Raw genomic sequence first — 115343 nt, 5'->3', positions numbered from 1 at the left:
ATGAAACGTTAGCATTTCACCTGACGGTTGATTCATTATTGCAGCGCTCATTTGTTCGCTGGCTGCGCGATACCTTGCTGCAGTGCGAAAGAACACAACGAAATCGAATTTTGATTGAACTTGCTGAGGCGGATCTCTGTCAACATACCGACCGTCTGCGTCCTGCGATCAGATTGTTACAGGGTTTGGGCTGTCGTCTGGCCGTTTCGCAAGCCGGACTGACGGTGGTCAGCACCTCCTATCTGAAAACTTTCCCGGTGGAGAGAGTTAAGCTTCACCCGGGGTTAGTGCGTGATATTGATAAAAGGGTTGAAAATCAGCTCTTTGTACAAAGCTTACTCAGTGCGTGCGAAGGGACTCAGGCGCTGGTATTTGCCTCTGGCGTGCGCACAAAAGAGGAGTGGGCTGTCCTGCTGAAAAGCGGGATCCACGGCGGGCAGGGCGATTTTTTTGCCGGTCCGGAGCCTGTTGAACCGGCCGGTAAAAAATATTCACACAACCGCGATGTTTAAGTGACCGTTAACGCATTATTTAACGTAGAATGAGCCAGCTTTTGACCTACGCCCTTGTCTGGTATCCGGTGTTTGTGCTCAGACCGCAGATGGATGGAAGATGTTGGTAAAAGTGTAAGAATTTATGTGTGGTGTTGCTACTTCGCCTGGGTGCCTGCCCGAGGTAAACCGAGCCTGCGAGACAGAATTATTTCGCAGTGCCATCAGCCTCAAAAAGTCACCGCAAGTGAATGGCGACATCGCGGACAATTTTCACGGAAGCAGGACGTTTTTGCGCCTTGTCGCTGCTTCGCGTGGTTGGTAAAGTAGGCGGATTTTATTTTCCGCCCCCAGCTAGCAGGATTATCCCTTCGTTATGTTTAAGAAATTTCGTGGCATGTTTTCCAACGACTTGTCCATCGACCTGGGTACCGCCAATACCCTCATTTATGTAAAAGGACAAGGCATCGTGCTGAATGAGCCATCAGTTGTGGCTATTCGTCAGGATCGTGCTGGTTCACCTAAAAGCGTTGCTGCTGTTGGTCACGACGCGAAACAGATGCTGGGTCGTACTCCTGGCAATATTGCCGCTATTCGTCCAATGAAAGACGGCGTTATCGCTGACTTTTTCGTGACTGAGAAAATGCTGCAACACTTCATCAAGCAAGTTCACAGCAACAGCTTCATGCGCCCAAGCCCGCGTGTACTGGTGTGTGTGCCAGTCGGCGCAACTCAGGTTGAACGCCGTGCTATCCGTGAATCTGCACAAGGTGCAGGCGCGCGTGAAGTGTTCCTGATTGAAGAACCGATGGCTGCGGCAATCGGTGCAGGCCTGCCGGTATCCGAAGCGACCGGTTCAATGGTGGTGGATATCGGTGGTGGTACCACAGAAGTTGCCGTGATCTCCCTGAACGGCGTGGTGTATTCCTCTTCTGTACGTATCGGTGGCGATCGTTTCGACGAAGCTATCATTAATTATGTACGCCGTAATTATGGTTCACTGATCGGTGAAGCAACGGCTGAGCGTATCAAGCACAGCATCGGTTCTGCCTATCCGGGTGATGAAGTGCACGAAATCGAAGTGCGCGGTCGTAACCTGGCTGAAGGTGTTCCACGTGGTTTCACGCTGAACTCCAACGAAATTCTCGAAGCATTGCAAGAGCCGCTAACCGGTATCGTCAGCGCGGTGATGGTTGCACTGGAACAGTGTCCGCCAGAACTGGCTTCCGACATCTCCGAGCGCGGCATGGTGCTGACCGGCGGTGGCGCATTACTGCGTAACCTTGATCGCCTGCTGATGGAAGAAACGGGTATTCCTGTTGTTGTCGCAGAAGATCCACTGACCTGCGTCGCCCGTGGCGGTGGTAAAGCATTAGAAATGATCGACATGCACGGCGGCGACTTATTCAGCGAAGAGTAATCTCAGCGAAGACTTGCTGATTCAAACAAGTCTTGTTGCAAGCAAGAATAGTCTGCCCGGGAAGGTGGTTGTCCGTCAGGTAAAACCTGCAACGTGAAGTGTGCAGTGTTCAATGTGGATCCGTGCAAACACTGGCTGAGCGATAAAGCTCTGCCAGTGTTTTGGCTATCCCATGAGATTGCCGCCGTTTCTGTCAGGTGAGGTCTTTACTTCGACTGGCTGAAACCTTCTGTTGCCGAGGAACTCGCATATTTTATGAAGCCAATTTTTAGCAGGGGACCTTCCCTGCAACTGCGACTTTTTTTGGCTATTCTCACGGCCATTGTCCTGATTGTTGCCGACAGTAAAATAGGTACGTTTGTTAAAATCCGCACCTATATGGATACTGCCGTCAGTCCCTTCTATTTTTTGTCCAATGCCCCGCGTGAATTCTTAGATCAGGTCTCTTCTACGTTTGCCACCCGTGGCCAGCTGGAACTTGAAAACCGCGCTTTGCGTCAGGAATTGTTGCTGAAAAACAGCGACCTGATGCTGCTTGGCCAATACAAACAAGAAAATGCTCGCTTGCGCGAGCTGCTGGGATCACCGTTGCGTCAGGACGAGCACAAAATGGTGACGCAGGTTCTCTCCACCAGCAATGATCCTTACAGCGATCAGATCGTCATCGACAAAGGCAGCAACAACGGTGTGTATATCGGGCAACCCGTCATCAGCGATAAAGGCGTTGTTGGCCAGGTCATCGCTGTTGCCGCGCTGACCAGCCGTGTGCTGCTGATTTGTGATGCTTCACATGCGTTGCCGATTCAGGTGCTGCGTAACGACATCCGCGTTATCGCTGCCGGTAGCGGCTGTGCTGATGACTTACAACTTGAACACTTGCCAAGCAACACCGATATTCGTGTCGGTGATGTGCTGGTCACCTCAGGTCTGGGTGGACGTTTCCCTGAAGGGTATCCGGTCGGCGTTGTATCTTCGGTTAAAGTTGATAATCAGCGTGCGTATACCGTCATTCAGGCGCGTCCGACCGCCGGTCTGCAACGTCTGCGTTACCTGCTGTTACTATGGGGCTCTGACCGTAATGGCGAGCATCCTTTACCGCCGGATGAAGTTCATCGCGTGGCCAATGAACGCCTGATGCAAATGATGCCGCAAGTGTTGCCACCTCCGGGAGATATGGGGCCGCCAGCTCCTGTTCCTCCACCGGCAACGGGTACGGTAACGACACCGGTTAGCACGCCTGCTGTGCAGGGAGCGACGCAATGAACAGCTACCGGAGCCACGGACGCTGGATTATTTGGCTATCCTTCTTAATAGCCATGTTATTGCAGGTGATGCCGTGGCCTGAACAGATTTATATGTTCAGGCCGTCATGGCTGATGCTGATCCTGATTTACTGGGTGATGGCATTACCGCATCGCGTCAACGTGGGTACCGGTTTTGTTGTCGGGTTTATTATGGATCTGATCCTGGGATCGACCCTGGGTATCCGCGCGCTGGCTTTTGCCATTACCGCCTACCTGGTCGCGTTCAAATTCCAGTTATTCCGTAACCTGGCTCTGTGGCAACAAGCGCTGATTGTTATGGTGCTTTCGCTGGCTGTGGACGTCATGGTGTTCTGGGGAGAATTCCTGGTAGTCAATGTGTCGTTCCGGCCTGAAGTTTTCTGGAGCAGTGTGGTCGACGGTGTGCTGTGGCCATGGCTGTTCCTGCTGATGCGTAAAATTCGTCGTCAGTTTGCTGTGCAATGAGGATATTATGACCGCACTTTATCTGGCTTCCGGGTCACCACGTCGCCGTGAATTACTGGCCTTGCTGGAACTGCCTTTTGAGCGTCTGGTGACTGAAGTTGCAGAAGAGCGTCAGCCTGACGAAGCCCCGCAAGATTATGTTTTACGGCTGGCGAAAGATAAAGCGCAGGCCGGTGTGGCGGTCGCGGCAGAGGATTTGCCGGTGCTTGGCGCAGATACGATTGTGGTCCTCGACGGTAAAGTGTTGGAAAAGCCACGTGACGAAGCGCAAGCCGCTGTTATGCTTAAGGCATTGTCTGGCAGACAGCATCAGGTGATGACCGCCATTGCGTTTGCCGACAGGCAGGAATGCCTCAATACGTTGGTTGTGACCGATGTCACTTTCCGTTCACTATCCTCCGACGATATTGCACATTATATTCTGAGCGGTGAGCCCATGGATAAAGCGGGCGCTTATGGTATTCAGGGAAAGGGCGGTTGTTTCGTCCGTGAAATTCGCGGCAGTTACTATGCAGTTGTGGGCCTTCCTCTGGTGGAAACTCAGGAACTGCTCAATGAATTTTCTGCCTTACGCGAGCTTAGGAGAAAACATGACAGCTGAATTACTGGTCAATGTCACCCCGTCTGAAACCCGCGTGGCTTACATTGACGGTGGCATTCTGCAGGAGATCCATATTGAGCGCGAGACCAAGCGCGGGATTGCCGGCAATATTTATAAAGGGCGTATCAGCCGTGTTCTGCCGGGTATGCAGGCAGCATTTGTCGATATCGGCCTTGAAAAAGCCGCATTTTTACATGCTTCAGACATCATGCCGCACACCGAATGTGTGGCGCGTGACGAGCAGAAAAATTTCCACGTGCGTGACATCGCAGAACTGGTGCATCAGGGCCAGGATCTGATGGTGCAGGTGGTGAAAGATCCGCTGGGCACCAAAGGTGCGCGTCTGACGACCGACATTACCTTGCCTTCCCGCTATCTGGTGTTCATGCCTGGTGCGTCACACGTTGGCGTGTCGCAGCGTATTGAAAGCGAAGCCGAGCGTGATCGCCTCAAACGTATCGTCTCAGAATATTGTGATGAGCACGGCGGCTATATTATTCGTACCGCAGCCGAAGGCGTGGGTGAAGAAGAACTTAAACAAGATGCGGCCTACCTGAAACGCTTGTGGACCAAGGTGATGGAGCGCAAGCGTCGCAACAAAACCAAGTGCAAGCTGTATGGTGAGCTGGCACTGGCGCACCGTGTGCTGCGTGATTTTGCCGGTGAAGCACTGGACCGCATCCGCGTTGACTCCCGTCTGACGTATGAATTGCTGGTCGAATTCACCAGCGAATACATGCCTGAAATGACCAGCAAGCTGGAGCATTACAGTGGCAAGCAGCCTATTTTCGATCTATTCGATGTGGAGAACGAAATCCAGCGTGCGCTCGAGCGCAAGGTGGAACTCAAGTCCGGCGGCTATCTGATTATCGATCAGACCGAAGCCATGACCACCGTGGATATTAATACCGGTGCGTTTGTCGGCCATCGTAATCTGGAAGACACGATATTTAACACTAACACCGAAGCGACGCAGGCCATTGCCCGTCAGCTACGGCTGCGCAATCTCGGCGGCATTATCATTATCGACTTCATTGATATGTCGAATGAAGATCATCGCCGTCGCGTGCTGCACAGCCTCGAGCAGGCGCTGTCGAAAGACCGCGTGAAAACCGGTATTCACGGTTTCTCCGCCCTTGGTTTGGTGGAGATGACCCGCAAACGTACCCGCGAAAGCGTCGAACATGTGCTGTGCAGCGATTGTCCGACCTGTCATGCACGCGGCACGGTGAAAACCGTTGAAACCGTCTGCTATGAAATTCTGCGTGAAATTGTGCGTGTGCATCATGCCTACGATTCTGACCGTTTCCTGGTTTACGCGTCTGCCGCAGTAGGGGAAGCGCTCAAGGGAGAAGAATCCCATGCACTGGCCGAAGTAGAAATCTTCGTCGGCAAGCAGGTGAAAGTGCAGATCGAGCCGCTCTACAGTCAGGAACAGTTTGACGTCGTCATGATGTGATCCGATGGCTAATCGTCTGAAGCATCAAGAAGTTAAAGGTTTCCATTGCCGTCTGTGCGGGTGAAAACCAGCATGGAATGGAAAACAAGGAGAGAAGTTTGAGGCGACTGCCCGGTATTTTATTAACCACCAGCGCAACCCTTGTCGTGATAGTGGCTTTGGTGATCAGTGGCTTGCGTCTGGCATTGCCTCAGTTGACCCGCTTCCAGGATCAACTGGTCGGGAAAGTCGAGGCGGTCACGGGCGTACCGATCGAGTTATCGCAAGTCAGCGCCAGCTGGAAAACCTTTGGCCCGATCATGGAGATCCGAGGCCTTCAGGTGACATTACCGGACTCAAAGTGGCAGGTTCAGCGCATTACCCTGGCGCTGGACGTCTGGCAATCCTTGCTGCATTTCCGCTGGCAGTTCCGCGACCTTACTTTTTACAATTTGCAGCTGGATTTAAACAGCACGCTGGGTGGCGAAAGCAATAAAGGCAACGGCATCCAGCCAAACCGCGTCAGTGATATTTTCCTCAGACAGGTCGACCATTTCGATCTGCGCAACAGCCGTATTTCCTTCCTGACGCCTTCCGGTCCACGGGCGGAATTCGACATTCCTCAGATGACCTGGCTGAACAGCCACAACCGCCATCGCGCCGAAGGGCAGCTTAGCCTGTCGAGTTTTAACGGGCAGCACGGCATTGTGCAGTTGCGTATGGATCTGAACGACACCAATGGTTTGCTCAATAACGGGAAAATTTATCTTCAGGCCGATGATATCGACATGAAACCGTGGTTCAGCCGGTGGTTGCGCAATAATACCGGTCTGGAAAGTGCTAACTTCAGCCTCGCGGCGTGGCTGACGGTGCGTAGTGGCGATATTTATGCCGCTGACGCATTGCTGAAAAATGGCTCTGCCACCTGGAAAAATGGCACTGAGGAACACCAGCTCGATGTCGATAATCTGACATTACACGGTAACCGTCAGGGTAATGGCTGGCAGGTTGGCACGAAGCAGTTGAATCTGAAAACCGATGGTGTGGCGTGGCCGAAAGGCCGCCTTGAAGTACTTTATCTGCCTGAAAATAACCAGTTCCTCGGGCCTTCGCAGGGTGAAGAGCTGCGCATCCGTGGCACCAATCTGCAACTGGAACGTTTAGGCCCGGTGATCCCGACTTTCTCATTCCTGACTCCGGCTTTACTGGAGCGCTGGCAGGATTTAAAACCCGCCGGTAACGTTGATCGGCTCGCGCTGGATATCCCGCTAAAGCAGCCTGATCAGACCCGTTTTGATGTGAACTGGCGCGATGTCAGCTGGCAGCGCTGGAAACTGCTGCCGGGTGTCAATCATTTCAGTGGTGGCCTGAAAGGTAGCGTGGCGGGCGGGCAGATGACGGTGAAATTACAAGACAGCCTGCTGCCGTACGGCGAAATGTTCCGCGCACCGCTGGATATCAGTGCGGCGACCGGTACCTTTAACTGGAAGAACGGCAAAGATGGCTGGTCATTGTCGGGTAAAGACGTAGATGTCAAAGCCAACGCGCTGTGGGCGAAAGGCGATTTCCGCTACAACCAGCCTGTCAAAGGTGAGCCGTGGCTGAATATTCTGGCCGGTATTCGCCTGTATGACGCCGGTCAGGCCTGGCGCTATTTCCCTGAACCGCTGATGGGCAAACATCTGGTAAATTATCTCAGTGGTGCCATAAAGGCCGGTCAGGTGGATAACGCCACCCTGACCTTCAACGGCAATCCACATCATTTCCCGTTCAAAAAGAACGAAGGGCAGTTTGAAGTGTGGGTTCCGCTACGTCACTCGACCTTTGAGTTCCAGCCAGGTTGGCCAGCGCTGACTGATCTGGATATCGATCTCGATTTCCTTAATGACGGCCTGTTTATGAAAGCCGCGCACACCAAACTGGGCAATGTGGACGGCAACAACGTCGTTGCCAATATTCCTGACTACCTGAAAGAAAAACTGTTTATTGATGCGGACCTGCGCGGGCAGGGGAAAGATATCGGCGATTATTTCATGGATACGCCGTTGCATGACTCGCTGGGCTCGGCGCTACAGGAATTGCAGATTGGCGGTGAAGTGAATGGTCGCTTACATCTGGATATTCCGCTTGATGGCGAACTTGTGCGTGCATCCGGTGGCGTCACGCTCAATAACAACAGTCTGTTTATTAAACCGCTGAACAGCAAAATCAGTCAGCTCAGTGGCCAGTTCAGTTATGACAATGGCAACCTGCAAAGTAACCGGCTTACCGGTAACTGGTTCGGGCAACCGGTCAACGTGATGTTCAGCACGCAGGAACTGCCGGATGATTTCAAGGTTCAGGTCGGGCTGGATGCCAACTGGCAACTGTCTAAAATCCCCGGTTTGCCAGCGGCAGCAGCCAGTAAAATTTCGGGTGGTACACCGTGGAAAGGCGACGTCAATATTACGCTGCCGCACAAAGGCACCCCGACCTATACCGTCGATGTAAACGCCGATCTGAAAGATGTGAGCAGTCACTTACCCGATCCGTTGAGCAAGAAAGCCGGTCATCCGCTGCCGCTGGTGGTGAATGTCAAAGGCGACCTGCACAGTTTTAATCTGCAAGGTGTGCTGGCGGGCAAAGATCATTTCAACAGCCGCTGGCTGCTGGGTAAACAACTGAAACTCGATCGCGCATCGTGGCAGGCAAACAGCAAAAAAACGCCTCCATTGCCGGATGACAGCAGTCTGACGCTCCATCTGCCCGCACTTGATGGTGAAAGCTGGCTGGGTTTGCTGTCACCGGATAAAGCGACGCAGGACACTACTACTAAACTGGCCGGTTTCAGCTTCCCGCACCAGATTATCCTGACAACGCCTGCGCTGACACTGGGCGGACAGGTCTGGAATGACCTGACCCTCACCTCGGTACAAGGGCATCAGGGCATGGAGGTCACTGCCAAAGGTAAGGAAATCGATGGCAGGCTGAATATGAATGACAACGGTCCGTGGCTGGCTAATCTGAAATACGTCTATTTCAATCCGCAATGGACGGTCGCGGATGTGGCCAGCAGCGGTCAGCCGGGCGGTAATCCGTTTGCTACTGAAAAAATTTCGTTTGCCAGCTGGCCGGCATTGCAACTGCGTTGTGAAGCCTGCTGGTTCCTCGGTCAGAACTTCCGCAAAGTGAATGCTGACCTGACACCGCAAGGCGATCAACTGATGCTGCGTAATGGTCTGATTGATACCGGCGTGGCACGTCTCGACGTGCAGGGCGACTGGAGGCAGAACGGGCAGGGCGAAAACACCGGCCTGAAAGGCAAGCTGACCGGTAAAAATATTGAGCAGGCCATGTCATTCTTTGGTGTGACTACACCACTGAAAGGCGCGCCGTTTGACGTTAACTTTGATTTGCACTGGAAATCCGTGCCGTGGAAGCCGGATATCAGCACACTGAACGGCACCCTGAAAAACACGCTGGGCAAAGGCGAAATTGCGGATGTCGGCACGGGCCGCGCCGGACAATTGCTGCGACTGGTCAGCTTCGATGCGCTGCTGCGCAAACTGCGTCTTGATTTCAGCGATACCTTTGGCCAGGGCTTCTATTTTGACTCGATCAAATCCACGGCCTGGATTAAAGACGGCGTACTTCATACCGACGATCTGCTGGTTGACGGACTGGAAGCAGATATCGCCATCACCGGGAAGGTCAATTTCGTGAATCAGCAATTGGATCTCGAAGCGGTCATTGCGCCGGAAATTTCCGCCACAGTAGGTGTGGCGACGGCGTTCGTCATCAACCCGGTAGTCGGCGTTGCAGTCTTCGCTGCCAGTAAAGTGCTGGCACCGCTGTGGAATAAAATCTCGCTTATCCGCTATCAGATTGACGGCACTATCGCAGAACCCCGTATCAACGAAATTCTGCGTAAACCGGTTGAACATCCAAAAGCCGCCGCCGCACAGTAACGCCACCGTGAAGGTGGCAGGAAACCTCGTTCATGCTGTGTTAGGCTGTTAATAACCTTGTAACAATGGATTGTCTGGCGTGCAGACTGTGTAGACCACAGTCTGCACGCCGGATTGTCGTCTAAAAGAGAGTGAACATCTATGAGTCTGGCCTTAGTCAGTGAGCAGTTACTAACTGCTAATAATCTGAGTCATCAGGATCTGTTTTCCATTTTGGGCCAGTTGTCTGAACGTCGTCTTGATTATGCCGATCTCTTTTTCCAGTCCAGTTTCCATGAAAGCTGGGTGATCGAAGACAGCATCATCAAAGACGGTTCTTACAATATCGATCAGGGCGTTGGTGTTCGTGCGGTAAGCGGTGAAAAAACCGGTTTTGCTTATGCTGACCAAATCACGCTGAATGCCCTGAACCTGAGTGCAACAGCTGCCCGCAGCATTGTCCGCGACCAGGGCAATGGCAAAGCGCATACGCTGGGCGAAATTGCCTATAAATCTCTTTATTCTCCGCTGGATCCGCTGCAAAGCCTGTCACGCGAAGCAAAAATCGAACTGCTGCACCGCGTCGACAAAATTGCCCGTGCGGCCGATAAGCGCGTGCAGGAAGTCAGTGCCAGCATCACCGGCGTGTATGAAAACATCCTGGTGGCAGCCACCGACGGCACGCTGGCGGCAGACATTCGCCCGCTGGTGCGTCTGTCCGTGAGCGTTCTGGTTGAACAGGACGGACGTCGTGAGCGTGGCTCAAGCGGCGGCGGCGGTCGTGTTGGTTATGACTACTTCCTCGAAACCGTTAACGGTGAAGTGCGTGCGGAAGCTTTTGCCCGTGATGCCGTGCGTATGGCGTTGCTGAATCTGACGGCAGTCGCCGCCCCGGCAGGTGGCATGCCGGTGGTGCTGGGCGCAGGCTGGCCAGGTGTGCTGTTACATGAGGCGGTAGGCCACGGTCTGGAAGGTGACTTCAACCGTCGCGGAACCTCTGTATTTAGCGGTCAGATGGGCAAACGGGTGGCTTCTGAACTGTGTACCGTAGTGGACGACGGTACCCTGCCGGGTCTGCGCGGTTCACTGGCGATTGACGACGAAGGTGTGCCGGGGCAGTACAACGTGCTGATCGAAAACGGTGTGCTGAAAGGCTACATGCAAGACAAACTGAATGCGCGCCTGATGGGCGTTGCGCCGACCGGTAACGGCCGCCGCGAATCTTACGCACATCTGCCGATGCCGCGTATGACCAACACCTATATGCTGGCCGGGAAATCAACGCCGGAAGACATTATCAGTAGCGTAGAATTTGGCCTGTATGCGCCAAACTTCGGCGGCGGTCAGGTGGATATCACCTCGGGTAAATTCGTGTTCTCTACCTCCGAAGCTTATCTGATCGAAAAAGGCCGCATCACCAAACCGGTGAAAGGCGCGACGCTGATCGGCTCGGGCATTGAAGCGATGCAACAGATTTCCATGGTCGGCAACGATCTGGCGCTCGATAAAGGCGTCGGCGTGTGTGGTAAAGAAGGCCAGAGCCTGCCGGTCGGGGTCGGTCAGCCTACCCTGAAACTGGATAATCTCACCGTCGGCGGCACTGCGTAGCAGAAGATTATTTCGGTGTTATCCCTCCCCTTTCACAAGGGGAGGTCAGGTGGGTTTTGGGTTTGATACGAACTCAATTCCACTGAGTCACTTTCTTGCCCTGCCGGTATCCCTGATACACCTTGCTTACCCGTTTGAAATAATCCGTCAGATAATCAATACAGACCTGCACTTTCAGCGGCAGTTTGTCCTTTTCAGTATACAGCGCGTAAACCGGGCGCGGATCGGACTGATAGCGCCTGAACAGAATCTCCACCTCACCGGCATTAATCTCCTCAATCACCCACATCAGCGGAACATACGCGATACCGACACCGGCTTTCAGCCAGCGGATCATGGTCTGTGAATCGTTAGTCACGAAGCGGCCTTGCGGTGTAATACGGGTTGAAACACCTTCGGGGGCGATCAGTTCAAATTCACTGTCCGGGCGGACGCTGTATTCCAGCCAGGAGAAATTCACCATATCGGCGGGTTTCTCCGGCGTGCCGTGTTGTGCCAGATAACTGCGCGCCGCACACACCACCATCGGCATTGAGCCTAAGCGGGTGCAGAACAGGCTGGAATCCTGCAACGCGCCGACGCGGATCACCACGTCCAGTCCGTCAGCGATCAGGTCCGGTGCCGGAATGCCAGTCACCAGATTCACCGTCAGACCGGGGTATTCGGTGAGCATTTCCGCAGTCATCGCGGCAAGAACATTTTGTGCCATCGTCGATGAACTGCCGATGCGTAATGTTCCGGTCGGGGTGTTGTTGAAGGCATACAATTGTTCATGTACTTCACGCACGTCGTGCAACATTTTCCGGCAACCCTGATAATAAAGTTTACCGGCTTCTGTCAGACCGATGCTGCGGGTGCTACGGTTTAGTAATTTGATTTGTAAGTCATTTTCCAGCTTTGAAATCGTCTGGCTGATGGCAGAAACGCTCATGTCGAGGCGTCGTGCGGCCGCCGTGAAGGAGCCGCTTTCCACGACCTGAGCAAAGATCGACATGCGTTTTAATCGGTCCATTGTTAACTCTGGCTTAAAAGTGATTTAGATCACAGAACGTTGATCTGTTGATAATAAGCACGCTAATATACCCTTCCGGGCGATAAAGCTCAGGTTTCAGTTTTCCTGACATCATGCTTACCTTCGCACACTTCCCTGGCAACTCTGCAGCTTCATTGCTCAGCTCCCGTTGAATTATTTTCTCCGGGGTCGCGTGCCGTTGCCTAAAATAACGAATAATGCGTGCGCGGGACGATATGTGTTTGTCCGTCGTAATAATGTAAGGAATTTTTGATGAGTTTGCTTCCGGTAATGGTGATTTTCGGATTGTCGTTTCCTCCGGTGTTTTTTGAAATATTGTTGGCGCTGGTGGTGTTTTTCCTGCTGCGGCGCATATTGCAACCCACCGGAATTTATGATTTTGTCTGGCACCCGGCATTGTTCAACACAGCGTTGTACTGCTGTCTTTTCTACCTGATCTCCTGCATGTTCGTCTGAGGGCGTTGTGAAAAATTTCTCCATAAAAATAATACGTTACACAATAACGTTGATTCTTGTCGTGCTGGCTGTCATCGCAATCTTCAAAGCCTGGGCGTTCTATACAGAATCTCCATGGACCCGTGATGCCAAGTTTACCGCTGACGTTGTGTCCATCGCGCCCGATGTCACCGGTCTGATTACCGATGTGCCGGTGACGGATAACCAACTGGTGAAAAAAGGCCAGGTACTGTTCAAAATTGACCAGCCGCGTTACCAGCAGGCGCTGGACGAAGCGAGTGCTGACGTCGCGTATTACCAGGCGCTGGCTTCTGAGAAAAAGCGCGAGGCCGGACGTCGTGTGAAACTGGGCGTACAGGCCATGTCGCAGGAAGAAATCGATCAGGCCAATAACGTGCTGCAAACCGCTGAACATCAGCTGGCGAAAGCGCAGGCTGCACGGGATCTGGCGGTGCTGGATCTGGAACGTACCGTAGTTGTCGCACCTGCTGATGGCTGGGTGACTAACCTGACCGTTCATCCGGGCAACTACATTAACCGGGGTTCGACCGCCGTGGCGCTGGTGAAGAAAAATTCCTTCTACATTCTGGCGTATCTGGAAGAAACCAAACTGCCGGGGCTGAAAAAAGGGGATCGTGCGGAAATCACGCCGCTCGGCAGCAACCGCATTATGCACGGTACGGTCGACAGCGTAGCGGCGGCGGTGACGAACAGTTCCTCTTCTGCGGCGACCAACGGTCTGGCGACCATCGACAGCAACCTTGAATGGGTGCGTCTGGCGCAGCGTGTGCCAGTGAAAATTCTGCTTGATGACAAAGACCAGCAACATCCTTATCCGGCAGGTACCACGGCGACGGTCGTGATTACCGGCAGCCATGACCGTAAACAAGATGAAGGATCCCCGTTCCTTCGCCTCCTGCACCGTCTGAGAGAGTTTGGTTAAGGCCGGAAAGATGAATAGCGTACTTATCCCGCGCGTGCGTTTTGCCTGTAAGCTGACGTTCGCGATCCTCGGCGCACTGGTTCTCGGGTTCTATCTGCAACTCGAAACCCCGCGCTGGTCGGCCATGACTGCCGCGATCGTAACGTCGGGACCTGCGCTGGCGGCGGGTGGCGAACCCTTTGCCGGTGCTATTCGTCATCGTGGTTTTCTGCGGGTTATCGGCACCTTTATCGGCTGTATCGCGGCGCTGGTGATCGTGATTGCTACCGCCCGCGCACCGGTCGTTATGCTGCTGTTATGCTGCATCTGGGCGGGCGTGTGCACCTGGTGGTCATCGCTGGTTCGTATCGAGAACTCGTATGCGCTGGGTCTGGCTGGTTATACCGCGCTGATTATCGTGGTGACTTCCGCCAGCTCGCCTTTGCAAACTCCGCAGTTTGCGGTTGAGCGTTGCAGTGAAATCGTTATCGGGATTTGCTGCGCTATCGTCGCTGACCTGTTGTTCTCTCCCCGTTCCATCAAAAAAGATATTGACCGTGCCGTCAGTCAGCTGATGTTGGATCAGTTTGCGCTGATGCGGATTTGCGTGAATAGCGGGACGAAGGAAGAAATCGATAAGTCCTGGAATAACCTGGTGAAAAGCACTACCGCGCTGAACGGGATGCGCGGCAGTCTGATGATGGAGTCGTCGCGCTGGCAGCGGTGTAATCGTCGCCTGAAAGCGCTGCACAGCACCTCGCTGAGCATGATCACCCAGGCGTGTGAAACCTATCTGATTATGCAAAGCTCTCCGGAACGGGTCTCGCCTGAACTGAAAGCATTGTTTGCTGAACCCGCTGAAAACGTGGCGGATGTGCATCGCAGACTGAAACAATTACGCCAGATGATTACCGGCATGCACAGCGACAACGTGCTGATGACGGTCAGCGCCTGGACCGGTGCCGGAACCCGTGCGCTGTTGCTGATGAAAGGCATCCAGACCAACAGCAGTATCAGCGCCATTGAAAGCGGGGTGCTCGATGGCGAAGTGGTGGTGCGGCCTGTTTCAGCAGAACGTCACCATGCGCTGGTCAACGGCCTGAGAACCTTCACGGCGACAACCATCGGCTGCCTGATGTGGCTGTGGACCGGCTGGACGTCGGCCAGCGGCTGCGTGATTATCATCGCAGTAGTGACTTCGCTGGCGATGCGTACGCCGAACCCGAAAGGCATGGCGATGGATTTCATTATCGGCATGTTGCTGGCGATTCCGGTCGGCTCGATGATGTTTATGCTGATCATGCCCGCAACGCAGCAGAGTCTGTTCCTGCTGTGTCTGATGCTGGGGATCTTCACCTTCTTTATCGGTATCGAAGTGACCAAGCGCCGTCTCGGTATGCTCGGATTGCTGGCAGGCACCATTAATATTCTGGTGCTCAGCAATCCGATGGTTTTTAACGTCACGTCGTTTCTGGATAACGCGATGGGGCAGGCGATCGGTACGGTGATCGCGATGGCGGTGTTGCTGATTGTGCGCGACAAGTCTCGCGAGAAAACCGGGCGTACGCTGCTTAACCGCTTTATGAGCAGCGCGGTATCGGCGCTGACCACCAAAGCGTACCGGCGTCGTGAAAACCATCTTCCGGCGCTTTATCATCAGCTGAACCAGTTGCTGGTGATGTTCCCGAACGATATTGGTAAATACCGTCTGGCGCTGATGCTGATTATCGCGCACCAGCGCATGAAACTGGCAGAAGTGCCGGTGAATGATGAGCTGTCGGCATTCCACAAGAAAATCCGTAATACGGCCGATCACGTGGTCTCTGCTTCAGGTGAAGGCAAGCGCACCTATTATTATCAGCGGTTACTGAAAGAGCTGGGTGAGTATCAGGAGAAACTGGTCGAGTACGACGCACCACTGAAAGTGACCGAGCCGGTAAGGCGCCTCACTGACATGCTGCAACGTTATCAGCACGCTTTCCTGGCCTGACCGGCGGCTATTTCAGGAAAGCCTCACGGTCGCTGGCGGTGATCGGACGTAATACGCGGCAGGGTACACCTGCCGCGACCACATCCGGGGGAATGGATTTGGTCACCACACTGCCAGCCCCAATCACGCTGTTACGTCCAATCGTCACACCCGGATTGACTATCACGCCGGTGCCCAGCCAGACATTATCTTCAATGACAATCGGCAGCGAGAATTGCTGTCCGGTGATGCGGATGTCAGGATCGATGGGATGTCCGGCTGTCGCCAGGGTGACGTTCGGCGCAATCATCACGTTATTGCCGATTGTGACGGTAGCGTCATCCACTACCGTGAGATTGAAGTTAGCGTAAAAGTTGTTGCCGATATGAATATGGGTGCCATACGCGACGCGTAGCGGCGGCTCAATCCAGCCGTTCTCGCCCAGGCTACCCATCATGTCTTTCAGCATCCGCTGGCGTTTTTCTTCTTCTGACGGACGGGTCAGGTTGTAATCGTACACCCGCTCTTTTCCGGCGCGGCGTTCCTCCGGCAATCCTTCGCCCATGTCCGTATACAGCTCACCCTTATTCATCTTTTCGCGCGTCGACATATCGTGTTCCTTTGTCAGAGAATGACGGAGTAAAACCCGCAGTCTACTGACAAAGAAATATGATGTGAACGTACGACAATTTTATTGCATCAACTATGCGACACGGGTCTCGCTGCGCGGGCTGACCGGCGTGTCGTCTTCCTCGTCATCCTGCGGGATCTCCAGTTTTTCATGCCCTGACGCCACGCCCCAGTAATAGCAAACCAGCGTCACCACCACGACCAGCACCATGTCCAGCGGGCTGGATATCACCCCGGTACCGCCGTATGTGCCGAAGTAAGAGAGAATGAAAAGGGCGATGTAATAAGCCAACAACCACCACGCGCTCTGCACATCACGTTTGAAATGCTGATCTTTCTTGCCGAACAAAACGTACGCCACCCATGCGATCACCAGTATCGGGATCAGCAATTCGTTCACTGACCAGCCGCTCCAGTAAATCAGCAGGGTACTGGCGACAAACGCCAGCGGGCTAAGCAGGCCAAACACCGGCAACCGGAACGGACGTGGTAGATTTGGCAACCGTGAGCGCATAACACCAGCGTTGACCGGTCCGGGCATATAGGTGAACACGGTGGCTGACGTTACGGCACCGATCAGCCCGCCCCAGACCTGAAATTCAGACGGCAGCGTCCAGGCAATGGCCAGAATCAGCGACAGCCAGAGTGCGCCGCGCGGTACGCCCGATTTCGGATCGACTTTGGCGAAAATCGAGAACAGATGGCCGTTCTTTGCCCAGGCAAACAGCACGCGGGAAGCTCCGGCGAGATAGATATTCCCGGTCCCTGCCGGAGAAATGACGGCGTCGATCAGGATCAGGTTAATCAGCCAGGTAATGCCCAGACTTCGCGCCAGATCGGCATACGGCGACTGGAAAATAGTTTTCAGCCCGACCCAGCCATGTGCGCTGAGGATGTCGGTGGGCACCGCGCCCATAAAGGCGAACTGCAACAGAATGTAGATCACGAAGCTGATGCCAATGGCCAGCATGATGGCGATCGGGATATTGCGCTGCGGGTTTTTCGCCTCGCTGGCGAAATCCACCGCCTGACGGAATCCGAGGTACGCAAACACAATGCCAGCGCCGGTCAGCGACGAGAAGATGCCGTGCACGCCGCCCGGTGCGGTGCCCGGTACGCTCAGGTTACCGCCGTGGAAATAGCCGAACAGCGTCACAATCACCATCAGGGGGACGATGAATTTGAAGGTCGTAATAATGGTGTTGATGCGACCGAAGAAACTGACGCTCCAGTAGTTAAGCAGGAAGAAACCCACCAGCAGAACGATTTGCATCACAAAGCCGAGACCGGTCGGGCTGCCGTCGGTCTGGCCAAGCGCGGGCCACCAGTACATCGCATACTGACGCACGGCTTCCACTTCCACGCCAGCAGTACTGGTATACGCCAGCAGCGAACTTACGCCGATGACAAAACCCACCACATTACCGTGCGTGTAATTCGGATAACGGACAAAACCCCCGGCACGCGGAATGGCGGCGGCAAGCTCGGCGAACACCAGCCCGATCAGCAGCACCATCACGGCGCCCAGCAGCCACGCCCAGCCGGTTAATCCACCCGCATAGCCGGAACTGGTCAGCGCCGCATAGAGCCATCCTGAACCGATCATGGAACCGACACCAAGTAAGGTCAGATCCACCAGTCCTAATTTCTTTTTCAAAGTCCCCTGAGTCATAGGATCCTCTTTAGGGTTGAAGAGTTGGGAAGACGGCAGAAGCCTTCACTGCCAAAAAGGGAATTTGCACCAGCGCCCGGATTGCGCGGTCGGAAGGTATTGAGCATGAACCATGCCAGTAATCTGATTTGCATCACATTGCGCCGCTGCGGGCGAAAATCACACCGTGCTTATGGTTTGCATGCTATCTGATGGCGCAAAAAGATCGCGCAGTGGTCACGCGATGCACCTGCGTGGGGCAGGAAAAGCATCAGTGTTGTGCGGGTATTTTCCGTAATATCAGCAGAAATGTCCTGTGTAACTGAATGTTACAAGCACAGAACGCTGAAGGCTCGGTGCCGTCGTTCGGATTTTTAGCGTCTATACTTACTGCAATATCCCGTTTTGAACGGCATAAATCAGGAGGATCCTCATGTCAGCCCAACCTCATAAACTCTCCACGCATCCATTATTTAAGACCGGCTATTTTGCCGGTGGTAAATGGCTTAAAGCCAAAGAAACCTTTGATGTGCTGGATCCGGCAACCGGCGATGTGGTCGCCAAAGTCGCCAAAGCCGGAAAGGCGGAAACGCAAGCTGCAGTAAAGGCGGCCAGTGACGCATTCCCCGAATGGCGCAAAACCACTGCGAAAGCGCGTTCTGAAATCTTGCATCGCTGGTATGAACTGATGCTGGAAAATAAGCAGTTTCTGGGCGAGCTGATGGTTGCCGAGCAGGGCAAACCGCTGAAAGAGGCACTGGGCGAAGTCGATTACGCCGCCAGCTACCTGCAATGGTTCAGCGAAGAGGCCAAACGCGCTAACGGAGAAATCATTCCTCCGGCCAAATCCGGCTCACGCATTCTGGCGACCCGCGAACCGGTCGGCGTGGTGGCGGCCATCACGCCGTGGAATTTCCCGCTGGCGATGCTCACCCGTAAACTGGGTCCGGCGCTGGCGGCAGGCTGTACCGGTCTCATCAAACCGGCCAGTAACACGCCGCTGTCGGCGTTCGCCTTGTTGCAACTGGCGCAGGATGCCGGGGTTCCGGACGGTGTGATCAATGGCGTGGCCGGTGACACCGGTGCCATCAGCGACGTGATTATGACCAGCAATGCGGTACGTAAAGTCTCCTTTACCGGCTCGACGGAAATCGGCAAAACGCTGGTGCGTAACAGCGCCGACACCATGAAAAAGGTGTCGATGGAACTGGGTGGCAATGCGCCGTATATCGTGTTTGACGATGCCGACATTGAGGCGGCGGTGAAGGGCGCGATCACTTGTAAATTCCGCAATACCGGCCAGGTCTGCGTGTGCATCAATCGTATTTATGTGCAGGAGGGCGTGTACGAGGCGTTTACCTCGCGGCTGGTGGAAGAAGTACGCAAGCTGAAAGTCGGCAACGGCATGGACGAAGGCGTCATTGTCGGGCCGCTGATTGATATCAAAGGACTGGAGAAAGTTGAAGAGCACGTCAAGGACGCGCTGGAGAAAGGTGGACGCCTGATGGAGGGCGGACAGCGCCACAAACTCGGTGGCAACTTCTTCCAGCCGACGGTCATTATTGATGCCACTGATGACATGAAAGTGGCGCATGAAGAAACCTTCGGTCCGCTGGCGGCCTGTTTCCGTTTCAAAACGGAAGAGGAAGTGATTAAACGCGCCAACGACACGCCTTTCGGGCTGGCAGCGTATTTCTATAGCCAGAATCTTCAACGTATTTTCCGGGTCGCGGATGCTATTGAGAGCGGGATGATTGGCATTAATGAATGTGCGATTTCCAACGAAGCCGCGCCATTTGGCGGCGTAAAAGAATCTGGCCTGGGACGTGAAGGTTCGGTGCTGGGGCTGGAAGAATATTTGCAGGTGAAAACGCTGCATTTAGGGAATCTTTAAGTCAGCTTTCCAGAAGTTACTTTTTAAGAAACAATAAACAGAAACAGACTCATTCCGGCTAAACACAAAGGACGTCAATGAAGGCATTTAACGGGCGGTGTGTGCGCAATCTGATGATGGCCGCCGTGTTTTTCGGGCTGTGCGGTGTCGCGGGGCAGGTTGTCGCGAAAACGACATATAATCAGGGCACAATAGTTCCGGGCACCGATGAACAAACGGTGATCGGCTATTTACGCCAGAACCATAAATTGCCTGAAAATTACATCACCAAGAAAAAGGCGCGGGAAGCCGGCTGGGATGCCCGTTCCGGGAATTTATGTGATGTCTTGCCGGGCAAAGCCATCGGTGGTGACCGCTTCTCAAACCGGGAAGGACGTTTGCCTTCGGCATACAAAAGGGTGTGGCGCGAAGCGGATATTAACTATCGCTGCGGGCGTCGCGGTGCTGACCGCGTGTTGTTTGCCAGCGACGGGCTGATTTATGTCAGTAAAGACCATTATCAGAACTTCGTTCGGGTGGAGTGATGTCGATGAATAAAGTGAGCTTCGATTTTAATCACATCCCGGATTTACCCGCATTCTACCGCGAGTTTGTCCGTCAGTTTGCACTGACTGACAGCTTCGGCGCGAATCTGGACGCACTCTGGGATGAGGTAACGGGCGGGATTACACTGCCGGTTGAGATAGATTTCATTAATCTGAATGCCAGCCGTAAACGCCGTTTCGGCGCGCTGATTCTGTTGTTTGAAGAAGCGGAGGAAGAACTGGAAGGCGAGTTGCGGCTTAATCTGCTGGAGAAACCCGCAGTAAAGGCTAAAGGCTGAAAAGAAAAAACCCGCCATTTTCTGTTAAGTAAAAAGGCGGGTTTTTGTTTTTTTATTCCTGACCTTCAGCCAGTTCGCGCAGATACTGAAAAATCTGGCGGTAAGATTTCGGCGGCTTGTTAGTGGCTTTCTCTTTCTGTGCGTTACGGATCAGTGCGCGCAGTTGCTGGCGATCGGCTTCAGGATACAATTCCAGTACCGGCGGGATCGCATCATCACCTTCTTCAACCAGACGGTCACGCAGCATTTCCAGTTTATGGAACAGCGAAATCTGCTGGTTATGGCGGTTTTTCAGCTTATCCAGCGCGGTCTGGATCGGTTCAACATCGCGGGAACGCAGCATTTTACCGATCAGCTGTAACTGGCGGCGGCGGCCTTCTTTCTTGATCTTCTGCGCTAAGTCGATCGCTGCGCGCAGATCGTCGTCCAGCGGCAGTTTGTCCAGCGAGTTTTTACCCAGTTCAACCATTTCTGCACCGAGATCTTTCAGCGCCTCGGCGTCACGTTTAATTTCACTTTTACTGACCCAGATGATTTCTTCATCATCTTCGTTCTCGTTGGTTTCGGGAACGTCGTCGTGCCAGTCGTCAATTTTCTTTGTCATGGGCGCTTCCTCTTAACGAGGTAATCCTGTCAGTTTGATTGTGCTTTATTGCTTTGGCGGCATTATGCAGGGTTATGCCGCATACATCCATGTTCTGTTGCAACTTTGGGCATAACAACGCCGGAGTGAATGCGAAATTGTGGCGAGTCTCTGTTAGACTCAAAGATAAGACTTTCTGTATATCAGTGTAGAACAATCCCTTTTATCTCATAAGCGATGGCATGCCGATGAACGTAGTGAATCAAGTAGCGCAGCAGCGTAAGACTCTGGAACAGGCCGTATCTCAGGCACTGGAACTGGCGAAAGCCGGTTCAGATGCTGCAGAAGTGGCGGTCAGCAAAACCACCGGTATCGGCGTCAGCACCCGTTTTGGCGAAGTCGAGAATGTGGAATTCAACAGCGACGGCGCACTGGGCATCACCGTTTATTATCAGAACCGTAAAGGCAGTGCGTCTTCCACCGATTTAAGCCCGGACGCTATTTCCCGCACCGTGCAGGCGGCGCTGGATATTGCCCGTTACACGTCGCCGGATCCGTTCGCGGGCGTGGCCGATAAAGAGATGCTGGCGTTCGATGCGCCGGACCTGGATTTATTCCACCCGGAAGAGCTGGATCCGGATCGCAGCATCGAACTGGCCGCACGTGCTGAACAGGCGGCGTTGCAGGCTGACAAGCGTATCACCAATACCGAAGGTGGCAGTTTCAACAGCCATTACGGTATCCGCGTTTTCGGTAACAGCCATGGCATGTTGCAAAGCTATTGCTCGACGCGTCATTCGATTTCCGCCTCAGTGATTGCCGAACACGAAGGCGACATGGAGCGCGATTACGCCTACTCCATCGCCCGTAAAATGAGCGATCTGAAAGACCCTGAATGGGTCGGCGCAGAGTGCGCCCGCCGCACCTTGTCACGTCTGGCGCCGCGCAAATTACCGACCATGCAGGCCCCGGTATTGTTCGCTTCTGAAGTGGCGACCGGCCTGTTCGGGCATCTGGTGGGGGCGATCAGCGGTGGCAGCATTTACCGTAAATCGTCTTTCCTGCTCGACAGCCTCGGCAAGCAAATTTTGCCGGAGTGGCTGACCATTGAAGAACATCCGCACCTGTTGCAGGGGCTGGCTTCCACGCCATTCGACAGCGAAGGTGTGCGCACCGAGCGTCGTGATATCGTCAAAGACGGGGTGCTGCAAAACTGGCTGATGACCTGCTATTCCGCGCGTAAGCTCGGTCTGCAAACCACTGGTCACGCGGGCGGCATTCACAACTGGCGCATCGCCGGTCAGGGCGATGATTTCGCCGGAATGCTGCGTAAGCTCGATAAAGGCCTGGTCGTCACCGAACTGATGGGGCAGGGCGTCAGTGGTGTTACCGGCGATTACTCCCGTGGCGCGGCAGGTTTCTGGGTCGAGAATGGCGAGATCCAGTATCCGGTAAGCGAAATCACCATTGCCGGTAATCTGAAAGACATGTGGCGCAATATGGTCGCCATTGGCAGCGACATCGAAACCCGCAGCAATATCCAGTGCGGTTCCGTGCTGTTACCGGCAATGAAAATCGCTGGCGAATAACCCTCCTTAAAGCAGCGGTCGCCCGATCGCTGCTTTAATTCTTTACAAAAAATTCATCCCGTTTTTCTCTCTCTCAGCCTATTTTTATAAAGCCTTACAAGCAATGTCGTTTTATCTAATAAACAAATAACAATAGAGAGATAGTTCATGCGTAAACAACTGATGGCGTTAGCGGTGATAGCCATGCTCGGCAGCAGCACGGCAGCACTGGCAGCAGATTTAGAAACGGACATGGATAAAATTGCTGATAACTACGGCAAGGTGTTGAAAACCAGCGATCAGGCCGAACTGACCACCGGTCTGGCAAACATGAAAGCGGCTGCCGAGGACGCGAAAAAAGCCACACCACCGAAACTGAAAGGCAAAGCGCCGGACAGCCCTGAAATGCAGGATTACCACAAAGGGCTGGATACACTGATCGGCCAGATTGATAAAGCTTCCGCTTTAGCCAAAGCAGGCAAAGTGGATGAAGCGAAGAAAGAAGCTGAAGGGTTTAAGGCTACGCGTAACGAGAATCATAAGAAGTTTAAGTAGGCAGATGACCGGTGTCTGAGCGGCATTCTCAATGCTGAGGGCGCTGAGGGCGCTGAGAGCGGTGAAAATTTCGGTTTCTCAAACGCGGTGATCACTCGGTCTTTCGCGCCGAAACCGACCAAAGAGGGCTAAGACGAGCCCTCTTTGGAATCTCCACGTCTTAAACTGCGCGCTTCGCTCGCTGGCTCTGTTTCAGGTACCACCGCGACAGGCTGGAAATCTTGCCGCTGCGCGGTGCCTTCCTTTCGGGATTGCAGCCTAAGGTCTGCAACCTCTCACTCAGCAAGATTTCTGAATCGCCCGCAGGATCTTAAATTCAACGGCAGATTATTTGTATCTTCTAGATAGGTTTATTGGCGTGCTCAAAAATGGCACCGAATGAACGGCTCGAGACCTATGGCTCGAAGCCTGAAATGAGGGAATCGCGCAGCGATGACATTTTGCGCCACTCACCGATGCAGCAGAACATGTCCGTTGTGCCAGCGACAGCGCGCAGTAAAAAGCGGAGGGAGATCCAAGAGGGAGAAAGCACTTCTCCCTCTTGGGCGGTTTCGGCGCTGCGAGTCAAGCGATCACCGCACGTGAGAAACCGAAACTTTCTCAGTATTTAGTAAAGCAGTGCAGCGGTTTCTGCATATGAGAAACCGAAACTTTCGCAGTATTCAATGAGGCCGCCATTGCAGCGGCTTCTGCAAAAGAAAACCCTTAACGACGCAATTCCCCCGCCGCCTCCGGCTGATACAACAGTTCCAGCACTTCAATCCGGCTGTTCTCGCCATTCGGCATTTCCCACGTGATACTTCCGCCTGTGCGCAGCCCCAGCAGGGCAGCCCCCAGTGGGGCCATCACGGACAGCTGTTCTTTACTGTCTTTTAGCGCTGCGGGATACACCAGCGTTCGGATATGTTCTTCGCCGTCTTTACCTTCTGTAAAGCGCACCTTGCTGTTCATCGTGACCACGTCGGCGGGGATTTGCTCGGGCGGCAAAATCTCTGCGCGATCTAACTCTTCGTTCAGTGCATCGGCGACCGGGGTGTTGGCAAAGGCCGGTTGTGCCAGCAGTGTATCCAGGCGTTCTGCGTCAAGTTCGTTGATGATCAGTATCGGTTTACTCATAACATTCTCCGTGGTTCCTTTTGCATCACCCGCTTCATGCGGGTGGGGTGCCGGTCGGCAAAAAATAACACCCCCGCGGGTAAGCGCGGGGGTGTCGGGAATTTGCGTGTGTTCTTTGATACTAGGCATTCTTAAGCAGAAATGAAAGCATTGCGAGGTAATTAATCCGCATTGCGAAAATTCCGATTACCAGTGAAATACGCTGCTACAAACCGAAATATTCAGTGATATAACGACTTAACTTTTCGTTTTGCGAATTGGATCTGCTCAGCGCACCGTATTTCCACTTCGAACTGGAAAAAGATCCTCTACACAGGAAATCTGCGCGGGGTTAGGGTAAAGACAGACGAAATAAATGGCTGAAAATAGTGAGTCAGGCAAGGAGAGAGGTAATCGCGAGTGAATAACGCAAGCGCATCTGTGAATGGGACCGGGCGGATTGAATTGAAAGATGCTGCGGCGATAACAGAGCAAGTATTAAAGGATATTCAGGCGATGCAAAGTGCGAAGAATATCTATACCACCGATGTTCAGTTGCAGATGTTAACGTCACACGTTAAAGCCATGGTATTACGCTCAATTACCGGCGAGCCGTTGCCTGAAGTCGAAAAAGATTTATTTGATGAAATCTCTGCTGAGTCCATGCAAATGGCAGAGGACGTGGTCAGCTGGTTTGGAAACTTACCGATTGAGGAAGCGTATTTACTCTCGGTACATTTCGAAGTCGCAAGAGATAACGAACCTAAATAACCTTTTACTGAAAATTTAACGAATTAATTATCCGGAGATGTGAATGATGGGACAAGTATTAGTGGTGATCGGTGACCGTTTAGGAAAAGGCCAGAAAGTGGCAGCCGGCGTGGAAGCGGCTGGCGGGAAAGCCGTCGTTGTCCCGGGTATGGCAGCAGATATGAAACTCGGTGACGTGATGAAAGCAGAAGGTGCGACCTTTGGTATTTCTTTCTGCGGCAGTGGAGGTGCCGGTGCGATTACCGCACAAAACAAATACGGATATAAAGCTAAGTACGGGATGCGTTCAGTGGATGAAGGTGTCACGGCAATTAACGAAGGCTGTTTAGTATTAGGGTTCGGATTTATGGATAAAGAAGAACTGGGTCAGCGTCTGGTTGAAGCTTATAACAAGAAGTATGGTCAGGCGTAATGAAGCAACAATTAACCACGACAGTTCGGGTTGAAGGAAAGGGCGAAAATAAGGCTGCCGCCTTTTCTTCCGCACTGAGTCAGGTTCAGAGAACGGTTCTCAAATCGTCTGCCAATAATGTCTTACTGCGTATAGAACCGCAGGACGTCAGGATAATAAAGGCAGAAGAGTCAGTCAAAAGAGAAAAGTTTCTGTTCTTTTTTCTGGCCAGGGAAAGAAAGAGTTATTACGTGGCGTTAGACATTACCGTCAACCTGACTGTTATTAATACGGAACAGGTAGTTTTTGTCACGAAATAAAAACGTTAGCTATAAATGACAAGGATATACTGATGTTTTTAATTATTTTATTTAAGTCGCTTATTATCGGCGGACTGGTTGGCGTGGGCGTAGGTGCGGGGGCCGCACGTATGTTCCATGCCCCCACCGTGCAAGGAATGGGGGCTTTTCGTACGCTTGGGGAATTAAACTCCTGTGAAGGCGATCCGGCTTCGCATTTCTCATTTGGTCTGGGCTTCTTCTTTAACGCCTGGGCTTCTTCCGTGGCGGCAGGTTCTTTCACCCAGGACGTTGACCACCGCATCATTCCCCACTGGGCAACCGCTGCCCTGATGTTTAAAAACCGCAATGTGGCTGAAACCATGCATGACCCGCGCAAGATGGCGATTGCAGGCGGCATCATCGGCATGATTGTGGTCGCCTTCCTCAACACTACCGCGTCTGCGGTGCCTGCGGCGTTGCAGGTCACGGCAATCAAAGTGCTGGTGCCTGCGGCCAACCTGTTGGTGAACACCGTGATGCCGGTGATTTTCTGGCTGGCGGCGATCGATGCAGGACGTCGTTCCGGTTTCTGGGCCACTATTTTTGGTGGTCTGGCGCAGATGATCATGGGTAACGCCGTACCGGGTCTGGTGCTGGGTATCCTGATCGGTAAAGGCGTCGAAGAAAGCGGCTGGAACCACGTCACCAAAGTGATGATGGCGGCGATTATCGCGCTGTTCGTCCTCAGCGGTTTCTTCCGTGGCTTCGACGTCAAACTGTTGCAGTCATTCATGCTGGACGTCCCGACATGGCTGAACGGCATTCACAATTCACTCAGCGGCAAGTAAGAGGAACATGACAATGGAAGAACAAGCCAAACGTGGTTTCTGGTACGCCGAGTGGTCGTTCCCGATTTTTGTCGGACTGCTGTCTTCCGGTGTTTTCGCCGGGACACACATGTATTACCTGTACGGCATCGGTGCGTTTAACGAAGTGGCGTTTGTATCAATGCTGCGTTCCGGCATGGATACCGGCGTGTACGGCGCCGTGGCGGCCTTCGGTGCCAGCTTTCTGTTTGCCCGCATCATCGAAGGTTCGCTGGTCGGTATTCTCGATATCGGCGGTGCGATCCAGACCGGTATCGGCCTGGGCGTCCCGGCAATGTTGCTCGGCGCGGGGATTATCTTCCCGGTGGCGAACTTCGCGGCCTCGCTGGTAACCGGCCTGATCCTCGGGTTAGCCGTCGGTTACATCATCATTCTGGCACGTAAATTCACCATCAATCAGAGCAATTCTACCTACGGCGCTGACGTGATGATGGGCGCGGGTAATGCCTCCGGCCGCTTCCTCGGGCCGTTGATTATCCTGTCGGCAATGGCGGCATCGATTCCTATCGGTCTGGGCTCGCTGATTGGCGCACTGGGTTTCTATCTGTGGCAAAAACCGATTACCGGTGGTGCCATTCTCGGCGCAATGGTGCTGGGCGCTGTCTTCCCGGTTTCACTGTAAGAACGCAGTAGTACAGAAGAAAAGCTGCAGTAAACGGGCGTCAGGAACACTCCTGACGCCCGAGATTATGGAGAACGTCGTATGTATGACTTAATCATCCGGCAGGCATTACGCGCAGACGGCAGCCTGACTGATATTGCAATCCGCGACGGCAAATTCGCCGCCATTGGCACGTTGCCCTGCGGTGCCACCGCCCGCCAGACTCTCGATCTTCAGGGCAAGGTTTACGCCAGCGCGGGATGGATCGACTCCCATGTTCACTGTTATCCCAAATCGCCGATTTATCATGACGACGCCGATCTGATTGGTGTGGCCTGCGGTGTCACCACCGTGGCCGATGCGGGCAGTACCGGCGCGAATGATGTCGACGATTTCTATCAGATTACCCGCGAGGCGAAAACCAACGTCTACGCGTTTCTCAATATCGCCCGCACCGGCATTGTCACGCAGAACGAACTGGCGGATATGGCCCAGATCGACAAGGTCGGCGTGCGTGACGCCATCGCGCGAAATCCCGGTTTTATCATTGGCATCAAAGCGCGCATGAGCAGCAGTGTGGTCGGCCAGAACGGCATTAAACCACTGGTGCGCGCCAAAGAAATTCAGCAGGAAAACGATGACCTGCCCCTGATGGTGCATATCGGTAATAATCCGCCGAACCTCGACGAAATCGCAGATTTACTGACCTCAGGCGACATCATTACCCACTGCTATAACGGCAAGCCGAACCGTATTCTCTCGCCGGAAGGCGTGCTGCGTGATTCCGTTAAGCGGGCGCTCAGCCGTGGCGTGCTGCTGGATGTCGGTCACGGCACCGCGAGTTTCAGCTTTGAAGTGGCAGAGCTGGCCATTAAGCAGGGCATTTTGCCGCACACCATCAGCTCCGATATTTATTGCCGCAACCGCATGAACGGGCCGGTGCACAGCCTGGCGACGGTGATGTCGAAATTCTTCAGCGTCGGCATGACATTGCCGCAGGTGATTGATTGCGTCACCTCGCACGCCGCTGATGCGCTGCGTCTTCCTGCCAAAGGCCGTCTGGAAGTCGGTGCTGACGCCGATCTGACCCTGTTTGAACGCCGTCAGGCGCCGCAGGTGTTTATCGATTCCGAAGGACAGTCCGTGAAGGGCGAAAGTTTGCTGGTGCCTCTGGCCGCTGTGGTCGCGGGCGTCACTCTGTTAACCGAAGAAGGGAAATCTGCTCATGTCTTCTGAACAATCGCTGTATGAAAAGTACCAGTTAAAACAAGTCATTAATGCTTCCGGTCGTATGACAGCGCTGGGCGTTTCCACGCCGCGTGAAGAAGTCGCAGCAGTGGTGAATACCGGTCTGAATCATTACTTTGAGATGAAAGATCTGGTGAACAAAACCGGCGCTTACATCGCGAAACTGCTAAACGTCGAAAACGCGGTGGTGGTTTCCTGCGCTTCTGCCGGGATCGCGCAATCTGTGGCGGCGGTGATCGTCAAAGATGACGCCTGGCTGCTGGAAAACCTGCACGCCGCGCCACTGGAAATCCCGCACGATATCGTTCTGCCAAAAGGCCATAACGTGAATTTCGGTGCACCGGTCGCGACCATGGTGACGATGGGCGGCGGCAAGGTGGTAGAAGCCGGTTATGCCAACGAATGTTCTGCCGCACAACTCGCGGCCTGCATCACCCCGCGTACCGCTGCAATCATGTACATAAAATCGCACCACTCAGTGCAGAAAAGCATTTTGTCGGTTGCGGAAGCCGCTGAAGTGGCGCGTGCGCATAATCTGCCGCTGATCGTCGATGCCGCCGCAGAAGAAGACCTGACCTGTTATTACGAGATGGGTGCGGATCTGGTGATTTACAGTGGCGCGAAGGCCATCGAAGGGCCGACCAGCGGGCTGGTGCTCGGCAAAAAACAGTATGTCGAATGGGTAAAACTGCAATCGGGCGGGATTGGTCGTGCGATGAAGGTCGGCAAAGAAGGCATTCTTGGCCTGACGCAGGCCATCGAAAGCTACATCACCTTGCCGAAAACCACCGGGCAGGAAATGGTCGACAAGATGACGCCATTTATCGCCAGCCTGAATGAAATCAGCGGTGTCACCGGACGCGTGGTCTGGGACAGCGCCGGACGTGATATTGCCCGTACGGAAATCACTTTCGATGAAGCGGTACTGGGCTGGAAAACCAAAGCCATTGTGGACGCCATGAAAAACGGCGATATCGCGATTTATTTCCGTGGCTACCGCGCCAACGAAGGCAAGATCGAAGTCGATGTGCGCAGCGTGACGCCGCCGCAGCTCGCCATCGTCGCACAACGTTTTAAACAACTTTTCAGCGGAGACAAAGCATGAAGCTGACCCCAAATTTCTACCGTGACCGCGTGTGTCTGAATGTTCTTGCCGGTTCTAAAGACAATGCCCGTGATATCTATGAAGCGGCAGAAGGTCATGTACTGGTCGGTGTGCTTTCCAAAAATTATCCAGACGTTGCGAGTGCGGTGGCGGACATGAAAGAGTATGCCGCATTGATTGAAAACGCGTTGTCTGTCGGTTTAGGCGCGGGCGATCCGCGTCAGTCTTTGATGGTCAGCCAGATTTCAGCGCAGGTTCAGCCGCAGCACGTCAATCAGGTCTTTACCGGCGTCGGTACCAGCCGTGGAATGCTTGGACAAAACGACAGTGTGGTCAACGGTCTGATTTCACCCACCGGAAAAGTCGGTTTCGTGAAAATCAATACCGGACCACTGAGTTCTGCTTCTGCGGACGCCATCGTGCCGGTGGAAACCGCCATTGCGCTGCTGAAAGATATGGGCGGCAGCTCGGTTAAATATTTCCCGATGGGTGGCCTGAAAACCCGTGATGAATTCGCTGTCGTGGCCCGTGCCTGTGCGGAACAGGATTTCTGGCTGGAACCGACCGGTGGTATCGATTTAGAAAACTTTGAGCCGATTATGGAAATCGCGCTGGCGGCGGGCGTCACTAAAATCATCCCGCATATCTACAGCTCGATTATCGACAGCGCCACCGGTAACACCCGTCCTGACGATGTGAAAACCCTGCTGGCCAGCGTCAAAAAGCTGGTGGGCTGAAGGTTCTGACCTTTCCTGCGCGGTAAGCCGTCCGGGCACACTGATGTTGTTACCGGATGGCAAATATATTTACGCAATCAATCAACGAAGCGATAACATCACCTGATTCAAGGTATTTGCCGAAAACGGCAAACTGCGTTTATCGATGACTCTGTGGCGGTCGGCAGTTCGTCGTAAAGGGTGATCGCGCCGTAGCCGGAATAATATGGAAGAACAATGGTGAGATTTCCCAATCAACGTCTGGCGCAACTGTTTGATGCGCTGCAAACCGAAACGCTGCCTCAGGATGAACTGGCAAAACGCCTGTCGGTGTCGACGCGGACGGTCCGTGCGGATATCACTGCGCTTAATGAAATCATCGCGGACTATGGCGCGACCTTCGTACACAACCGTGGCAGCGGGTATCAGCTGCGCGTTGATGATCAGAGCCTGTTCTCGTCGTTACAGCAGTCGACACAACGTAAACCGAATCCGACGCCGCGTACGGCCGCAGAGCGGGTGAAGACGCTGCTGATCCGCTTTTTGACCTCAGCTTTTTCATTAAAGCTGGAAGATCTGGCTGATGAATGGTTTGTCAGCCGGGGAACCCTGCAAAATGATATGGCTGAGGTAAGGGAGCATCTGGCCCGCTATCATCTGAATATTGAAACCAAGCCGCGCTACGGCATGAAGCTGTTTGGTGCGGAGCTGGCAATCCGCGCCTGCCTGACCGACTTGTTGTTCCAGCTCGATGCCGAAGAACAGGCCAATCCGCTGCTGAAGGCGGAAAGCCTGGAGTCGGAAGCGCTGGTGCCGCTGACGCGCTTTATGCATCAGCTTCTGACGCAGTCTTCTATTCAACTGACCGACGAAGGTGAACAATATCTGATTCTCTATTGCGCGGTGGCCATTAAACGCATTGCCGGCGGTTATCCGCTGACTGATTTTGATGCTGAAGACGGTGACCCGGCGGTCAAAAACGTTTCTGTGCGGCTGGCTGCGGAGCTGAAAAGTCTGGTGGGCAAGGAAATTCCGGCCTCTGAAGAAGCTTATCTGCGGGTGAATATCGCCGCGCGTCGCGTGCAGCAAATCCTGCCAACGGACATTAATGCTGACGATGACGAATCGCTGGTCGATTACATCCTGTCGTATATCAATTCGCACTATAGCTATGATTTACAAGGTGATAAACAGCTGCGCGCTGATCTGCTGACGCATATCAAAACCATGATTACGCGGGTGAAATACCAGATTAATATCCCCAACCCGCTGCTGAAAAACATCAAACAGCATTATCCGATGGCCTATGACGTTACGCTGGCGGCGGTCTCAAGTTGGGGGAAATACACGCCGTATACGTTGAGTGAAAACGAGATTGGGTTTCTTGTGCTGCATATCGGCGTCGGGCTGGAGCGGCATTACAACATCGGTTATCAGCGACATCCGCAGGTGATGCTGGTATGCGACACCGGCAATTCGACCATCCGTATGATTCAGGCACAGATTAGCCGCAAATATCCGCAGCTGGTGATGAAACAGGTTGTGACGTTGCGTGATTACGAACAACTGGAACACATCGACGAAGATTTCATCATCTCCAACGCCCGCATCAGCGAGAAGAATAAACCGGTGGTGGTGCTGTCGCCATTCCCAACCGAATACCAGATGGAGCAGCTTGGCAAGCTGGTACTGGTGGATCGCACCCGGCCTTATATGCTGGAAAAATTCTTCGACGAAAAACACTTCATGATCATCGATGAACCGATGACGCAGGCGGAGTTATTCCGCCATGTGTGCTCTCAGCTGGAAGCCGAAGGCTATGTCGATCAGGCGTTTTATCCGTCGGTGGTTGAGCGCGAGGAAATTGTCTCGACCATGCTGGGCGAAGGGATTGCGCTGCCGCACTCGCTGGGGCTCCTGGCGAAGAAAACCGTGGTGATAACGTTGCTCTCTCCGCAGGGCATTGCGTGGGGAGAAGGGGAGACCGCACACGTGATTTTCCTGCTGGCAATCAGCAAGGCAGATTATGAAGAGGCGATGGCGATTTACGATTTGTTCGTGACGTTTGTGCGGGAACGCTCAATGAGCCGTTTGCTGAGCAGCGAAAACTTTGAGAGTTTCAAGGCCATTGCAATCGACTGTTTAAGCCGCATTTAATACGGCTCAAAGAGTGCGTTAATTATCAGTCTTCATCAAAACCTGAATTAATCAGATTTACCACTGCCGTCAATGCCTGTTCTTCATCGGGGCCGGTGGCTTCGATTTCGATTTTCTGACCTTTCGGGGAATCGAGCATCAGCAGCGCGATGACACTGCTGGCTTCTGCTTCAATGCCCGTGTCGTTGCGCAGCATCACTTCTGATTCAAAGCTCTGCACCAGTTCAAACAACTTCATTGCCGGGCGGGCATGCATACCCAACCGGTTTTTGATTTCTACCGTTTGTTTCACCGTCATGATTTGCGTTTTTCCAGCGTGCGATGGCGGGATTGCACATTTTTCCCGCGGGAACGGAAATAGTCGGCCAGTTGCTCTGCGATATAGACCGAACGGTGTTTACCGCCGGTACAGCCAATGGCGACGGTCAGATAGCTGCGGTTGTTCGTTTCCAGCATCGGCAGCCATTGTTCGAGGTAGCTGCGGGTCTGGTAAATAAAGTTGTGCACTTCAGTATGACGGTCAAGGAACGCCGCGACCGGCTTATCAAGGCCTGTCATCGGACGCAGTTTCGGATCCCAGTGCGGGTTTGGCAGAAAACGCACATCGAAAACGTAATCCGCATCAATCGGAATGCCGTGTTTGAAACCGAAGGATTCGAACACCATCGTCAGTTCGCGCTCGCGTTTACCCAGCAGACGGGTACGCAGCATTTCTGCCAGTTCATGCACGGACATTTCGGAGGTGTCGATGATCAAATCCGCAGACGAACGCAGTGGTTCGAGCAGATCGGCTTCTTCATCAATGGCACTTTCGAGGGACAGATTTTTGCTGGAAAGCGGGTGCAGACGACGGGTGTCGCTGTAGCGGCGGATCAGAGTATTGCGGTCGGCATCAAGGAATAACAGCTGCGGTGAGAAGCTCTCCGGCAGTTGTGACATCGCATACTCATAAACTTCCGGTGTTTCCGGCATGTTACGGACGTCAATGCTGACGGCCGCTGATGTATTACGTTCAACAAGGGTCTGGGCAAGCTGCGGCAATAACACCACCGGCAGGTTATCCACGCAGTAAAAACCCATGTCTTCTAGTGCCCGTAGGGCAACCGACTTCCCGGAACCGGAACGGCCGCTGACAATCATCAGCACCATGGTGTCACTCCCCTGGCATTCAGTGTGCAGAATTCATTTTCCCGGCACTGTACCGGGAATCAGCAATTTATTCGTTTTCAGTCATTATCTGGAACAGTTCTTCGTCACTTTGCGCGCCACGCAGACGGCGACACACTGTTTTATCAGCTAATTTCTTAGCGACTAAAGATAATGTATGTAAATGGGTTTTACATTGATCTGCCGGTACCAGCAAGGCAAAAAGCAAATCTACCGGCTGATTATCGATGGCGTCAAAAGCAATCGGTTGTTCAAGCTGAATGAATACGCCGACGGCACGTAAAGTGTCTTCTTCCAGCTTACCGTGCGGGATGGCGATCCCGGCACCGATCCCGGTGCTCCCCATACGTTCACGGGTCAAAATGGCGTCAAAAATCACCTGCGGCGACAAATTTAATTGTTTGGCGGCCAACTCACTGATGATTTCCAGTGCGCGTTTTTTGCTGGCGCAATGAACGCCGCTTTTGGTGCATTCGGCATTAAGCACCGACGTTAATTGCATTGCAGTATCGTTAATCATGTCATCTTTCACTTTTGCGCTGTTTCACCCTTAAAGCTATATCGGCTCGTTTCCCGAAGGTCACAAGCCGATGCCCGAAGGTTTGTAGCACAGGGTTGGCTACATGAATGTCAGTGCTGTTTCAGTTTGTCTTTATGTTTATTCAACTGTCGGGCCAGTTTATCAACCAGTCCGTCAATCGCTGCGTACATATCCTGATGTTCCGAGGTGGCATGTAATTCGCCTCCGTTCACATGCAAAGTGGCTTCCGCTACTTTCTGCACCTTTTCCACGCTCAACACCACATACACCTGATTAATCCTGTCGAAATACTGCTCAAGCTTAGCCAGCTTCGACGTGATGAACTCTCTCAGGGGATCCGTGATCTCAATGTGATGTCCGGTAATGTTGAGCTGCATAATGTCTTCCTTCTCTGTTGAGGTCAAACTAACTGTTTACGTTGGTTTGAGGGCGGGATGGACAAAGACTCTCGGTATTTGGCGACAGTCCGACGCGCAACCATAATTCCCTGATCGGAAAGCAGGGTCGCTAACTTACTGTCACTGAGCGGTTTTACAGGATTCTCCGCTGCGATTAATTTCTTCACCAGCGCCCGGATCGCGGTTGACGATGCCTCGCCACCGCTGTCTGTACTGACATGGCTGGAGAAGAAATACTTCAGTTCGAAAATGCCACGCGGGCTGTGCAGGAACTTTTGCGTCGTCACACGTGAAATCGTCGATTCGTGCATTTCCACGGCACTGGCAATATCTGCCAGCACCATAGGTTTCATAAATTCTTCACCCAGTTCAAAGAACGCCTGCTGCTGCTCAACGATGCAGCGCGTCACTTTCAACAGCGTGTCGTTACGGCTTTCCAGGCTTTTGATTAACCACTTGGCTTCCTGCAGATTGCTGCGGATAAATTGCCCGTCGCTGTCGCTGCGTGCGGAATTCCCCATCGCGGCGTACTGCTGGTTAATCTTCAGACGCGGAATGCTGTCGGAATTGAGTTCTACCGCCCAGACACCTGACACTTTACGCACCAGCACATCCGGGATCACGTATTCGGATTCGCCGGTGTTGATAGACTGGCCCGGACGCGGATCAAGAGACTGGATCAGGAGCATCGCTCCTTTTAGTGTATCTTCTTTTAACCGGGTTGATCGCATAAGTGCGCGGAAATCATGGTTCGCCAGCAAATCGAGATGTTCGCTGATGATAAGACGGGCTTCAGTGATGAAAGGCGTGTCAGTCGCATATTGAGAAAGCTGGATCAGCAGGCAGTCGCGCAGGTCCCGGGCGGCGACACCCACCGGATCAAAACGCTGAACGCGCTTAAGTACGGCTTCGACTTCGTCCATGGTGACATTTTCATCACCGACGCTTTCGAGAATGTCGTCAAGGGAGACGGTCAGGTAACCGGTGTCATCCACTGCATCGACGATTGACGTGGCAATCGCGGCATCGGTATCAGAGAACGGTGTCAGCTCGACCTGCCACATCAGGTAATCCTGAAGTGTCTGCGTGGTTTCGCCCTGGTAAATCGGTAGCTCATCGTCGCTGTAATCATTGCCGGTGCCTGATGGCGTGCCTGCGGTGTAAATCTCATCCCAGGTGGCGTCCAGCGGCAACTCTTCCGGCATGTCTTTCTGCTCGAGTGCCTCGCGGGTGTCTAACCCTTCGCTGTCGGTGGTTTCTACCGAGTCGATTTCTTCATGAAGGTCGGTTTGTTCCAACAGAGGGTTGCTCTCCAGCGCGAGTTGGATCTCCTGCTGGAGCTCAAGCGTGGATAGTTGCAACAAGCGGATGGCCTGTTGTAACTGAGGAGTCATTGCCAGTTGTTGGCTGAGTCTGAGTTGCAAACCTTGCTTCATATCTTGGCTTAATTCCGTTGATGAGTGAAAACGGCAACACTTCTGTCAGAGACGGCCCGTTTCAGTGTAGGTTGAAACAGGCACGGTTCCGGCGGCACAGATCACAGACGGAATTCTTCACCAAGATAAACACGTTTAACTTGTTCATCAGCAAGAATGTCGGCTGGCGTGCCGTGGGCGATCAATTTCCCCTGACTGACGATATACGCGCGTTCACAAACGTCGAGTGTTTCGCGAACGTTATGGTCAGTGATCAGTACGCCGAGGCCGCTGTCACGTAAATGCTCAATGATTTTTTTGATGTCGATAACGGAAATCGGGTCAACCCCGGCGAACGGTTCATCCAGCAGGATGAATTTAGGGTTCGCTGCCAGTGCACGGGCAATTTCAACACGACGACGTTCACCACCAGACAGTGACTGACCGAGGTTATCGCGCAAATGAGAAATATGGAACTCTTCCATTAATTCATTAGCGCGGTCATTACGCTGTTCTTTGGTCAGATCGTCACGGATCTGCAGCACCGCCATCAGGTTATCAAATACGCTCAGACGACGGAAAATGGAGGCTTCCTGCGGAAGATAGCCAATACCGCGACGGGCGCGGGTATGCAGCGGCAGCAGGCTGATGTCTTCATCATCAACGATAATGCGGCCCGCATCGCGCTGGACGATGCCCACGACCATGTAAAAGGTGGTGGTTTTACCCGCACCGTTTGGCCCTAATAACCCGACGATTTCACCCGAGTTGACCATCAGACTGACATCTTCAACGACCTTACGGCCTTTGTATGCCTTTGCCAGATTCTCTGCGATTAATTTAGCCATAAAATATCAGTTACTCTTTTTGGTCGGCTGGCCGCCCGCTGCAGGCGTTTTTTGTTGCAGCTGCGAAGGTACCAGAACGGTCGTCACACGGTTACCTTTATCACTAAAGGCTTCCATTTGCTGTTTCTGTACCAGATAGGTAATACGGTCGCCTTTCACATTGCTGTCCAGTTGCTCAAGGTAAGCGTTGCCGGTCAGCGTGACGAGGTCATTTTCCACTTCATAGCGGACTTTCTGGGCATGGCCTTTAATCGGCTTACCGTTATCCTGCATCTGGTAGAACGTCACCGGGTTGCCGTAACCTTCTACCACTTCTTTACCGGAAACCCCCTGCGGGCGGATGACGACCACTTTGTCGGCTTTAACCTGGATCGTACCCTGATTGACGACCACATTGCCGGTAAAGGTCGCGGTATTGGTATTGACGTCGAGCGCCTGGTTTGCTGAATCAATGGTGATCGGTTTCGTTGTATCGTCTTTTAAGGCAAATGCCGGAACGCTGACGGCTAACAATGAGCTGACGATCAGGAGATCACGGATTTTATTTTTTGCTTTGAATTTCATAAGAGGTCGTTACCTTTTCGATCAGCTCTGCTGTTTTGTCACGCAGATTACCACGCATTTTCATGCCGTTAGATGTAAAACCTGTACCATACAACGTCACTTCATCGTCTGAGGCAACGTCCTGTGTCGTCAGGTTAACCCGTGCATTGTCCGTTTTGATTCTTTGCAGCTGTGATGTCTCAGGTGTCAGGCTGTCTGCCTGCACATGCCCATAAAGATAGAGCATTTTATCCTGAGTCAGTTTCGCTTTATCAGAACGCAATACCCAGGTGGCTACTTTGTTCTTGTCATACATGGTCGCGACCGGATTGGTAAACCATGACACCTGATCAGCGGTGTAATATTTTACCTGGTCTGAAACCAGTTTATACGTCAGGCTGCCCATCGGGTCATACACCATCGTAACGGTGTGGGACGTCTGGTATGTCGGATCCTGATCATTGACCGCTTGCGGAACATCATCGCTGTTGTCAGATAATGACCAGCCAATCAGCACCAGAACGATGGCAGTCAGCGCCAGAATAATCCAAAGTTTTGCTTTACTCATATCGACAGCCCTTTGGCGTCCTCCAGCTTACCCTGCGCCAGCAGAATCAAATCACACAGTTCGCGTACTGCACCACGTCCACCCGCGATACGGGTAACATAATGCGCTTTCGGTAACAGAACAGGATGTGCATCCTGAACCGCGACAGAGAGACCCACTTCGGCCATCACCGGCCAGTCAATCAGGTCATCACCAATGTACGCCACTTCTTCGGCCCGCAGAGACAGTGTATCTAACAGTTCGCGGAAGGCCAAAAGCTTATCAGATTGCCCCTGATACAAGTGGCGTATGCCCAGAGTTTTAGCGCGATCTTCCAGTAATTTCGCATTGCGGCCTGTAATAATCGCGACTTCGATATCGGATGTCAGCAGGCAGCGGATACCGTAACCGTCGCGAACGTTGAAACTTTTCAGCTCTTCTCCCTGATTTCCCATATAGATCAGGCCATCAGACATAACGCCATCGACATCGCAAATCAGCAGGCGGATTGCTTTTGCCCGTTCAAGCACTTGCGCACTGACCGGACCGTAGCAGGTTTCCACCAGGGCTGTGCTATTACTCATTCAGGGAATTCCTCAATTAAACTACGCCAGCGCGCAGCATATCGTGCATATGTAACACACCCAGCAACTGGTCACCATCAGCAACCATCACGCAAGTGATGTGTTTGTCCTGCATTAAATTCAGCGCATCAACCGCCAGCAGTGAAGGACGCACGCGGATACCGCCTGTCGTCATCACATCCGCAATCGATGCCGTATTGATGTTGACGCCCATATCAAAGATGCGTCGTAAATCCCCATCGGTAAAGATCCCTTCGATTTTCATCAAATCGTTGCAGATAACCGTCATGCCCAGATTTTTTCGGGTGATTTCCAGCAACGCATCCCGCAACGAAGCTTCACGGCTGACGTGCGGAATTTCATCCCCGGTGTGCATGATATCGCTGACGCGCAGTAACAGCTTGCGACCCAGTGCTCCGCCAGGATGTGACAGGGCGAAATCTTCCGGTGTGAAGCCGCGTGCTTCAAGCAGTGCGACGGCCAGTGCATCGCCCATCACCAGCACTGCCGTGGTGCTGCTGGTCGGTGCCAGACCCAGCGGGCAGGCTTCTTTGGGCACTTTTACACAAAGGTGAACATCTGCCGCTTTCCCCATCGTGCTTTCGGGGTTAGACGTCATGCAGATAAGCGTAATGCTCAGGCGTTTGAGTACCGGTATCAGCCCCAGAATTTCATGGGCTTCGCCGGAGTTGGAAATCAGAATGACGACATCCTGCTTCGATACCATGCCCAGATCACCGTGGCTGGCTTCGCCGGGATGCACAAAGAATGCCGGTGTGCCCGTACTGGCAAAGGTGGCGGCCATCTTACGGCCGATATGACCAGATTTGCCCATGCCCATGACGACGACTTTGCCATTGCAGGCGAAGATTTTTTCGCAGGCTCGGGTAAAATCACCGTTAATGTATTGATCTAACTGCTCAAGTCCTTCACGTTCTGTTTTCAGCACATCATGTCCGACGGCCTGAAAATCAAAACCGGGGGCGAAGGTATCGTTAGCCATAGTGGGTTCCTGACAGAGTTCAGAAGGCAATGCTGTCCGGTAATAGAAACAGCACGGCCATATAAGCGATAAATCCACACAGCAGTAATGCACCGGCTAAATGTCCGATACGGTGTTTACGCATCAGGCATAGTCCGGAAAGCACCACGCTGACCGCCAGCATGACCCAATAATCGCGATGAAACGCGTCTGGGTTGAACGAACCTGGTGCTACCAGCGCGGGTAATCCCAGCACCAGGCAGGTATTAAAAATGTTTGCGCCGATAATATTACCCAGCGCGATGTCATCTTCGCCTTTGATAGCACCGGCGATAAAGGTCGCCAGTTCTGGCAGACTGGTACCGATAGCAATCACCGTCAGGCCAATCACCAGTTCGCTGACACCCAGATAACGCGCGATGACAGTGCTGTTATCAACGATCATGCCCGACGCCAGCGGCATGATGATAAAGCCCAGTGCCAGCCACAAAAATGCGACCGTATTGCTACTGTCTTGCGGAAGTTCGGACATTTGCTCGTAGGTCAGCGTATCCAGCCCCTCTTTTTCGGCGGCGCGGGCGATTTTTATCATCAGCATCATGAACACGCCTGCGCTGGCCAGTAGCAAAACACCATCAAACCGGCTGAGTTCGCCGTCGCTTAACAGAAAACCACACAGCGCGGTGACCAGTAACAATAATGGGAGCTCGCGGCGTAATATATCAGAACGAACGGAAAGTGGATGAATCAGGGCGGCACCGCCCAAAATCAGAAGAATATTAATGATATTCGAACCAATTGCGTTTCCGACGGCCAAATCCATCTGATCGTTGATGGCGGCGGTGGTGGAAACCACCAGTTCAGGAAGGGATATTCCGACGCCGACGACAGTCATACCAATCACCAGCGGGGAGATGCCCATCGAGCGTGCCAGCACTGCGGCTCCGTACACCAGACGATCAGCGGCGTAAACTAACAGTAACAAGCCGACAATCATCAGTACGATAGCGAGAAGCATGAAACATCCTTTATTGGGTATAATGCGAGGTTCGTTGCCCTGGCGGGCAGGCGATTCCTTCGTCAACATGAGCTAAGGCGACACTTTGTCTGAAAATGATGCCTGCGGGTTCCTGTATGTTAGACGATGAAGGCTTTTATTTTAAAATGGTAATTCGTTGATTTTGACCGTCTGAGGCAGAAAAGTAAATCGATGGCAACTTTGGTAACGAAACCGGGGTAAGTTTTTGTAAAAATACCAAAGTTATACGATACCTTGTGCGTGTCAGACGTATTCTTAGCGAAAGCATTCCGAAGGGAAAAACTGAATGAGTCAAAGCGAATCGAATCTGGTTGAGATCAAAGGCATGAGTTTTGTGCGCGGCGATCGTCCCATTTTCGAAGAGATAAATATGACCGTGCCGCGTGGCAAAGTCACTGCAATCATGGGGCCTTCGGGGATCGGTAAAACCACCTTGCTGCGTCTGATTGGCGGACAACTTGCGCCCGACAGCGGCGAAATCTGGTTCGACGGCGATAACATTCCGACGTTGTCCCGTCGCAAATTGTACGAATCGCGCAAGAAAATGAGTATGTTGTTTCAGTCCGGTGCATTGTTTACTGACCTGACTGTGTTCGAAAATGTGGCGTTCCCGCTGCGTGAACACAGCAAATTACCGGAAGAATTACTGCGCAGTACGGTGACCATGAAACTGGAAGCAGTCGGGTTACGCGGTGCCGGTGACCTGATGCCTGCTGAATTGTCTGGCGGTATGGCAAGACGTGTCGCACTGGCTCGTGCGATTGCCCTCGACCCTGAACTGATCATGTTCGATGAGCCTTTTGTGGGACAGGATCCGATCACCATGGGCGTCCTGGTTAAACTCATTGATGAACTGAACCATGCGCTGGGTGTGACGTGCATCGTGGTTTCTCATGACGTTCCTGAAGTGCTAAGTATTGCTGATTACGCTTATATTGTGGCCGCGCAGCATGTGATTGCCGAAGGCACACCTGAGGAGCTGCAAAATAATCCTGATCCGCGTGTTCGTCAGTTCCTTGACGGTATTGCCGATGGACCGGTGCCTTTCCGTTTCCCTGCCGGTGATTACAAAACCGAGCTGCTCGGATGATGGAGTTCCCTATTCATGTTAATTAAGGCGTTAGCCTCAGTCGGGCGCCGCGGGATAAACACCTGTGCGTCTTTTGGCCGCGCCGGTCTGATGCTCTTTCGGGCATTGGTCGGTAAGCCGCAATTTGCCAAGCAATGGCCGCTGTTGATCAAGCAGCTTTACAGCGTTGGTGTACTTTCCCTGCTGATTATCCTCGTTTCCGGCTTGTTTATCGGCATGGTGCTTGGTTTGCAGGGATATCTGATTTTAACCACCTACAGCGCTGAGGCCAGCCTCGGTATGATGGTGGCGCTCTCTTTACTGCGCGAACTTGGACCGGTGGTGACTGCTCTGCTGTTCGCCGGCCGAGCGGGTTCCGCGCTGACCGCCGAACTGGGGTTGATGAAAGCCACCGAGCAAATTTCCAGCCTGGAGATGATGGCTATCGATCCGCTGCGCCGCGTTGTTGCACCGCGTTTCTGGGCCGGTCTGATTTCCATGCCTTTGTTGACGGCGATTTTCGTTGCCGTGGGGGTTTGGGGAGGTTCGCTGGTGGGTGTGGACTGGAAAGGCATCGACAGCGGTTTCTTCTGGTCAGCGATGCAAACCGCGGTAGACTGGCGGACTGATTTACTTAACTGCCTGATTAAAAGCCTTGTTTTCGCTATCACTGTGACCTGGATTGCGTTGTTCAATGGCTATGATGCGATACCGACGTCCGAAGGGATTAGCCGGGCAACGACACGTACTGTGGTGCATTCGTCACTGGCGGTGCTGGGATTGGATTTTGTGCTGACAGCACTGATGTTTGGAAATTAAACCATGCAAACGAAAAAGAGTGAAATCTGGGTAGGCGCGTTTTTAATCATCGCATTGATTGCGGTGATCTTCCTGTGTCTTAAAGTGGCCGACATCCGTTCCATCGGCTCCGACCCGACTTACCGTATTTCTGCGGACTTCGACAATATAGGCGGCCTGAAAAGCGGTTCGCCGGTCAAAGTCGGTGGCGTGGTTATCGGCCGCGTCAGCAGCATAACGCTTGATAAAAACTATTCCCCACGTGTCGAAATGGATATCGACCAGAAATACAACCAGATCCCGAGCACCAGTACGCTGGCGATCCGCACGTCTGGTTTGCTGGGCGAACAATTCCTAGCGTTGAATATTGGTTTTGAAGACCCTGAAATGGGAACGACTATCCTTAAAAACGGCGGCGTTATTCAGGACACTAAATCAGCGATGGTTCTCGAAGACCTGATTGGCCAGTTCCTTTATAAGAGTGGCGACGGCAAGGCTGACCCTGACGCAACGGCGGCTCCTGCTGCGCCTGAAGGGAATGCTGCACCTGCACCTGACGCTAATACGGCGCCACAGCCGGCTGCCCATTAAGAATTTGCCATTACGGATTCTCCATAAAAGAGGAAATAAGTATGTTTAAACGTTTAGTGATCGCTGCACTGTTGGTGGTTATGGCTCCGCTGGCGAATGCTGCTGTGGACAAGACCAATCCTTACAGCGTGATGAATGAAGCAGCGAACAAAACCTTCACCCGCCTCAAAACCGAACAGCCGAAAATCAAGCAGGATCCTAACTATCTGCGCCAGATCGTTCGTGAAGAATTGCTGCCGTATGTGCAAGTCAAATACGCCGGCGCGCTGGTATTAGGCCGCTATTATCAACAGGCGACACCTGCACAGCGCGAGGCTTATTTCGCGGCGTTCTCTGAATACCTGCAACAGGCTTACGGTCAGGCGCTGGCGATGTACAACGGCCAGAGCTACACGGTGCAACCAGAGCAGTCCTACGCGGATAAAGATATCATTGCTATCCGTGTCACCATTACCGATCCGAATGGTCGTCCTCCGGTTCGTCTGGATTTCCAGTGGCGTAAAAACAGCCGCACAGGCGAATGGCAGGCATATGACATGATCGCCGAAGGCGTCAGCATGATTTCGACCAAACAGAACGAGTGGGCAGATATCTTGCGCCAGAAAGGTATCGAGGGTCTGACAGCGCGTCTGAAACAAGCCGCTGCTCAGCCGATCACGCTGGATAAACAACAATGAGTGAAGCCCTGCGCTGGGAATCGCAGCCGCCGCGACTGATGTTGCACGGTGAGTTAGATCGCGAAACGCTGGTGGCATTCTGGGATATGCGCAGAAAGCTGATGTCCGGCGTGACCTGTCTGGATGTTTCCGGGCTGGAGCGTGTGGATTCTTCCGGTTTGGCTTTCCTGGTGCATTTACGCGAGGAAGCCCGTCAGCAGGGGATTACGCTGACGATTGCGGGTATCACTGACAGGCTGAGAACACTGATTACCTTGTATAACCTTCAGGATATTATTCCGTCGGACACTACGGGCTGCTCTGTTGAATAAATATATGAGCAGTTCCCGTGAGTTAGGCTGCGGGATGTGAATAGTTGACTGAATGTCCGTAAAGCCCCTGTGCGAAACTCTTCGTCAGGGGCTTTTTCGTGGTTTAAGAATTGCGCCGATCCCTATAAGATATCGGGCTGTTATGATTCTTCAGAAGAATAGATCCCTATGGAAACGAGTGAAATTAAAGACGTGTTGATGAACGCATTGGCACTGGACGAAGCCCACATTACTGGCGATGGCAGTCATTTTCAGGCCATTGTCGTTGGTGCGATGTTTGATGGCATGAGCCGCGTGAAAAAACAGCAGACCGTTTACGCACCGCTGATGGAATACATCGCCGACAATCGAATTCACGCACTGTCTATTAAGGCTTATACCCCTGAAGAATGGGCGCGTGACCGTAAACTGAGCGGTTTATAAGACTGCCGGAGTTCCGGCAGCTTCCTCGTATTTGACCTGTCGTTTTAATGAATAGAGAGCAGTCATAATGGATAAATTTCGTGTACAGGGTGGGACTCGCCTGAGCGGTGAAGTCACTATCTCTGGTGCAAAAAATGCAGCACTTCCTATTTTGTTTGCCGCACTGCTTGCTGAAGAACCTGTTGAACTCCAGAACGTTCCTCATCTGAAAGATATCGATACCACCATCAAACTGCTGAGCCAGCTGGGCACCAAAATAGAACGCAACGGTTCTGTTTTCGTTGACGCCAGTGAGGTGAATGAGTTTTGTGCGCCGTATGACCTGGTGAAAACCATGCGCGCTTCTATCTGGGCTCTTGGCCCGCTGGTGGCGCGTTTTGGTCGCGGTGAAGTCTCCCTGCCGGGCGGCTGTGCTATCGGCGCACGTCCTGTTGACCTGCATATTACCGGTCTGGAACAGCTGGGCGCGACCATTGTGCTGGAAGAAGGTTATGTGAAAGCCTCTGTCGATGGCCGCCTGAAAGGTGCGCACATCGTGATGGATAAAGTCAGCGTGGGAGCGACCGTTACCATCATGAGCGCAGCGACATTGGCTGAAGGCACCACCATTATTGAAAACGCCGCGCGTGAGCCGGAAATCGTCGATACCGCGAATTTCCTGAATACGCTGGGTGCGAAAATTACCGGTGCGGGTACTGATAAAATCACCATCGAAGGCGTTGCACGTCTGGGTGGCGGTGTTTACCGTGTGGTCCCCGATCGTATCGAAACCGGCACCTTCCTGGTGGCGGCCGCGATTTCCGGTGGCAAGATTACCTGTCGCGAAGCCCGTCCTGATACGCTGGATGCTGTACTGGCAAAACTGCGTGAAGCCGGTGCCGATATCGAAGTGGGCGAAGACTGGATCAGTCTCGACATGCATGGCAAACGGGCTAAAGCCGTCACCTTCCGCACCGCACCGCATCCGGGCTTCCCGACTGACATGCAGGCGCAGTTCAGCTTGCTGAATCTGGTGGCAGAGGGTACCGGTGTGATCACCGAAACCATCTTCGAAAACCGTTTCATGCACATTCCTGAACTGATCCGTATGGGCGCACATGCTGAAATCGAAGGCAGCACCCTGATTTGTCATGGCGTTGAAAAACTGTCTGGCGCTCAGGTGATGGCGACCGATTTACGTGCTTCTGCAAGTCTGGTTCTGGCGGGTTGTATTGCCGAGGGGGTGACCGTGGTTGACCGTATTTATCACATCGATCGTGGCTATGAGCGTATCGAAGATAAATTGCGTCAGCTGGGTGCGAAAATTGAGCGCTTCAACGGCGAATGATTCGTAGCTCTTGATGCAATAAAAAAGCCGGAAGGGGAAACCTTTCCGGCTTTTTCGTTGCTGTCTTCAGCGATCGTCAGTGATCAGGATATTCCTGCACGGTCACGTGCAAGGTCAGCTTCTGACCGTCACGCATAATCTCCACCGGTATGACCGTACCCGGACGAACCTCTGCGACCTGATCCATTGTCTCGATAGCGGAAACAGCCGGTTTGTTGTTGACGTTAACGATCACGTCTCTGACCTGCATGCCTGCATTAGCCGCCGGGCCATTGGGTGTGACTTCGTTCACCACAATCCCCTGAATATGATCCAGTCCGCTATTCGGCCCGTGCAGAGGGGAAACCTCGCGCCCGCTGATTCCGATATACCCGCGAATAACCCGGCCATCGCGAATCAGCTTGCCCATGACTTTTGTCGCCAGTGCGGTCGGGATGGCAAAGCCGATACCTTCCGGTGTGGCGCCGTCATTACTTTGGTCAAAGGACAGTGTATTAATCCCCATCAGCTCACCCAGCGAATTCACCAGTGCACCGCCGGAGTTACCCTGGTTAATCGATGCATCGGTTTGCAGAAAGTTCTGGCGGCCTGACGGGCTGAGGCCAATACGACCAGTGGCGCTGATAATACCCTGCGTGACTGTCTGACCGAGGTTATACGGGTTACCAATTGCCATCACGACATCACCGACATGCGGGGCGCGATGTGGATTAATCGGGATCACCGGCAGATTTCCGGCGTTGATTTTCAGCACGGCCAGGTCAGTCAGGCTGTCAGAGCCGACCAGCAAGGCTTCAAATACGCGGCCATCCTGCAATGCGACGATGATCTGATCGGCATTATTGATCACGTGCTTGTTGGTGAGGATATAACCATTGTCGTTCATGATCACACCGGAACCCAGTGTGCGGATGGCCAGTTCGTTCTGTGAACTGTTACCCATGTTGCGGTTATAAACGTTCACCACTGCCGGAGCAGCGTGGCGGACGCCTGAGTTATAGCTGACCGGTTCTTCGCTGTTTTGGGTGAAGTTTCGGTCAAACAGCGGTTCTGTGATGTTTTTACGCAACATAGGTACCGCCGCCAGCAAAATGCCAGCAACAATCAGGCCGATAACAGCGGATCTCAATAGCTTAACAAACATGGGTATATGGGATGCGAGATAAAAAGTGAGGGAAGAATAGCATGAGTTAATCGGACGCAGCAGCACCTGCGTCCGATTTTCAACGCTTTACGGCATGAATAAGTAGATATTTTGCCCTTTACGCAAGATGCTCAACGCGATCAGGTCAGGTTTGCTTTCCAGTATTTTGCGGAAAGCGGCCAGATTTTCGAGCGGTTCGCGGTTTACACCGATAATCACATCGTCTTTTTCCAGACCGATTTGGTCAGCGGGCGTCCCTTTTTTCACGTCATCGACATGCACGCCTTTGGCGTTTTTATCTGCCGGATCGCTGAGCGTCACACCCTGCAAGGCAGGATTGAGTTTCTCAATGCTGACTTCCACGGCCGGGCTTTTATCCAGCGTGACATTCACAGTCATCGGTTTACCATCGCGCAGCAAACCAATCTGCATGGTGACGCCCGGACCTGCGGTACCGACTTTTGCACGTAATTCTGCAAAGCTGCTGAGCTTTTTGCCCTGAAGTGTGACCAGCACGTCACCGGATTTGATACCTGCTTTGGCGGCGGCGGAATCCGGTAACACTTCATTGACGAACGCACCACGCTGGCTGTCGAGCTTAAATGCCTGCGCCAGTTCCGGCGTCATTTCACTGCCGCGGATCCCCAGCAGGCCGCGTTTCACTTCACCGAACTCAATCAACTGATGGCTGAGATTCTTCGCCATGTTCGCCGGGATAGCAAAACCGATACCGACACTGCCACCCTGAGAGGAAATGATGGCGGTGTTAATACCAATCAGTTCACCTTTCAGATCGAGCAATGCGCCCCCGGAGTTACCGCGGTTAATCGACGCATCGGTCTGAATAAAGTTTTCCAGCCCCTCGAGATTCAGGCCGCTGCGACCAAGCGCAGAAACAATGCCGGATGTCACCGTCTGGCCAAGTCCAAACGGATTGCCAACGGCGACGGCAAAATCACCGACACGCAGGTTGTCGGAATCCGCCATCGTAATTTGTGTCAGATTTTTAGCATCAATCAGCTGGATCACCGCAATATCGGACTGATCGTCTTTGCCGATGAGCCTGGCTTTATATTCACGGCCATCGTTGAGCTGAACGTTGATTTTATCCGCATTATTCACCACGTGGTTGTTGGTGAGCACATAGCCTTTGGCGGCATCAATAATAACGCCTGAACCCAACCCTTCAAAAGGCTGTGGCCCCTGATTGGGTTCCGGGTCCTGCTGACCGAAGAAGAATTTGTATTCCGGTGGGACATCCGCACTGGGTGGCTGGGTACCTGAAACCTGAACGCCCACGACTGCGGGCAATACTTTTTCCAGCATAGGTGCCAGACTTGGCAAAGGTTGTCCCTGAACTTCCGTAGGTAAAGCGGCATTCGCCATAGGCGCAGAAGCGAAAGTTAATCCAAGGCTAACAGCTAACACACTGAGCAAAAATGACTTTTTCTTCATCACGATAACTCTCTCGCTTTCTGTAATGGACGTCAGTTATGGACAATAGAACAGTGATTCACAGCACGGGAAGGGTCTGGAGAACGGCACATGCACGGGACATATGCCGTAAATACGCCTGAATAACGATTGTTATGCAGGTCAGGAGCGTCTGTTATTTACGAACCGGACGCTCACCACGCAGCAGACCGGATGCGCCATCAGAATAATCGCGTGGCATTTGCACCGGTACCTGATCGTTATCGGCCTCGGAGCCGGTCAGGCGGTAGTTGAACGGATTATCTTGCTCGGGCATATCGGGCAGCAAATTGTTGGAGCTTTTAGCCATGTGCTGATACAGCTGACGGTAATCAGTCGCCATGTTATCCAGCAACTCTGCGCTGCGGGCAAAATGGCCCACCAGTTCCTGACGGTATTCGTCGAGTTCGGCTTTGCTTTTCTCCAGTTCGTTTTTCATGACTTGTTGATCACGTAATTTACGATTACCAAAGCGCATCGCTACCGCACCAATCGCGATACCGACCACTAATCCAATGAGTGCATACTCCCAGGTCATAATGACTCCTATTTTGACTTCGTTGTCCCGCAGGGCTTTTTCACGTAACTTTTATGGCTTAACTTTTTTACACAATGGTTTTAACGTAATTGTTACACGCATTTGTCATGCAATAGCTCCACTATAACCGTTAACCTTGCCAGAGTGGAATCCTGCGGGGAAAATCACTGCTATCTGTTGGTTTTTTCATACACAGACAGCCGGGAAAAGCGGCGAACCCACGGCAAAAAAGCGGCTAAACGACGTGAAAAACATAAAAATTTTTTCTCAGGGACGTTAACAAAGATGCAATCTCAATCACCCCTTTTCCTTTATCAGAACGCTGTGGATGCCGGTGAATTCCAGGCGGATGCTGTTCAGAAACAGGCTGTCGCACAGCTTGATGTGATTTATCAGGCACTTTCCGCGCAGCCCGCAACAATGCCTCAGACCACCGGTCGTGGAGGGTTGCTGGGCCGTTTGTTTGCAAAATCTCCGCCGAAAACCCCTTCGCGACCAGTGCAGGGACTGTATATGTGGGGCGGCGTGGGGCGCGGTAAAACCTGGCTGATGGACTTGTTTTTCCACAGCCTGCCCGGTGAACGTAAGCTTCGCCTGCATTTTCACCGCTTTATGTTGCGTGTCCATGAAGAACTGACGGAGCTTCAGGGGCAGGAAGATCCGCTGGAAGTGATTGCTGACCGCTTCAAAGCGGAAACGGACGTACTCTGTTTCGACGAGTTTTTTGTTTCGGATATTACCGATGCGATGTTGCTGGCGACGTTGCTGCAGGCGCTGTTTGCCCGCGGTATCACACTGATTGCGACGTCGAACATTCCGCCTGATTTGCTGTACCGCAACGGTCTGCAACGCGCGCGGTTCCTGCCAGCCATTGATCTGATTAAAGAATATTGCGATGTGCTGAATGTGGATGCCGGCATTGATTACCGCCTGCGTACGCTGACACAAGCCAATTTGTGGTTATCGCCTGTTGGCCCTGATACGACTGACGCGATGCATTCCATGCTGGGCAAACTGACCGGCAATCACAGTGGCGCGGAGGCAGGCGAAAGACCCGTACTTGAAGTGAATCATCGTCCGCTGCAGGCCATTGCTGCCGTTGACGGCGTGCTGGCGGTGGAATTTCATACCTTATGTGAAGAGGCGCGCAGCCAGCTCGATTATATTGCGCTGTCGAAAATCTATCACAGTGTACTGCTGCATAATGTGCCGGTGATGGGCGCAGACAGTGAGAACGCTGCGCGGCGTTTTCTGGCGCTGGTCGATGAATTCTATGAGCGCCATGTAAAACTGGTGATTTCCGCAGTGGTGCCGATGTTTGAAATTTATCAGGGGGAACGGCTGAAATTCGAATATCAGCGTTGCCTCTCGCGTCTGCAGGAGATGCAGAGTGAGGAATACCTCAGGCGGCCGCATCTGCCGTGATTTTAATTGATTATTATTTGCTCAGTCTGTGGTATAAAAAGGCGCAGTAAAGCCTGCATGGCGAACCCTCAGAAGACGTTGAGGGAAATCTTCCTTTTTGTCGAAAAAGGGTTCGATCTTTGCAGGAGACTTCTCTATAATCTTGCGACCCCACGTTACTACAAAGTTTTTTTCCCGAAACTTTATAAGTGCCAGCATTGGCTATTCGAAGGGGTAGGTTTGCTGGACGATGGTCGTGTGAACCTCAAATACTTATTTTATAAACAAGTAAGCGTTCGGGTGTTCGCCAACGTGTAACTTTAATTGGGTAAGCTTTTAATGAAAACTTTTACAGCTAAACCGGAAACCGTACAACGTGACTGGTTCGTAGTTGACGCTACCGGCAAGACCTTAGGTCGCCTGGCCACTGAACTGGCTCGCCGTCTGCGTGGCAAACATAAAGCGGAATACACTCCGCACGTTGATACTGGTGATTACATCATCGTTCTGAACGCAGAAAAAGTTGCTGTTACTGGCAACAAGCGTAACGACAAGATTTATTACCATCACACCGGCCACATCGGTGGTATCAAGCAAGCGACCTTTGAAGAGATGATCGCTCGCCGTCCTGAACGCGTGATCGAGCTCGCGGTTAAAGGCATGTTGCCAAAGGGCCCGTTGGGTCGTGCAATGTACCGTAAAATGAAAGTTTACGCGGGTAACGAGCACACTCATGCGGCGCAACAACCGCAAGTTCTTGACATTTAATTCGGGATTATAGGCAATGGCTGAAAATCAATACTACGGCACTGGTCGCCGCAAAAGCTCCGCCGCTCGTGTTTTCATCAAACCGGGTAGTGGTAACATCGTAATTAACCAGCGTAGCCTGGAACAGTACTTTGGTCGTGAAACTGCCCGCATGGTAGTTCGTCAACCACTGGAACTGGTCGACATGGTTGAGAAATTCGACCTGTACATCACCGTTAAAGGTGGTGGTATCTCCGGTCAAGCTGGTGCTATCCGTCACGGTATTACCCGTGCACTGATGGAATATGACGAAAATCTTCGTGGCGAACTGCGTAAAGCTGGCTTCGTTACTCGTGATGCTCGTCAGGTTGAACGTAAGAAAGTCGGTCTGCGTAAAGCACGTCGTCGTCCTCAGTTCTCCAAGCGTTAATTTTCTGCTGCTATTGCAGCACAGTGCTTCGGCACGAAAATCAGCGTCAAAAACCCGGTGTTTCACCGGGTTTTTTTATGCCTTTTGTTCCGTAATTGCAGGGGAAATGATCTCCTGACACACAATTCCCCATGAAATCGTCTCACCGTCCCCCACAGCCTGCGTAAAATCTGGTAAACTATCACACACTTTTGTGCCTGTTCGCCGAGCAGTTGACGTTGCCGCGCTTCCTGGCTGGGTTCGCCTTGCCGATGGTTGTCTATGAAACTACGGGACAAAAACTGCAGGCTGGCGATAACTCGCTGTAATATTCTAGATAAACTTGGAGGTTTTCATGGCTGTCGCTGCCAACAAACGTTCGGTAATGACGCTGTTTTCCGGCCCGACCGACATTTTTAGCCATCAGGTACGTATCGTACTGGCGGAGAAAGGTGTCAGTGTCGAGATCGAGCAGGTTGAGATGGATCACCTGCCGCAGGATCTTATTGACCTCAACCCTTACCGCACTGTACCGACACTGGTTGATCGTGAGCTGACCCTGTTTGAATCCCGCATCATCATGGAATATCTTGATGAGCGCTTCCCGCATCCGCCGCTGATGCCGGTTTATCCGGTTGCCCGTGGTGAGAGCCGTCTGATGATGCACCGCATCGAAAATGACTGGTATTCGCTGATGCGTCAAATCGAGCAAGGTTCTGCGACTGAAGCGGACGCTGCACGTAAGCAACTGCGTGAAGAGCTGCTGGCGATTGCGCCAATCTTCTCGTACATGCCTTATTTCAAAAGCGAAGAGTTCAGTCTGGTCGATTGCTACCTGGCTCCGCTGTTGTGGCGTTTGCCAGAGCTGGGCATTGAATTGTCAGGTACCGGTTCGAAAGAGCTGAAAGGCTACATGACCCGCGTCTTCGAACGTGATGCTTTCCTGGCTTCCCTGACCGAAGCAGAGCGCGAAATGCGTTTGCATACCCGAGGTTAAGGTATGGAGATGACCGACATGTCTCCGCGTCGCCCCTATCTGCTGCGGGCTTTTTATGACTGGTTGCTGGACAACCAGTTAACCCCGCATCTGGTGGTTGACGTGACGATGCCTGGCGTGATGGTGCCGATGGAGTTTGCGCGTGACGGACAAATTGTTCTGAACGTTGCGCCGCGTGCTGTCGGCAATCTCGAACTGGGTAATGATGACGTACGCTTTAACGCCCGTTTTGGTGGCGTACCGCGTAACGTGTTTGTACCGATTGCTGCTGTTCTGGCAATTTATGCCCGTGAAAACGGTGCCGGTACCATGTTCGAACCTGAACCTGCTTATGAAGCCGAAGGTGCCTTTGACGGTGACCTGAGCGCTGATGAGCCGACAGAACCGACCATGTCAGTCATTGATGGTGATTTGCCGGATGTGGCTGAAGAAGATCCGGATGATGAGCCGCCGACGCCGCCTCGCGGTGGTCGCCCGGCATTGCGTGTTGTGAAATAACAACCCGCTCAATCCGGCTTCATGCTTAAACCCTGCGTTGTTACGTGGGGTTTTTTATTGCCTTAAATACGCCGCCGCCACTTTTTGCCAGTGCAGATTGCGTACGATTAAAAAACAACGGGGCTGCCATCGCTGGCAGCCCCGTTTTGATGCCCCGTCGGATCAGACTTCGAGGAAGTTCATGATGCCTTCTGCGGCCTTGCGGCCTTCAGCAATCGCTGTCACCACCAGATCAGAACCGCGAACTGCATCGCCACCCGCGAAGATTTTCGGATTGCTGGTCTGGAAGGCGTTGTCGCTGCCTTCAGGGGCAACGATGCGTCCCTGAGAGTCCAGCTCAACGTCATGGGCTGCCAGCCATTCCATTTTGTGAGGGCGGAAACCAAATGCCATCACCACGGCATCAGCTTCCATCACATGTTCGGAACCAGCCACGATTTCTGCACGACGGCGGCCATGGGCATCTGGAGCGCCCAGTTCGGTACGCGCCATACGCACGCCGCATACGCGGCCTGAATCATTCAGCTCGATGCTCAGCGGTTGCAGGTTGAATTTGAAATCCACACCTTCTTCACGCGCATTCTTCACTTCACGACGCGAGCCCGGCATGTTCTCTTCATCACGACGGTACGCACAGGTTACATGCGTTGCGCCCTGACGAATCGAGGTACGCACGCAGTCCATTGCGGTATCACCACCGCCCAGCACCACGACGCGTTTCTTATCCATCGTCACGTAAGGTTCTTCCTGGCTGTCATCGTAGCCCATCAGCTGCTTGGTGTTAGCGATGAGGAACGGCAGGGCATCGTACACGCCCGGCGCATCTTCGTTCGCCAGACCACCGCGCATGGACTGATAGGTGCCAACGCCGAGGAATACAGAATCGTATTCCGCCAGCAGCGCATCAATAGTGATGTCTTTGCCGACTTCGGTATTGAGCTGGAATTCGATACCCATCTCAGTGAAGATTTCGCGACGCTTGGTCATCACTGATTTTTCCAGCTTGAAGGCCGGAATACCGAAAGTCAGCAGGCCGCCGATTTCCGGATGGCGATCGTAAACCACCGCTTTCACACCGTTACGGGTCAGGACGTCTGCACAAGCCAGACCTGCCGGGCCTGCGCCGATGATCGCCACACGTTTGCCGGTTGGCTGCACGTGAGACATATCCGGACGCCATCCCATCTCGATCGCTTTATCGTTGATGTAGCGTTCGATGTTACCGATGGTCACTGCACCGAACTCATCGTTCAGGGTACAGGAGCCTTCGCACAGTCTGTCCTGCGGACAAACGCGCCCGCAGACTTCCGGCAGGCTGTTAGTCTGATGCGCGAGGTCGGCTGCTTCCATGATGCGACCTTCGTTCGCCAGCTTCAGCCAGTTCGGAATGTAGTTGTGAACCGGGCATTTCCATTCGCAATAAGGGTTACCGCAGGACAGGCAGCGGTCTGCCTGTGATGCGGCCTGCGTTGCTGAGAACGGCTCGTAAATTTCCACAAACTCAATTTTGCGGATCTTCAGCGCTTTCTTAGGCGGATCAACACGCTGCAGGTCGACAAATTGATAAACGTTTTGACTCATCTTAACCTCTTACTGCGCTTGTACCCGCAGCTCAGCTGCGGAACGACTACGGTGACCCAACAATGCTTTGACATCACTGGACTTCGGTTTTACCAGGGCAAATTTAGGCGCCCATTCCGGCCAGTTCGCCAAAATCTCTTCACCACGGGTCGATGCGGTCAGCTGTACGTGTTCGATGATCAAACCGCGCAGATGCTCTTCATGGATAGCCAGATCGGCTACTTCCAGGACTTCAACCAGTTCCGGGTTAACACGCTTGCGGAATTCGCCATCTTCATCAAGAACATAAGCGAAACCACCGGTCATGCCTGCGCCGAAGTTGACGCCGGTACGGCCCAGCACACAAACAATGCCGCCGGTCATATATTCACAACCGTTGTCGCCGATGCCTTCCACCACGGTGATGGCACCGGAGTTACGTACCGCGAAACGCTCACCCGCGCGGCCTGCAGCAAACATTTTGCCGCCGGTTGCGCCATATAAACAGGTGTTACCGATGATGCTAGCTTCGTGACTGCGGAACGCTGAACCAATTGGCGGACGAATGGCAATGCGGCCACCCGCCATACCTTTGCCCACATAGTCGTTCGCGTCGCCAGTCAGCATTAAATCTACGCCGCCTGCGTTCCAGACGCCGAAGCTCTGGCCTGCGGTGCCGTTGAAGTTAATACGCACCGGATCAGCCGCCATGCCCTGATCGCCATGTTTCTCTGCAATCGCACCGGACAACATAGCGCCAACGGAACGGTCAGTGTTGCGGATATCAAAGTAGAACGCTTTGCTCTGTTTTGAATCGATATGCGGCGCGGCCTGTTCCAGGATGTCTTTATTCAGCTGACCCTTGTCGAACGCCGGGTTGCTTTCGGTGCAGTACACCGCTTTGCCTTCATGCGGCGTGGCCGTTGCCAGTATCGCAGAAAGGTCGAGATTGTTTTGCTTGGCGGTGAAACCGTCCAGCTCAGTCAGCAGATCGGTACGACCAATCAGATCCACCAGTTGGCTGATGCCCAGTTCGGCCATGATTTCACGGGTTTCCTGCGTGATGAACTTGAAGTAGTTCACTACGCGTTCCGGCAGTCCGTGATAATGGTTGCGACGCAGTTTTTCATCCTGAGTTGCTACGCCCGTTGCACAGTTGTTCAGGTGGCAAATACGCAGGTATTTACAACCCAGCGCCACCATCGGGCCGGTACCAAAACCGAAGCTTTCTGCACCAAGAATCGCTGCCTTGATGATGTCGAGGCCGGTTTTCAGGCCGCCATCAACCTGCAGACGGATCTTATGACGCAGGCCGTTGGCCACCAGTGCCTGTTGTGTTTCTACCAGGCCCAGTTCCCACGGACAACCAGCATACTTCACCGAAGACAGCGGGCTTGCGCCGGTGCCGCCATCGTAGCCAGCGATAGTGATGAGATCCGCGTAAGCTTTTGCCACGCCAACGGCGATAGTGCCGACGCCGGGTTCAGACACCAGTTTCACCGAAATCATCGCTTTCGGGTTGACCTGTTTCAGGTCGAAAATCAGCTGCGCCAGATCTTCAATGGAATAAATATCGTGGTGCGGCGGTGGAGAAATCAGGGTCACGCCCGGTACGGAATAGCGCAGTTTCGCGATGTACGGCGTCACTTTGTCACCCGGTAACTGGCCGCCTTCGCCTGGTTTTGCACCCTGCGCCACTTTGATCTGGATAACGTCAGCATTGACCAGATACGCCGGTGTTACACCGAAACGACCTGAAGCCACCTGTTTGATACGGGACACTTTATTGGTGCCGTAACGCGCCGGGTCTTCGCCACCTTCGCCGGAGTTAGAACGTCCGCCGATGCTGTTCATCGCTTCGGCCAGAGATTCATGCGCTTCCGGGCTCAGTGCGCCGATAGACATCGCTGCGGTATCGAAACGGGTAAATAAACCTTCCGCCGGTTCAACCTGATCAACAGGGATCGGCTGGCCTTTTGGCGTGACTTTCAGCAAGTCACGCAGTGTGGCCACCGGACGCTCGTTTACCAGTTTGGCGTATTTCTTATAATCGTCGTAATCACCGCTGTTGACAGCGGCTTGCAGGGTAGTGACCACGTCCGGGTTATAGGAATGGTATTCGCCACCGTGGACAAATTTCAGCAGGCCGCCCTGATCCAGCGTTTTGCGTTTCAGCCACGCGCGCTTGGACAGGTTCAGTAAGTCCTGTTCGAAGTCGCTGTAACCGGCACCGCCGATACGGCTGACGACGCCGTTAAAGCAGGTGTTGCACAGATCCTTCGCCAGACCGACTGCTTCAAACAGTTTCGAGCAACGGTAAGAGGCGACGGTTGATATGCCCATTTTGGACATGATCTTGTACAGGCCTTTGTTGATGCCGTTACGGTAGTTCAGCATCACTTCACGGTATTTCTTCTCGATGATCTGGGAGTCGACCAGTTTTGCCAGGGTTTCGTAGGCCAGATACGGGTAAACCGCAGTGGCACCGAAGCCAATCAGCACGGCGAAATGGTGCGGGTCACGGGCGCTGGCGGTTTCAACAATGATGTTGGCATCGCATCGCAGGCTTTTCTCAACCAGACGCAACTGCAGCGCACCGACGGCCATAGGTGCAGGCAGCGGCAGGCGGTTCGGGGCGATATTGCGGTCAGACAGCACCAGCAGAACCGCGCCGTTACGCACTTTCTGTTCGCCTTCGTCACAGAGTTTCTGGACGAACTGCTCCATATTTTGTTCGGTCGGATCGTACGTAATATCCAGCGTTTCCGCGCGATAGTGTTTGCTGTCGAGTGTGGTCAGCTGTTTAAAGTCAGACCACAGCAAGATTGGCGATTTGAAGCTCAGACGGTGAGCCTGACCTTCGGCTTCGCAGAACACGTTCATCTCGCGGCCGATGCTGGTCGCCAGAGACATCACGTGGGCTTCGCGCAGCGGATCGATTGGCGGGTTAGTGACCTGCGCAAATTGCTGGCGGAAGTAGTCATACACGATACGCGGACGGCTGGAGAGCACGGCAAATGGCGTGTCGTCACCCATGGAGCCGACGGCTTCCTGACCGTTTTCACCCAGTACGCGGATGATCTGATCGAGTTCTTCGCTGCTGTAGCCGAATTGCTTCTGGAAAGTTTCCAGTAAGGTGTCTTCCAGCTCACGGCTACCCACCTGATCTTCCGGCAAGTCTTCGAACGGCACCAGACGCTGAACGTTTTTCTCCATCCATTGCTTATAAGGATGGCGACCCTTCAGATCGTTGTCAGTTTCAGCAGAATGGTGGATTTTGCCGCTGCGGGTGTCGATCACCATCAGCTCGCCCGGTCCGACGCGGCCTTTTTCGACCACTTCGTCCGGCTGATAATCCCAGATGCCAACTTCGGACGCACAGGTGATCAGCTTATCTTTGGTGATGACATAGCGCGCAGGACGCAGACCGTTACGGTCGAGGTTACAGGCAGCATAACGGCCATCTGACATCACGATACCGGCCGGGCCATCCCATGGCTCCATGTGCATGGAGTTAAAGTCGAAGAACGCACGCAGATCGTCGTCCATGTCCGGGTTTTGCTGCCAGGCTGGCGGCACCAGCAAACGCATGGCGCGCAGCAAATCCATCCCGCCTGCCAGGAACAGTTCCAGCATGTTGTCCAGCGAGCTGGAGTCCGAACCGGTTTCATTCACGAACGGTGAGGCGTCTTGCAGATCGGGGATCAGCGGCGTTTTGAATTTATACGCACGGGCGCGCGCCCACTGGCGGTTACCGGTGATGGTGTTGATTTCGCCGTTGTGCGCCAGATAGCGGAAAGGCTGAGCCAGTTGCCAGCGCGGGACGGTGTTGGTCGAGAAACGCTGGTGGAACAGGCAGATGGCCGATTCCAGACGCAGGTCGGCCAGGTCTAAATAGAAGCGTGGCAGATCCGCAGGCATACACAGGCCTTTATAGATCGTGACCACGTTGGAGAAACTGCACACATAGAAGTCTTTATCCTGAATGCGTTTCTCAATACGGCGGCGCGCCATATAAAGGCGGCGTTCCATGTCACGCGGACGCCAGCCGGCAGGCGCGTTGACAAAAATTTGTTCGATGCGGGGCAGGGAGGAAAGCGCGATTTCACCGAGTACGTCCGGATTGGTCGGAACGTCACGCCAGCCCACCACGGACAGCGTCTCGTTTTGCAACTCTTCTTCAACAATGCGGCGGCTTGCCTCAGCTTCTTTTTCATCTTTGCTGAGGAACAGCATGCCAACGGCATAGTTTTTCGCCAGACGCCAGCCACGTTCTTCAGCAATCATGCGGAAGAAGCGGTCAGGTTTCTGTAAATGAAGGCCACAGCCGTCGCCGGTCTTGCCGTCAGCAAGGATCGCGCCACGGTGTTGCATACGGGCCAGCGCGTGGATCGCAGTACGCACGACCTTATGGCTAGGTTCGCCTTCTATATGGGCGATCAGGCCGAAACCACAGTTGTCCCTCTCTTGGGATTTATCGTACAACATTACGTGAACCTCCCCAGGCTCTGCGAGACTCTCACACCAATCGCGAGCGGGCTTATACACAGAGGTTTGTCCGCAATTTCGCGCACTCTTGCGGTGCGTTGATTGCCCGGACATCTCCGTCAAAGGCCTCTCGTGATGGTTCTCACAAGTGGTGGTTGACTTGTTTTAATGAGGGAGTCTTCAATTACTGCATAAATATGACGAGTTGCTCACCCGTCGAGATTGCTTCCAGCGGACTCCCAACTTAGCGAGAAAGCACAGACAGGTCAAATGGCGATTTAAGTTATATTAAAAGTGATATAAAGAGATTTAATTATTTGAAATGTATATGTTTTATGGGGTTTTTGCTGGCATATTTCCGATGGGGGCATGCACGTAAAGTGTGAGCTGACTCACTATGGGGAAAGCGTAAGATCTCCGCACCGTGCTGGCAGGGGCGTAATTACCAGTATTTTATACTGGAAAATACTGTACCCATGCGGTTTGTCACTGTTTTTAACCTGACAGTAATAATGTGTTAGTCCGGTGTTTGTAATAAGAATTATTCATACTGCCACGAATGACTTTATTTGCAGTAATAATGAATAGTTATGCCTGTGCGAAACGCACCGGGAGAGAAAATATTCGGAGGATAAAAGGAAAAAATGTTAGCTGGACGGCAGTTGGCAACGCGTGCAGCCTGATAAAGCCGGCCGATATTAATAATATCACCGCAGATAATAGTCAATAACTCTGCCCTTATTTCCTGCATTGCACCATGACAAGCCCCTGCAAGGTGCATCTCACAAACTTCACGCTCAATTTATCCCCTGCCATCACGCCGGTGAGGTTTTGCGGTATGATTCAGACGACTTCGTTTTAAGGGAAACGTTATGAAGCAAATCCGGGTTTTAGCGCAGTATTATGTCGATCTGATGGTCAAGCTGGGGCTGGTGAGATTCTCACTGTTGCTGGCGTCTGCGCTGGTGGTACTGGCAATGATTGTCCAGATGGCGGTCACGATGCTCCTGCGCGGGCAGGTTGAGAGTATCGACGTCGTTCGTTCCATCTTCTTTGGTTTGTTGATTACGCCCTGGGCGGTTTACTTCCTGTCGGTGGTGGTTGAACAACTTGAAGAGTCGCGTCAGCGTTTAGCGCGTCTGGTCGATAAACTGGAAGAAATGCGCCACCGCGACCTCGAACTGAATCAGCAACTCAAAGACAACATTACCCAACTGAATCAGGAAATCGCCGACCGTGTGAAAGCGGAAGAAGCGCGTCTGGCAGTGGTCGATAAGCTGAAACTCGAAATGCAGCACCGCGAACAGGCGCAGATCGAACTGAGCCAGCAATCTGCATTATTACGCTCTTTCCTCGATGCCTCGCCGGACCTGGTGTATTACCGCAACGAAGACAAAGAATTCTCCGGCTGTAACCGGGCGATGGAACTGCTGACCGGCAAAAGTGAAAAGCAACTGATCGGCCTGACTCCCAACGATGTTTATACTCCGGATATCGCCGAGAAAGTGGTCGAAACCGACGAGAAGGTTTTCCGTCACAACGTTTCCCTGACCTACGAACAATGGCTTGTCTATCCGGACGGGCGCAAAGCCTGCTTCGAATTGCGTAAAGTGCCGTTTTATGACCGTATCGGTAAGCGACACGGGCTGATGGGCTTCGGACGCGATATTACCGAGCGTAAGCGCTATCAGGACGCGTTAGAGAACGCCAGCCGTGAGAAGACCACTTTTATCTCAACGATCAGCCACGAGCTGCGTACGCCGCTTAACGGCATCGTCGGGCTGAGCCGCATTTTGCTCGACACCGAGCTGGACAAAGAACAGCACAGCTACCTGAAAACCATTCATGTCAGCGCGATCACCCTCGGCAATATCTTCAACGATATTATTGAAATGGACAAAATTGAGCGCCGCAAAGTGCAGCTTGATAACCAGCCGGTTGATTTCACCGAATTCCTCTCCGATCTGGAAAATCTCTCCGGACTGCTGGCCCAGCCGAAAGGGCTGAAATTTATCATGGAGCCTGACCTGCCGTTGCCGCGCAGTATTACGACGGACGGCACGCGTCTGCGCCAGATTCTGTGGAATCTGATCGGCAACGCCGTCAAATTCACCCGCGAAGGTGAGATTGTGCTGAGCGTGCATTATGAACCGAACGATATGCTGCGATTTGTCGTGCGCGATTCCGGTCTGGGGATCCCGCAGGATGAGCAGGACAAAATCTTCGCCATGTATTATCAGGTGAAAGATCAGAACGGCGGTAAACCGGCGACCGGCACAGGGATTGGGCTGGCGGTGTCAAAACGTCTGGCGCAGGCAATGGGCGGCGATATCACCGTCAGCAGCGTGCCGGGGCAGGGTTCCTGCTTTACGCTCGTCGTACGTGCACCAACGCTGGATTCACCGGCTGACCTGGCCAGTGACGAAGAAGACATGCCCTTACCGGCGCTGCACGTGCTGTTGGTCGAAGACATCGAGCTGAACGTTATTGTGGCGCGTTCAGTGCTGGAGAAGTTAGGTAACAGCGTGGAAGTGGCGATGAATGGCCATGATGCGCTGGAGATGTTCGATCCTGACGAATTCGATCTGGTACTGCTGGATATCCAGTTGCCTGACATGACAGGGCTGGATATTGCCCGCAAGCTGCGCACCGATTACGCCGGACAACATCTGCCACCACTGATTGCCCTGACAGCAAACGTGCTGAAAGACAAAAAAGAGTATCTCGATGCGGGAATGGATGACGTGCTGAGCAAGCCGCTGTCTGTTTCCGCGCTGACCGCGATGATTCAGCAGTTCTGGGATCATCAGCCTGACGTTTCCGTAGTGGAAAAGGAGCCCGTAGTGATGAAAGACAGCGAATCGTTGCTTGATACCGCCATGCTTGAGCAGTACATCGACCTGGTTGGGGCGAAACTGATTTATCAGAGTGCGGATATGTTTGAAAAAATGATGCCGGGCTATCTGGCTGTGCTTGATTCCAACATGACGGCACGCGATCAAAAAGGGATTGCCGAGGAAGGCCACAAAATCAAAGGCGCGGCGGGTTCTGTTGGCCTGAAACATTTACAGCAACTGGCACAACAAATTCAGACGCCGACATTGCCAGCCTGGTGGGATAACGTTCAGGAATGGATTGATGAGCTGAAGGCCGAATGGCGCAATGACATCAAAGTATTACGTGACTGGACGGCAAACGCTGAAAAAAAATAACCCCGGCCGAGGCCGGGGTGCGCGAATACTGCGCCAACACCAGGGAAAGAGGTAACCCACGATAGTTTTTAGGGTTCGGTTTTCGCAGGTCTTGGAATTCAGGTTTAAAGTCTAATACATCCTGTAGCAATCAACATAACAAATATAAGCAGAACTGTTACAACATTCATTAAAAACTGTGATGTAGATTAGTCTTTGTCTATACAAAACATCAAGTCTTTATCGCAGGATTTTTGACAGAATACAAATGAAGCATGTTGATGTTGTATTGGCGACATGCAATTTTGCTTATGGAAGTGAACAATAGCAGGCGGTTTTACAGGTGAATTTGCGACATGCTCGTCTATGAAACCGGTTCTATAAATTGAAAAATTTATGCCAACTTGTTGTAATGCATGACTTAAATGTGAATTTCAGCGAAATGATCTCTCCGGAGCTAAAAGAGATCTGAAATTTATTTTAAATGAAAAAATTTCACTTAGGTTTATGCGTTTTTTATCTGATAAAAAGGTGCACGCCCTGCTGATTTTTTAGGTATCACAGGTGTTGTATTTGACTTAGTGCGTTAACGCATTACGGAATAATTGATGAGAATTTATTCACTTTCACTGATCAGAATCATAAATTAATCTTACGTATCTTTTGTTGATTAGTTTACAAAAATTTTACTTTTTTGCTTAAAAATTAGTCGCAGTGAAAAAAGCAAGAGTTCCTGACTGTTTGACGGAACTCCTTGATGGTAGTGGTTTAATCGGAATTTTTCGTTCTGAATGTAAGCAAAAGTTTCATTGTTATTGCTCAATTGTTAGCAATGTTGTGCAGCATTTCGCTAGCCTGATCTTGCAGGTTATTATTGAGATTGATTAGATGGTCGGATGTGTTGTGGAAAGCGCCAAATGAATAAAATTACTCGAAAAGGCCTGTTGCGTACGCCGCTGTTATGGCTAAAACGCGCAGTGATACTGTTACTCTGCTTATGGGTAGCGGGCATTCTTCTTTTTTCTTTTTTACCCGTGCCTTTTTCTGCCGTGATGGTGGAGCGCCAGATTTCCGCGTGGCTGACCGGTGATTTTGGTTATGTTGCACATTCGGACTGGGTGCCAATGAGTGAGATTTCCTCACCAATGGCGCTCGCGGTGATGGCGGCGGAAGATCAGAAATTCCCGACTCATTGGGGATTTGATGTCGATGCTATTCAGTCGGTGCTGGATAAAGACGGCGGAAAAATGCGTGGTGCTTCGACATTATCCCAGCAAACCGCTAAAAACCTGTTTCTGTGGGATGGGCGCAGTTGGGTGCGTAAAGGGCTTGAGGCCGGGCTGACCGTGGGTATTGAAACCGTATGGACAAAACGTCGCATTCTGACGGTGTACCTGAATATCGCGGAGTTTGGTGATGGCGTCTTTGGCGTCGAGCAGGCTGCGCAGCATTTCTTCCATAAACCGGCCAGCCGCCTGACTGCGTCTCAGGCCGCGTTACTGGCCGCAGTGTTGCCGAATCCGCATCTGTTTAAGGTGAATGCGCCTTCTGCGTATGTCATACGCCGTCAGCAATGGATCCTGCGTCAGATGAGCCAGCTCGGTGGTGAGTCTTTCCTGCAAGAGCATAAACTGCATTAAATCAGCCAGGGTTTGAACAAAAAAAGGACAGCCTGAGCTGTCCTTTTTGGTTATAACGTACTGAATTATTTCACGTAGCTATTTCACGTAAGTAAAGGCCGTGGTGACGTGTTTAACGCCGCTCACGCCCGCCGCTATCCCAGCCGCTGACTTACCTTCTTCCGGCGTCACCAGACCCAGCAGGAACACTTCGCCGTTTTCGGTGGTGACTTTGACGTTAGATGATTTAACCGAATCACTGGTCAACAACTGAGAACGGACTTTGGTGGTGATCCACGTATCCATTGACGCTGTGCCCATGCTGACCGGCTTACCGGTACGGATTTCGTTGTACACTTCCGTTGCGCCTTCAACACCCATCGCAATTTGTTTTGCGCGAGAAGCCATATCCGCCGTCGGCGCCTGACCGGTTAACAGGACTTTACCCTGATACGCAGTCGCCACGATGCGGGCTTCGTCTTTCAGTTGTTTATCTTTACTCACCGCATTAGAGACACGGGCTTCCAGCGTGCTGTCATCAACCTGAGTGCCGACCGTACGTGGGTCAGTCGTTGTTTTTGTTGCGACGCCAGCCGCACCAACTACCGCAGCGGCGACACAGCCTTGTAGCAGAAGGGCGCTTAACAATACAGCAAAGAGAGGACTCGCCTTCATGGGATCTCCTTAATCGTCCTGGTGTGGGAACAGCGTGTTATCTATCAGGTCACAGAGACAGTTAACTGTGAGCATATGCATTTCCTGAATGCGGGCGCTACGATGAGAGGGAATACGGATCTCAACATCATGAGGCCCCAGTAAACCCGCCAGCTCGCCGCCGTCATAACCTGTTAATGCGACAATGGTCATATCACGGGTTACCGCTGCTTCAACGGCTTTGACAATATCACGGCTGTTGCCGCGGGTAGAAATGGCCAGCAGAACATCACCCGCCTGACCTAAGGCGCGCACCTGTTTAGCATAAATTTCTTCATGCAGTCGATCGTTGGCAATCGCAGTGAGCACAATGTTATCTGCACATAATGAGATTGCAGGAAGGCTAGGACGTTCAGTTTCAAAACGATTAATCAGACTGGCGGAAAAATGCTGCGCATTTGCCGCAGAGGTGCCATTGCCGCAGCACAGAATTTTATTGCCGTTAAGCAGCGATTGCACCAGCGTCATCGCGGCGCGGGAAATCGCGTCAGGCAAGGCTTCTGCCGCCGCAATCTGAGTTTGGATACTTTCTGTAAAGCAGACTTTGATTCTATCCAGCACGGGTTTTCGTCCAGTCAGTCGTCGTAATATTTATTCCGCATTGAAGGCATCACGCAGCCATTCTATCTGGCTGCCGGTGATGGCAAAAACATCAAAACGGCAAGATGATGTGTCAAAGCTTGCGTTCTTTCCTGCAAGCCAGAAAGAGGCAGCGCGTAACAGGCGCTGCTGTTTTTGAATCGTCACGCTGGCCGCCGCACCACCAAAACTGGCGTTGCGCCGGTAACGGACTTCAACAAACACCCAGGTTTGCTGGTCACGCATGATCATGTCAATTTCACCGGCACGGCAGGCCACATTGGCCGCCACGAAGGTTAACCCGGCTTTTTCGAGATAGCGTCGTGCAAATGCTTCGTATTTATCGCCGCACGCCCGCGTTTTTGACAAAAAAGACTTCATCAGTACGTCCTTGTACCTGTAATGGCTGAGAATTCCGATCTCTGTTGAGCTGTTTCAGTTTTCTCTTAAGAAGAAACTGGCACCAGCGAACCCTGACGGTATTGCAGCCATGGCAATTTACGGTGGATCACGCAGTTGCTATTGGCGCTCAATTCTCCCGTGCTGCCGGAAACCTGGAAGCCAGGCAATGTGCGCATCTGGGAGAAATGATTTGCCAGATTCCAGGCATCGATCCCCATCGCATAGAGACGAACCAGCGAATAGTCGTTACCAAACTTCGCGGCTGCCTGCTGCATCAGCGCAGGGTTACCGCCTGCCAGTAAAGGAATATCGCTAAACTGCACGCCTTCCATTTCGAGACGGTAATCCGGACCGGCACCTGCCTGATAGCTGCGCGAACTGGCGTACACTGAAGGATGAACGCGGCCATTCACCGCCAGATCCAGCATCGGTTTAATCAGCGTCAGTTCACTTTGTGTCGCAACAACGTAGACGGAATCCACTGTGCCACCGGTACTGCCTTGCGTAATCTGTGCATCTGTCGGCGGCGCCGGGATGGTAATGCCACCAATTGTGACACCCTGCGCTTGTGCTGGCGCGGCTGCATCACTGGTTGTGACTGGCGTGCCGGTCAGGCGGATACCGCTGCCAATAGAAGAACGCAATTCACCGGCGGAACCGAGACCTTGTTTCAGTACGGTTTGCCCGCCCAGTTTCTGCCATTCGTTAGCAAAAGCCTGCGCGATACGGTCGCCGAAGCTGCCACGCGGCACCAGTAACAGCGGCATACGTTTCTGCTCAGACCACATGTGGCGCGCAGCATCCTGTGCCTCGTCTTCCGGCGAGAGCGCAAAGTAACAGATATTCGGGCTGTTTTTCTCAGTTTCTGGCTGATTGAGCGCTAAAACATTCAGAGGCGTCTGGTCAGAAGCGAGTGCGTTCACCTGATCTTTCAGCAGCGGGCCGACAACCAGCGTTGCGCCATCCTGCTGAGCCTGCGTCAGAAGCGCGGCAAGAGGCTGACCATTGGTATCATACACTTTCACCTGCCCGTTGCTGCTGGCCACGGGCGCAGCGGCTGGGGTTGCGGCAGGCTGGGCCTGGGAAGGATCGGTTTGAGACGCGGTATTTTGCGCGCTGGCGTCCGGTGCAGATGTACTGACGGCTGCGTTCGGGTCTGCCGGCGCCTGAGATTGTGCGTTTGGATCTGTCGGTGCCGTTTGTGCCGCTGGCTGGCTGACCTGACCGCTCATTGCCGCATTAAAACCCTGCTGAATGGCATTCCCGTAAACCTGTGCCGGGCCGCTCATTGGCAGAAACAGCGCAATTTTGCCGGTTGAAGCAGGCTGGAAAGTCAGCACATTATTGAGCTGAGTCGGCAGGCTTTTCGCTGCCGGATTCACCGGATAACGGCGCTGCCAGTCTTTAATCCCGGCTTTCAGTAAATCAGGATCCTGCTTGTTGCTTTGCCAGACGCTGAGTAAATCCAGCCATCCCTGCAGCGTATTTTCATCCGCATTGATCACGATGCTGTTGACGTCCTGTGCGGACATCTGCGTCAGCGCCATCCAGGTGCGGTCAATGTTGTCCTGATGCGGCTGACCTTGTACCAGCGGCTCCTGCGCGATATAGGCGCGGATCACGCCAAGGCTGGTGCGCCCCTGACTGGCATCGATTTGCGCCTGATAATAACGGGCTTTCTGATCGTTGGTCAGATCGTGGGGATCCAACTGGCTCAGACTGGTGGCTGCTGCCGGATAATTTTTCAGCGCAACCTGCACTTCTGCACTGGTCAGTTGCTGTTCGACGGTTTGGGCAGCCGTCAGATTTTGCGGCACTTTAGCCAGCTGTTCCGCCGCCTGAGGCGCTTTGCCTTCGCGTATCAGGGCACGCACTGCAAGCAATTGCCAGTCAGCCTTGTTATCATCACCGCTTTGCTGCGCCTGCTGCAAATAATAGTCAGAGCTGCCGGACGCTGCACCCTGGACACTTTCTGTCGGTGCCTGCGGCGCCTGACCTGAACAGCTGGCAAGAAGCATGGCCACGATGATGGCAGGGAGTAAACGTCCCGAACGGGTACGAAAGGTCATTGAGGAAGGCATTCAGTTTCCAGTGATGTTTTTTTAAGATGCTCAATATTAAATCGGCAATCCGGATGAAACAATGAATCAAGACGATCAAGCAGATATTTCTGCCTCAACGCTGTATATCGTACCGACGCCAATTGGCAATTTAGGAGATATAACCCAACGCGCGCTGGCCGTACTGAACAGTGTAGATTTGATTGCTGCAGAAGATACCCGCCATACCGGATTGCTGCTGCAACATTTCGCGATCACGGCAAAAATGTACCCGCTGCACGATCATAATGAACAGCAAAAAGCTGAGCATTTACTGGCGAAATTGCAGGCAGGCCAGACGATAGCGCTGGTCTCGGATGCCGGTACGCCGCTGATCAATGATCCTGGCTATCACCTTGTGCGTCGCTGCCGTGAAGCGGGTATCCGCGTGGTGCCGTTACCCGGTGCCTGTGCGGCGATCACCGCGCTTTGTGCCGCCGGTTTGCCCTCTGATCGTTTCTGTTACGAAGGGTTTCTGCCCGCCAAAACCAAATCCCGTAAAGATACGTTGCAGGCATTGATTGAAGAACCCCGCACGCTGATTTTCTATGAATCCACGCACCGCCTGTTGGACAGTTTGCAGGATATGGTCGAAGTCTGGGGGCCAGATCGTTATGTCGTACTGGCGCGTGAACTGACCAAAACCTGGGAAAATATTCACGGTGCGCCGGTGGGTGAACTGCTGGCATGGGTGCAGGAAGTCGAAACGCGCCGGCGCGGTGAAATGGTGCTGATCGTTGAAGGCCATAAGGTCGATACCGAAGCCTTACCGGCGGAAGCCCTGCGCACACTGGCATTGCTGCAAAAAGAACTGCCGCTCAAAAAAGCTGCCGCGCTGGCCGCCGAAATCCACGGTGTGAAGAAGAATGCGTTGTATAAATACGCGCTTGATGAGCAAGAGGGTGACAAATAGGGCGTAATACCCTATTATCCGCCGCGGAGTTGACCAGACAGTCGCCGCTTCTTTGCCGTCCCTTTCGGGGGAGACAGAAGGAGGGGAGGAAAGTCCGGGCTCCATAGGGCAGGGTGCCAGGTAACGCCTGGGAAGCGCGAGCTTACGACAAGTGCAACAGAGAGCAAACCGCCGATGGCCCGCGCAAGCGGGATCAGGTAAGGGTGAAAGGGTGCGGTAAGAGCGCACCGCGCGGCTGGCAACAGTTCGTGGCAAGGTAAACTCCACCCGGAGCAAGGCCAAATAGGGGTTCACATGGTACGGCCCGTACTGAACCCGGGTAGGCTGCTTGAGCCAGTGAGCGATTGCTGGCCTAGACGAATGACTGTCCACGACAGAACCCGGCTTAACGGTCAACTCCACTCTATATAAAACAATGAGTTGGTGTATTCCTGAGGAATGCACCAACTTTTGTTCCCTTCAGGACACTTTCTGTAAACGATATCTTCCGCTCTTCAGCACCACTTTATAATCCCCAAACACTTCCTGATCCGCACTGGCATAAATTATTTTCTCGCGATACTTCACCATGACTTTTTCCTGCCCCGCGATTTCAGTCACCAGCATGATTTTCGGTACTGAAATTTTCGAAGTCATCTTGGCTGTCATCTGGCCGTATGAGGCATTGGATGCTGACAGGAATTTCACGGCGTCAACCGGCTGCCCCTGATGCATCAACTCAAAATGCAAATGGGGGCCGGTGCTGCGTCCGGTATTGCCGGAGTAAGCCACGATGCTGCCCTGTTTGATCTCCTGGCCGGGGACGACATTCAGTCTGTTCAGATGCAGGTAGCGGCTTTTCCATCCTTGCGGGTGGCGTACCACCACGTAATTGCCAGCGACGGGATGGTACTTCGCTTCAACGACGATCCCTTTTTCTGTGGCAAACACCGGTGTAAACGGTGGGGCGGCAAAATCGGTTCCCTCATGCTGGGAAAAGCGTCGCAAAAGAGGATGCCAGCGCATGCTGAATGCAGAAGTGATCCGTAAAGGAATGTTCAGTGGTGAGCTAAAATGGGGATAACCTGCGGAGACTTCATTAACCGCTTGCGGATGACTGAGCGATGTTTTTTCTCCGGCGACGATAAATAACATCGCCTGAGAAAAAGTGGCAGGAGGATTTTCACTGTCGGCACCTGCTGCACGCAGCAAAACCATTGTGACGGGGGCATCACTTCCTGCTTTTGCCATAAACGGCAGGAGCAGGATGAAAGGAAATATCCGGCGCATGGTTTACAGCTGCTCAATAAAAAAAATCACCAAACCGGCCATCGAAATTGAAGGACCGAAGGGAATGTAATGTTTTTCAGCAGCTGGATGATTTTCATCCAGAGTCCGGCGCTGGTTCAGCACAGTACAGAGCACATACACCATAATGCCTGAGGCTGCCGACCACATGATCAGTTCCGGAATTTTCTCCATTCCCACCCAGACGGTGATCGCAGCCATCAGTTTGACATCGCCATAGCCCAGCCCCTCATGGCCACGCCATTTTTCATACGCTGCCATCACGGCATAAAGCACAAGCCAGATAATGACGGCACCACAAATTGCCGATCGCGGCCCGATATCCGTAATCCCCAATACTGAGCAGAGTAAGCCACTCCATAACAGCAATGACACCAAACTGTCGGGCAAAATCAGATGCTTAAAATCAATTACCGTCAGACTGTAAAGCAGACAGAAATAGAGGAAAAAGCAGCAGATCTGAATTTCTGTAAAATGCGGCAGCCCTGCAATCGCCAGTGCGGCAAAAATGCCCCCGCACAGTATTTCGGAAATCAGATACTGTGCGGAGATTGGACTTTCACAATGACGACACTTTCCCTTAAGCCATAACCAACTCAGAACAGGGATATTGTCTCGCTTCATTACGGAAGCACCACATGCCGGGCAATGAGAAGGTGGCCACCAGAGATTCACTTTAACAGCGTCCGGTTCCGTACCGTATTCTGCGAAAATCATTAACGGCAATCGATAAATCAGCACATTAATAAAGCTGCCAATAAACAATCCGAATATCAGTGCCATAACAGGATAAAACCAAAAATAGAAAAGAGTCATTAAAACGATTCCCTGCGAGAATGAACGGAAAAACACGGTATTTTCAATGAGAGCGTTATTTCTCTGTGATACCTTTTTTTACTTCCATAAAATCAATGAATATATTTGGTTCTTCTTCCGTTGCAATTTCTAATCGCTGCGAAAATAACTGAGTGCCTTTGGTGTCGCAAATATAAGCATTGTCTGATGTCGGTTGCTTTCCCATCATTTGTGCAAAGGTAAATCCTTTCTGCCCTTCCGGAACATGGATAATATTGAAACCGGGCACTTCCCTAAACGAATCGACAGCCGGATCCTGGAAATGGGTTAAGTCGGTATAATCATCCACCGATCCTTTAGCACCATTCAGGCATGTAAATATATCACTACCCCGTATACCTTGCTCGTTAATAGCCCCCTGTCCGTTCCAGATACCCGACCAATGCACACCTCCGGCAAGACGAGTATGAATTGCAGCAACATCTGTTATGGCCATCCTCTCGTTATCCAGGTAGTAGGGAATAAGGTACTTACTCTCTGTTTTATTATGATTGAGCGTATCTTTCCCGTTTGAAACGAAAGCATAATCTGCAGGATAATCATTGTTGATCCAGAACCTCTTATAGCGTACGAAATATTCTCCGTCATCACTTTGGAGTGTCCAGGCTGCAAGCCGTTGCTCACTGCCATCAGCATCGCCGAGCAACAAGGCTTCTAAGTGTATGACTTCCATATGACGATGAGGAAGATAAATAACTAATTCATGCCCTTCCCCCCCTGTGCTGTTGTTGCTGGTATTACCTTCAGGTCCGTCTGAAGCGCGGGGGAAAATAATCGTGCCAACCCATAACTTTTGATTTTTGCTGGCGGCCAGTTCAATCAGTTCATCATATAAAGAGAGATTTCGCGTCGAGCTCGTCATTGCTGGCTTACATTTATAACGCTGCTCTTTCAGGGAGACAGGCGTACCTGAACATGCCGTAATTGCCGGGAAAGGGTCGCCTTTCTGATAGGGTTTCGCATTAATGATGGGCAGGCCCCAGTCTCCTTCTTTACCGCCACTCACCCAGCTGTAATTGGCTTGTGTATCATAGTGAAGGTAGTGTTCTGAGAAATCAAAATTGTCATCTGTTATCTCCGGTAAACGCTGGGCAGGAACCTGTCCGGAAGAGGATTCTATATACATAATATTTATTGCAATTGGCAGGGAGTTTTTCTCCTCATAGGAATATTTGTCACCACTTCGGGTATATCCAAAAAAATTAGCAATAGGCAACGCAAGGGGCATATCCAGCGGTTGTGCTGTACTGCCACCGCTATCAGATTCAGCAAATTTGAACACGCCTCCTTTAGGTATCGTGGCCGAAAAGCTATTAACCGATACTATATTCAAGAAAATGAAAAGCAGAATTATCTTTTTCATCATACACTCCTTTAAAAAGAACCACTTGCGCCCATTTTCCCTAATGTATCCGAAAGGGCGAACAGTGCTGCGAAAACCCAAATCACACAGCCACCCAGTACAAGTGTCGAAAGTGATTTCAATAGCCCGGCTAGTTTTTTAATATATTCCTGAACATGTTCTCTGGACTTCGCTGAAACAGAACTAAGCACCTCATTAAATGAAGGTAATTCTGCATACAAGCTAATGTTAAGCAGCGTTTCAGGACCGAATAATCCTGTATTCAATGCATCCCCGTAACCCAGCCCAATAGCCATTTTCTCGCGCATGCCATTGATATGATGCTTCAGCCATCTGTTAGAGTTTAAGAGGATAATGGCGAGTCCGTCATTTAAAGGAATGCCATTTTTTAACATCAACGCAAGGTTGTTTATAAATATCGAGGCGACAATTTGTTTATAGGTCGAAAAGGGAAGGATCCGATCCAGAAATTTATTTCTGAACTGACCACTAAAGTTGGAAATAATCGTCTTAATGAAAAAGACTGTCACCGTAATAACAATCAATATATAAATCCACAGACCGGCCACCAATGCTTTCCCGAAGGTATATAATGATTGTGTCACGCTAGGCCATTTGTTGACGGGAACGACACTTTCGAAAGCCGGGAAAACTTTCATCGAATATCCCGCGATGACAATAAGAGAAAGAATCATCATAATCACCGGGAAAAGCACGGCGGAAATAAGTTTGCTTTTCAACTCACTGTTATAGTTTATGACGTTGACGAGCGTCATAAAGCCATCAGCCAGACTGCCGCTCTGCTCGGCCGCGTGAATAACGCTAAGTTCACTTTGGGGAACCAGACCATCAAACATAACGGCAATGGAGGCACCTTTAAGACCTGCCTTCATATTATTGGTTAACACGGAAATATTCTTCGCAAAACCCGGGCCTAACAGGCTTTTACCCTCGAGCTGAAGTTTGAGCAGGGAATCGTAAAGGGGCAGGTCTGTTCTGATCATGTCAGCACAGAACTTATAAAGAAAAAGCCGCTGTTTCTTACCGAACTTTGCCATGGATAATCTCCGAGTTGTCTTTATCTACATCGCCAAATTCCATACTGAACCAGGTAGCACAAACCCGACCACGAAGTACTTCCGCAAATACCTTTTCTTTTATTTCAAATCCCTCACTCAGACCCGGTGACGAGATGCGTTTTTTTCGCCATAAGGTGTAAACCTGTAACCACTCTTGTTTAGATATTGCGGCGAGTTCATCATATGTGGGTCGCATATATTCCATGACAAGTTGCCTGCCGCTTATACCGGTATGCTTACATTTTTCACACCCCCTTTCGTTTTGCTCGTAGAGGGTCATCAATTTCTCACCAAATGTGATTTCGACAGAATGATGGCAATGAGGACAAATAACAGGGACAAGTTTTTGACACTGCAATCCGGCAATAAAGCCCGGTGTGGAGAGTTTATCGCTGGTGATGCCCATGGCGGATAAGCGCTGTAGCAGGGAGACAATATTCCCTGCATGAACAGTCGTAAAACAGTAGTGACCGCTTTCAACTGCGCCGGCGAGGGCATTCGCGGAGATAGAGTCGCGGATTTCGCCCACCATCAGAACATCAGGATCGCGGCGTAATGCGGATTTGATAGCAGAATGGAAACCGCCACCTTCAACACTGACCACTGAGCTTTGTTTTGCTCCAAATATCTGATATTCGACAGGATCTTCTACAGTAAGAAAACAGCCTTTATTGCCATAACGGTTGACCTGCAGCCACTCCATCAGGTTCTTCAGAGTGGTGGATTTTCCTGAACCAGTGGTGCCCGCAATAAAATATGCCCCATAGGGATTACTGAGGATCTTTTTCAGATCTTCTAATTCTTCTTCCGATATACCGAGTTTATTGAGATTAGCGACGGCTCCTTTAGAGAGTCCTGATGGGATAATACGTAATACAGCATGAAAACAATCGTTCGTTTCACCAAAAATGGGAAAGTGGGCGTAGCGGAAACGAAAACTTAATCCGTTAAGCGTATAGAGAATATTGGCACTTTGCGGAATAGTACGGTTCCAGGTGGTATCACGGGTGCTGGCTTGTACGTTGTACAGGACGAATACCAGCTCATCGCATTTGCTGGCAGGCATCTGCATCATTGGTAGCAGCATGCCATTTACCCTGACCTCAAGCTGCGCAAGAATATCATTGCGGGTGATATGAAGGTCACTGGCCCCCATATCAACGGCTTCAATCAATATGGCTTCAAGTTCCTTCTGCGTTTCACTAATATCCAGTGCAACACGGCTCTGTTTCTGCAAAGAAACAAGTTCATAAATTTTGAAATAAACGGCTTCTGTGACGCCCCCGATTCCGACAATCTTGTGACGATGGATGTCGTTCATTTTGCGAACTTCATATTGAAGAATATGCAGCTCTTCAATTAAAGAACGTTGAGAAACGAGATACTCCTGCGTGCCCAAACGGGCGAGCAACATGCGATCCTCAATTTCAGCAAAAGTCCATTCGCCGCTGTGTATGGAATCGTCCGTAAGTCGTATGAAATCCAGGATCACCGGGAGACTTCCTGAACAAATGACTGACGTCCGTTATTGCCCTGATGGACGGCATAACGTTTACCGTTGGCTAAGAAAATCTCTCCGATACGGACAAATACGATTTTTGTGCCCACGGAGACGGCTGCCTGTGTGATGCCAGCAATCTGCGACAGCATCATTATTTTCGGTTCGACAAGAGGGGCTTGTGAAGCCGGTTTAGCTTCTTTATCGTCAGATTCGCCACCCATGTTGCTCATCATTGGCACCTGAGTCAGTTCCGAGGCTTCACTTTTTATCTTTGCCATTTCCAGCCGCAACTTAGCGAGCGTCAGCTGTTGTGAAAGCTCACGCTGGGCCTGATTAAAAGCCACGTCATCTTCCATCAATCTGGAGATATGCTGCTGAATTGGAGCCGGGACTTCCCCGACAGGATCGCTGGTGGTTTTAACGTCATCAGCGAAACTGCCAGAAGAAAAAAAAACAATCAGAGCTGTTAACATTAATTTCCGATTTTGCATACCATGACTCCTGAAATTTTATTATCTTTAACGCTATCGATTTTTTGAATAATAAACGCGTCCCTGAATGCTTGTCTTTCTAAAATACTGGCGATGTACAATACATCTATGCCATTTTTAGACGTTTTGGGTATTTCCATTTCCCAGTTCATCGTGTTAAGTCCGTAGTATTTACCTCTCCCTTTTTTGGCTATTTTATTTTCGTTCGTCTGCACAGGCGAACCAGGAAGGGAGACTATTTTTAATGTTTGCTGGATGCCCGATATCGAGTTATAAGAATAAAGATAGTTTAATAAATCCCCGCAGAATGGCGCAGTAATATCTGCTTTGTTTTTATAGGCACTCAGTAACGGGTTATCACTCAGGCCTGATTGAATCCCCGAGAAATTAACCGAGTCATCTGAGAAAATCGCTGTGTAATTTTCACCCCAAAAGTTTTTCTGCGCTATATTAAATACATTGCCTTTATTCAGCTGATAACTAAATGAGCAGTTCTGTGGATCACAAACAAATGTTTCATTTGTATAATTGAATTCAGCCAGGATGTTTTGACTTTTTGAAATCTCAGACGCTAGTTTGGTGAATTGCATGATGCTCCCACCCGTTAACGATTTCAAATAGTACTTTTCGACAGTTTTTATATCATTCGCTAATTGCTGTTCCTCACGACGTCTGACGTCCTCCTTCACCTGTTCTGGTTTATAGGCATAGAAATACCAGACGGTCACTCCGCCAGCAACAAGCAACAAGAGAACGACAACCGCAATCGAAACTTTAATGTTTCTGGAAAGCGGCTGAGAGTTTTTCTGTAATTTAAGTCCTTTTATCATATTGTTACCCGGAAATTATGCTATACAGAAATATTGAAGAACAAATAACAAGAAGGGCTACACCACCGGCCACACCTGTCCAGAATATTCGCTGCTTTTTTTTATAAATGAGTTGATTTTCTTTGCATGACTCAGCGATACAGTCTAACTGTGCAGGCGTTATTTCCGAGACGCGCAAACGTGAATATTTTGATTCAGGTAAAGACGACAATATTTCTCCAAAAAATGTCTCAGTGATAACGCAGTCACTTCCACTAATGATGATGCCGTCCATAATGATCAACAAATAAACTTGTTCGTCGCCCGCCATAAAGTGATAAAGGCCATCTCCGTAAAGTTTTCGGAGATGAACAGCAAAAGATTCACAACCCGGCGCTGTCTTTATGGAATAGCCAACGAGCTCGTTTGTCGTCATGTCATCCTGAACACGGTAAACATACATACGATGACTCCGACGTATATTTACCATCCATCGCATATATCCGGCGTCCATATTTTCATGGTTTGAGGAGTCCCAAATTAACCCCGTCAATATATTGTTACGCGACAACGTATTTAACATGATGTCCGTCTCCAATCGTTAACGGTTCAAAGGTGCCCGGTAATAGTCAATACCCACCACCATGACGACAGTATTTTCATTGTCAGCAGTACTTTGACCATAACCTAACATCTGGTATTCCTTGTCTTTGCTTAATTCATTTAGTTCATATTTTGCAACCATCAGTAAACTACCAGGGTTCACTGCTGTTGAATTAAACATTTCAGTTGTCGTGACATTGGGTAACTGAACCGTATCAAACACATCTATAGAGTTTAACTGGCTCTTGGTAAATCCACTGGTGACTTCGACACGACCATCGGTCATGACACGCGGAGTAATAATAAAGCTGGTGCCGGTAATGATTTCAGCGGTTTCGATCTCGACATCCTCGTCTCCGCTGTCTTTATTCACCGTGCGGGTACGGCCTGAGACGTAGTGCTGAGAATTGGTCATGTTGAGAGGAATGGGGGTGTTATTGCGTGTCACAAACGAACCACTTTGCAGCACCTTACTCCCGGTAAGTGAATACAGGGCATTTAGCTTCGCATCGATACTCAGTGCACGATCAGCGCCGCCAGCGACAGTCATACCGCCCCCTAACATATCCATCATTGACGTATCAATGACGACGCTGCTGCCCCCATCTATGTAAGACATATTCAGGCCAGCACCGTACTCTTCCAATTTTTCTTTATTAAGAGTGAAAATTTTATATGTGACGACAAATTGCCGGTTATTATCGTCCTGATATTTTTTTAAGACGTCGCTCAGGACTTTATATTCTGACGGACGCCCGGTAAGCGTAACAATGGAGGCATCTTTAAAAATACTGTACATGCCGCTTGAAACATACTTCTCTGCCATGTCTTCGACATCATCCCAGAATGATGATTCGAATTTGGTTTCAGACTTTCCTTCCAGTCCGCCGTTACTGACTGCATCATTAGATAAGTCCAGACTGGCCTCGAACTTATTGTTCTCACCATAAAAATCAAGCTTAATAGCATAGACACTATAAGCATCGATTTTAAGAATATTATTCTCATCCAGATTGGCTTTTACATCGTACAGCGCGGAAATGTAACGCATGAACTCTTCAAAGGTTCCGGTGAAATTGATGCTGTGCGGCTCGATGCTGACTTTGCCGGCATCAGTTCCTTTCTGGCCAGGAATAGCCAAATTCATTCTGTGGCTAACCCCGGTTTGCGCCAGCAATACATCCAGAACGGTATTCAGGTCTGTAGGTTCATAAGAATTTATGGTGACTTTTTTAGCCAGTAAAATCTGACGAGTAGAACTGTAGTCTACTTTCGTGCCTAAATAAGCCGTGTCATATTTCACATAGGGCTTAACCTTCATTTCATCCGCAGACGTCGCGCCAGGTATAGCGTCTTTCACATTGCTACGTGAAAATTGTTTGTTGAAACTTTCTGCGCAACCTTGCAAGAGAAGAAACGCTATCATTAATCCAATTTTGGTTTTCATATCCCTATCCCGAAATAATTCCGTTACATATCATCAATAAGTAATACGTGATTCTTCTGATAATTTTTAATAATCAACCCGTAGTTTTCAGAAGAAAATAGCTTTCCTAACTCTGCCAGAACTTCATCGTCATTTTTTCCCACGAGGGCAATATGACTATAAATTAAGTAATCATTTTTGCTTTGCCAGAGCAGTTTATAACCCGCCTGTTCTGCCCATGTTTTAATTCCCTGACTTAATAGTTCACCACTGTTCAGTGTCAGCGTGACACTCACCGTTGCCGGAGTCAGAACAGAGATACTATCCCCACCAGAGAAAGGATTTCGCGGTGCGTCAGCCGGTTTACTTACAGGGGGAACCGAAGATGAATGTGATAAACTGCCATCTGCATTCACTGTCGCGTACGCACATTGTCCAAGGGCTATGAATAAAATCGTTATGCATCCCGCTATTTTAAATTTCATTTTCCTTCATCCTGAAAATTGTTAAAAACCTATTTTTAAATCATATATCAATGTTGAATTAATCCGGTGGCATGGGTACATGAGCATCCAGTTCAGGTTGCTTTATTGAACTACACCATGAGGTCAGTACAACGGAAAGTGAACTCGGATTAATAACGCTAACACCTTGCCCCGTCACATTGTCAAAAACACCGCTGGTTGCACTGATCACCCAGTAATCGCCGTTGGCATCATCTTTAATAAGATTCACTTGCACGGCGACGCCACTTAAATGATCTAATACACCTGTAGTGGTTCTCCGGTTATTTTCACTATTGGAAAAGTCGGTGAAGTCTCCACCGTCTTCATCTTCGCCTTCTGATGTTTCCAGCTTACCCACATCAGCCGCTATAGAAGAAATGGCGGCAGCCATTCTTGGGTAAAGCTGTCGCGGCACTTTCTGCGGGTCAGCGGGATCGGGCGGAGCCAGAGGGCAAGTTTGTACGGGAAGCTTGATGTGGCCTGGTTCATCAGTGACTTTTTTATTGTAATTCTCCGGGTCATTAACAATGACATCATTGGTACCGGTGTCCTTTTTATTGCCAAAGGATTGGTAGGAAACCACTGGACTGGTCATTAATGCGACGACATTCCCTTTTTCCGGGTCAAATGCCTCACCTTCGAAAATGACATTGGCCATCAATGTACCTGTGACAATCTGATTATTCGCATTTTTAGCCGTCAGATGCATCACACCCTCATCCTGATTGCGTCCTGAGCCGTTTTCAACTTCAAGACAGTGAGTCATCATATTTTCTTTATAATTCCAGCACAGTTTATTTACACCGACTGAGCCGTCCGGCTTGACGTTTTTCCCCACGCCCGCCTTGAAACTGAAACGGACACCCAACTGCGCGATATTTTGATTCATATCGTCCAGATACGAAGCCATGCTTCCAAATGGAATAGCACTATCCGTGGCCTTGGCATTATTTGTTTTTAACAACTTCCAGCCGGTACCAAAGTTTGTGGCTTGTGTATTTTTTTCATCGTTACGATAGAGATAGTCGGCCTGAATGAACGTCAGATCGTAATGGGAAAATGCCTTGCTAAAGGCGGTGGCATAATTTTCGATGGAAAATTTATCAACATCACTTTTTCCATTACGTCCTGGATGAAAACTGATGAAAAAATCGACCTGATCAATCGCCCGCGAGTTATCCGGGCCGATCAGATCGACACGTTCGAGCACCAGATATTTATCCTGACTGTCCGGAGGTTGCTTACAGGGTAAGTCCTCCGTATTGAATTCGTCATCTGCAACTTTCTGATTAGTTGAGCTGTAGCAGCGGTGACTGGTGAAATAACCTCGTGCCTGAGTATTGTCCCATTTAATGTAATCATTCTTATCACCCGGTTCTTCATTTGGCTTATTATTAAAACGCGTGGCGTAAGCTTTTCCTTTTTCATCGGAAGTTAAAATGTCAGGGTTATAGAGAGGGTTAACGATAAAATCTAATTCACCATCCGCATCGACATCGGTGGTTATTTGAATGTTATCTTTATTTACAAACTGTAAAAAGCCATGAATTTCACCTGCAAGTATATTGGTCAGATTTTCCCTTGCAACTGATTCGATTTGTTTTTTCTTATACAGGGAGAATGAGGTGAATACGACACCCATAATGCCCATGACGATAATCATTTCCAATAAGGTAAACCCTTTACTGTTTCTTACCCCTGGCATACACATTCTCATCATTTCAACGTCATCGAAAATGAGCCTGCAACAATAATCGCGGCAGGCTCCTGTTTTAATAAAGGATAGTTTTAACGCTTTACTTATTTACTGCCTAACACCAGCGCGTTGTCTGAACCGACGGAGCTATCACAAAAACCAGTGCCAACAATGGTTTCTGGTGTTAATTTGTCTTCAGTCAGTGTCTTAAGAATCGGCGCTGTAGCTGTGCCTGATAATGACGTTGGCGCCGATGCTAAATCTCCACCTGCAGCAACTTGCGCGGAAGCAACATAATCCCATTGTCCGCCAATCTGAGAGGCAATATTACGGCAATCTTCTGTATCAAGGCCATTAATGACAAGGTAGAAACCTTTCATCTTCGTATCAGCAGTCGCGTACTTAACGCCACCCAATTCGAACGGGTCGTTTGATATACCATTGAAAGCTTCTCCAACGGAAATTTTACCCATTTTAACCAGAGTCGAAATGATTGAGCCTGTTGTATCGGTTGCACTACCGATATCCGATTTAGTCAGTGACGCTGCAGACGCAGTAGCCGGATATTCAGCGCTGTCTTTATAAGCTTCTGTTGTCCCCACGCGGACTGAGTTAGTATTATCGGCTAATTCACTGATGTCCTGTGCTGTGAAGGCACGGTTTGCCAACACAACTACACCGGCGGCAATAATACCGATAATGCCCAGAACGATGATGATTTCCAGTAAGGTAACACCACGCTGTTTTTTAAGTTCCTGATACTGATTTGCTTTACGCTTTAATGCAGTAATTGCATTTTTCATACCTTAATCCTTAGGCTTGAAATAAATTTTATAAATCACGTAGTAATACGATCCCGCTGGAATAGAGCAAGATTCTTATAAATAAGAAATATATAGACTAACGTCTTAATGTTATTACTAACGTTTTAAAGGCAGTAGTTCATGGCCATTCCCTTTATAAAAAATCAATCCCATTAACCAGCACTGGAAATCATAGAGCAAAAAAAAGAATGCGTATAGATAATAAATCGGATCAAACGAATTAAATGTTATTCATATGAACTATTAGGAGGTATTAATAATAAGATCATTTTGATGAATATTATATATATAGTCATTGCCTGACTTCTAAATATAAATTTTAGTGATCATTCCGGGTTGGCTTTCACATGAGGAAAAGGTGTTTTTTGTACAGTTTTATCAATTGGATAGAAGGTTTTTTATTCCTTTTCTCTATCCATTTTTTCGAGTGAGTCTGTCGGGTAATGGCTGCTGTCAGATGGCTCATTTATTACGTATTCCCGTAACTCTTTTTATGGAATAATGTCATTTGAGCATTTAAAAAATGCCGTACAGGTTGCCCTGCGCGGCGTTTTATTTTCTTCGTATTCCTCAAAATTCATACCGGCATATCAATTAATAGTGCGCGTAACGGTGTAATGGCAGAAACGGTCAGGCTGTTTTCCTGATGGATAAATGCACCGTCACCGCAGGCCAGTTTTTGTGATTCGTGGGTGACCGCGCCCTGTGCATTAATCTGCCCGTGGATGGACTGCAAATAGGCGCGTGGTCCGCGAACCGGCAATGTTATTGCTTCACCCGCCGCCAGTGTCAGTTGATGGATCCACACATTTTGCCGCAGTTGCAGGCTGCCCTTTTCCCCGTCTGGTGAGGCCAGCAGGAAATGCGTCGCCTCCGGCAGTACCATTTTCTGCGTTAACGGATTCTCGTGTTCAGGACAGGCATCCAGCCACAGTTGCATTCGCGTCAGGGGCTGAGTGGTGCTGGTGTTCAGTTCGCTGTAACTGACATTCGCCTGCGTCGACAGCAACGCTGCTTCACCGGCGCTGACCTGCATGCTGTTGCCTTCGCTGTCGCGGTATTCCGCCGAACCCTGCAACACCAGATTCAGCACATCCACGCGCGGATACGTGCGCGGCTGGAAACTGGCGCCGGGTGACAGCACTTCCTGATTCAGGACGCGCAGGGAAGCGTAGCCCATCAGCTTGGGATCAAAGTAATGACCGAAGGAAAATGTATACCGTGCCTGGAGCCAGCCAAAGTCAGCGGTACCGCACTCTTTTGCCGTTCTGCTGGTAATCATGGCGGTCGCCTCTCTTAAAAATTTCGATGTATAAATGGTAAGCGTCTGGACGTGTGATTGTTAGCCAGTTAATCTGGTCGCTATATTCAAATTTCCTGAAAGAGAAGAGAATGGCTAAGGATCGCGCACTCACACTGGAAGCATTACGGGTCATGGATGCGATTGACCGCAGGGGGAGTTTCGCCGCTGCCGCCGATGAGCTGGGCCGCGTCCCGTCGGCATTGAGCTACACCATGCAGAAACTGGAAGAAGAGCTGGATGTGGTGTTATTTGACCGTTCAGGTCATCGGACAAAATTCACCAATGTTGGCCGGATGTTGCTCGAACGTGGACGAGTATTGCTGGAAGCCGCAGATAAACTGACAGTGGATGCCGAAGCACTGGCCCGCGGTTGGGAAACGCACATCACCATCGTTTGTGAAGCCTTATCGCCCGCTGCGCAGTTGTTCCCGCTGATTGAAAAGCTGGCGCTGAAAGCCAATACGCAGGTGTCTCTGTTAACCGAAGTGCTGGCCGGTGCGTGGGAACGTCTCGAGCAAGGCCGGGCGGATATTGTGATCGCGCCGGATATGCATTTCCGCTCTTCCACCGAAATTAACAGCCGCAAGCTGTATAAGCTGGCCAGCATATACGTGGCCGCGCCGGATCACCCGATCCATCTTGAAGCGGAGCCGCTGTCTGACGTTAGCCGGGTTAAATACCGCGGGATTGCCGTGGCGGATACCGCCCGTGAGCGTCCGGTATTAACCGTTCAGTTGCTGGATAAACAGCAGCGTCTGACGGTCAGTACCATCGAAGAGAAGCGTAAAGCCTTGCTGGCGGGATTGGGCGTGGCGACGATGCCTTATCCGATGGTCGAGAAAGATATCGAGGAAGGGCGATTGCGGGTGGTGAGCGCAGAATATAACCGTGAAATCGACATCATTATGGCGTGGCGCCGCGACAGCATGGGCGAGGCAAAAGCCTGGTTCCTGCGTGAAATCCCTAAGCTGCTGGCTACGCGGGACGTGAAGTAATGTGTCCTTCCCCTTGTGAAAGGGGAAGGAGCCGAACGAAATCAAAAACGGGTGTCGCGGCCGTGCTCAGAGTCTAAATCCTGCGCCGGTCCGGTGGAAATAATCCCGTAAGGATTGATGGTCGCGTGGCTGCGGAAATAGTGATTACGGATGTGCGCGAAATTCACCGTGTTGCGGATCCCCGGCATCTGGTAGATATCGCGCAGGAAACCGTACAGATTCGGGTAGTCGCTGATGCGGTAGCGATCGCATTTAAAGTGTGTGACGTAGACGGGATCAAAACGCACCAGCGTGGTCCACAAACGCAGATCCGCCTCGGTCAGCTGATTGCCGGTCAGATAGCGATGTTTGCCCAGTAATTCCTCGGCACGTTCCAGTGCCGCAAAAACACCGTCAACCGCTTCATCGTAGGCTTCCTGAGATGTCGCAAAACCCGCCTTATACACCCCATTATTGATTTGCGGATACACCCACTCATTAATCTCATCAATCTCTGAGCGCAACGCCTCGGGATAATAATCCCCGGCTTTGGCACCCACGGCATCAAACGCGCTGTTGAACATGCGGATGATATCGGCGGATTCATTGCTGACGATGGTCTGCTGCTTTTTATCCCACAGGATTGGCACGGTGACGCGGCCGGTGTAATCGTTCTGCGCCCGCAGATAGATTTCATAGGCGTAATTCAGATGATACAAATCGTCGCCCGTCGCAGCCGGGAAATCGGTGCCGAACGTCCAGCCGTGTTCCAGCATCAGCGGGTGCACGACAGACACCGGGATAATGTCTTCCAGCCCTTTCAGCGTACGCATCAGTAAGGTGCGGTGCGCCCACGGGCAGGCCAGCGAAACATACAGATGATAACGGTCGCGTTCTGCGGTAAAGCCGCCAACGCCGTGTTCGCCCGGCGTCCCATCCGGCGTTATCCAGTTACGAAACTGCGCTGCTGAACGTTTGAAATGACCGCCGGTCGACTTGGTGTCGTACCAGGTGTCCTGCCAAACGCCATTCACTAGTTGTCCCATTTTTCCTCCTTCCCCCTCATCCTCCGAGCCGCCTTGATGCAACCCGAATGATTTAGGGGAGATTTACAGATAAGTAATAAAAAAGGGCGAGGTGATAAATCACATCGCCCTGCAGGTCTGACTTATTGTCTTATTTAATTATAGCGTGGTTGCTGCTCCCTGGTGCCGGGGCAATTACCAGTTTTTCTTGATCAGGCGGTCGATGCTGAATGCGCCAGGGCCGGAAGCAAACAGGACGAAGAACCCACCCGCGATAGACAGGTTTTTCATGAACATCATCTGGTTCACGCCCTGTGCAAAATCAGTGTGGAAGATCAGCGCCGTCAGGATAGTGAAGATGGCTGTGATCAGCGCGGTGGTACGGGTAAAGAAGCCGAACAAGATTGCCAGACCGCCGCCAAACTCTAACAAGATAGTCAGTGGCAGGAAGAAGCTTGGCACGCCCATGGAAGCCATGTAACCCGCAGTCGCGGTGTAACCGTTAATTTTGCCCCAACCTGCAACAATAAACAGAATAGGCATCAGAATACGTGCAACCAGTAAAGCTGTGTCTTGTAACTTGTTCATCTTCGACTCCGAAAGTGGTGCGCCCAAATTGAGCTAAAAGTGTTACCGGTCCGGTCGGAAAATATTTCCTGCCGTTACCGCATCAGTTGATGACGAGATAATAAGTCGGATGAATAAGTTATGTTAGCAAGTAAATCTGTCTGAATGGTTCAAATAAATTGAACAGCCACCGTATTGTTATTCAAAAAGAAAAGGGCTGATTGTTTTTCAATCAGCCCTTTTTGCAGGATGGGTATCACGCTATTTGTTGCCGATGGTCTTGCGAAACAGACGTACCGTTCCCCAGATACCGAAAGCGCGCCGGGACCAGCGAACCACTGCACTGGGATGACGGATACCGTAAACAGCCAGCAGGCTTGAGCCTACGACCAGATATTTACGCATATCCACCAGTTTTACCCAGTAATGATCCACTTTCGCGGTGGCATCCAGCCAGTCAGAACCGGCCTGAGAAAGCTCGCCGCGCTGACGCTCAATTTTGCGCAGCAACCTGACTTTTTCGATAGCACGGTTCGGAATGCTCATAGCTCGTCATCCTTTTCCAGCAGAGCGCGATCGACGTCCAGTTGCTTACGGGTGAGGCTAAGCAGTGTTGATCGTTTGGCTTTCGCCAGTGTCATCGCGCCAAGGATCACTGCCAGAAGCAGCAACACGCCGGTCGTCGTTGCTATCGCCGTAAGACGATAGGCCGGGTCAATGGCCCAGAATAAAACAACCAGCAAACTCATAAGACCAAAGGCAGTAAAGATCAGGGTAATACCGGCCATAAGCAGTAATTGGAAAATATTGGCCTTTTCCTCTTCCAGCTCAACCACAGCCAGCCGGACACGCGTTTCCACAATGCTCACCACCACGGTGGCAATGCGGGAAACGATGTCAAACAGGCCCTTACCCGGCCCTTGTGGCGAAGGTTTGATCGATTCAGCCATAATCAGCGGCGGGCTAACAGAACGCCAATCACAACACCGACCGCGGCACCAATACCGACGCCCGTCCAGGGTTTTTCATGCACGTAATCGTCAGCTTTACCGGCGATTTCTTTGGTCTGATAGGCAATCTTGTCACCTGTATCACTCAGACGCTCGCGGGTATCTTTGAGCAGGGATTCTGCTTTACCACGCAGTTTATCGAGTTCAGCTTTCGGCTTATCGGTAGAGGTCTGGAGAACTTCTTCCAGTGTATCTGCCAATGACTTGAGTTCAGCGCGCAGTTGTTCTGATGTATTACTAGCCATGTGTAAGTCACTCCATACGTTAACTGATTCGAACTTTTAACATAGCGGATATTCGGGTTATCGCAAATGCGAATTGTCTGTTTCAAAAGGCAAGATCGTTGTAAACCCGCTATGGCGTGAGGCAAAATCTGTCAGTCTGAAAAGCCATTAATGGCCTTCAGCCTCTTTCAGTTCAGACTTCGCTTCTTCCAGTTTTTGCTGTTTCTTGATGATTTTTTCGTGGTCGCCTTTAGCCTGAACCTCTTTCAACTCTTGCTCACGTTCGGCAACTTTTTCACGTTTCTCTTCAACACGTTTCTGATTTTCTGCTTTCAGACCTGCATCGGTACAGTGCGCTTTATTTTCACGTAACGCTTTCTCCAGACCGTCAACGCGGTTCTGGTTTTTATGCGCCCGCGCTTCGTCGATTTGTTTCTGGATTTCCTGTTGCTTAGTCACGCAACTTTCCGGCTGAGGTGCGGCAAAAGCGGCAGTGGTAAACAGCAATGCAGGAACAAGAGTGAGGGCAGATAAAGTGATTTTCATCATCGGTTTTCCTTTTGACGTTTAAGCGAATGTGCACTTAATTCCATTTGTTGATGAGTTTTATGAATGCTAGCGTCTAAATTATATTACCGCTGAATATGTGGTGATATGAGACAAATCCTGCGCATGGTCTTATCCGAACTTAAGACGCTCACGATCCAGTTTCGACCCCCAGGTCGTGGCATGTTGAGGTTCGTAGTACTGGATAACGAATCCGGCAGGCAAAATGTCCTGCAATACGGTCTCCGCCAGTTTGCGTTGTGAGGCGGTGTCGAGTTGTACCACCAAAGCATCATTGAGCGGCGTAATGCTTTTGATGTGAATACCGCGCTGGCTCAGCCCCTGATAGACATAAAAACCATCGGGTAACGCGACGCCCGCTCTGGCAGGACGGATTTGCAGCGCACTGGTCGGTGCCGGAAGACGGGATACCGCCAGCCCGATCATAGTCGCCGCCGCCAGCAGCATGAGCAGCAGAGGCCAGATAAATGAACGTTTGAGTAATCTTCGGTTCATTATGCATTCTTGCCTTTATTTTGACGGTCAGCGTGTTTTTTGCGCCACAGCACGACAATCGAACCGATCAGGCCGCCGACCAGCAGCAAAACAGGGAGCAGCATCAGGCAGTTCATCACCTGATCTTCATATTTCAGGAACAGCGGGGTTTTACCGAGAAAATACCCCAGCGAGGTCAGGATCAGGATCCACAACAATCCGCTCACCCAGTTGAAAAACTGGAAACGGCTATTGTTCAGGCCCGAAAGTCCGGCAATTGTTGGCAGCAGGGTGCGGACAAAGGCCAGAAAACGACCGACTAACAAGGCGGAAAGACCGTGCTTATGGAAAAGCGCGTGTGCACGTTCATGATAATGCACGGGTAAATGCGCCAGCCAGCTTTGTACTATCCGGGTGTTGCCCAGCCATTTTCCCTGGGCATAACTCAGCCAGCAACCGAGGCTGGCTGCGGTGGTCAGCAGGAAAATGGTTAAAGGGAAATTCATGGCATCTTTGGCGATCAAAACGCCAACAAGGATCAGCAGGCTGTCGCCCGGCAAAAAAGCCGCAGGCAACAAACCGTTTTCCAGAAAAATAATCATGAATAAAATCAGATACAACGCCCAGACTAATTGGGGATTAGCCAGGGTTTTATAATCTTGTTGCCAGAGGGCATCGATAAGCGAACTGATAATTTCCATCGGTGTTGTAAAACTCCATCATTTTCAGTGGGTCAGCGAAAGACATCAGCGGAGAATTTGTCTCGACGCTGCCTGTTTTGCTGATAAGGTCGCCTCTTCCCTGGCGGGCTTTCTGGTCATGAGTTTTTCGGGGATTTACGCGTCTCCGGGCCTGTTTCACTCGGCATGGACGGGTAAAAAAAGTGGTCTAACTGTAACAAAATAACAATAACTCAGACAGGTAAATATAGCGCGTTGAGACTGATCATTTAAGTCTGAAGCACGTTATGGAAAAGGGTTTTACATTGGCTGACACTACTCGACAGTGCCTGACAGGATTGGCGGGGGCAAAGCAGAGGCAGGAAAAAGGCAGGTTGGGGGAATAAACCTGCCTTAAGGGGAATTTATTTAGAATTGAGTACCGGCGGGTCGAGATGAACTACCGGGTTTTCTGAATAAAGATAACGGTCTACGTTAAACTCGAAATCATCGCTGGTCGCGCGGAAAAGCATTTGTTTGGTGTTTTCCAGATGCTGCCACATTGCCAGTTTGGCGGCGTGGGGATCACGGCGGATCAGCGCTTTTAAAATCAGATCGTGTTCTTCGCACCAGCTCTCAATGGACTTCTCATCAATGTGCTCATGCAGTTTGCGCCAGTAAGGGTTATGCAAACGCTGGCTCCACATCTTCTCAACGATGGTCGCCAGCGCACTGTTTTGCGTGGCCTGTGCGACCTGCACATGGAATTTTAAATCCCATTCTGAATCGCGGAAGCGGTCTTCCTGGCGGGCATGCTCCTGAATTTCCATCAGACGCATGATGTCCTGCTTGGTGACCTGTGTGGCGGCGAATTCAGCGATGTTACTTTCAATCAGCTGACGTGCCTGTAACAGCTCAAACGGACCGGCAGTGCCAAACTCGCTGCCACAATCGGGCACAACAAGGTGGCGCTGCTGATTTGACATCACATGAATTCCCGACCCTTTACGGACTTCCACATAGCCTTCAACTTCCAGCATGATAATCGCTTCACGCACGACCGTGCGACTGACATCCATTTCATCTGAAATCAGACGTTCAGCGGGCAGCTTTTCGCCAACCGGATACAAGCCTGTTTCGATGCGTTCCTTGAGCGTGGCAGCCAGTTGTTGATATAGGCGTCTGGTGTCTGTGGATTCCATATGAGTGCTCTTTAAAGTAGTGAAACCTGTAAGAAGTGAGTGTCGGACAGACCTGTGAACTTATTATACAAGTGCCAGTATACGTTTTACGAAAGTTTGATGCACCGTGCATCGGACAGAAAGGCATGGGAGAAATGTCAGAAAAATGCAAAGCCCGGTAAAGAGAGTTACCGGGCTGACGAACAGACGTTTAGGCTTTCGCGGTTTTTAGCGGAGCCGGGACAGGTTCTACTGCAGAACGGTTCTGCAGGACTGTCCAGATAATGATGGCGCCGAGCAGATCGAACACGGCAAGGGCGGCGAACAGCGGGCTGAAACCGATGGTATCGGCCAGCGCCCCGACCACCAGTGCAAACATGGTACTTGCCATCCAGGCCGCCATACCGGTCAGACCGTTGGCGGTAGCCACTTCGTTACGACCGAACACATCAGATGACAGAGTGATCAGCGCTCCGGACAGTGACTGGTGAGCAAAACCACCGACACATAACAACGCAATAGCGGCGTAAGGGCTGGTGAACAAACCGATCATGCCAGGGCCAATCATCAGAACCGCCCCCATGGTGACAACCATTTTACGGGAAACGATCAGATTAACTTTGAAGTACTTCTGGAATAACGGTGGCAGATAGCCGCCCAGGATACAGCCGAGGTCGGCAAACAGCATCGGCATCCAGGCAAACATGGCGATTTCTTTCAGATTGAAACCATACACTTTGAACATGAACAGCGGGATCCAGGCATTGAATGTTCCCCAGGCGGGTTCAGCCAGGAAACGTGGCAGCGCGATGCCCCAGAACTGACGGTTACGCAGGATCTGCCAGGCAGACATTTTCTTGCCGTTGTTGGTCTGATGCTGTGCTTCCTGACCTTCCAGAATGTAGGTGCGTTCTTCAGCGCTGAGTTTCTTCTGATCTTTAGGGTGCTTATAGAACACCAGCCAGCTCAGTGCCCAGATCAGGCTCAGTACGCCGGTAATGATGAAGGCCAGTTGCCAGCTATGCATCACGATGCACCAGACGACCAGCGGAGGCGCAATCATGCCGCCAATAGATGAACCCACGTTGAAGTAACCGACGGCAATAGAACGTTCTTTTGCCGGGAACCATTCGCTGCTGGCTTTGAGGCCGGCAGGGATCATGGCCGCTTCTGCCATACCGACTGCACCGCGGGCGATGGCCAGGCCACCCCAGCTACTTGCCAGCGCCGTCGCCATACAGAAGATGGCCCACATAATAGCGAACATCGCGTAACCGACTTTGGTGCCCATGACGTCGAGAACGTAACCGGCGACCGGCTGCATCAGGGTGTAGCAGGCGGAATAGGCGGCGATAATATAGGAATATTGCTGTGTGGTGATGTTTAACTGGCTCATCAGCGTTGGCGCTGCAGCCGCAATGGCGTTACGTGTCAAATAACCTAATACAGTGCCGCAGGTGACCAGGGCGATCATGTACCAGCGTAACCCTTTAATCTTACCCATTTAACTCTCTCCCAGTAAATAATCCGGCGATGACAACATCAGGCTGTCAGGGCGTATTTCGCACCACCTGAACAAGCGTGGGGGTTCTGGCTTTCCTTAAAGTGTTTTCGGGAACGTTGCCGCCAGATGATTTCACTGGGAGCTGCCCGTGTTATTACGCACTGCGTTATTGTTATCTGTGCGTAAGGGTCCGATGAACGTCCTGAACACCAGAATTACTGCTTCGCCATGGGGCTGACTGCACCCGGGAAGTGTTTTGCCCGGACAACAGCGAAAGGACGTGGCAGGTAATCTCTGACGCTCTTGTCCGGGCGATGCAAAGATAACTTGTCATACAGATTTAAAATTTGAATGACATCACAAAACCACATTTATATTGTGTGGTTACTTAACTTTTTTAACTTCACGGTTATTTACTTGATTTTACAATGAAAACTGTATTTTGATTGATCCGGTTCACACTTTTCTGTCAATGCTTAACAATGACAGCCTGAAAAATGAAACGTAATTGGTGTGACAACTTCACGAAATGATCACATTTATCGTGAACAGTTAATGAACACTGTTATCTGGTAAAAATTGACCGGGTACAGGCCGCCTGAAGGGCAAATGGATTACATAAGCCCTGCTGGCGTGGGAAGAGAGATAATGAGGCCGAAGCCCGGTTGAATGTCCGCAAGCCGGCGCGCACTTTTTAGGTTTTGTCACATTTGGTACGAAATAACTTGTCATACAGATTTAAAGTTTGAGTGACATCACAAAATGACACTCTAATTGTGAGGATAATAAGCACCAGCAGCTGATGACGCTAAAGTCATTATTTTACAGAGAATTAGTTTGTTTTTTTGGAATGAAATCAGTCATTTTAATGGCTTTGGTGCATTAAAAAGTACTGGACGATAGCTTAAATTGGTGTGATAACTTCGCACCATTGAGTGACAACTCTACAGAATTCATGATGAGGAACCTAAGATGGCGCAGTTTTTAACGGAAGACTTCCTTCTCGACACAGAATTCGCACGTCGCCTGTATCACGACTACGCGAAAGATGAGCCAATTTTTGACTACCACTGCCATTTGCCACCTGAGCTGATTGCGCGGGATTATAAATTCAAAAACCTGTATGACATTTGGCTGAAAGGCGATCACTACAAATGGCGCGCAATGCGTACCAACGGTGTGCCTGAGCGGATGTGTACCGGCGATGCCAGCGACCGCGAGAAATTTGACGCCTGGGCTGCAACGGTTCCCCACACGATCGGTAACCCGCTGTACCACTGGACGCACCTTGAGCTGCGCCGTCCGTTTGGCATCACCGGTAAACTGCTTTCCCCGTCTACCGCGGGCGAAATCTGGGAACGCGGTAATGAATTGCTGGCGCAGGATGCATTCTCTGCCCGCGGCATCATGAAACAGATGAACGTGAAAATGGTCGGCACTACCGATGACCCGATCGATTCTCTGGAACATCATAAAGCGGTGGCACAAGATTCCAGCTTTGATGTCAAAGTGCTGCCAAGCTGGCGCCCGGATAAAGCCTTCAACATCGAAGCGGCAACCTTCGTGGATTACATGAAGAAACTCGAAGCCGCGGCGGATGTCTCCATTACCCGTTTCAGCGATCTGCGTGATGCCCTGAAAAAACGTATGGATCACTTTGCGGCGCACGGTTGCAAAGTGTCAGACCACGCGCTGGATGTAGTGGTTTACGGCGAAGCGGATGACGCGACGCTGGACGGCATTTTGTCCCGTCGTCTGAGCGGTGAAACGCCAACTGCGCAAGAAATTGCTCAGTTCAAAACCGGCGTTCTGCTGTATCTGGCTTCTGAATATCAACGTCGTGAATGGGTACAGCAGTATCACATTGGCGCGCTGCGTAATAACAACACCCGTATGTTCCAGCTGATTGGCGCAGACGTTGGTTTCGACTCCATTAACGACCAGCCACTGGCCGAGCCGCTGTCCAAACTGCTGGGCGCGCAAGGTCTGGCCGGTGGCCTGCCAAAAACCATTCTGTACTGCCTGAACCCGCGTGATAACGAAGTGATCGGCACCATGGTCGGTAACTTCCAGGGTGAAGGGATGCCGGGCAAAATGCAGTTCGGTTCCGGCTGGTGGTTTAACGACCAGAAAGACGGCATGCAACGTCAGATGACACAGCTCGCCAACCTCGGCTTACTCAGCCGTTTCGTCGGCATGCTGACTGACAGCCGCAGTTTCCTGTCCTATACGCGTCATGAATATTTCCGTCGCATTCTGTGCCAGATGATTGGTCGCTGGGTGGAAGAGGGCGAAGCACCGGCAGACATCGAACTGCTGGGCAGCATGGTGAAAAACATCTGCTTCGATAACGCGAAACAGTATTTCCAGATTGAACTGAACTGATCGGCTTGAACTGAGTAGCACAACGGAGCGCAGGTTCCTGCGCTCCTGAAATAAACATTGAAATAACAAACAACTATCCCAACAGATAACGACGGCCATAGGGCAATTTTCCCGCCCTCAAAGACCGGAGTCTGAGCAAATTAAGGTGAATGTGAGATGCAAAGGTTAAATCGCCGTGACTTCCCTGGCCGTCAACATCCGGACAAAATTATTCAATTCGGTGAAGGTAATTTCCTGCGGGCGTTTGTCGACTGGCAAATCGACCTGCTGAATGAACATACCGATCTGGATGCCGGGATCGTGGTTGTTCGTCCGATTGACACTGACTTTCCGCCTTCACTCAGCACGCAGGATGGTCTGTACACCACCATCATCAGCGGTCTGAACGAGCAGGGGGAAACGGTGCGTGATACCCGGATCATCCGCTCCGTTAACCGCGAAATTAATATCTATCATCAGTTTGATGAATACCTGGCGCTGGCCCGTGACCCGAATATCCGCTTCGTGTTTTCTAACACGACCGAAGCCGGTATCAGCTATGTTGAAAGCGACCGTCCGGACGATACGCCTCCGGCCAGCTTCCCGGCTAAACTGACCCGGTTGCTGTTCGAGCGTTTCAACCATTTCTCCGGCGCGGCTGATAAAGGCTGGGTTCTGCTGCCATGCGAACTGATCGACTACAACGGTGAAGCGTTGCAGGAACTGGTGCTGCGTTACGCACAACTTTGGGCATTGCCAGCGGCATTCACCCAGTGGCTGAAAAACAGCAACACCTTCTGCTCAACGCTGGTTGACCGCATCGTTACCGGTTATCCGCGCAGTGAAGTCGACAGCCTGCAGGAAGAACTGGGTTATCAGGACAGCTTCTTCGACAGTGCCGAACACTTCTATTTATTCGTCATTCAGGGGCCAAAAAGTCTCGCGCAGGAACTGCGTCTGGACAAGCTGCCGCTGAATATCCGTCTGGTTGACGACATCAAACCGTATAAAGAACGCAAAGTGGCGATCCTTAACGGCGCACACACCGCGCTGGTGCCGGTGGCCTTCCTGTCAGGGCTGAACACCGTTGGCGAATCCATGAATGATGCGCAAATCAGCCGCTTTGTCGAACTGGCGATCGCCGAGGAAATCTCGCCGGTGCTGGATTTGCCACAGGATGAACTGACGTCCTTTGCCCAGGCGGTACTCAGCCGTTTCCGCAACCCGTTCATTCAGCATCAGCTGCTGTCGATTGCCCTGAACGGTATGACCAAATACCGCACCCGCATTCTGCCGCAACTGCTGGCGAGCCAGGAAAAGAATCAGCTTCTGCCTCCGCGCCTGACCTTTGCACTGGCAGCCTTGCTGGCGTTTTACCGTGGTGAACGTAACGGTGAAATTTATCCGCTGCAGGACGATGCACACTGGTTGAGCCGTTTCTCCGAATTGTGGGGTAACGTGCGTAATGGCAGCCTGCCGTTGGCCGGGCTGGTCGAAACTGTGCTGGCGGATGAAGAACACTGGGGACGTGACCTGAATACCGTGCCGGGTCTGACTGCAAAAGTGACCGAGCAATTGCAGTCGATTGAAGACCTTGGCATGCGTGACGCGTTGGCGGCTTACAGCTAAGAGAGCAACTATGCAAAGTATCATTCAAATTCATACCGCTGATAACGTCGCCGTCGCGTTGCGCGATATCGACGCGGGCGAGCAGGTCGAAGCAGGCGGTCACACCGTCGTGTTGGCTCAGCCGGTTGCCCGTGGCCACAAGTTTGCCCTTCGCCAGATTGCGGCGGGGGAGAACATTGTTAAATACGGCCTGCCGATCGGGCATGCGCTGACGGCGATTGAGCCGGGTGTGCATATTCATTCGCAAAACGGCAAAACTAACCTGAGTGATCTGGACGAATACCAGTATCAGCCGGATTTCGCCAGCCTGCCGGAACAGATGGCGGATCGCGATGTGCAGATCTTCCGTCGTAAAAATGGTCAGGTGGGGATCCGTAACGAGCTGTGGTTGATCCCGACCGTTGGTTGCGTCAACGGGATAGCCCGCCAGATCCAGACACGTTTCCTGAAAGAAACCAATGACGCGGAAGGGACCGACGGCGTTTACCTGTTCACGCATCCGTTCGGTTGTTCGCAACTGGGTGACGATCATGTGAACACCCGTACTATGCTGCAAAATATGGTACGCCATCCGAATGCGGGTGCGGTGCTGGTGATCGGCCTTGGTTGTGAAAACAATCAGGTGGACGTGTTCCGTGAAACGCTGGGCGAAGTGGACGAAGAGCGCGTGCGTTTCATGACGCTGCAAAAGTTCGACGACGAAGTGGAAGCCGGTCTGGAACGCCTGCGCGAACTGTATGCTGTAATGCGTGACGATAAACGCGTTGCCGGTAAACTCAGCGAACTGAAATTCGGTCTGGAATGTGGTGGCTCTGATGGTTTATCGGGCATCACCGCTAACCCGTTGCTGGGGCGTTTCTCCGACTACGTGATCGCCAACGGCGGCACTTCCGTGCTGACCGAAGTGCCTGAAATGTTTGGCGCAGAACGTATTCTGATGAGCCGTTGTCGTGATGAAAGTACGTTTGAGAAAACCGTTCACATGGTGAATGATTTCAAACAGTACTTCATCGAACATAATCAGCCGATTTACGAGAACCCGTCTCCGGGTAACAAAGCCGGTGGTATCACTACGCTGGAAGAAAAATCGCTGGGCTGTACACAAAAAGCTGGCCAAAGCCCGGTAATGGATGTGCTGAAATACGGCGAACGTCTGACTACGCCGGGGCTGAACCTGCTGAGTGCGCCGGGTAACGACGCCGTCGCCACCAGTGCGCTGGCAGGTGCGGGCTGTCATATGGTGCTGTTCAGTACCGGACGCGGCACGCCTTACGGCGGTTTTGTGCCGACGGTGAAACTGGCAACCAACAGTGAACTGGCCACGAAAAAACCGCACTGGATCGATTTCGATGCCGGACGCCTGATCCACGATGTCAGTATGGATCAGTTGCTGGGTGAATTTGTGGATCTGATCGTGGCGATCGCCGATGGCCGCAAAGCCAAAAACGAACTCAATGATTTCCGCGAATTAGCCATTTTTAAAAGCGGTGTCACATTGTAACCGGTCAGGTTTATCGTTAGGATGAAACGGCGTTTCAGTTATGGAACGCCGTTTGCTTTTGCAGCGCAAGACCCCCACGTATGAGACTCCTGACAAATGACGTATTACTGGTTTGCCCAGTCAGTTGGTGTTGTGGCCTTCATGGTCGGCATCACGATGTTTTTCAACCGCAGCGACCGCCGTTTCAAACAACAGCTTTCTGCCTACAGCGCCATTATCGGCGTGCATTTTCTGATGATGGGTGCCGCGCCCGCTGGCATGAGCGCCTTACTGAATTCTCTGCGCACACTGATTTCCCTGCGTACCCGTAACCAGTTGATTATGGTAATTTTCATCGTCCTGACCCTGGTACTGGGGCTAAGCCGCGCCCATCACTGGATGGAACTCTTACCGGTCGGCGCGACAGTTGTCAGTACCTGGGCGCTGTTCCGCACCAGCGGGCTGACAACCCGCTGCATTATGTGGTGCTCAACCTGCTGCTGGGTGGCACACAACATCTGGCTTGGCTCGATTGGCGGTTCACTTATCGAAGGCAGTTTTCTGGTCATGAACGGTTTTAATATCATTCGCTTCCGCCGCCTGCAATTGCGTGGTATCGATCCATTTGAGGTCGAGAAGAAGCTAGTGCAGAAGATGGATGAGCAGGGATAGTCCCTGCTTTTTTGTCCTTCATTCGCGTACCCCGCTTATTTTGAATCTGCTCACAGATTGCAATAATAATTCCCCGTTTCTCCCTCTATTGATTCTTTCCGCCTGTTTGCCTCGTTGACAACCTCCGGACGCAGGAGTAATTTCCGATTCCGTGGGAGCGGTCCCACAAAAAGGGAAAGGGAAAAAGGAAAATCATGGACGCTATTCAGGGATTACTGAAACAGATATATGCAGGGAAATTGTCAGCGGTATTCTTAGATGATCTGATTACACGCATTGAGGTTGCCAGAAATCAGATTACCTATACGGCCAAACAGGGATGGGATGAAAAAGATGTGGTATTGATCACCTATGCAGATCAGTTCACGAACAAAGCAGAAAAAACACTTTCAGTATTCGATAGTTTTTATCAGCAGCATCTGGCGGATGTTTTTAATATTGTTCACCTTCTGCCGTTTTATCCTTATTCGTCGGATGATGGTTTCTCGGTGATTGATTATCAGCAGGTCAATCCACTGGCGGGGAACTGGAAAGATATCCGTAAGCTTGGCCAGTCTTCACGGCTGATGTTTGATTATGTCTGTAATCATATTTCCGCGAGCAGTGAATGGTTTAAACAATATCTGGCGGGCAATCCGAAATATGAAAACTATTTTATTAGCCTGAACGAAAATAGTGATTTATCTGCCGTGACCCGTCCCCGCAGATCGCCGCTGTTAACACCTTTCCGCTGTGAAAATGGCGAAACCCGTCATGTCTGGACCACCTTCAGCGCGGATCAGATCGACCTGAATTTTGCGCACCCTGACGTACTGCGCGACATGCTGGACGTGTTACTGAAATACCTGTCGGAAGGCGCTGAATATGTGCGTCTTGATGCTGTGGGTTACATGTGGAAGGAACCCGGCACCTCCTGTATTCATCTGCCCAAAACACATTTACTGGTGAAGCTATTCCGCGCCGTGGTGGAGTATGTTTCACCCGGTACTGTGATTATTACCGAAACCAATGTGCCGCATCAGGACAACATCAGTTACTTTGGTAACGGGTTTGATGAGGCGCAGATGGTCTATCAGTTCCCGCTGCCACCGCTGGTTCTGCATGCCATTCACAGTGAAAACGGTGAAACGCTGAAACGTTGGGCCGCCGGTCTGGATGCCTGCACATCCGCCACCACCTTCTTTAATTTTCTTGCTTCGCATGATGGCATTGGCCTGAACCCGCTGCGCGGATTACTGCCGGAATCAGAGATCCTCAGGCTGGTGGATGCGCTGCAACAGGAAGGCGCGAGGGTGTCGTATAAAAATAATCCGGATGGCAGCACCAGCCCGTATGAAGTCAACGTCACCTATATGGATGCGCTGAACCGGCAGTCGGACGACGACGATATCCGTCTGCAACGCTTCATGCTGGCGCACGCTATTTTGCTGGCATTCCCCGGTGTTCCTGCGGTGTATATCCAAAGTATCCTGGGTTCGCGTAACGATATTCAGGGGGTTGAGAACGCCGGATATAACCGGGCAATTAACCGGCAGAAATATGATGTCACGGAAATTGGACAGATATTATCTGAACCTGATTCATTACGTGCGCGGGTATTTGGTGAGCTGAAAAAATTAATTATCTGCCGAACTGAACAGACGGCATTTCATCCTTCCGCGCCGATGCGGGTCATAGAATGTCATGAAAGTGTGTTTGCCTTTATCCGGGGGCAGGGAAACCAGGAAATAGTGTGTCTGTTTAACCTTTCCGCTAACAATATTCAGGTAACGCTCCCTTCGGGGAATTATCAGGTCTTACCTTCTAATTATTCACTGAAATGTGACGGGGAAATAACATTAAAGCCTTATCAGTATATCTGGTTACGCCATTAATTAAGATGTTCCGTTATTTTTTTTGTATTTAAAGGGTGTGATATTTCACAGGCCAGTGATTTCGGCTGGCTATAAATTAGCAAAGGAGATGTTCATGAATATAAAAATGAAAAGAAAATATATCCTTATAACTCCGTTATTATTATCCGCATTATGTTTATCGGCCTGTGAGGACGCCAAAGAGAGACAGGTCACCATTGAGTTTATGCATTCTTCGGTCGAGCAGGAACGTCAGGTGGTCATTAATCAGCTGATCGCGAAATTTGAACAGGAAAATCCGCAGATCACCATTAAACCGGTGCCGGTGGAAGAAGATGCCTACAACACCAAAGTGATTACGCTGGCCCGTACCGGTGCACTGCCAGCCGTGATTGAAGTCAGTCACGATTACGCCAAAGTGATGGATCAGGAACAGCTGATCGACCGCGATGCCATCAGGCAGGTGATCGACGCCATAGGTGCTGATCAGTTTTATCCCGGCGTATTGCGCATCGTGCGCACGGAAGAAGGCGAGAATTACACCGGCGTACCGATCCACGGCTGGATACAGGGGATCTGGTACAACAAATCACAACTGGCTGACGCCGGATTCTCTGCGCCGCAAAACTGGCAGGATGTCACCCGCATTGCCACGGCATTTAATCAGCCCGCGCGGAAAAAATACGGCATTGCGTTACCGACCGCCGAAAGTGTTCTGACCGAACAGGCTTTCTCGCAGTTTGCGCTTTCCAACGATGCCAACGTATTGAATGCTCAGGGGCAAATCACGGTTAACACGCCGGAAATGCAGCAGGCGCTGGATTATTACCGTCAGCTCGCCACCTTCTCGATGCCCGGTTCCAATGACGTCATGGAAATCAAAGACGCCTTTATGAACGGCACGGTGCCGATGGCGATTTACTCCACTTATATTCTTCCTGCGGTGTACAGCGAAGGCAAAGCCGGTGACCTTGGTTTTGCCGTGCCGACTGAAAAATCCAAAGCCGTTTACGGCACCATCACCTCACTGACCATCTCCAACGGCCTGGATACGCCTGAACGTGAGGCCGCCGAACGGTGGGTGAGCTTCCTCGAAAAACCGGATAACGCGACAGCCTGGGTGCTGATGTCGCCGGGTGCCGCATTGCCGGTGACCCAAGGCGTGACCGGTAATGCCACCTGGCAAAACAATCCGGTGATCAAGGCATTTGGCACGCTGCCGCAAATGCTGGTGAACGAGTTTGCCAACGTGCAGGTGTTCGGTTCCGTCGGGGAGAAAAACTTCGCAGCAATGGGCGATATCACAGGCTCTGCCGTGCTCAGCGAAATGCTCAATGGCGTGACCGTCGGGAAGAAGGATCCGCAGCAGTCACTGGCGGAAGGGCAAAAGCGTATCGAAGCATTGATGCAAAAACGCTAAACGGAGGAGCCTGAATTCTCAGGGAAGATCATGAAATCACGTAAATTTAACCATTCTGACGGTCGTTTTGCGCTGCTTCTGCTCGCCCCCAGCATCTTTTTGCTGGGGCTGCTGGTGGCGTATCCGATGTTGTCGAATATCCAGATCAGCTTTCTGCAAATCCCGCTGAATCCGCGTCTTGATAACCGGTTTGTCGGGCTGGATAACTACATCAGCATTCTCAGCGATCCGGGCTTTTATCACTCGTTGTGGGTGACGTTCTGGTACACCGCACTGGTCGTCGCGGGCAGTACCGGGCTGGGGTTGGGCGTCGCGTTGTTTTTTAACCGTGAGTTCCGCTTTCGCAAAACGGCGCGTTCGCTGGTGATTTTGTCCTATGTCACGCCTTCCATTTCGCTGGTATTTGCCTGGAAATACATGTTCAACAACGGCTACGGCATTGTGAATGTGATTGGTGCTGACATGCTGCACCTGTTCAGCGATGCCCCACTGTGGTTCGACAATCCGGTCAGCAGCTTCGTGCTGGTGGTGTTGTTCGCCATCTGGCGTTATTTCCCCTACGCCTTTATTTCGTTTCTGGCGATTTTGCAGACCGTCGATAAATCCCTGTACGAAGCCGCAGGCATGGATGGCGCCAATGCCTGGCAGAAATTCCGCATCGTCACGCTGCCCGCCATTATGCCGGTACTGGCAACGGTGGTCACGCTGCGTGCGATCTGGATGTTCTACATGTTTGCCGACGTCTACCTGCTGACCAACAAGGTCAATATTCTGGGTGTGTATCTCTATAAAACCGCCTTCGCCTTTAACGATTTAGGTAAAGCCGCCGCCATATCCATGGTGCTGTTTGCCCTGATCTTTATCGTGATCCTTCTTGCCAGAAAACGGGTGAATATCAATGGCAGCAACTAACCGCAAGATCCTGCGCAAAGCGGGCTTTTATGCCAGCCTGCTGATTTTCCTTGGCGCGATGTTATTTCCTTTTTTCATCATGCTGATGACCTCGTTCAAAAGCAGTAAAGAGGCGATTTCCCGCCATCCGACGCTGTTCCCGCAGGAGTGGGATTTCCATCATTACGTGGATATTTTTAATCCGCAGATTTTCCCGTTCCTCAGTTACTTCAAAAACAGCCTGACCGTGTCGGTACTGGCGTCCGTGATCGCTGTGTTCTTCGGCATCCTGGGCGCTTATGCGTTGTCACGGCTGCGTTTTAAAGGGCGCGTCACCATCAACGCCAGCTTTTATACCGTCTACATGTTTTCCGGCATTTTGCTGGTGGTGCCGCTGTTCAAGATTATTTCGGCGCTGGGCCTGTATGACACCACTACCGCGCTGGTGATCACCATGGTGGTTCAGACCTTGCCGACGGCCGTGTTTATGCTGAAAAGTTACTTCGACACCATTCCTCACGACATTGAAGAAGCGGCGATGATGGACGGCCTCAACCGGCTGCAAATCATTTTCTACATCACCGTGCCGCTGGCGATCTCCGGCATCATTTCGGTGTTTGTGTACTGCTTTATGGTGGCGTGGAATGACTATCTCTTCGCCTCCATTTTCCTCTCCAGCTCTGCCAATTTCACCCTGCCTGTCGGCCTGAACACGTTGTTCAGCACACCGGATTATGTCTGGGGAAGAATGATGGCCGCCTCACTGGTGACCGCCCTGCCGGTTGTCCTGATGTACGCGCTTTCGGAGCGGTTTATCAAAGGCAATCTTACTGACGGCGGCGTTAAAGGCTGACGTTAAAACGCATATTGACTGATTAAAGATGAAGGAATATCCGATGAAAAAACTGGTCGCAACCCAGCCGCGTGTGGCTGAACTGATGGATTATGAGGACCGCCCGGTCGCAGCGTATGAAGTCAAAATTCGCGTGAAATTTGGCGCACCGAAACACGGCACCGAAGTGGTAGATTTTCGCGGCGTCAGCCCGTTTATCGACGAGGAGTTTTCGGCTGAATGGGGCATGTTTGTCCCCCGTCCGGCGGATGCGCCGCGCGGTATCGTGTTCGGCGAATTCCAGCTCGGCAACATGGTCGTGGGCACCGTTTGCGAAAAGGGCTGCGAGGTGACGGATTACGCGCTGGGCGATGATGTCTGTACTTACGGACCGCTGAGCGAAACGGTGATCGTCAACGCCGTGAACAATTACAAATTGCGCAAAATGCCCGCCGGTGCCTCATGGAAAAACGCCGTCTGTTATGACCCGGCGCAGTTCGCCATGAGTGGTGTGCGTGACGGCAATGTCCGTGTCGGCGATTTCGTGGTGATTGTCGGGCTGGGGGCGATCGGTCAAATCGCTGTGCAACTGGCGAAAAAGGCCGGTGCCAGCATCGTGATTGGCGTCGATCCGCTGGAAAAACGCGGGGAAATTGCGCTGAAAAACGGCGCGGATGCCGTGTTTAACCCGATCGGTACTGACATCGGGCTGGAGATCAAAAAACTCACCGGCAAACAGGGGGCTGACGTGATCATCGAAACCAGCGGCAATGCCCAGGCATTGCAGGCGGCGCTGCGGGGTATCGCTTACGGCGGCACAATTTCTTACGTCGCCTTTGCCAAACCCTTTGCCGAAGGCTTTAACCTCGGGCGGGAAGCCCACTTTAACAATGCCAAAATCGTCTTTTCCCGCGCATGCAGCGAACCCAATCCCGATTATCCCCGCTGGAGCCGTAAACGCATCGAAGACTCCTGCTGGGAACTGCTGATGAACGGCTACCTGAACTGCGAAGACCTGATCGATCCGGTGGTCACGTTCAGCAACAGCGCGGAGAGCTACATGAAATACGTCGATCAGCATCCTGATCAGAGCATCAAGCTCGGCATCACTTTCTAAAAGGACTTAGACATGAAAATCGGTACACAAAATCAGGCATTTTTCCCGGAAAATATTCTGGAGAAATTCAAATTTATCAAGGCAATGGGTTTCGACGGTTTTGAAATTGACGGCAAATTGCTGGTAAATCATCTCGACGAAGTGAAAGCCGCTATCGCCCAAACTGGCCTGCCAGTGATTACCGCCTGCGGTGGCTATGAGGGGTGGATCGGTGATTTCATCGAGGAGCGCCGTCTGAACGGATTGCAGCAAATCACTGCGATTCTGGAAGCCCTTTCGCAGGTCGGCGGTAAAGGGATTATCGTGCCCGCCGCCTGGGGAATGTTTACCTACCGTCTGCCGCCGATGACCTCACCGCGCAGTCAGGCGGGCGACCGTCTGGCGGTCAGCGCATCCTTGCGGGAGCTGGAAAATGTCGCCAGACGCACCGGCACAACGGTGTATCTGGAGCCGCTGAACCGTTATCAGGATCACATGATAAACACGCTGGCGGAGGCACGCCGTTATATCGAAGAGGGCGCGCTTGAGCACGTCAAAATCATCGGCGATTTTTACCATATGAGCATTGAGGAGGATTGCCTCAGCGCTGCGTTCCATCAGCAACGCGATCTGCTCGGCCACGTACATATTGCTGACAATCATCGTTACCAGCCGGGCAGCGGCAGTATTGATTTTGGCCGCGCATTTCAGCAACTCAAAGAAGATGGCTACGACGGCTATATCGTCTACGAATGCCGCGTGCGGGCAGAAAATCCGACCCAGGCTTATCAGGATTCACTGACCTATCTTCGCAATTTACTCTGACTGACAGGCCGCGAAATGGAATTTATAACGAAACCGGCAGGAACGCTGAAAGTGGCGCTGGTGGGGGCGGGTCAGGTGGCGGAAAAGGTCCATGTGGCCTGTTACCGCCAGCTTCCGGGGCTTGAACTGGTCGCGGTGGTGGATTGCGATACGGCGCGCGCTCAGGCATTTGCCGGGCGCAACGGTATCGCCCGTGCCTTTACCTCACTGGAAGAGATGCTGGAGGCTGAACGGCCCGACATCGTCAGCATCTGTACGCCCAACCTTTTCCATCATCAGCAAGTGATCACGGCATTGCAGCACGGCTGTCATGTGTTCTGTGAAAAACCGCCTGCCATGACCGCCGCGCAGGCGCTGGAAATGTGGCAGGCGGCGGAACAGGCTGGCCGGATTCTGGCCTATGACTTTCATCACCGTTTCGCCGAAGATGCGCGCATTTTACGCCAGAAAGTCGCCGCGGGAGAACTGGGTGAGGTTTATGTCACCACCGCGCGCGCCCTGCGCCGCTGCGGCGTGCCCGGCTGGGGCAATTTCACGGATAAAACGCAGTCCGGCGGCGGACCGCTGATCGACATCGGCATTCATATGCTGGATGCCGCCATGTACGTGCTCGGCTTTCCGGCGGTGCGCAAAGTCACCGCGCAGATGTTTCAGAAAATCGGTAACCGCAAAAGTGAAGGGCAGTTCGGAAGCTGGGATCCGCAGAAATACAGCGTGGAAGATTCAGTATTTGCCGCGATTGAGTTCTGCAACGGCGGGTTGTTGCGTCTGGAAACGGCGTTTGCGCTGAATATTCAGCCGCAATCGGTGATGAACGTTGAGTTTTGCGGTGATAAGGCCGGTGCCACACTGTTTCCTGCCCAGGTGTATACCGATGAAAAGGGCGAACTGGTGAGGTTATTCCACCGGGAGGTTGCCGACGATCAGCGCCATGTGCGCAGCGTTCAGGCGTTTGTGGCGGCGGTTCGCGGGGAAACGGTGAGTCTGGCAGATGCGGAACAGGGATACCGGATCCAGCAACTGGTGGCGGCTGTCTATCAGTCGGCAGAGTCGGGGGAGAGCGTGTATCTATGATTCAGCCTCAGATCCTGCCCGAAGCACCGTTTTCACCACATCGCCTGAATAAGTACGGCAGCCTGCATACCTGCGGTAATGGCCGGATTGGTATCCGTGGCTGTCACGAAGAAGCCTATACCGATCAACAGCGGGGCATGTTTGTCGCGGGTTTTTATCACCGTGCAAATACGACCGAAGTCACCGAACTGGTGAATCTGCCGGATATTATTGGTATGCGCATTGAGCTGGACGGCGAGAGTTTATCGCTGCTTTCCGGCACGCTGGTGTCCTATCAGCGTGAACTGCGCACCATGAACGGTGAGCTGTATCGCGAACTGGTCTGGCAGTCGCCCGCCGGTCAGCGGTTCAAAATCGAAACCCGTCGTTTTGTGGCGCTTTCTCCGCTGGCGCTGGTGGCGAGCCGTTTAACTGTCACCGCGCTGGATGCGGATGCACATTTGTGCGTGAGCACCGGCATTGATGCAACGCTCACCAACAGCGGCAGACAGCATCTGAATGAATGTTCAGTGCGGGTTTTCGATCAAAACGTTTTACAAGGCGGTTATCAGACCACAGACGGCCAGCAGCAGGCGATCATCACCAGCCAGTGCCTGTTTCCCGCCCGCGCCAGCAGCAGTTTTTCGTCGAAAAACCGCCAGTTACTGCAACACATCAGCCTGCCGTTATCTGCCGGTGAAGCGGTGACGCTGGAGAAATTCAGCTGGATTGCCACGTCGCTCGATGCAGATTTCCTGCCAGAAAACACCTTCGCAGCACGCTGCCTGAAGGCCCTGCTGGCACACGCGCAGCAAGGTTACGGACACCTGCTGATGGAAAATACCCGCCACTGGCAGCATTACTGGCAGGCATCACGGGTCTGTGTGGCGTCAGATGATCCCCAGGATCAACGTGCACTGGATTTTGCACTGTATCACCTGAAGCTGATGATCCCGGCGCATGACGCACGCGCCAGCGTGGCGGCGAAAGGGCTGACCGGCGAAGGCTATAAAGGGCATGTTTTCTGGGATACCGAAATATTTATCCTGCCTTTTGCCCTGCTGAATGCGTCTGAACAGGCGCGAAAACTGCTGGAATACCGCTATCTGCATCTGGCGCAGGCGCAGGACAAAGCCCGGCAGAACGGTTATCAGGGCGCACTGTTTCCGTGGGAAAGCGCGTTCAGCGGCGAAGAGGAAACGCCTGAATTTGCCGCGATCAATATCCGTACCGGTCAGCGGCAACGGGTGGCATCGGCGCTGGCAGAACATCATCTGGTGGCGGATATCGCCTATGCCACGGTGGGCTATTTCCAGGCCACGCTCGACACGGAATTTATGCAACAAATGGGACTGGCGCTGCTGAAAGAAACCGCACGGTTCTGGATGAGCCGCGCTGAACGGCGTGGCGACCGGCTGGTAATTCTCAACGTCATCGGGCCGGATGAATACACAGAACATGTTGATAATAATGCGTTTACCAATTATATGGCGCAGTACAACGTCCGGGAGGCCTGCCGGTATCTGCATGAATTTAATCATGAGGACGCCGCATTCTTCGCGCAGGCGGAAGATTTTCTGACGCACCTGTATCTGCCGCAGCCCGATGTGCAGGGCGTGATCGCGCAGGATGATTCCTTCCTCAGCAAACCGCAATGCGACCTGACAGCCTATAAATCCCGGCAGGGCACACAGGCCATTTTGCTGGATTATTCCCGTGCGGAAATCAACGAGATGCAGATTCTGAAACAGGCCGATGTGGTCATGCTCATGCAACTGCTGCCCGCACAGTTCACGCCACAATGCCAGGCTGCCAGTCTCAGTTTTTATGAACCGCGTACGATTCACGACTCTTCGCTGAGTAAATCGGTGCATGCGATTGTTGCCGCCCGGACCGGGAAGGTCGCACAGGCATTGCAGTTTTACCGCGAGGCGTGCCGCATCGATTTGGGCGAAGAACCTCACTCTTCGGACGACGGTATTCATGCGGCCGCCACGGCCGCTATCTGGACGGGGGCGCTGATGGGGTTTGCGGGGCTGGATTATCAGTCAGGCGAACTGCATTTCCGGCCCTCGCTGCCGCAGGGCTGGACGCGGTTACAGTTTCCCCTTTGCTGGCGTGGAACGCGCCTGACGGTGTCGCTTGAACCCCGGCAATTTACCCTCAGCAAAACGAATGCTCAGCCGCTGACGGTCTGGATCAACGGCATCTCTCACACATTTACGGAAAGCCTCATTCTGAAAGGATCTCATGATGAAAACTGAACCCCTGCCGCGTGCCGTTATTTTTGACCTCGATGGTGTGGTGGTCGATACCGCGCACCTGCATTTTATGGCCTGGCAACGACTGGCGCAGCGTATCGGGATCCCCATCGATGCTGCGTTTAATGAGCAACTGAAGGGCGTCAGTCGTCAGGAATCGCTGTTGAAGATCCTCGCTGTGGGCGGAAAAACCGGAACTTTTACGCAGGCAGAATGTGACGCAATGGCGGCGGAGAAAAATGCCGATTATGTCGGATTACTCGCCGGGCTGACCACGGCGGACATTTTGCCGGGGATCAGTGAATTGCTGCATACGTTGCGTGAACAGGGCGTGCTCACCGGTCTGGCTTCCGTTTCACAAAATGCCCCGCAGGTGCTCAGGGCGTTAGGACTGGAGCAGGCTTTCGATTATGTCGCGGACGCCCGCCGGATCACGCATTCCAAACCGCATCCGGAAATTTTCCTCAACGTTTGCGAGGCGCTGAATATCGCGCCGCAGCATGCCGCAGGGATAGAGGATGCGCAGGCGGGGATTGATGCATTACGTGCCGGAGGCATTTTCTCAATTGGCATTGGCGCCACGCTGGAAGGGGCAAATCACCGTCTGGATTCTACCGACGGGCTGTCGTGGGCGGTTATCAGGCAACAATGGTTGCACCATCAGGCTGATATTTAAGGAAAAATTATGGCTCAGATTTCACTGCAACACATTCAGAAAATTTACGACAAACAGGTTCACGTGGTGAAGGATTTCAATCTGGAGATCGCGGATAAAGAATTTATCGTGTTTGTCGGGCCATCCGGCTGCGGAAAATCTACCACCCTGCGTATGATCGCCGGGCTGGAGGAAATTTCTTCCGGCGACCTGCTGATCGACGGCGTGCGCATGAACGACGTCGCACCGAAAGATCGCGAGATAGCGATGGTATTTCAGAACTATGCGCTTTATCCGCATATGTCCGTGTACGACAACATGGCGTTTGGCCTGAAACTGAGAAAGATTGCGCCGGAGGAAATCAGTCAGCGCGTGGAGTATGCGGCCCAGATCCTCGGGCTGAATGAGTATCTGGCGCGACGTCCGGGGGCGTTATCCGGCGGCCAGCGTCAGCGCGTCGCGCTCGGGCGCGCGATTGTGCGTGATGCCAAAGTCTTTCTGATGGACGAACCGCTGTCGAACCTCGATGCCAAACTGCGGGTACAGATGCGGGCCGAAATCAGCAAGCTGCACCATAAACTCAATACGACGATGATTTATGTCACCCATGATCAGACCGAAGCTATGACCATGGCGACGCGGATTGTGGTGATGAAAGACGGCATTATCCAGCAGGTTGGCGCGCCTAAAACGGTCTATAACCATCCACAAAATATGTTTGTGGCCGGTTTTATTGGATCACCTGCGATGAACTTTATCCGTGGTGCGCTGGATGGCAACTTTTTCGTGACGGAAAGTCTGCATATTCCGGTGCCTGAAGACAAACTGACGATATTGAATGCACGGGGTTATCAACGTAAACCGCTGATACTCGGGATCCGTCCTGAAGATATCGCCGGTGCAGAGCAGCAGAACGCACATTTTGACGCGCGAATTACGGTGGCTGAACTGACCGGTGCAGAATTTATGTTGTATTGCTCGATTGGCGGTCATGAATTTGTCTGCCGTTCAAACGCTAATACTGATTATCAGGCCGGACAATTATTATCCCTGTGCTTTGATATGAATAAATGTCATTTCTTTGATTGTGAAACTGAGGAAGTCATTACCGCGCATTAATAAGTTATGTTACTAACGTGTATAAATAACACGAATTTTAAAAGAGGTTATCCGTTGTTTTAATATCCATCTGTCCCTACTGTAAAAGGAATTATTATAATGAAAATGAAAGTGGCTGCCGCATTATTATGCGGCACAGTCTGCTCGTCGGCTTTTTCCGCTGAGAGCGAAAGCGTAAATAAAAATGAAGATCATAATTCACCGGCAATGCTGACGCCGGTACCGATCGGTAACGTTGCGTTACCTGCTGAACCCTGGAAGGTGCAGATCGGCGCCATGCAGGAAACAGAGAACACAGAAGGTCAGGGCGATAAAGACGGCGCTTATGAACCGACGGTATTTGTTAACTTCAGCAAAGGAAAGTGGAACTTCTACGGCGCATTTTATCAGGAAGACCATAACGTCGATTACTCCGAAGATACCCGAAGTGACTGGTTTAATCAGGTCGAATTCGATATGCATTATCAGTTTGTGGATAACGCAGATTATGCGCTGGGGCTGATGCTCGGTTTCAGGAACTATCAGTGGCAATATAATGAAGATAAAAAGAAAGAGGGCAATTCTTATAATACCCAGCGTTATACCATTCAGCCAGACTGGTCGGTGTCGCTTAGTCCTGCGTTGAAATATAACGGCTGGATGGCGTTGTATAATTATTATAACAGTATGGACGACAACGGTTATCTGAATAAAGAGTTTGAAGGTGAAACCGGTTTGAAATACAGTTTCACCGACGATGTCGCGATGCAGGTCAGTTATTATTTAGATCGCGGATGGAATACCGGTGACAGCCAGCGCGGGGAATTCGCTAAACAGGAAGCGCGTATCTATTTGCCGGTGAGCTTCGATCTTTTCTCCAGCGGGAAAACTGTGCTGACGCCTTATGCCCGCCGGACGCTGGATACCTATTATTACAATGATGATCGCGGAGAACGCGAAGGAGAAACCGATACGCGATTCGGGTTGTTAATCAATCAGCCTTTACCCAACGGTTTTGCCATCTCACTGGAATATGCCTACGAATTGCAGTTGCACGATAATACCGATGCCAGCGCCAATGCGAAGACCAAATTCCATTATACCGGTGTCGGTGTCACCTATTCTTTCTGATGCCTCTCATCACCCAACCGGAAGCTGTTTTCCGGTTGGGTTTTCTTATTTTCCGGCAGTGATTTCTATGGCGGAATGATTCACCACCAGCTGTGTCGGCACCAGCGTGCGGGAATGCGCGCCGGGACGATCGAAAATTTTATCGAACAGCACACCGCAACCCTGCCAGCCTAATTCGCGGATAGGAATTTCAATGCCGGTCAGCCCCGGAGAAAGGATCGGCGAAATATTGTCGCTGCTGTAACCGGTGATGGACATTTCGTCGGGAATGATCTTTTTCTGTTCATGGGCCGCGCGGTAAATGCTCATGACTTTCACGGCATCCGTGGCGAAAACGGCCGTCGGCGGATGCGCCTTTTGCAGCAATGTCGTCGCCGCCAGATAAGCGCTTTCGGTGGTATAACCGCCGTCAATCATCAGGCCCGGTTGCGCAGTCAGACCGGCATCCTGCATGGCGCGTTTATAACCGGCAAGGCGGTCAATGGAAACGTGATAATCCAGCGGCGCGTGCAGGCAGGCAATATCCTGGTGACCGAGCGAAATAAGATGTTCTGTCAGCCGGTAACTGTCCTGAAAATTATCGGTATCGACGGAAAAGACGTGCTGATATGTTCCTTCAATATTGCCAATCACCACCACAGGAACCTGATAATTATCTAACTGTTCCAGAATATATTCATCGGCGGGTGAACTGAGCATTATCACGCCTTTCACCATTTTTTCCGTTATTTTGGCGACACACTTTTGCAGATCTTCTTCGCTATTTTTGGACGTCTGCAAAATAACGTCAAAACCCTCTTCTTCCGCTCTCAGCGCAATGGATTGCAATATTTCGGAGAAGAAAGGGTTCCCGGCGGTTGTTTTGGTCGAACGGGTGGATATCACTAAAATCGCATCAAAACCTTTGGATGTCAGCGCCCGCGCCAGTTTGCTTGGCTGATAATTCAGCGTGCGGATAGCATCCAGCACGCGCTCACGGGCATCTGGCGAAATATTGGTTTGGTTGGTAATAACTCTGGAAACGGTAGATTTGGACACTTTTGCCAGACGGGCAATATCATAAATAGTGACTGCCACAATATATGCACCTCAAATATCCGTATTAAGGACGGGATATTGATAATACGGGGCAGGTCTGAGGTTGTCCATTTTCCCCAGACCTGATGTGGCGGATTATTACTCGTCTAATTTCAGCGGCGGCAACTGCGCAAAAATGCTCAGCAGGCCTTCGCCCCAGCCTTTGCGGATCATGTCGAAATACGGGTGTGTTTCGGTGATCCGGTGCTGTTGCGCGGCGCTGAAGCTGTCTGTCGGATAGGTCATCACATCCAGCGGCAGGCCGACGGAAAGATTACTGCGCAATGTGGAGTCCATCGAAATCAGCGCACATTGCATCGCCTGATCCAACGCGGTGTCGTAGCTCAGTACGCGATCGATAATCGGCTTACCGTACTTACTCTCACCAATCTGGAAATACGGCGTGTCGTGCGTGGCTTCGATGAAATTCCCCTGCGGATAAATGTGGAACAGCCGCTGGCCCTCACCTTTAATCTGTCCGCCGAGCAACAGATTGCAGCTGAAATCTGTATTGCCCCCCTGATTTGCACCGCTGTCCCGTGCAATCACTTCACGCACCGTTTCACCCAGCAGGCTGGCGGCATCGTAAAGCGACTTCACGTTCAGCAGGTTTTCCCGCTCATCGTCTGCGCAGCGACGATGCAGCAGACTGATAATGCTCTGTGTGGTCGCCAGATTTCCGGCACTCTGGATCACCAGCACGCGTTCATCGCTTTGATGAAAAACATGCAGTTTACGGAAGGTGGAAATATGGTCCACTCCGGCATTGGTGCGTGAATCTGAAACAAACACCAGGCCAGAGGACAAGCGCATGGCCACACAGTAAGTCATAAAAAGGTTTCCTCAGGTATTCAGGATCATTGCGGAACGTCGAGTATGGCAACGGCCGCGACAGTGCGCATGTCTTCGCTTCCTCCCCCTAACCGGATACCGCGGACCGGGCATGCATCAAGATAATCTATGCCGATAGCCAGTTTCAAATGCTGATTCGGTTTACAGGTGTTATTGGTGACATCGAAGCTCTGCCAGCGGTCATCCAGCCAGGCTTCCGCCCACGCATGCATGGCCACATGCGCCGAGTCTTCCGAGTAAAGATAGCCGCTGACATAACGCGCCGGAATGCCCAGGCTGCGGCAGCAGGCCAGGAAAACGTGTGTGTGGTCCTGACATACGCCGGTTTGTGCTGAAAAGGCTTGTGAGGCGCTGTCTTTCACCGTGGTGCTGCCGGGGTTGTAAGGCATTTTCAACAGCAGTTCACCCATCAGGCTGCACAGACTTTCATGCTGTGCCTGCGGCCGGTAATAACGGCTGGCGAAATCGCGGATCGCGCCATCGGCCAGGGTCAGCGGGCTGGTGCGCAAAAACACCAGCGGCGAGAGATGCCCGCAATTATCGTCTTCCGTATTGTCTTCAATCTCGACCACGCCGTTGGCTTCAATGGTGATCGCCTGATGGGGTTGATCGAGCGTCAGGACATGCAGCACATTGCCATAGGCATCCAGCGTGCGGGTGGCATATTCCGGCAAGGTCAGATCCCACGACAAAATCTTCTGATGGCTGGAGTCCTGCGGTGTGAGGCGCAGATATTGCGTGCTGTGTTTAACCTGTTGCGCATAGCTGTAATGCGTCTGATGTGTGACATTCAGTTTCATTATTGGGCCTCCAGATAGGTTTGATGAATGCTCTCAGCGATGGCATTGGTCTGATCCAGAAACTGCATCAACCAGGGGCTGAGACCCATCTCAACAATCTCGTCCATTTCGGTGAAGCGAAGCTGAGCATGAAGGGTATGGACACGGCGGCGTGGCAAATTGCCTGCGCTGCCGCCGATTTCCTCCAGCTGTTCGGCCATGATTTCGACACAGGAAAGCAGAGAACGCGGTAACTCGCGGCGCAGTATCAGCAGCTCGGCAATACGTTTCTGGCTAAGTTGCTGCTTATAAAGCGTGTGGAACGCTTCGCGGGCGCTGACCGCACGCAGCAGCGTGTCCATCCGGTAGTACTCGCGCACCGGATCTTCATCAGCATTCAGTAACTGATTTTTGGCATCCAGCAGGCGGGCGGTGCTGTCCGCCCGCTCAAGCATGGTGCCGAGGCGGATAAAGTTCAGTGCATCACTGCGCAGTAATGTGCCGAACATCGCACCGCGGAACAGATGTGAGCGCTCCTTGACCCAGTCGAAGAAAGCGTCTGCACCGGCAGAACCGACGCCCTGACGGCGGATCAGTTTCATCTCTATCCAGGTGGCATTGATGCTTTCCCAGACTTCAGAAGAAAGACTGCCGCGCACCGCATGCGCATTGTTCCAGGCCATTTGCAGGCAACTGAAAATGCTGCTGTGGTTGAAGCTGTCCAGAGCGAAGAAGTTGAGCAGATTACCCATCGACTCCTGCGGATAGTGCTCGTTGAACAGTGTCCGCGTACCGGTCATGGTCAGCGGTACCAGTAAATCATTGTTTTCATCGCGTGCGTTGACGTCACGGATCGACATCATCGACAGCTTATTGGTCACGTCCAGCAGGCGTGCAATATTCTCGGCGCGTTCCAGATAACGCGCCATCCAGTACAGTTCGCTGGCTGTTCTGCTTAGCATGCGTCATCCTCCGTCGGATTTTCTTCCAGCACCCAGGTATCTTTGGTCCCGCCGCCCTGAGATGAATTCACTACCAGCGAGCCTTCTTCCAGCGCTACGCGGGTTAATCCGCCCGGTACCAGACGAATTTCGGCGCCGGTCAGCGCAAATGGCCGCAGGTCGATATGACGCGGCGCCAGCCCGTTACCGACAAAGGTCGGGCAGGTGGAAAGCGCCAGCGTTTCCTGCGCGATGTAGTTTTCCGGGCGGATGCGCAGTAATTCGCGGAAGCGTTCAATTTCTGCCTTGCTGGCCGTCGGCCCAATCAGCATGCCGTAACCGCCTGCGCCATGAACCTCTTTCACCACCATTTTTTCCAGGTTGGCCAGCACGAAAGACAGATCGCTTTCCTTGCGGCATTGCCACGTCGGCACGTTATTGAGGATCGGATCTTCCGCCAGGTAGTAACGGATCATCTCCGGTACATACGGGTAGATCGATTTATCATCCGCCACGCCGGTACCGATCGCATTCGCCAGCACCACACCACCGGATCGATACACCGACAGCAGGCCGGGAACCCCGAGCATGGAATCGGCGCGGAACGCCAGCGGATCGAGGAAGGCGTCGTCGATACGCCGGTAGATCACGTCAATCTTGCACGGTCCGGCGGTGGTGCGCATAAACACCGCGCCGTCTTTCACGAACAGATCGACACTTTCTACCAGTTCAACGCCCATTTGTTGTGCGAGGAAACTGTGCTCGAAATAGGCACTGTTAAAGCGGCCGGGCGTCAGTACCACGACGGTCGGATCGTTGACGGTGGTGCTTTCGCGCAGGGTTTGCAGTAAGTGGGAAGGGTAGCGGGAAACCGGCGCGATACGCTGCTCGGCAAACAATTCGGGATATAACCGCATCATCATTTTGCGGTTTTCCATCATGTAAGACACACCGGACGGCGTGCGCAGGTTGTCTTCCAGTACGTAGTATTCGCCATCGCCTCCCCGCACCATGTCGGTTCCGGCAATGTGGGCGTAGGTATCACGGTGAAGATCGATGCCCTGCATGCAGGGCTGATACTGATCGTTGGCCAGCACCTGTTCGGCGGGCACGATCCCTGCCTTGAGGATCTTCTGGTCATGATAAATATCATGCAGAAAAGCATTAAGCGCCTGAACCCGCTGACGGATCCCGCGATCAAGCATCTGCCATTCGCTGGCCGGAATAATGCGTGGCACGCTGTCGAACGGGATCAGCCGTTCCGCGCCATCATCTTCGCCATAAACATTAAAGGTAATCCCCACCCGGTGAAACAACAGCGCAGCTTCCTCTTTTTTGCGCTGGACTGCCTGTTGATCGGCTTGCTGCAACCACTGCCAGTAGGCCTGATAATGGCTGCGGTGTTTGCCTTCAGCCATCAACATTTCATCAAAAAAGGGTGAATCGGAAAGGTCAATCTTGATCATCATCACCTCACAAACTGGACAGGCTGCAATTGAATCGTTCAATAACAATGAAGATCAGGCATAAAGTGTGCCAGCGTGCAAAACGGGCTGAAAATCAGGTGAAAAGGGGCCGGTCTGCCCTGTTCGGGTGCAGCGCGCTTTCAAGTTGAGTGAAAAGAGGGCAGAAATGATCAGGTTACTGTAAGTATGATCGTTAATGAGGCAATCGCCATTGATGATATGAAAACAACAAAAAAACTTATGGATACATTAATTATGTTTAGTATTTCTGTGCATCATCACATTCGCATTCTCCGGATCCTGATACAAAATTCCCACAATTTCACCATGTGAATACAGTTTCCTCACACCCCGAAAAGCAGGATGCTTTTCACATGTCAGCCAGGGACCGGAATGAACACACTTTCCCGCTATTCTCTCGATATCTGGAACAGCCC

At 51.8% G+C, this 115343-nt stretch carries 110 protein-coding genes and 1 other RNA gene (1 of these 111 running past the window's edge); 57 read left to right on the top strand and 54 right to left on the bottom strand.

Annotation, left to right across the window (positions count from 1 at the left end):
• From csrD to tldD, 8 genes are all read left to right on the top strand, one after another.
• Positions 1-512: the 3' portion of an RNase E specificity factor CsrD gene (gene csrD / locus AACU55_RS23965; RefSeq protein WP_134706255.1), read on the top strand. Its footprint begins 1423 nt before the window's first position; 512 of the gene's 1935 nt are visible here — the last part of the coding sequence; its start codon lies beyond the left edge, outside the window; the stop codon is at positions 510-512.
• A gap of 355 nt (positions 513-867) precedes the next feature.
• Positions 868-1911 carry a rod shape-determining protein MreB gene (gene mreB / locus AACU55_RS23960; RefSeq protein WP_013577291.1) on the top strand — a complete coding sequence of 348 codons (1044 nt, stop codon included), beginning with the start codon at positions 868-870 and terminating at the stop codon, positions 1909-1911.
• A 255-nt stretch (positions 1912-2166) separates the two neighbouring features.
• Positions 2167-3174 (top strand): rod shape-determining protein MreC, encoded by a 1008-nt coding sequence (mreC, locus tag AACU55_RS23955; RefSeq protein WP_013577290.1) that lies wholly within the window; start codon positions 2167-2169, stop codon positions 3172-3174.
• A complete protein-coding gene (gene mreD / locus AACU55_RS23950) occupies positions 3171-3659 on the top strand; it encodes a rod shape-determining protein MreD (protein WP_013577289.1) in 489 nt (162 codons plus the stop codon). The genes mreC and mreD overlap by 4 nt, the downstream gene beginning before the upstream one ends.
• A gap of 7 nt (positions 3660-3666) precedes the next feature.
• Positions 3667-4260, top strand: a complete 594-nt coding sequence (locus AACU55_RS23945) for a Maf family protein (RefSeq protein ID WP_037035013.1) — start codon at positions 3667-3669, stop codon at positions 4258-4260.
• On the top strand, positions 4250-5719 hold the full coding sequence (gene rng / locus AACU55_RS23940) for a ribonuclease G (RefSeq protein ID WP_013577287.1): 1470 nt from the start codon (positions 4250-4252) through the stop codon (positions 5717-5719). The genes AACU55_RS23945 and rng overlap by 11 nt, the downstream gene beginning before the upstream one ends.
• Positions 5720-5817: 98 nt before the next feature.
• Positions 5818-9645 (top strand): AsmA2 domain-containing protein YhdP, encoded by a 3828-nt coding sequence (yhdP, locus tag AACU55_RS23935; protein ID WP_134706254.1) that lies wholly within the window; start codon positions 5818-5820, stop codon positions 9643-9645.
• Between the two features lie 141 nt (positions 9646-9786).
• Positions 9787-11232 carry a metalloprotease TldD gene (gene tldD, locus AACU55_RS23930; RefSeq protein ID WP_013577285.1) on the top strand — a complete coding sequence of 482 codons (1446 nt, stop codon included), beginning with the start codon at positions 9787-9789 and terminating at the stop codon, positions 11230-11232.
• A 73-nt stretch (positions 11233-11305) separates the two neighbouring features.
• Here tldD and aaeR read toward each other — a convergent pair whose 3' ends face one another.
• Positions 11306-12244: an HTH-type transcriptional activator AaeR gene (gene aaeR, locus AACU55_RS23925; protein WP_013577284.1), complete on the bottom strand. Its 939-nt coding sequence runs from the start codon at positions 12242-12244 to the stop codon at positions 11306-11308.
• Between the two features lie 273 nt (positions 12245-12517).
• Here aaeR and aaeX point away from each other — a divergent pair, with 273 nt between their 5' ends.
• Genes aaeX through aaeB form a run of 3 tightly spaced genes read left to right on the top strand, consistent with a single transcriptional unit; the run spans position 12518 to position 15633 of the window.
• Positions 12518-12721, top strand: coding sequence for a p-hydroxybenzoic acid efflux pump operon protein AaeX (gene aaeX, locus AACU55_RS23920; RefSeq protein ID WP_013577283.1), 204 nt, complete (start codon positions 12518-12520; stop codon positions 12719-12721).
• A 7-nt stretch (positions 12722-12728) separates the two neighbouring features.
• Positions 12729-13664: a p-hydroxybenzoic acid efflux pump subunit AaeA gene (gene aaeA, locus AACU55_RS23915; RefSeq protein ID WP_013577282.1), complete on the top strand. Its 936-nt coding sequence runs from the start codon at positions 12729-12731 to the stop codon at positions 13662-13664.
• A 10-nt stretch (positions 13665-13674) separates the two neighbouring features.
• On the top strand, positions 13675-15633 hold the full coding sequence (gene aaeB / locus AACU55_RS23910) for a p-hydroxybenzoic acid efflux pump subunit AaeB (RefSeq protein WP_013577281.1): 1959 nt from the start codon (positions 13675-13677) through the stop codon (positions 15631-15633).
• A 7-nt stretch (positions 15634-15640) separates the two neighbouring features.
• Here aaeB and AACU55_RS23905 read toward each other — a convergent pair whose 3' ends face one another.
• Positions 15641-16222, bottom strand: coding sequence for a maltose acetyltransferase domain-containing protein (locus tag AACU55_RS23905; protein ID WP_134706253.1), 582 nt, complete (start codon positions 16220-16222; stop codon positions 15641-15643).
• 93 nt (positions 16223-16315) lie between these two features.
• Positions 16316-17914, bottom strand: a complete 1599-nt coding sequence (locus AACU55_RS23900; protein WP_037035018.1) for an APC family permease — start codon at positions 17912-17914, stop codon at positions 16316-16318.
• Between the two features lie 412 nt (positions 17915-18326).
• Here AACU55_RS23900 and AACU55_RS23895 point away from each other — a divergent pair, with 412 nt between their 5' ends.
• The 3 genes from AACU55_RS23895 to AACU55_RS23885 all read left to right on the top strand — a co-directional run bounded on the left by AACU55_RS23895 (position 18327) and on the right by AACU55_RS23885 (position 20610).
• The gene (locus AACU55_RS23895; RefSeq protein ID WP_134706252.1) at positions 18327-19787 is read left to right on the top strand and encodes an NAD-dependent succinate-semialdehyde dehydrogenase; all 1461 of its coding nucleotides are present in this window, start codon (positions 18327-18329) and stop codon (positions 19785-19787) included.
• Positions 19788-19864: 77 nt separating this feature from the next.
• The gene (locus tag AACU55_RS23890; protein ID WP_013577278.1) at positions 19865-20311 is read left to right on the top strand and encodes a ribonuclease domain-containing protein; all 447 of its coding nucleotides are present in this window, start codon (positions 19865-19867) and stop codon (positions 20309-20311) included.
• A 5-nt stretch (positions 20312-20316) separates the two neighbouring features.
• Positions 20317-20610, top strand: coding sequence for a barstar family protein (locus AACU55_RS23885; RefSeq protein WP_134706316.1), 294 nt, complete (start codon positions 20317-20319; stop codon positions 20608-20610).
• 52 nt (positions 20611-20662) lie between these two features.
• Here the strand turns inward: AACU55_RS23885 and yjgA are convergent, their stop codons facing one another.
• Positions 20663-21214: a ribosome biogenesis factor YjgA gene (gene yjgA, locus AACU55_RS23880; protein WP_013577276.1), complete on the bottom strand. Its 552-nt coding sequence runs from the start codon at positions 21212-21214 to the stop codon at positions 20663-20665.
• A 227-nt stretch (positions 21215-21441) separates the two neighbouring features.
• On the opposite strand from yjgA, the gene pmbA reads away from it, so the two are divergent.
• Positions 21442-22782, top strand: a complete 1341-nt coding sequence (gene pmbA, locus AACU55_RS23875) for a metalloprotease PmbA (protein WP_015690526.1) — start codon at positions 21442-21444, stop codon at positions 22780-22782.
• A 147-nt stretch (positions 22783-22929) separates the two neighbouring features.
• A complete protein-coding gene (cybC, locus tag AACU55_RS23870; protein ID WP_134706251.1) occupies positions 22930-23316 on the top strand; it encodes a cytochrome b562 in 387 nt (128 codons plus the stop codon).
• 705 nt (positions 23317-24021) lie between these two features.
• On the opposite strand, the gene rnk is transcribed toward cybC, so the two are convergent.
• On the bottom strand, positions 24022-24432 hold the full coding sequence (rnk, locus tag AACU55_RS23865; RefSeq protein ID WP_013577272.1) for a nucleoside diphosphate kinase regulator: 411 nt from the start codon (positions 24430-24432) through the stop codon (positions 24022-24024).
• A 399-nt stretch (positions 24433-24831) separates the two neighbouring features.
• Here rnk and AACU55_RS23860 point away from each other — a divergent pair, with 399 nt between their 5' ends.
• From AACU55_RS23860 to AACU55_RS23820, 9 genes are all read left to right on the top strand, one after another.
• Positions 24832-25182 (top strand): PRD domain-containing protein, encoded by a 351-nt coding sequence (locus tag AACU55_RS23860; RefSeq protein WP_112151049.1) that lies wholly within the window; start codon positions 24832-24834, stop codon positions 25180-25182.
• A gap of 46 nt (positions 25183-25228) precedes the next feature.
• Positions 25229-25594, top strand: a complete 366-nt coding sequence (locus AACU55_RS23855) for an SFCGS family glycine-rich protein (protein ID WP_037035119.1) — start codon at positions 25229-25231, stop codon at positions 25592-25594.
• Positions 25594-25893: a DUF4312 family protein gene (locus tag AACU55_RS23850; protein WP_037035025.1), complete on the top strand. Its 300-nt coding sequence runs from the start codon at positions 25594-25596 to the stop codon at positions 25891-25893. The genes AACU55_RS23855 and AACU55_RS23850 overlap by 1 nt, the downstream gene beginning before the upstream one ends.
• Positions 25894-25925: 32 nt before the next feature.
• The gene (locus AACU55_RS23845) at positions 25926-26702 is read left to right on the top strand and encodes a DUF4311 domain-containing protein (RefSeq protein WP_037035026.1); all 777 of its coding nucleotides are present in this window, start codon (positions 25926-25928) and stop codon (positions 26700-26702) included.
• A 13-nt stretch (positions 26703-26715) separates the two neighbouring features.
• Entirely contained in the window at positions 26716-27363 is a 648-nt protein-coding gene (locus AACU55_RS23840; protein ID WP_013577267.1) for a DUF4310 family protein, read from the top strand.
• 81 nt (positions 27364-27444) lie between these two features.
• Complete coding sequence (locus tag AACU55_RS23835; RefSeq protein ID WP_134706250.1) at positions 27445-28578, top strand: amidohydrolase/deacetylase family metallohydrolase; 1134 nt, start codon at positions 27445-27447, stop codon at positions 28576-28578.
• The gene (locus AACU55_RS23830; protein WP_134706249.1) at positions 28568-29695 is read left to right on the top strand and encodes a DgaE family pyridoxal phosphate-dependent ammonia lyase; all 1128 of its coding nucleotides are present in this window, start codon (positions 28568-28570) and stop codon (positions 29693-29695) included. Before AACU55_RS23835 ends, AACU55_RS23830 begins: the two co-directional genes overlap by 11 nt.
• Entirely contained in the window at positions 29692-30432 is a 741-nt protein-coding gene (gene dagF, locus AACU55_RS23825; RefSeq protein WP_037035034.1) for a 2-dehydro-3-deoxy-phosphogluconate aldolase, read from the top strand. The genes AACU55_RS23830 and dagF overlap by 4 nt, the downstream gene beginning before the upstream one ends.
• 216 nt (positions 30433-30648) lie before the next feature.
• Complete coding sequence (locus tag AACU55_RS23820; protein ID WP_167686150.1) at positions 30649-32568, top strand: BglG family transcription antiterminator; 1920 nt, start codon at positions 30649-30651, stop codon at positions 32566-32568.
• A 25-nt stretch (positions 32569-32593) separates the two neighbouring features.
• On the opposite strand, the gene npr is transcribed toward AACU55_RS23820, so the two are convergent.
• From npr to AACU55_RS23765, 11 genes are all read right to left on the bottom strand, one after another.
• Positions 32594-32866, bottom strand: coding sequence for a PTS phosphocarrier protein NPr (gene npr / locus AACU55_RS23815; protein ID WP_013577262.1), 273 nt, complete (start codon positions 32864-32866; stop codon positions 32594-32596).
• On the bottom strand, positions 32863-33717 hold the full coding sequence (gene rapZ, locus AACU55_RS23810; protein ID WP_013577261.1) for an RNase adapter RapZ: 855 nt from the start codon (positions 33715-33717) through the stop codon (positions 32863-32865). Before rapZ ends, npr begins: the two co-directional genes overlap by 4 nt.
• Positions 33718-33784: 67 nt before the next feature.
• Positions 33785-34267 (bottom strand): PTS IIA-like nitrogen regulatory protein PtsN, encoded by a 483-nt coding sequence (ptsN, locus tag AACU55_RS23805; RefSeq protein WP_173362074.1) that lies wholly within the window; start codon positions 34265-34267, stop codon positions 33785-33787.
• Between the two features lie 98 nt (positions 34268-34365).
• Positions 34366-34653, bottom strand: a complete 288-nt coding sequence (gene hpf / locus AACU55_RS23800; protein WP_013577259.1) for a ribosome hibernation promoting factor — start codon at positions 34651-34653, stop codon at positions 34366-34368.
• A 23-nt stretch (positions 34654-34676) separates the two neighbouring features.
• On the bottom strand, positions 34677-36110 hold the full coding sequence (rpoN, locus tag AACU55_RS23795; RefSeq protein ID WP_013577258.1) for an RNA polymerase factor sigma-54: 1434 nt from the start codon (positions 36108-36110) through the stop codon (positions 34677-34679).
• 101 nt (positions 36111-36211) lie between these two features.
• Complete coding sequence (gene lptB / locus AACU55_RS23790) at positions 36212-36937, bottom strand: LPS export ABC transporter ATP-binding protein (RefSeq protein WP_013577257.1); 726 nt, start codon at positions 36935-36937, stop codon at positions 36212-36214.
• 6 nt (positions 36938-36943) lie between these two features.
• A complete protein-coding gene (lptA, locus tag AACU55_RS23785; RefSeq protein WP_013577256.1) occupies positions 36944-37501 on the bottom strand; it encodes a lipopolysaccharide ABC transporter substrate-binding protein LptA in 558 nt (185 codons plus the stop codon).
• Positions 37479-38048, bottom strand: a complete 570-nt coding sequence (lptC, locus tag AACU55_RS23780) for an LPS export ABC transporter periplasmic protein LptC (protein WP_013577255.1) — start codon at positions 38046-38048, stop codon at positions 37479-37481. Before lptC ends, lptA begins: the two co-directional genes overlap by 23 nt.
• Positions 38045-38611, bottom strand: coding sequence for a 3-deoxy-manno-octulosonate-8-phosphatase KdsC (gene kdsC / locus AACU55_RS23775; protein ID WP_134706248.1), 567 nt, complete (start codon positions 38609-38611; stop codon positions 38045-38047). The genes lptC and kdsC overlap by 4 nt, the downstream gene beginning before the upstream one ends.
• Positions 38612-38627: 16 nt before the next feature.
• A complete protein-coding gene (gene kdsD / locus AACU55_RS23770) occupies positions 38628-39614 on the bottom strand; it encodes an arabinose-5-phosphate isomerase KdsD (RefSeq protein ID WP_037035037.1) in 987 nt (328 codons plus the stop codon).
• Positions 39615-39633: 19 nt separating this feature from the next.
• A complete protein-coding gene (locus tag AACU55_RS23765; RefSeq protein ID WP_013577252.1) occupies positions 39634-40611 on the bottom strand; it encodes a calcium/sodium antiporter in 978 nt (325 codons plus the stop codon).
• 307 nt (positions 40612-40918) lie between these two features.
• On the opposite strand from AACU55_RS23765, the gene mlaF reads away from it, so the two are divergent.
• The 7 genes from mlaF (at position 40919) to murA (ending at position 45828) form a co-directional block, all read left to right on the top strand.
• Entirely contained in the window at positions 40919-41722 is an 804-nt protein-coding gene (mlaF, locus tag AACU55_RS23760; protein WP_013577251.1) for a phospholipid ABC transporter ATP-binding protein MlaF, read from the top strand.
• Positions 41723-41737: 15 nt separating this feature from the next.
• The gene (mlaE, locus tag AACU55_RS23755; protein WP_013577250.1) at positions 41738-42520 is read left to right on the top strand and encodes a lipid asymmetry maintenance ABC transporter permease subunit MlaE; all 783 of its coding nucleotides are present in this window, start codon (positions 41738-41740) and stop codon (positions 42518-42520) included.
• A gap of 3 nt (positions 42521-42523) precedes the next feature.
• Positions 42524-43090 (top strand): outer membrane lipid asymmetry maintenance protein MlaD, encoded by a 567-nt coding sequence (gene mlaD, locus AACU55_RS23750; protein WP_013577249.1) that lies wholly within the window; start codon positions 42524-42526, stop codon positions 43088-43090.
• A gap of 41 nt (positions 43091-43131) precedes the next feature.
• Positions 43132-43767 (top strand): phospholipid-binding protein MlaC, encoded by a 636-nt coding sequence (gene mlaC, locus AACU55_RS23745; RefSeq protein WP_037035038.1) that lies wholly within the window; start codon positions 43132-43134, stop codon positions 43765-43767.
• The gene (gene mlaB / locus AACU55_RS23740) at positions 43764-44078 is read left to right on the top strand and encodes a lipid asymmetry maintenance protein MlaB (protein ID WP_013577247.1); all 315 of its coding nucleotides are present in this window, start codon (positions 43764-43766) and stop codon (positions 44076-44078) included. The genes mlaC and mlaB overlap by 4 nt, the downstream gene beginning before the upstream one ends.
• A 168-nt stretch (positions 44079-44246) precedes the next feature.
• Positions 44247-44501, top strand: a complete 255-nt coding sequence (gene ibaG / locus AACU55_RS23735) for a BolA family iron metabolism protein IbaG (RefSeq protein WP_013577246.1) — start codon at positions 44247-44249, stop codon at positions 44499-44501.
• Positions 44502-44568: 67 nt separating this feature from the next.
• The gene (murA, locus tag AACU55_RS23730; RefSeq protein WP_037035039.1) at positions 44569-45828 is read left to right on the top strand and encodes a UDP-N-acetylglucosamine 1-carboxyvinyltransferase; all 1260 of its coding nucleotides are present in this window, start codon (positions 44569-44571) and stop codon (positions 45826-45828) included.
• Between the two features lie 76 nt (positions 45829-45904).
• On the opposite strand, the gene degS is transcribed toward murA, so the two are convergent.
• The 3 genes from degS to zapG all read right to left on the bottom strand — a co-directional run bounded on the left by degS (position 45905) and on the right by zapG (position 48983).
• Positions 45905-46972, bottom strand: a complete 1068-nt coding sequence (degS, locus tag AACU55_RS23725) for an outer membrane-stress sensor serine endopeptidase DegS (RefSeq protein WP_134706247.1) — start codon at positions 46970-46972, stop codon at positions 45905-45907.
• A gap of 87 nt (positions 46973-47059) precedes the next feature.
• Entirely contained in the window at positions 47060-48427 is a 1368-nt protein-coding gene (degQ, locus tag AACU55_RS23720) for a serine endoprotease DegQ (protein ID WP_134706312.1), read from the bottom strand.
• Between the two features lie 154 nt (positions 48428-48581).
• Positions 48582-48983, bottom strand: coding sequence for a Z-ring associated protein ZapG (zapG, locus tag AACU55_RS23715; RefSeq protein WP_013577242.1), 402 nt, complete (start codon positions 48981-48983; stop codon positions 48582-48584).
• Between the two features lie 285 nt (positions 48984-49268).
• Here zapG and zapE point away from each other — a divergent pair, with 285 nt between their 5' ends.
• From zapE to sspB, 5 genes are all read left to right on the top strand, one after another.
• Positions 49269-50408: a cell division protein ZapE gene (gene zapE, locus AACU55_RS23710; RefSeq protein WP_134706246.1), complete on the top strand. Its 1140-nt coding sequence runs from the start codon at positions 49269-49271 to the stop codon at positions 50406-50408.
• A gap of 318 nt (positions 50409-50726) precedes the next feature.
• The gene (gene rplM / locus AACU55_RS23705; protein WP_013577239.1) at positions 50727-51155 is read left to right on the top strand and encodes a 50S ribosomal protein L13; all 429 of its coding nucleotides are present in this window, start codon (positions 50727-50729) and stop codon (positions 51153-51155) included.
• A 16-nt stretch (positions 51156-51171) separates the two neighbouring features.
• On the top strand, positions 51172-51564 hold the full coding sequence (rpsI, locus tag AACU55_RS23700; protein ID WP_013577238.1) for a 30S ribosomal protein S9: 393 nt from the start codon (positions 51172-51174) through the stop codon (positions 51562-51564).
• A gap of 334 nt (positions 51565-51898) precedes the next feature.
• On the top strand, positions 51899-52540 hold the full coding sequence (gene sspA / locus AACU55_RS23695; RefSeq protein ID WP_013577237.1) for a stringent starvation protein SspA: 642 nt from the start codon (positions 51899-51901) through the stop codon (positions 52538-52540).
• Between the two features lie 3 nt (positions 52541-52543).
• Positions 52544-53038: a ClpXP protease specificity-enhancing factor gene (gene sspB, locus AACU55_RS23690; RefSeq protein WP_013577236.1), complete on the top strand. Its 495-nt coding sequence runs from the start codon at positions 52544-52546 to the stop codon at positions 53036-53038.
• A 162-nt stretch (positions 53039-53200) separates the two neighbouring features.
• Here the strand turns inward: sspB and AACU55_RS23685 are convergent, their stop codons facing one another.
• Positions 53201-54619 carry a glutamate synthase small subunit gene (locus AACU55_RS23685; protein WP_013577235.1) on the bottom strand — a complete coding sequence of 473 codons (1419 nt, stop codon included), beginning with the start codon at positions 54617-54619 and terminating at the stop codon, positions 53201-53203.
• A gap of 9 nt (positions 54620-54628) precedes the next feature.
• Positions 54629-59086, bottom strand: a complete 4458-nt coding sequence (gene gltB / locus AACU55_RS23680) for a glutamate synthase large subunit (RefSeq protein ID WP_134706244.1) — start codon at positions 59084-59086, stop codon at positions 54629-54631.
• Between the two features lie 872 nt (positions 59087-59958).
• On the opposite strand from gltB, the gene arcB reads away from it, so the two are divergent.
• Entirely contained in the window at positions 59959-62298 is a 2340-nt protein-coding gene (gene arcB, locus AACU55_RS23675; RefSeq protein ID WP_013577233.1) for an aerobic respiration two-component sensor histidine kinase ArcB, read from the top strand.
• An 896-nt stretch (positions 62299-63194) separates the two neighbouring features.
• Entirely contained in the window at positions 63195-63917 is a 723-nt protein-coding gene (gene mtgA / locus AACU55_RS23670; RefSeq protein WP_013577232.1) for a monofunctional biosynthetic peptidoglycan transglycosylase, read from the top strand.
• A gap of 78 nt (positions 63918-63995) precedes the next feature.
• Here mtgA and dolP read toward each other — a convergent pair whose 3' ends face one another.
• The 4 genes from dolP to AACU55_RS23650 all read right to left on the bottom strand — a co-directional run bounded on the left by dolP (position 63996) and on the right by AACU55_RS23650 (position 67672).
• Positions 63996-64571, bottom strand: coding sequence for a division/outer membrane stress-associated lipid-binding lipoprotein (gene dolP / locus AACU55_RS23665; RefSeq protein WP_134706243.1), 576 nt, complete (start codon positions 64569-64571; stop codon positions 63996-63998).
• 9 nt (positions 64572-64580) lie between these two features.
• The gene (gene diaA / locus AACU55_RS23660; RefSeq protein ID WP_013577230.1) at positions 64581-65171 is read right to left on the bottom strand and encodes a DnaA initiator-associating protein DiaA; all 591 of its coding nucleotides are present in this window, start codon (positions 65169-65171) and stop codon (positions 64581-64583) included.
• 30 nt (positions 65172-65201) lie between these two features.
• Complete coding sequence (locus tag AACU55_RS23655; RefSeq protein ID WP_013577229.1) at positions 65202-65570, bottom strand: YraN family protein; 369 nt, start codon at positions 65568-65570, stop codon at positions 65202-65204.
• A gap of 65 nt (positions 65571-65635) precedes the next feature.
• A complete protein-coding gene (locus AACU55_RS23650) occupies positions 65636-67672 on the bottom strand; it encodes a penicillin-binding protein activator (RefSeq protein ID WP_134706242.1) in 2037 nt (678 codons plus the stop codon).
• A gap of 61 nt (positions 67673-67733) precedes the next feature.
• Here AACU55_RS23650 and rsmI point away from each other — a divergent pair, with 61 nt between their 5' ends.
• Complete coding sequence (rsmI, locus tag AACU55_RS23645; RefSeq protein ID WP_013577227.1) at positions 67734-68603, top strand: 16S rRNA (cytidine(1402)-2'-O)-methyltransferase; 870 nt, start codon at positions 67734-67736, stop codon at positions 68601-68603.
• A gap of 25 nt (positions 68604-68628) precedes the next feature.
• Positions 68629-69007, top strand: an RNA gene (gene rnpB / locus AACU55_RS23640) — RNase P RNA component class A.
• 55 nt (positions 69008-69062) lie between these two features.
• On the opposite strand, the gene AACU55_RS23635 is transcribed toward rnpB, so the two are convergent.
• The 13 genes from AACU55_RS23635 to AACU55_RS23575 form a co-directional block, all read right to left on the bottom strand.
• Positions 69063-69872: a M23 family metallopeptidase gene (locus AACU55_RS23635; RefSeq protein ID WP_134706241.1), complete on the bottom strand. Its 810-nt coding sequence runs from the start codon at positions 69870-69872 to the stop codon at positions 69063-69065.
• 3 nt (positions 69873-69875) lie between these two features.
• The gene (locus AACU55_RS23630; protein WP_240785664.1) at positions 69876-70742 is read right to left on the bottom strand and encodes a prepilin peptidase; all 867 of its coding nucleotides are present in this window, start codon (positions 70740-70742) and stop codon (positions 69876-69878) included.
• A 19-nt stretch (positions 70743-70761) separates the two neighbouring features.
• Positions 70762-72108 (bottom strand): hypothetical protein, encoded by a 1347-nt coding sequence (locus AACU55_RS23625; RefSeq protein ID WP_037035056.1) that lies wholly within the window; start codon positions 72106-72108, stop codon positions 70762-70764.
• An 11-nt stretch (positions 72109-72119) separates the two neighbouring features.
• Positions 72120-73166, bottom strand: a complete 1047-nt coding sequence (locus AACU55_RS23620; RefSeq protein WP_134706240.1) for a type II secretion system F family protein — start codon at positions 73164-73166, stop codon at positions 72120-72122.
• Positions 73150-74679, bottom strand: coding sequence for an ATPase, T2SS/T4P/T4SS family (locus AACU55_RS23615; protein WP_013577222.1), 1530 nt, complete (start codon positions 74677-74679; stop codon positions 73150-73152). Before AACU55_RS23615 ends, AACU55_RS23620 begins: the two co-directional genes overlap by 17 nt.
• Positions 74676-75179 carry a hypothetical protein gene (locus AACU55_RS23610; protein WP_134706239.1) on the bottom strand — a complete coding sequence of 168 codons (504 nt, stop codon included), beginning with the start codon at positions 75177-75179 and terminating at the stop codon, positions 74676-74678. The genes AACU55_RS23615 and AACU55_RS23610 overlap by 4 nt, the downstream gene beginning before the upstream one ends.
• Positions 75161-76009: a hypothetical protein gene (locus tag AACU55_RS23605; protein ID WP_134706238.1), complete on the bottom strand. Its 849-nt coding sequence runs from the start codon at positions 76007-76009 to the stop codon at positions 75161-75163. Before AACU55_RS23605 ends, AACU55_RS23610 begins: the two co-directional genes overlap by 19 nt.
• 4 nt (positions 76010-76013) lie before the next feature.
• Complete coding sequence (locus AACU55_RS23600; RefSeq protein WP_231576054.1) at positions 76014-76424, bottom strand: pilus assembly protein; 411 nt, start codon at positions 76422-76424, stop codon at positions 76014-76016.
• A gap of 165 nt (positions 76425-76589) precedes the next feature.
• A complete protein-coding gene (locus AACU55_RS23595) occupies positions 76590-78038 on the bottom strand; it encodes a type II and III secretion system protein (RefSeq protein ID WP_013577218.1) in 1449 nt (482 codons plus the stop codon).
• 23 nt (positions 78039-78061) lie between these two features.
• Positions 78062-78502 carry a TcpQ domain-containing protein gene (locus AACU55_RS23590; RefSeq protein WP_234300301.1) on the bottom strand — a complete coding sequence of 147 codons (441 nt, stop codon included), beginning with the start codon at positions 78500-78502 and terminating at the stop codon, positions 78062-78064.
• Positions 78503-78560: 58 nt separating this feature from the next.
• Entirely contained in the window at positions 78561-80228 is a 1668-nt protein-coding gene (locus AACU55_RS23585) for a pilus assembly FimT family protein (RefSeq protein ID WP_134706237.1), read from the bottom strand.
• Positions 80229-80323: 95 nt separating this feature from the next.
• Positions 80324-81022: a prepilin-type N-terminal cleavage/methylation domain-containing protein gene (locus tag AACU55_RS23580; protein ID WP_013577215.1), complete on the bottom strand. Its 699-nt coding sequence runs from the start codon at positions 81020-81022 to the stop codon at positions 80324-80326.
• A gap of 598 nt (positions 81023-81620) precedes the next feature.
• On the bottom strand, positions 81621-82325 hold the full coding sequence (locus tag AACU55_RS23575; RefSeq protein WP_134706236.1) for a pirin family protein: 705 nt from the start codon (positions 82323-82325) through the stop codon (positions 81621-81623).
• A gap of 110 nt (positions 82326-82435) precedes the next feature.
• Between AACU55_RS23575 and AACU55_RS23570 the strand changes: the two genes are divergently transcribed.
• The gene (locus AACU55_RS23570; protein ID WP_013577213.1) at positions 82436-83341 is read left to right on the top strand and encodes a LysR family transcriptional regulator; all 906 of its coding nucleotides are present in this window, start codon (positions 82436-82438) and stop codon (positions 83339-83341) included.
• Between the two features lie 41 nt (positions 83342-83382).
• Here AACU55_RS23570 and AACU55_RS23565 read toward each other — a convergent pair whose 3' ends face one another.
• From AACU55_RS23565 to AACU55_RS23520, 10 genes are all read right to left on the bottom strand, one after another.
• Entirely contained in the window at positions 83383-84366 is a 984-nt protein-coding gene (locus tag AACU55_RS23565; RefSeq protein ID WP_134706235.1) for a glutathione S-transferase family protein, read from the bottom strand.
• 174 nt (positions 84367-84540) lie between these two features.
• Entirely contained in the window at positions 84541-84933 is a 393-nt protein-coding gene (locus tag AACU55_RS23560) for a DoxX family protein (RefSeq protein ID WP_134706234.1), read from the bottom strand.
• Between the two features lie 240 nt (positions 84934-85173).
• On the bottom strand, positions 85174-85458 hold the full coding sequence (locus AACU55_RS23555) for a YqjK-like family protein (protein ID WP_037035072.1): 285 nt from the start codon (positions 85456-85458) through the stop codon (positions 85174-85176).
• Complete coding sequence (locus tag AACU55_RS23550) at positions 85455-85862, bottom strand: phage holin family protein (RefSeq protein WP_013577209.1); 408 nt, start codon at positions 85860-85862, stop codon at positions 85455-85457. Before AACU55_RS23550 ends, AACU55_RS23555 begins: the two co-directional genes overlap by 4 nt.
• Before the next feature lie 2 nt (positions 85863-85864).
• Positions 85865-86167, bottom strand: a complete 303-nt coding sequence (locus AACU55_RS23545) for a DUF883 family protein (protein WP_013577208.1) — start codon at positions 86165-86167, stop codon at positions 85865-85867.
• 147 nt (positions 86168-86314) lie between these two features.
• A complete protein-coding gene (locus AACU55_RS23540) occupies positions 86315-86692 on the bottom strand; it encodes a DUF1090 domain-containing protein (RefSeq protein ID WP_015690507.1) in 378 nt (125 codons plus the stop codon).
• Positions 86693-86824: 132 nt separating this feature from the next.
• Entirely contained in the window at positions 86825-87208 is a 384-nt protein-coding gene (gene mzrA / locus AACU55_RS23535; RefSeq protein WP_015690506.1) for an EnvZ/OmpR regulon moderator MzrA, read from the bottom strand.
• On the bottom strand, positions 87208-87888 hold the full coding sequence (locus AACU55_RS23530; protein WP_013577205.1) for a DedA family protein: 681 nt from the start codon (positions 87886-87888) through the stop codon (positions 87208-87210). Before AACU55_RS23530 ends, mzrA begins: the two co-directional genes overlap by 1 nt.
• A 383-nt stretch (positions 87889-88271) precedes the next feature.
• On the bottom strand, positions 88272-89048 hold the full coding sequence (gene exuR, locus AACU55_RS23525) for a transcriptional regulator ExuR (RefSeq protein WP_013577204.1): 777 nt from the start codon (positions 89046-89048) through the stop codon (positions 88272-88274).
• A gap of 190 nt (positions 89049-89238) precedes the next feature.
• The gene (locus AACU55_RS23520) at positions 89239-90531 is read right to left on the bottom strand and encodes an MFS transporter (RefSeq protein WP_013577203.1); all 1293 of its coding nucleotides are present in this window, start codon (positions 90529-90531) and stop codon (positions 89239-89241) included.
• Positions 90532-91503: 972 nt separating this feature from the next.
• Between AACU55_RS23520 and uxaC the strand changes: the two genes are divergently transcribed.
• The 15 genes from uxaC (at position 91504) to AACU55_RS23445 (ending at position 109791) form a co-directional block, all read left to right on the top strand.
• Positions 91504-92916 (top strand): glucuronate isomerase, encoded by a 1413-nt coding sequence (gene uxaC, locus AACU55_RS23515; RefSeq protein WP_134706233.1) that lies wholly within the window; start codon positions 91504-91506, stop codon positions 92914-92916.
• A gap of 156 nt (positions 92917-93072) precedes the next feature.
• Positions 93073-94524: a tagaturonate reductase gene (locus AACU55_RS23510; RefSeq protein ID WP_013577201.1), complete on the top strand. Its 1452-nt coding sequence runs from the start codon at positions 93073-93075 to the stop codon at positions 94522-94524.
• Between the two features lie 10 nt (positions 94525-94534).
• Positions 94535-96025: a UxaA family hydrolase gene (locus AACU55_RS23505; protein WP_037035079.1), complete on the top strand. Its 1491-nt coding sequence runs from the start codon at positions 94535-94537 to the stop codon at positions 96023-96025.
• 96 nt (positions 96026-96121) lie between these two features.
• Positions 96122-96676 carry a YgjV family protein gene (locus AACU55_RS23500; protein WP_013577199.1) on the top strand — a complete coding sequence of 185 codons (555 nt, stop codon included), beginning with the start codon at positions 96122-96124 and terminating at the stop codon, positions 96674-96676.
• 194 nt (positions 96677-96870) lie between these two features.
• Complete coding sequence (locus AACU55_RS23495) at positions 96871-98550, top strand: alpha-amylase family glycosyl hydrolase (RefSeq protein ID WP_134706232.1); 1680 nt, start codon at positions 96871-96873, stop codon at positions 98548-98550.
• A gap of 106 nt (positions 98551-98656) precedes the next feature.
• Positions 98657-99949, top strand: coding sequence for an ABC transporter substrate-binding protein (locus AACU55_RS23490; protein ID WP_205960139.1), 1293 nt, complete (start codon positions 98657-98659; stop codon positions 99947-99949).
• A gap of 30 nt (positions 99950-99979) precedes the next feature.
• Positions 99980-100861 (top strand): carbohydrate ABC transporter permease, encoded by an 882-nt coding sequence (locus AACU55_RS23485; protein ID WP_013577196.1) that lies wholly within the window; start codon positions 99980-99982, stop codon positions 100859-100861.
• Complete coding sequence (locus tag AACU55_RS23480; protein WP_013577195.1) at positions 100848-101693, top strand: carbohydrate ABC transporter permease; 846 nt, start codon at positions 100848-100850, stop codon at positions 101691-101693. Before AACU55_RS23485 ends, AACU55_RS23480 begins: the two co-directional genes overlap by 14 nt.
• 43 nt (positions 101694-101736) lie before the next feature.
• Positions 101737-102789, top strand: coding sequence for a zinc-dependent alcohol dehydrogenase (locus AACU55_RS23475; RefSeq protein ID WP_013577194.1), 1053 nt, complete (start codon positions 101737-101739; stop codon positions 102787-102789).
• Between the two features lie 12 nt (positions 102790-102801).
• Complete coding sequence (locus AACU55_RS23470; protein ID WP_015690503.1) at positions 102802-103593, top strand: sugar phosphate isomerase/epimerase family protein; 792 nt, start codon at positions 102802-102804, stop codon at positions 103591-103593.
• Positions 103594-103608: 15 nt separating this feature from the next.
• Entirely contained in the window at positions 103609-104667 is a 1059-nt protein-coding gene (locus tag AACU55_RS23465; protein WP_119262130.1) for a Gfo/Idh/MocA family protein, read from the top strand.
• The gene (locus tag AACU55_RS23460) at positions 104664-106910 is read left to right on the top strand and encodes a glycoside hydrolase family 65 protein (protein ID WP_134706230.1); all 2247 of its coding nucleotides are present in this window, start codon (positions 104664-104666) and stop codon (positions 106908-106910) included. The genes AACU55_RS23465 and AACU55_RS23460 overlap by 4 nt, the downstream gene beginning before the upstream one ends.
• Positions 106900-107583: a beta-phosphoglucomutase gene (gene pgmB, locus AACU55_RS23455; protein ID WP_037035087.1), complete on the top strand. Its 684-nt coding sequence runs from the start codon at positions 106900-106902 to the stop codon at positions 107581-107583. Before AACU55_RS23460 ends, pgmB begins: the two co-directional genes overlap by 11 nt.
• 9 nt (positions 107584-107592) lie before the next feature.
• Positions 107593-108681 carry an ABC transporter ATP-binding protein gene (locus tag AACU55_RS23450; RefSeq protein ID WP_134706229.1) on the top strand — a complete coding sequence of 363 codons (1089 nt, stop codon included), beginning with the start codon at positions 107593-107595 and terminating at the stop codon, positions 108679-108681.
• 99 nt (positions 108682-108780) lie between these two features.
• Entirely contained in the window at positions 108781-109791 is a 1011-nt protein-coding gene (locus AACU55_RS23445; protein ID WP_134706228.1) for an OmpG family monomeric porin, read from the top strand.
• Between the two features lie 45 nt (positions 109792-109836).
• Here AACU55_RS23445 and AACU55_RS23440 read toward each other — a convergent pair whose 3' ends face one another.
• From AACU55_RS23440 to AACU55_RS23415, 6 genes are all read right to left on the bottom strand, one after another.
• Positions 109837-110868, bottom strand: a complete 1032-nt coding sequence (locus AACU55_RS23440) for a LacI family DNA-binding transcriptional regulator (RefSeq protein ID WP_134706227.1) — start codon at positions 110866-110868, stop codon at positions 109837-109839.
• Between the two features lie 99 nt (positions 110869-110967).
• Positions 110968-111699 carry a proteasome-type protease gene (locus AACU55_RS23435; RefSeq protein ID WP_013577186.1) on the bottom strand — a complete coding sequence of 244 codons (732 nt, stop codon included), beginning with the start codon at positions 111697-111699 and terminating at the stop codon, positions 110968-110970.
• A gap of 26 nt (positions 111700-111725) precedes the next feature.
• Positions 111726-112520 (bottom strand): transglutaminase family protein, encoded by a 795-nt coding sequence (locus AACU55_RS23430; protein ID WP_013577185.1) that lies wholly within the window; start codon positions 112518-112520, stop codon positions 111726-111728.
• The gene (locus AACU55_RS23425; protein ID WP_013577184.1) at positions 112520-113461 is read right to left on the bottom strand and encodes an alpha-E domain-containing protein; all 942 of its coding nucleotides are present in this window, start codon (positions 113459-113461) and stop codon (positions 112520-112522) included. The genes AACU55_RS23430 and AACU55_RS23425 overlap by 1 nt, the downstream gene beginning before the upstream one ends.
• The gene (locus AACU55_RS23420; protein WP_013577183.1) at positions 113455-114906 is read right to left on the bottom strand and encodes a circularly permuted type 2 ATP-grasp protein; all 1452 of its coding nucleotides are present in this window, start codon (positions 114904-114906) and stop codon (positions 113455-113457) included. Before AACU55_RS23420 ends, AACU55_RS23425 begins: the two co-directional genes overlap by 7 nt.
• Positions 114907-115155: 249 nt before the next feature.
• Positions 115156-115343, bottom strand: a 188-nt coding sequence (locus tag AACU55_RS23415) for a hypothetical protein (RefSeq protein ID WP_205960138.1), incomplete at its 5' end; no start/stop codon positions are given.

It is taken from the genome of Rahnella sp. CJA17(1/100), assembly GCF_963881615.1.
GTDB classification, from domain to species: domain Bacteria; phylum Pseudomonadota; class Gammaproteobacteria; order Enterobacterales; family Enterobacteriaceae; genus Rahnella; species Rahnella aceris.
The sequence above is the reverse complement of the archived record's forward strand: the minus strand, read 5'-3'. Positions and strand labels throughout refer to the sequence as shown.

Coding starts and splice junctions, on each gene's coding strand:
- AACU55_RS23905 (WP_134706253.1), bottom strand. CDS start 16,222: ATGTCGACGCGCGAAAAGATGAATAAGGGTGAGCTGTATACGGACATG.
- AACU55_RS23540 (WP_015690507.1), bottom strand. CDS start 86,692: ATGAAAATCACTTTATCTGCCCTCACTCTTGTTCCTGCATTGCTGTTT.
- zapE (WP_134706246.1), top strand. CDS start 49,269: ATGCAATCTCAATCACCCCTTTTCCTTTATCAGAACGCTGTGGATGCC.
- ibaG (WP_013577246.1), top strand. CDS start 44,247: ATGGAAACGAGTGAAATTAAAGACGTGTTGATGAACGCATTGGCACTG.
- exuR (WP_013577204.1), bottom strand. CDS start 89,048: ATGGAATCCACAGACACCAGACGCCTATATCAACAACTGGCTGCCACG.
- AACU55_RS23530 (WP_013577205.1), bottom strand. CDS start 87,888: ATGGAAATTATCAGTTCGCTTATCGATGCCCTCTGGCAACAAGATTAT.
- degQ (WP_134706312.1), bottom strand. CDS start 48,427: ATGAAGAAAAAGTCATTTTTGCTCAGTGTGTTAGCTGTTAGCCTTGGA.
- AACU55_RS23465 (WP_119262130.1), top strand. CDS start 103,609: ATGGAATTTATAACGAAACCGGCAGGAACGCTGAAAGTGGCGCTGGTG.
- rsmI (WP_013577227.1), top strand. CDS start 67,734: ATGAATCAAGACGATCAAGCAGATATTTCTGCCTCAACGCTGTATATC.
- gltB (WP_134706244.1), bottom strand. CDS start 59,086: ATGTTGTACGATAAATCCCAAGAGAGGGACAACTGTGGTTTCGGCCTG.
- dagF (WP_037035034.1), top strand. CDS start 29,692: ATGAAGCTGACCCCAAATTTCTACCGTGACCGCGTGTGTCTGAATGTT.
- AACU55_RS23650 (WP_134706242.1), bottom strand. CDS start 67,672: ATGCCTTCCTCAATGACCTTTCGTACCCGTTCGGGACGTTTACTCCCT.
- dolP (WP_134706243.1), bottom strand. CDS start 64,571: ATGAAGGCGAGTCCTCTCTTTGCTGTATTGTTAAGCGCCCTTCTGCTA.
- AACU55_RS23945 (WP_037035013.1), top strand. CDS start 3,667: ATGACCGCACTTTATCTGGCTTCCGGGTCACCACGTCGCCGTGAATTA.
- AACU55_RS23765 (WP_013577252.1), bottom strand. CDS start 40,611: ATGCTTCTCGCTATCGTACTGATGATTGTCGGCTTGTTACTGTTAGTT.
- lptB (WP_013577257.1), bottom strand. CDS start 36,937: ATGGCTAAATTAATCGCAGAGAATCTGGCAAAGGCATACAAAGGCCGT.
- AACU55_RS23820 (WP_167686150.1), top strand. CDS start 30,649: ATGGTGAGATTTCCCAATCAACGTCTGGCGCAACTGTTTGATGCGCTG.
- AACU55_RS23505 (WP_037035079.1), top strand. CDS start 94,535: ATGCAAAGTATCATTCAAATTCATACCGCTGATAACGTCGCCGTCGCG.
- arcB (WP_013577233.1), top strand. CDS start 59,959: ATGAAGCAAATCCGGGTTTTAGCGCAGTATTATGTCGATCTGATGGTC.
- AACU55_RS23485 (WP_013577196.1), top strand. CDS start 99,980: ATGAAATCACGTAAATTTAACCATTCTGACGGTCGTTTTGCGCTGCTT.
- mreC (WP_013577290.1), top strand. CDS start 2,167: ATGAAGCCAATTTTTAGCAGGGGACCTTCCCTGCAACTGCGACTTTTT.
- AACU55_RS23475 (WP_013577194.1), top strand. CDS start 101,737: ATGAAAAAACTGGTCGCAACCCAGCCGCGTGTGGCTGAACTGATGGAT.
- rapZ (WP_013577261.1), bottom strand. CDS start 33,717: ATGGTGCTGATGATTGTCAGCGGCCGTTCCGGTTCCGGGAAGTCGGTT.
- AACU55_RS23430 (WP_013577185.1), bottom strand. CDS start 112,520: ATGAAACTGAATGTCACACATCAGACGCATTACAGCTATGCGCAACAG.
- AACU55_RS23490 (WP_205960139.1), top strand. CDS start 98,657: ATGAAAAGAAAATATATCCTTATAACTCCGTTATTATTATCCGCATTA.
- AACU55_RS23420 (WP_013577183.1), bottom strand. CDS start 114,906: ATGATCAAGATTGACCTTTCCGATTCACCCTTTTTTGATGAAATGTTG.
- aaeR (WP_013577284.1), bottom strand. CDS start 12,244: ATGGACCGATTAAAACGCATGTCGATCTTTGCTCAGGTCGTGGAAAGC.
- lptA (WP_013577256.1), bottom strand. CDS start 37,501: ATGAAATTCAAAGCAAAAAATAAAATCCGTGATCTCCTGATCGTCAGC.
- mlaE (WP_013577250.1), top strand. CDS start 41,738: ATGTTAATTAAGGCGTTAGCCTCAGTCGGGCGCCGCGGGATAAACACC.
- degS (WP_134706247.1), bottom strand. CDS start 46,972: ATGTTTGTTAAGCTATTGAGATCCGCTGTTATCGGCCTGATTGTTGCT.
- mlaF (WP_013577251.1), top strand. CDS start 40,919: ATGAGTCAAAGCGAATCGAATCTGGTTGAGATCAAAGGCATGAGTTTT.
- AACU55_RS23590 (WP_234300301.1), bottom strand. CDS start 78,502: ATGAAATTTAAAATAGCGGGATGCATAACGATTTTATTCATAGCCCTT.
- AACU55_RS23600 (WP_231576054.1), bottom strand. CDS start 76,424: ATGACGACAAACGAGCTCGTTGGCTATTCCATAAAGACAGCGCCGGGT.
- mreD (WP_013577289.1), top strand. CDS start 3,171: ATGAACAGCTACCGGAGCCACGGACGCTGGATTATTTGGCTATCCTTC.
- AACU55_RS23445 (WP_134706228.1), top strand. CDS start 108,781: ATGAAAATGAAAGTGGCTGCCGCATTATTATGCGGCACAGTCTGCTCG.
- AACU55_RS23520 (WP_013577203.1), bottom strand. CDS start 90,531: ATGGGTAAGATTAAAGGGTTACGCTGGTACATGATCGCCCTGGTCACC.
- npr (WP_013577262.1), bottom strand. CDS start 32,866: ATGACGGTGAAACAAACGGTAGAAATCAAAAACCGGTTGGGTATGCAT.
- mtgA (WP_013577232.1), top strand. CDS start 63,195: ATGAATAAAATTACTCGAAAAGGCCTGTTGCGTACGCCGCTGTTATGG.
- AACU55_RS23840 (WP_013577267.1), top strand. CDS start 26,716: ATGGAAGAACAAGCCAAACGTGGTTTCTGGTACGCCGAGTGGTCGTTC.
- AACU55_RS23635 (WP_134706241.1), bottom strand. CDS start 69,872: ATGCGCCGGATATTTCCTTTCATCCTGCTCCTGCCGTTTATGGCAAAA.
- AACU55_RS23570 (WP_013577213.1), top strand. CDS start 82,436: ATGGCTAAGGATCGCGCACTCACACTGGAAGCATTACGGGTCATGGAT.
- AACU55_RS23425 (WP_013577184.1), bottom strand. CDS start 113,461: ATGCTAAGCAGAACAGCCAGCGAACTGTACTGGATGGCGCGTTATCTG.
- AACU55_RS23575 (WP_134706236.1), bottom strand. CDS start 82,325: ATGATTACCAGCAGAACGGCAAAAGAGTGCGGTACCGCTGACTTTGGC.
- kdsD (WP_037035037.1), bottom strand. CDS start 39,614: ATGGCTAACGATACCTTCGCCCCCGGTTTTGATTTTCAGGCCGTCGGA.
- AACU55_RS23900 (WP_037035018.1), bottom strand. CDS start 17,914: ATGACTCAGGGGACTTTGAAAAAGAAATTAGGACTGGTGGATCTGACC.
- zapG (WP_013577242.1), bottom strand. CDS start 48,983: ATGACCTGGGAGTATGCACTCATTGGATTAGTGGTCGGTATCGCGATT.
- AACU55_RS23655 (WP_013577229.1), bottom strand. CDS start 65,570: ATGAAGTCTTTTTTGTCAAAAACGCGGGCGTGCGGCGATAAATACGAA.
- yjgA (WP_013577276.1), bottom strand. CDS start 21,214: ATGACAAAGAAAATTGACGACTGGCACGACGACGTTCCCGAAACCAAC.
- rng (WP_013577287.1), top strand. CDS start 4,250: ATGACAGCTGAATTACTGGTCAATGTCACCCCGTCTGAAACCCGCGTG.
- AACU55_RS23435 (WP_013577186.1), bottom strand. CDS start 111,699: ATGACTTACTGTGTGGCCATGCGCTTGTCCTCTGGCCTGGTGTTTGTT.
- hpf (WP_013577259.1), bottom strand. CDS start 34,653: ATGCAGCTCAACATTACCGGACATCACATTGAGATCACGGATCCCCTG.
- uxaC (WP_134706233.1), top strand. CDS start 91,504: ATGGCGCAGTTTTTAACGGAAGACTTCCTTCTCGACACAGAATTCGCA.
- AACU55_RS23470 (WP_015690503.1), top strand. CDS start 102,802: ATGAAAATCGGTACACAAAATCAGGCATTTTTCCCGGAAAATATTCTG.
- murA (WP_037035039.1), top strand. CDS start 44,569: ATGGATAAATTTCGTGTACAGGGTGGGACTCGCCTGAGCGGTGAAGTC.
- cybC (WP_134706251.1), top strand. CDS start 22,930: ATGCGTAAACAACTGATGGCGTTAGCGGTGATAGCCATGCTCGGCAGC.
- AACU55_RS23885 (WP_134706316.1), top strand. CDS start 20,317: ATGAATAAAGTGAGCTTCGATTTTAATCACATCCCGGATTTACCCGCA.
- aaeX (WP_013577283.1), top strand. CDS start 12,518: ATGAGTTTGCTTCCGGTAATGGTGATTTTCGGATTGTCGTTTCCTCCG.
- AACU55_RS23585 (WP_134706237.1), bottom strand. CDS start 80,228: ATGCCAGGGGTAAGAAACAGTAAAGGGTTTACCTTATTGGAAATGATT.
- AACU55_RS23685 (WP_013577235.1), bottom strand. CDS start 54,619: ATGAGTCAAAACGTTTATCAATTTGTCGACCTGCAGCGTGTTGATCCG.
- AACU55_RS23620 (WP_134706240.1), bottom strand. CDS start 73,166: ATGGCAAAGTTCGGTAAGAAACAGCGGCTTTTTCTTTATAAGTTCTGT.
- pgmB (WP_037035087.1), top strand. CDS start 106,900: ATGAAAACTGAACCCCTGCCGCGTGCCGTTATTTTTGACCTCGATGGT.
- mzrA (WP_015690506.1), bottom strand. CDS start 87,208: ATGAACCGAAGATTACTCAAACGTTCATTTATCTGGCCTCTGCTGCTC.
- lptC (WP_013577255.1), bottom strand. CDS start 38,048: ATGAGTAAAGCAAAACTTTGGATTATTCTGGCGCTGACTGCCATCGTT.
- AACU55_RS23510 (WP_013577201.1), top strand. CDS start 93,073: ATGCAAAGGTTAAATCGCCGTGACTTCCCTGGCCGTCAACATCCGGAC.
- AACU55_RS23835 (WP_134706250.1), top strand. CDS start 27,445: ATGTATGACTTAATCATCCGGCAGGCATTACGCGCAGACGGCAGCCTG.
- AACU55_RS23595 (WP_013577218.1), bottom strand. CDS start 78,038: ATGAAAACCAAAATTGGATTAATGATAGCGTTTCTTCTCTTGCAAGGT.
- mreB (WP_013577291.1), top strand. CDS start 868: ATGTTTAAGAAATTTCGTGGCATGTTTTCCAACGACTTGTCCATCGAC.
- AACU55_RS23605 (WP_134706238.1), bottom strand. CDS start 76,009: ATGATAAAAGGACTTAAATTACAGAAAAACTCTCAGCCGCTTTCCAGA.
- rpsI (WP_013577238.1), top strand. CDS start 51,172: ATGGCTGAAAATCAATACTACGGCACTGGTCGCCGCAAAAGCTCCGCC.
- rnk (WP_013577272.1), bottom strand. CDS start 24,432: ATGAGTAAACCGATACTGATCATCAACGAACTTGACGCAGAACGCCTG.
- AACU55_RS23625 (WP_037035056.1), bottom strand. CDS start 72,108: ATGAAAAAGATAATTCTGCTTTTCATTTTCTTGAATATAGTATCGGTT.
- AACU55_RS23895 (WP_134706252.1), top strand. CDS start 18,327: ATGTCAGCCCAACCTCATAAACTCTCCACGCATCCATTATTTAAGACC.
- AACU55_RS23480 (WP_013577195.1), top strand. CDS start 100,848: ATGGCAGCAACTAACCGCAAGATCCTGCGCAAAGCGGGCTTTTATGCC.
- AACU55_RS23555 (WP_037035072.1), bottom strand. CDS start 85,458: ATGAGCATTCCGAACCGTGCTATCGAAAAAGTCAGGTTGCTGCGCAAA.
- AACU55_RS23495 (WP_134706232.1), top strand. CDS start 96,871: ATGGACGCTATTCAGGGATTACTGAAACAGATATATGCAGGGAAATTG.
- mlaD (WP_013577249.1), top strand. CDS start 42,524: ATGCAAACGAAAAAGAGTGAAATCTGGGTAGGCGCGTTTTTAATCATC.
- sspB (WP_013577236.1), top strand. CDS start 52,544: ATGGAGATGACCGACATGTCTCCGCGTCGCCCCTATCTGCTGCGGGCT.
- mlaB (WP_013577247.1), top strand. CDS start 43,764: ATGAGTGAAGCCCTGCGCTGGGAATCGCAGCCGCCGCGACTGATGTTG.
- AACU55_RS23845 (WP_037035026.1), top strand. CDS start 25,926: ATGTTTTTAATTATTTTATTTAAGTCGCTTATTATCGGCGGACTGGTT.
- kdsC (WP_134706248.1), bottom strand. CDS start 38,611: ATGAGTAATAGCACAGCCCTGGTGGAAACCTGCTACGGTCCGGTCAGT.
- sspA (WP_013577237.1), top strand. CDS start 51,899: ATGGCTGTCGCTGCCAACAAACGTTCGGTAATGACGCTGTTTTCCGGC.
- AACU55_RS23545 (WP_013577208.1), bottom strand. CDS start 86,167: ATGGCTAGTAATACATCAGAACAACTGCGCGCTGAACTCAAGTCATTG.
- tldD (WP_013577285.1), top strand. CDS start 9,787: ATGAGTCTGGCCTTAGTCAGTGAGCAGTTACTAACTGCTAATAATCTG.
- AACU55_RS23500 (WP_013577199.1), top strand. CDS start 96,122: ATGACGTATTACTGGTTTGCCCAGTCAGTTGGTGTTGTGGCCTTCATG.
- AACU55_RS23850 (WP_037035025.1), top strand. CDS start 25,594: ATGAAGCAACAATTAACCACGACAGTTCGGGTTGAAGGAAAGGGCGAA.
- AACU55_RS23560 (WP_134706234.1), bottom strand. CDS start 84,933: ATGAACAAGTTACAAGACACAGCTTTACTGGTTGCACGTATTCTGATG.
- AACU55_RS23610 (WP_134706239.1), bottom strand. CDS start 75,179: ATGCAAAATCGGAAATTAATGTTAACAGCTCTGATTGTTTTTTTTTCT.
- AACU55_RS23450 (WP_134706229.1), top strand. CDS start 107,593: ATGGCTCAGATTTCACTGCAACACATTCAGAAAATTTACGACAAACAG.
- AACU55_RS23565 (WP_134706235.1), bottom strand. CDS start 84,366: ATGGGACAACTAGTGAATGGCGTTTGGCAGGACACCTGGTACGACACC.
- rplM (WP_013577239.1), top strand. CDS start 50,727: ATGAAAACTTTTACAGCTAAACCGGAAACCGTACAACGTGACTGGTTC.
- aaeB (WP_013577281.1), top strand. CDS start 13,675: ATGAATAGCGTACTTATCCCGCGCGTGCGTTTTGCCTGTAAGCTGACG.
- mlaC (WP_037035038.1), top strand. CDS start 43,132: ATGTTTAAACGTTTAGTGATCGCTGCACTGTTGGTGGTTATGGCTCCG.
- AACU55_RS23890 (WP_013577278.1), top strand. CDS start 19,865: ATGAAGGCATTTAACGGGCGGTGTGTGCGCAATCTGATGATGGCCGCC.
- AACU55_RS23460 (WP_134706230.1), top strand. CDS start 104,664: ATGATTCAGCCTCAGATCCTGCCCGAAGCACCGTTTTCACCACATCGC.
- AACU55_RS23550 (WP_013577209.1), bottom strand. CDS start 85,862: ATGGCTGAATCGATCAAACCTTCGCCACAAGGGCCGGGTAAGGGCCTG.
- rpoN (WP_013577258.1), bottom strand. CDS start 36,110: ATGAAGCAAGGTTTGCAACTCAGACTCAGCCAACAACTGGCAATGACT.
- pmbA (WP_015690526.1), top strand. CDS start 21,442: ATGAACGTAGTGAATCAAGTAGCGCAGCAGCGTAAGACTCTGGAACAG.
- AACU55_RS23580 (WP_013577215.1), bottom strand. CDS start 81,022: ATGAAAAATGCAATTACTGCATTAAAGCGTAAAGCAAATCAGTATCAG.
- AACU55_RS23855 (WP_037035119.1), top strand. CDS start 25,229: ATGGGACAAGTATTAGTGGTGATCGGTGACCGTTTAGGAAAAGGCCAG.
- AACU55_RS23830 (WP_134706249.1), top strand. CDS start 28,568: ATGTCTTCTGAACAATCGCTGTATGAAAAGTACCAGTTAAAACAAGTC.